This is a genomic window from Larkinella ripae, assembly GCF_054780775.1.
In genome coordinates this window covers 921427-1036769 of the sequence record NZ_BAAGVR010000022.1, presented here as the reverse complement: position 1 = coordinate 1036769, position 115343 = coordinate 921427, and the positions used below count along the sequence as shown (strand labels likewise).

The 115343-nt window shown below is 53.7% G+C and carries 100 protein-coding genes, 2 tRNA genes and 1 pseudogene (2 of these 103 only partly in view); 53 read left to right on the top strand and 50 right to left on the bottom strand.

Going from position 1 to position 115343, the window contains the following annotated elements; translation table 11 throughout:
* The 5 genes from ACYVHX_RS17270 to ACYVHX_RS17250 form a co-directional block, all read right to left on the bottom strand.
* On the bottom strand, positions 1 to 175 hold the beginning of the coding sequence (locus ACYVHX_RS17270) for a heavy metal translocating P-type ATPase (protein ID WP_460672911.1). Its footprint begins 1820 nt before the window's first position; only the first 175 of its 1995 coding nucleotides appear in the window; its start codon is at positions 173 to 175; its stop codon lies beyond the left edge, outside the window.
* A gap of 5 nt (positions 176 to 180) precedes the next feature.
* Positions 181 to 801 (bottom strand): hypothetical protein, encoded by a 621-nt coding sequence (locus ACYVHX_RS17265; RefSeq protein ID WP_460672910.1) that lies wholly within the window; start codon positions 799 to 801, stop codon positions 181 to 183.
* Positions 802 to 813: 12 nt separating this feature from the next.
* Complete coding sequence (locus tag ACYVHX_RS17260) at positions 814 to 2058, bottom strand: efflux RND transporter periplasmic adaptor subunit (protein ID WP_460672909.1); 1245 nt, start codon at positions 2056 to 2058, stop codon at positions 814 to 816.
* Entirely contained in the window at positions 2055 to 6500 is a 4446-nt protein-coding gene (locus tag ACYVHX_RS17255; RefSeq protein ID WP_460672908.1) for a CusA/CzcA family heavy metal efflux RND transporter, read from the bottom strand. The genes ACYVHX_RS17260 and ACYVHX_RS17255 overlap by 4 nt, the downstream gene beginning before the upstream one ends.
* A 99-nt stretch (positions 6501 to 6599) precedes the next feature.
* The gene (locus ACYVHX_RS17250; RefSeq protein ID WP_460672907.1) at positions 6600 to 6926 is read right to left on the bottom strand and encodes a DUF6660 family protein; all 327 of its coding nucleotides are present in this window, start codon (positions 6924 to 6926) and stop codon (positions 6600 to 6602) included.
* A gap of 315 nt (positions 6927 to 7241) precedes the next feature.
* Between ACYVHX_RS17250 and gcvP the strand changes: the two genes are divergently transcribed.
* Entirely contained in the window at positions 7242 to 10124 is a 2883-nt protein-coding gene (gcvP, locus tag ACYVHX_RS17245) for an aminomethyl-transferring glycine dehydrogenase (protein WP_460672906.1), read from the top strand.
* A gap of 101 nt (positions 10125 to 10225) precedes the next feature.
* Here the strand turns inward: gcvP and ACYVHX_RS17240 are convergent, their stop codons facing one another.
* The 5 genes from ACYVHX_RS17240 to ACYVHX_RS17220 form a co-directional block, all read right to left on the bottom strand.
* On the bottom strand, positions 10226 to 11203 hold the full coding sequence (locus ACYVHX_RS17240) for a radical SAM protein (protein WP_460672905.1): 978 nt from the start codon (positions 11201 to 11203) through the stop codon (positions 10226 to 10228).
* 5 nt (positions 11204 to 11208) lie between these two features.
* Positions 11209 to 11466: a DUF2442 domain-containing protein gene (locus ACYVHX_RS17235; RefSeq protein ID WP_460672904.1), complete on the bottom strand. Its 258-nt coding sequence runs from the start codon at positions 11464 to 11466 to the stop codon at positions 11209 to 11211.
* A 1-nt stretch (position 11467) separates the two neighbouring features.
* Positions 11468 to 11698 carry a DUF4160 domain-containing protein gene (locus tag ACYVHX_RS17230; RefSeq protein WP_460672903.1) on the bottom strand — a complete coding sequence of 77 codons (231 nt, stop codon included), beginning with the start codon at positions 11696 to 11698 and terminating at the stop codon, positions 11468 to 11470.
* 9 nt (positions 11699 to 11707) lie between these two features.
* Positions 11708 to 12550 (bottom strand): acetyl-CoA carboxylase, carboxyltransferase subunit beta, encoded by an 843-nt coding sequence (gene accD / locus ACYVHX_RS17225; RefSeq protein ID WP_460672902.1) that lies wholly within the window; start codon positions 12548 to 12550, stop codon positions 11708 to 11710.
* A gap of 88 nt (positions 12551 to 12638) precedes the next feature.
* Positions 12639 to 13337, bottom strand: coding sequence for a DNA alkylation repair protein (locus ACYVHX_RS17220; protein WP_460672901.1), 699 nt, complete (start codon positions 13335 to 13337; stop codon positions 12639 to 12641).
* 81 nt (positions 13338 to 13418) lie between these two features.
* Here ACYVHX_RS17220 and ACYVHX_RS17215 point away from each other — a divergent pair, with 81 nt between their 5' ends.
* Positions 13419 to 13979 carry an NADPH-dependent FMN reductase gene (locus tag ACYVHX_RS17215; protein ID WP_460672900.1) on the top strand — a complete coding sequence of 187 codons (561 nt, stop codon included), beginning with the start codon at positions 13419 to 13421 and terminating at the stop codon, positions 13977 to 13979.
* Between the two features lie 94 nt (positions 13980 to 14073).
* Here the strand turns inward: ACYVHX_RS17215 and ftsZ are convergent, their stop codons facing one another.
* The 11 genes from ftsZ to ACYVHX_RS17160 form a co-directional block, all read right to left on the bottom strand.
* Positions 14074 to 15477, bottom strand: a complete 1404-nt coding sequence (ftsZ, locus tag ACYVHX_RS17210) for a cell division protein FtsZ (protein ID WP_460672899.1) — start codon at positions 15475 to 15477, stop codon at positions 14074 to 14076.
* A gap of 87 nt (positions 15478 to 15564) precedes the next feature.
* Positions 15565 to 16974, bottom strand: coding sequence for a cell division protein FtsA (ftsA, locus tag ACYVHX_RS17205; RefSeq protein ID WP_460672898.1), 1410 nt, complete (start codon positions 16972 to 16974; stop codon positions 15565 to 15567).
* Entirely contained in the window at positions 16971 to 17747 is a 777-nt protein-coding gene (locus ACYVHX_RS17200; RefSeq protein WP_460672897.1) for a cell division protein FtsQ/DivIB, read from the bottom strand. Before ACYVHX_RS17200 ends, ftsA begins: the two co-directional genes overlap by 4 nt.
* 31 nt (positions 17748 to 17778) lie before the next feature.
* Positions 17779 to 19161 carry a UDP-N-acetylmuramate--L-alanine ligase gene (murC, locus tag ACYVHX_RS17195; RefSeq protein WP_460672896.1) on the bottom strand — a complete coding sequence of 461 codons (1383 nt, stop codon included), beginning with the start codon at positions 19159 to 19161 and terminating at the stop codon, positions 17779 to 17781.
* 71 nt (positions 19162 to 19232) lie between these two features.
* A complete protein-coding gene (gene murG / locus ACYVHX_RS17190; protein ID WP_460672895.1) occupies positions 19233 to 20330 on the bottom strand; it encodes an undecaprenyldiphospho-muramoylpentapeptide beta-N-acetylglucosaminyltransferase in 1098 nt (365 codons plus the stop codon).
* A 63-nt stretch (positions 20331 to 20393) separates the two neighbouring features.
* On the bottom strand, positions 20394 to 21551 hold the full coding sequence (locus ACYVHX_RS17185) for an FtsW/RodA/SpoVE family cell cycle protein (protein WP_460672894.1): 1158 nt from the start codon (positions 21549 to 21551) through the stop codon (positions 20394 to 20396).
* Between the two features lie 66 nt (positions 21552 to 21617).
* Positions 21618 to 22976, bottom strand: a complete 1359-nt coding sequence (gene murD, locus ACYVHX_RS17180; RefSeq protein WP_460672893.1) for a UDP-N-acetylmuramoyl-L-alanine--D-glutamate ligase — start codon at positions 22974 to 22976, stop codon at positions 21618 to 21620.
* A 127-nt stretch (positions 22977 to 23103) separates the two neighbouring features.
* The gene (mscL, locus tag ACYVHX_RS17175; protein WP_460672892.1) at positions 23104 to 23436 is read right to left on the bottom strand and encodes a large-conductance mechanosensitive channel protein MscL; all 333 of its coding nucleotides are present in this window, start codon (positions 23434 to 23436) and stop codon (positions 23104 to 23106) included.
* A gap of 107 nt (positions 23437 to 23543) precedes the next feature.
* On the bottom strand, positions 23544 to 24326 hold the full coding sequence (locus ACYVHX_RS17170; protein ID WP_460672891.1) for a transglutaminase family protein: 783 nt from the start codon (positions 24324 to 24326) through the stop codon (positions 23544 to 23546).
* Between the two features lie 189 nt (positions 24327 to 24515).
* Positions 24516 to 25175 carry a phosphatidylserine decarboxylase family protein gene (locus ACYVHX_RS17165; RefSeq protein ID WP_460672890.1) on the bottom strand — a complete coding sequence of 220 codons (660 nt, stop codon included), beginning with the start codon at positions 25173 to 25175 and terminating at the stop codon, positions 24516 to 24518.
* Positions 25176 to 25348: 173 nt separating this feature from the next.
* Entirely contained in the window at positions 25349 to 26623 is a 1275-nt protein-coding gene (locus tag ACYVHX_RS17160; protein WP_460672889.1) for a Glu/Leu/Phe/Val family dehydrogenase, read from the bottom strand.
* 335 nt (positions 26624 to 26958) lie between these two features.
* Here ACYVHX_RS17160 and ACYVHX_RS17155 point away from each other — a divergent pair, with 335 nt between their 5' ends.
* The 5 genes from ACYVHX_RS17155 (at position 26959) to ACYVHX_RS17135 (ending at position 31045) form a co-directional block, all read left to right on the top strand.
* Positions 26959 to 27342: a TraR/DksA family transcriptional regulator gene (locus tag ACYVHX_RS17155; RefSeq protein ID WP_460638092.1), complete on the top strand. Its 384-nt coding sequence runs from the start codon at positions 26959 to 26961 to the stop codon at positions 27340 to 27342.
* A gap of 210 nt (positions 27343 to 27552) precedes the next feature.
* Entirely contained in the window at positions 27553 to 27978 is a 426-nt protein-coding gene (locus ACYVHX_RS17150; protein ID WP_460672888.1) for a phage holin family protein, read from the top strand.
* Between the two features lie 89 nt (positions 27979 to 28067).
* Positions 28068 to 28526 (top strand): hypothetical protein, encoded by a 459-nt coding sequence (locus tag ACYVHX_RS17145; RefSeq protein ID WP_460672887.1) that lies wholly within the window; start codon positions 28068 to 28070, stop codon positions 28524 to 28526.
* Positions 28489 to 29277: a phosphoglycerol geranylgeranyltransferase gene (locus tag ACYVHX_RS17140; RefSeq protein WP_460672886.1), complete on the top strand. Its 789-nt coding sequence runs from the start codon at positions 28489 to 28491 to the stop codon at positions 29275 to 29277. Before ACYVHX_RS17145 ends, ACYVHX_RS17140 begins: the two co-directional genes overlap by 38 nt.
* A 505-nt stretch (positions 29278 to 29782) precedes the next feature.
* Entirely contained in the window at positions 29783 to 31045 is a 1263-nt protein-coding gene (locus ACYVHX_RS17135) for a TlpA family protein disulfide reductase (protein WP_460672885.1), read from the top strand.
* 56 nt (positions 31046 to 31101) lie between these two features.
* Here the strand turns inward: ACYVHX_RS17135 and ACYVHX_RS17130 are convergent, their stop codons facing one another.
* The 6 genes from ACYVHX_RS17130 to ACYVHX_RS17105 form a co-directional block, all read right to left on the bottom strand.
* Positions 31102 to 32028, bottom strand: a complete 927-nt coding sequence (locus ACYVHX_RS17130) for an AraC family transcriptional regulator (protein ID WP_460672884.1) — start codon at positions 32026 to 32028, stop codon at positions 31102 to 31104.
* A 170-nt stretch (positions 32029 to 32198) separates the two neighbouring features.
* Complete coding sequence (locus ACYVHX_RS17125; protein WP_460672883.1) at positions 32199 to 33368, bottom strand: acyl-CoA dehydrogenase; 1170 nt, start codon at positions 33366 to 33368, stop codon at positions 32199 to 32201.
* Between the two features lie 81 nt (positions 33369 to 33449).
* On the bottom strand, positions 33450 to 34424 hold the full coding sequence (locus ACYVHX_RS17120) for an NADPH:quinone oxidoreductase family protein (RefSeq protein ID WP_460672882.1): 975 nt from the start codon (positions 34422 to 34424) through the stop codon (positions 33450 to 33452).
* Between the two features lie 3 nt (positions 34425 to 34427).
* Complete coding sequence (locus ACYVHX_RS17115; protein WP_460672881.1) at positions 34428 to 35504, bottom strand: phosphotransferase family protein; 1077 nt, start codon at positions 35502 to 35504, stop codon at positions 34428 to 34430.
* Entirely contained in the window at positions 35497 to 36717 is a 1221-nt protein-coding gene (locus ACYVHX_RS17110) for an acyl-CoA dehydrogenase family protein (RefSeq protein WP_460672880.1), read from the bottom strand. Before ACYVHX_RS17110 ends, ACYVHX_RS17115 begins: the two co-directional genes overlap by 8 nt.
* A 5-nt stretch (positions 36718 to 36722) precedes the next feature.
* Positions 36723 to 37616, bottom strand: a complete 894-nt coding sequence (locus ACYVHX_RS17105) for an EamA family transporter (protein WP_460672879.1) — start codon at positions 37614 to 37616, stop codon at positions 36723 to 36725.
* 122 nt (positions 37617 to 37738) lie between these two features.
* Between ACYVHX_RS17105 and ACYVHX_RS17100 the strand changes: the two genes are divergently transcribed.
* Positions 37739 to 38644, top strand: a complete 906-nt coding sequence (locus ACYVHX_RS17100; RefSeq protein WP_460672878.1) for a polysaccharide deacetylase family protein — start codon at positions 37739 to 37741, stop codon at positions 38642 to 38644.
* A gap of 105 nt (positions 38645 to 38749) precedes the next feature.
* A complete protein-coding gene (locus ACYVHX_RS17095) occupies positions 38750 to 39688 on the top strand; it encodes a CPBP family intramembrane glutamic endopeptidase (protein ID WP_460672877.1) in 939 nt (312 codons plus the stop codon).
* Between the two features lies 1 nt (position 39689).
* Here the strand turns inward: ACYVHX_RS17095 and ACYVHX_RS17090 are convergent, their stop codons facing one another.
* On the bottom strand, positions 39690 to 41345 hold the full coding sequence (locus tag ACYVHX_RS17090) for an ArnT family glycosyltransferase (protein ID WP_460672876.1): 1656 nt from the start codon (positions 41343 to 41345) through the stop codon (positions 39690 to 39692).
* A 91-nt stretch (positions 41346 to 41436) separates the two neighbouring features.
* Between ACYVHX_RS17090 and mog the strand changes: the two genes are divergently transcribed.
* Positions 41437 to 41973 (top strand): molybdopterin adenylyltransferase, encoded by a 537-nt coding sequence (mog, locus tag ACYVHX_RS17085; protein ID WP_460672875.1) that lies wholly within the window; start codon positions 41437 to 41439, stop codon positions 41971 to 41973.
* Between the two features lie 11 nt (positions 41974 to 41984).
* Here mog and ACYVHX_RS17080 read toward each other — a convergent pair whose 3' ends face one another.
* Both ACYVHX_RS17080 and ACYVHX_RS17075 read right to left on the bottom strand, forming a co-directional pair.
* On the bottom strand, positions 41985 to 43271 hold the full coding sequence (locus ACYVHX_RS17080) for an anthranilate phosphoribosyltransferase (RefSeq protein ID WP_460672874.1): 1287 nt from the start codon (positions 43269 to 43271) through the stop codon (positions 41985 to 41987).
* Positions 43272 to 43568: 297 nt separating this feature from the next.
* Complete coding sequence (locus ACYVHX_RS17075; protein WP_460672873.1) at positions 43569 to 44216, bottom strand: phosphatase PAP2 family protein; 648 nt, start codon at positions 44214 to 44216, stop codon at positions 43569 to 43571.
* Between the two features lie 82 nt (positions 44217 to 44298).
* Between ACYVHX_RS17075 and ACYVHX_RS17070 the strand changes: the two genes are divergently transcribed.
* From ACYVHX_RS17070 to ACYVHX_RS17025, 10 genes are all read left to right on the top strand, one after another.
* The gene (locus ACYVHX_RS17070) at positions 44299 to 45852 is read left to right on the top strand and encodes a hypothetical protein (protein WP_460672872.1); all 1554 of its coding nucleotides are present in this window, start codon (positions 44299 to 44301) and stop codon (positions 45850 to 45852) included.
* Between the two features lie 65 nt (positions 45853 to 45917).
* Positions 45918 to 46463, top strand: a complete 546-nt coding sequence (locus ACYVHX_RS17065) for a YceD family protein (protein WP_460672871.1) — start codon at positions 45918 to 45920, stop codon at positions 46461 to 46463.
* A gap of 83 nt (positions 46464 to 46546) precedes the next feature.
* Positions 46547 to 46741, top strand: a complete 195-nt coding sequence (gene rpmF, locus ACYVHX_RS17060) for a 50S ribosomal protein L32 (protein ID WP_460672870.1) — start codon at positions 46547 to 46549, stop codon at positions 46739 to 46741.
* Between the two features lie 185 nt (positions 46742 to 46926).
* Positions 46927 to 47865: a phosphate acyltransferase PlsX gene (gene plsX / locus ACYVHX_RS17055; RefSeq protein ID WP_460672869.1), complete on the top strand. Its 939-nt coding sequence runs from the start codon at positions 46927 to 46929 to the stop codon at positions 47863 to 47865.
* 115 nt (positions 47866 to 47980) lie between these two features.
* Positions 47981 to 48967, top strand: a complete 987-nt coding sequence (locus ACYVHX_RS17050; RefSeq protein WP_460672868.1) for a beta-ketoacyl-ACP synthase III — start codon at positions 47981 to 47983, stop codon at positions 48965 to 48967.
* Between the two features lie 88 nt (positions 48968 to 49055).
* A complete protein-coding gene (efp, locus tag ACYVHX_RS17045; protein ID WP_460672867.1) occupies positions 49056 to 49619 on the top strand; it encodes an elongation factor P in 564 nt (187 codons plus the stop codon).
* 88 nt (positions 49620 to 49707) lie between these two features.
* A complete protein-coding gene (gene accB, locus ACYVHX_RS17040) occupies positions 49708 to 50187 on the top strand; it encodes an acetyl-CoA carboxylase biotin carboxyl carrier protein (RefSeq protein WP_460672866.1) in 480 nt (159 codons plus the stop codon).
* A gap of 98 nt (positions 50188 to 50285) precedes the next feature.
* Positions 50286 to 51629, top strand: a complete 1344-nt coding sequence (gene accC / locus ACYVHX_RS17035; RefSeq protein ID WP_460672865.1) for an acetyl-CoA carboxylase biotin carboxylase subunit — start codon at positions 50286 to 50288, stop codon at positions 51627 to 51629.
* Between the two features lie 215 nt (positions 51630 to 51844).
* Complete coding sequence (gene xylA, locus ACYVHX_RS17030) at positions 51845 to 53185, top strand: xylose isomerase (RefSeq protein WP_460672864.1); 1341 nt, start codon at positions 51845 to 51847, stop codon at positions 53183 to 53185.
* A 74-nt stretch (positions 53186 to 53259) separates the two neighbouring features.
* The gene (locus tag ACYVHX_RS17025; protein WP_460672863.1) at positions 53260 to 53715 is read left to right on the top strand and encodes a nuclear transport factor 2 family protein; all 456 of its coding nucleotides are present in this window, start codon (positions 53260 to 53262) and stop codon (positions 53713 to 53715) included.
* 30 nt (positions 53716 to 53745) lie between these two features.
* Here the strand turns inward: ACYVHX_RS17025 and ACYVHX_RS17020 are convergent.
* The 7 genes from ACYVHX_RS17020 to ACYVHX_RS16990 form a co-directional block, all read right to left on the bottom strand.
* Positions 53746 to 53822: transfer RNA gene (locus ACYVHX_RS17020), tRNA-His, on the bottom strand.
* Between the two features lie 101 nt (positions 53823 to 53923).
* Entirely contained in the window at positions 53924 to 54532 is a 609-nt protein-coding gene (locus tag ACYVHX_RS17015; RefSeq protein WP_460672862.1) for a superoxide dismutase, read from the bottom strand.
* 65 nt (positions 54533 to 54597) lie between these two features.
* Complete coding sequence (locus tag ACYVHX_RS17010; RefSeq protein WP_460672861.1) at positions 54598 to 55035, bottom strand: nucleoside deaminase; 438 nt, start codon at positions 55033 to 55035, stop codon at positions 54598 to 54600.
* A 50-nt stretch (positions 55036 to 55085) separates the two neighbouring features.
* On the bottom strand, positions 55086 to 59894 hold the full coding sequence (locus tag ACYVHX_RS17005; protein WP_460672860.1) for an Ig-like domain-containing protein: 4809 nt from the start codon (positions 59892 to 59894) through the stop codon (positions 55086 to 55088).
* Between the two features lie 77 nt (positions 59895 to 59971).
* Positions 59972 to 63040 carry a glycoside hydrolase family 3 N-terminal domain-containing protein gene (locus ACYVHX_RS17000; RefSeq protein WP_460672859.1) on the bottom strand — a complete coding sequence of 1023 codons (3069 nt, stop codon included), beginning with the start codon at positions 63038 to 63040 and terminating at the stop codon, positions 59972 to 59974.
* 290 nt (positions 63041 to 63330) lie between these two features.
* Entirely contained in the window at positions 63331 to 63564 is a 234-nt protein-coding gene (locus ACYVHX_RS16995) for a hypothetical protein (RefSeq protein ID WP_460672858.1), read from the bottom strand.
* A 320-nt stretch (positions 63565 to 63884) separates the two neighbouring features.
* Positions 63885 to 64742, bottom strand: coding sequence for a T9SS type A sorting domain-containing protein (locus tag ACYVHX_RS16990; protein WP_460672857.1), 858 nt, complete (start codon positions 64740 to 64742; stop codon positions 63885 to 63887).
* Between the two features lie 185 nt (positions 64743 to 64927).
* On the opposite strand from ACYVHX_RS16990, the gene ACYVHX_RS16985 reads away from it, so the two are divergent.
* The 4 genes from ACYVHX_RS16985 (at position 64928) to ACYVHX_RS16970 (ending at position 70028) form a co-directional block, all read left to right on the top strand.
* Entirely contained in the window at positions 64928 to 66826 is a 1899-nt protein-coding gene (locus ACYVHX_RS16985; RefSeq protein WP_460672856.1) for a sensor histidine kinase, read from the top strand.
* A gap of 108 nt (positions 66827 to 66934) precedes the next feature.
* The gene (locus ACYVHX_RS16980) at positions 66935 to 67615 is read left to right on the top strand and encodes a response regulator transcription factor (protein WP_460672855.1); all 681 of its coding nucleotides are present in this window, start codon (positions 66935 to 66937) and stop codon (positions 67613 to 67615) included.
* Between the two features lie 42 nt (positions 67616 to 67657).
* Positions 67658 to 68641 carry a porphobilinogen synthase gene (gene hemB / locus ACYVHX_RS16975; protein WP_460672854.1) on the top strand — a complete coding sequence of 328 codons (984 nt, stop codon included), beginning with the start codon at positions 67658 to 67660 and terminating at the stop codon, positions 68639 to 68641.
* Between the two features lie 52 nt (positions 68642 to 68693).
* Positions 68694 to 70028, top strand: coding sequence for a dihydroorotase (locus tag ACYVHX_RS16970; RefSeq protein ID WP_460672853.1), 1335 nt, complete (start codon positions 68694 to 68696; stop codon positions 70026 to 70028).
* Positions 70029 to 70085: 57 nt separating this feature from the next.
* Here the strand turns inward: ACYVHX_RS16970 and ACYVHX_RS16965 are convergent, their stop codons facing one another.
* Positions 70086 to 70289: a hypothetical protein gene (locus tag ACYVHX_RS16965; protein ID WP_460672852.1), complete on the bottom strand. Its 204-nt coding sequence runs from the start codon at positions 70287 to 70289 to the stop codon at positions 70086 to 70088.
* A 235-nt stretch (positions 70290 to 70524) separates the two neighbouring features.
* On the opposite strand from ACYVHX_RS16965, the gene ACYVHX_RS16960 reads away from it, so the two are divergent.
* The 5 genes from ACYVHX_RS16960 (at position 70525) to ACYVHX_RS16940 (ending at position 76787) form a co-directional block, all read left to right on the top strand.
* A complete protein-coding gene (locus ACYVHX_RS16960) occupies positions 70525 to 71838 on the top strand; it encodes a BatD family protein (protein ID WP_460672851.1) in 1314 nt (437 codons plus the stop codon).
* A gap of 75 nt (positions 71839 to 71913) precedes the next feature.
* Positions 71914 to 73002, top strand: coding sequence for a chorismate synthase (gene aroC / locus ACYVHX_RS16955; protein WP_460672850.1), 1089 nt, complete (start codon positions 71914 to 71916; stop codon positions 73000 to 73002).
* A 6-nt stretch (positions 73003 to 73008) separates the two neighbouring features.
* Positions 73009 to 74043 carry an FAD:protein FMN transferase gene (locus tag ACYVHX_RS16950; protein ID WP_460672849.1) on the top strand — a complete coding sequence of 345 codons (1035 nt, stop codon included), beginning with the start codon at positions 73009 to 73011 and terminating at the stop codon, positions 74041 to 74043.
* 168 nt (positions 74044 to 74211) lie between these two features.
* Entirely contained in the window at positions 74212 to 76608 is a 2397-nt protein-coding gene (locus ACYVHX_RS16945) for a M1 family metallopeptidase (RefSeq protein ID WP_460672848.1), read from the top strand.
* 105 nt (positions 76609 to 76713) lie between these two features.
* Positions 76714 to 76787: transfer RNA gene (locus ACYVHX_RS16940), tRNA-Pro, on the top strand.
* Positions 76788 to 76866: 79 nt separating this feature from the next.
* On the opposite strand, the gene ACYVHX_RS16935 is transcribed toward ACYVHX_RS16940, so the two are convergent.
* The 11 genes and pseudogenes from ACYVHX_RS16935 to ACYVHX_RS16885 form a co-directional block, all read right to left on the bottom strand.
* Positions 76867 to 77253 carry a VOC family protein gene (locus ACYVHX_RS16935; RefSeq protein WP_460672847.1) on the bottom strand — a complete coding sequence of 129 codons (387 nt, stop codon included), beginning with the start codon at positions 77251 to 77253 and terminating at the stop codon, positions 76867 to 76869.
* 35 nt (positions 77254 to 77288) lie between these two features.
* Complete coding sequence (locus ACYVHX_RS16930) at positions 77289 to 77819, bottom strand: DUF4199 domain-containing protein (RefSeq protein WP_460672846.1); 531 nt, start codon at positions 77817 to 77819, stop codon at positions 77289 to 77291.
* Positions 77820 to 77933: 114 nt separating this feature from the next.
* Positions 77934 to 78413, bottom strand: a complete 480-nt coding sequence (locus tag ACYVHX_RS16925) for a response regulator transcription factor (RefSeq protein ID WP_460672845.1) — start codon at positions 78411 to 78413, stop codon at positions 77934 to 77936.
* 61 nt (positions 78414 to 78474) lie between these two features.
* Positions 78475 to 79860 (bottom strand): enolase C-terminal domain-like protein, encoded by a 1386-nt coding sequence (locus ACYVHX_RS16920; RefSeq protein ID WP_460672844.1) that lies wholly within the window; start codon positions 79858 to 79860, stop codon positions 78475 to 78477.
* 111 nt (positions 79861 to 79971) lie between these two features.
* Positions 79972 to 80850 carry a sugar phosphate isomerase/epimerase family protein gene (locus tag ACYVHX_RS16915; protein WP_460672843.1) on the bottom strand — a complete coding sequence of 293 codons (879 nt, stop codon included), beginning with the start codon at positions 80848 to 80850 and terminating at the stop codon, positions 79972 to 79974.
* Positions 80851 to 80903: 53 nt separating this feature from the next.
* Entirely contained in the window at positions 80904 to 81680 is a 777-nt protein-coding gene (locus ACYVHX_RS16910; protein WP_460672842.1) for an SDR family NAD(P)-dependent oxidoreductase, read from the bottom strand.
* Between the two features lie 27 nt (positions 81681 to 81707).
* Positions 81708 to 83813 (bottom strand): annotated as a pseudogene (locus ACYVHX_RS16905) (alpha-glucuronidase family glycosyl hydrolase).
* A 112-nt stretch (positions 83814 to 83925) separates the two neighbouring features.
* The gene (uxuA, locus tag ACYVHX_RS16900; RefSeq protein ID WP_460672841.1) at positions 83926 to 85131 is read right to left on the bottom strand and encodes a mannonate dehydratase; all 1206 of its coding nucleotides are present in this window, start codon (positions 85129 to 85131) and stop codon (positions 83926 to 83928) included.
* Between the two features lie 7 nt (positions 85132 to 85138).
* The gene (locus ACYVHX_RS16895; protein ID WP_460672840.1) at positions 85139 to 86575 is read right to left on the bottom strand and encodes a glucuronyl esterase domain-containing protein; all 1437 of its coding nucleotides are present in this window, start codon (positions 86573 to 86575) and stop codon (positions 85139 to 85141) included.
* 3 nt (positions 86576 to 86578) lie between these two features.
* Positions 86579 to 87847, bottom strand: a complete 1269-nt coding sequence (locus tag ACYVHX_RS16890) for a mandelate racemase/muconate lactonizing enzyme family protein (RefSeq protein ID WP_460672839.1) — start codon at positions 87845 to 87847, stop codon at positions 86579 to 86581.
* Positions 87848 to 87938: 91 nt separating this feature from the next.
* Positions 87939 to 88889, bottom strand: coding sequence for an RraA family protein (locus ACYVHX_RS16885; protein WP_460672959.1), 951 nt, complete (start codon positions 88887 to 88889; stop codon positions 87939 to 87941).
* Between the two features lie 316 nt (positions 88890 to 89205).
* Between ACYVHX_RS16885 and ACYVHX_RS16880 the strand changes: the two genes are divergently transcribed.
* The 24 genes from ACYVHX_RS16880 (at position 89206) to ACYVHX_RS16765 (ending at position 114326) form a co-directional block, all read left to right on the top strand.
* A complete protein-coding gene (locus tag ACYVHX_RS16880; protein ID WP_460672838.1) occupies positions 89206 to 89580 on the top strand; it encodes a hypothetical protein in 375 nt (124 codons plus the stop codon).
* A gap of 266 nt (positions 89581 to 89846) precedes the next feature.
* Positions 89847 to 91019 carry an MFS transporter gene (locus tag ACYVHX_RS16875; protein WP_460672837.1) on the top strand — a complete coding sequence of 391 codons (1173 nt, stop codon included), beginning with the start codon at positions 89847 to 89849 and terminating at the stop codon, positions 91017 to 91019.
* Between the two features lie 552 nt (positions 91020 to 91571).
* Positions 91572 to 92405 carry a MotA/TolQ/ExbB proton channel family protein gene (locus ACYVHX_RS16870; RefSeq protein ID WP_460672836.1) on the top strand — a complete coding sequence of 278 codons (834 nt, stop codon included), beginning with the start codon at positions 91572 to 91574 and terminating at the stop codon, positions 92403 to 92405.
* Positions 92406 to 92448: 43 nt separating this feature from the next.
* Positions 92449 to 93075, top strand: coding sequence for an ExbD/TolR family protein (locus ACYVHX_RS16865; protein WP_460672835.1), 627 nt, complete (start codon positions 92449 to 92451; stop codon positions 93073 to 93075).
* A gap of 52 nt (positions 93076 to 93127) precedes the next feature.
* Positions 93128 to 93655: an ExbD/TolR family protein gene (locus ACYVHX_RS16860; RefSeq protein ID WP_460672834.1), complete on the top strand. Its 528-nt coding sequence runs from the start codon at positions 93128 to 93130 to the stop codon at positions 93653 to 93655.
* A gap of 37 nt (positions 93656 to 93692) precedes the next feature.
* Complete coding sequence (locus ACYVHX_RS16855; RefSeq protein WP_460672833.1) at positions 93693 to 94520, top strand: energy transducer TonB; 828 nt, start codon at positions 93693 to 93695, stop codon at positions 94518 to 94520.
* A gap of 217 nt (positions 94521 to 94737) precedes the next feature.
* Positions 94738 to 95670, top strand: coding sequence for a PstS family phosphate ABC transporter substrate-binding protein (locus ACYVHX_RS16850; protein ID WP_460672832.1), 933 nt, complete (start codon positions 94738 to 94740; stop codon positions 95668 to 95670).
* Positions 95671 to 95767: 97 nt separating this feature from the next.
* A complete protein-coding gene (locus ACYVHX_RS16845; protein ID WP_460672831.1) occupies positions 95768 to 97540 on the top strand; it encodes a tetratricopeptide repeat protein in 1773 nt (590 codons plus the stop codon).
* A gap of 158 nt (positions 97541 to 97698) precedes the next feature.
* The gene (locus ACYVHX_RS16840; protein WP_460672830.1) at positions 97699 to 98289 is read left to right on the top strand and encodes an adenylate kinase; all 591 of its coding nucleotides are present in this window, start codon (positions 97699 to 97701) and stop codon (positions 98287 to 98289) included.
* A gap of 30 nt (positions 98290 to 98319) precedes the next feature.
* Entirely contained in the window at positions 98320 to 99327 is a 1008-nt protein-coding gene (gene obgE, locus ACYVHX_RS16835; RefSeq protein ID WP_460672829.1) for a GTPase ObgE, read from the top strand.
* Between the two features lie 95 nt (positions 99328 to 99422).
* Entirely contained in the window at positions 99423 to 102098 is a 2676-nt protein-coding gene (locus tag ACYVHX_RS16830) for a sialate O-acetylesterase (protein ID WP_460672828.1), read from the top strand.
* A 199-nt stretch (positions 102099 to 102297) separates the two neighbouring features.
* Entirely contained in the window at positions 102298 to 104436 is a 2139-nt protein-coding gene (locus ACYVHX_RS16825) for a T9SS type A sorting domain-containing protein (RefSeq protein ID WP_460672827.1), read from the top strand.
* A 139-nt stretch (positions 104437 to 104575) separates the two neighbouring features.
* Positions 104576 to 104947 (top strand): NADH-quinone oxidoreductase subunit A, encoded by a 372-nt coding sequence (locus ACYVHX_RS16820; RefSeq protein ID WP_460672826.1) that lies wholly within the window; start codon positions 104576 to 104578, stop codon positions 104945 to 104947.
* Positions 104948 to 105002: 55 nt separating this feature from the next.
* The gene (locus tag ACYVHX_RS16815; protein WP_460672825.1) at positions 105003 to 105548 is read left to right on the top strand and encodes an NADH-quinone oxidoreductase subunit B; all 546 of its coding nucleotides are present in this window, start codon (positions 105003 to 105005) and stop codon (positions 105546 to 105548) included.
* 101 nt (positions 105549 to 105649) lie between these two features.
* The gene (locus ACYVHX_RS16810; protein WP_460672824.1) at positions 105650 to 106153 is read left to right on the top strand and encodes an NADH-quinone oxidoreductase subunit C; all 504 of its coding nucleotides are present in this window, start codon (positions 105650 to 105652) and stop codon (positions 106151 to 106153) included.
* Positions 106154 to 106230: 77 nt separating this feature from the next.
* A complete protein-coding gene (nuoD, locus tag ACYVHX_RS16805; protein ID WP_460672823.1) occupies positions 106231 to 107478 on the top strand; it encodes an NADH dehydrogenase (quinone) subunit D in 1248 nt (415 codons plus the stop codon).
* A 28-nt stretch (positions 107479 to 107506) separates the two neighbouring features.
* Positions 107507 to 107776: a hypothetical protein gene (locus tag ACYVHX_RS16800; RefSeq protein WP_460672822.1), complete on the top strand. Its 270-nt coding sequence runs from the start codon at positions 107507 to 107509 to the stop codon at positions 107774 to 107776.
* Positions 107777 to 107819: 43 nt separating this feature from the next.
* The gene (nuoE, locus tag ACYVHX_RS16795) at positions 107820 to 108317 is read left to right on the top strand and encodes an NADH-quinone oxidoreductase subunit NuoE (protein ID WP_460672821.1); all 498 of its coding nucleotides are present in this window, start codon (positions 107820 to 107822) and stop codon (positions 108315 to 108317) included.
* Between the two features lie 60 nt (positions 108318 to 108377).
* Positions 108378 to 109397, top strand: coding sequence for a phytanoyl-CoA dioxygenase family protein (locus ACYVHX_RS16790; protein ID WP_460672820.1), 1020 nt, complete (start codon positions 108378 to 108380; stop codon positions 109395 to 109397).
* Positions 109398 to 109446: 49 nt separating this feature from the next.
* A complete protein-coding gene (nuoF, locus tag ACYVHX_RS16785) occupies positions 109447 to 110787 on the top strand; it encodes an NADH-quinone oxidoreductase subunit NuoF (RefSeq protein ID WP_460672819.1) in 1341 nt (446 codons plus the stop codon).
* Between the two features lie 59 nt (positions 110788 to 110846).
* Positions 110847 to 111932 carry an NADH-quinone oxidoreductase subunit G gene (locus ACYVHX_RS16780; RefSeq protein ID WP_460672818.1) on the top strand — a complete coding sequence of 362 codons (1086 nt, stop codon included), beginning with the start codon at positions 110847 to 110849 and terminating at the stop codon, positions 111930 to 111932.
* 65 nt (positions 111933 to 111997) lie between these two features.
* The gene (gene nuoH / locus ACYVHX_RS16775) at positions 111998 to 113149 is read left to right on the top strand and encodes an NADH-quinone oxidoreductase subunit NuoH (protein ID WP_460672817.1); all 1152 of its coding nucleotides are present in this window, start codon (positions 111998 to 112000) and stop codon (positions 113147 to 113149) included.
* 18 nt (positions 113150 to 113167) lie between these two features.
* A complete protein-coding gene (locus tag ACYVHX_RS16770) occupies positions 113168 to 113731 on the top strand; it encodes a NuoI/complex I 23 kDa subunit family protein (RefSeq protein ID WP_460672816.1) in 564 nt (187 codons plus the stop codon).
* 76 nt (positions 113732 to 113807) lie between these two features.
* Positions 113808 to 114326 carry an NADH-quinone oxidoreductase subunit J family protein gene (locus ACYVHX_RS16765; protein WP_460672815.1) on the top strand — a complete coding sequence of 173 codons (519 nt, stop codon included), beginning with the start codon at positions 113808 to 113810 and terminating at the stop codon, positions 114324 to 114326.
* 145 nt (positions 114327 to 114471) lie between these two features.
* Here ACYVHX_RS16765 and ACYVHX_RS16760 read toward each other — a convergent pair whose 3' ends face one another.
* Positions 114472 to 115343, bottom strand: partial view of a capsule assembly Wzi family protein gene (locus tag ACYVHX_RS16760; RefSeq protein ID WP_460672814.1) — the 3' portion only. It continues 616 nt past the right edge of the window; 872 of the gene's 1488 nt are visible here — the last part of the coding sequence; its start codon lies off the right edge, out of view; its stop codon occupies positions 114472 to 114474.

The following is a 115343-nucleotide window of genomic DNA, read 5'->3' as shown; positions in this document are numbered from 1 at the left end:
ACAGCACCAGACTGATCAGAACCGGGCCGTATTCGCGGAACCCTTCCCAAATCGGATGAGCGTGGACCGAGCTATCGGCGTCTGAAGCGAGGGTTTCGGCTTCGACCAAATCCAGCGGCTCATCGTGATCGTGGGTATGCCCGTCGTCGTGGGAATGATGGTGATGGGTTGCCATATTGGTTACAATTCAATGAAAAAGTTGAGAATGCCGAGGGCAATCAGAATGCCGCCGGTGATCTGTTTTTCGTGGTGTTCGAGCCAGTGCCAGTGCAATTTCGCCAGTCCCCGAAACGACAGAGCCGTCAAGCCAACCATGCACCCAATCGTGACGATGGTGTAGGCAATGCTCAGGGTGGCAATGGCGGACCAGCCCAGCGTTCCGGCGGTGAAGAAGAACGTTTCGATTTCCAGGCAGGGCGAAAGCAGCATCGCGACGGCCAGGGTACCGATGATGGCGGGTTTCGACCGGCCGGACAGCCCGCGCGGAACGTGTTCGTGGGCACCGTGCGGATTGTGGACCGCGAAATACACCAGCCCCATGAAAATCAGGATCAGCGACGCAATCCAGCGGGTTTGCTCCTCCAGCCGCTCGGACAATTCAACCCCAATCGCGCCGATCAGAACGCCCAGAATAACCGTACTGAGCGTGTGAAAAAAACCGCTCAGGGCCGCAACGCCCAGCGTTTCGCGCAAAGACCAATTCTCGCTGCGCCCGATGAGGGCCACCGGGAGCCAGTGGTTCGGGATGGCCGCGTGAACGGCTCCGAGCAGAATACTACCAACAAGCAGATTAAACAACATTTCTTTTCGGGATTAATGAACGTGACCGCCGGCTTCTTCCGAATTATTCAAAACCGAATGCAGGTCGTAGGCACCGGCAATTACCAGCTGCGCGTCTTTTTTGACCGTCGGTGGCAAGGTTACGGCCTGAAAACCGTTTTCGCTAATTCCGGCCTGCACCGCAACGGGCCGAAACTGGTGGTGAACGGTGCCTTCGTGTTCTTCTTTCCCTTCATACACAAACACCTGCGAACCCGTTCCCGTTTTGATTACCGCCCCTTCCGGCAGAGCCGGTTGCGGGGCCGACTGCGTTTCGATCAGCGCTTTCAGAAACGTGCCGGGGCGCAGTTGGGCGTCCGGTTTTTCGAGGGCGGCAAAAACCTTTACGGTTCGGTCTGCCCCGGTTTCGCGGTTGATGTACCGAATCCGCCCGATGCGTTCCCGGGCTGCCGGGCTGCCGGGTTCGCCAATAATGGAAAACCGCACCCGCTGCCCCACCTGCACCCGCGCAATATCGCCTTCAAAAACCGTCAGCTCGGCGTACAGCCCCGTGGTATTCATCAGTTCAAACAGGATGTCGTTCGCGTTGACGAAGCGGCCCCGGTTTACGTTGACTTCGGTGACGGTTCCCGTGATGGGCGACCGGACGGCAACGGTTCGGGTAATTTTCCCCTTTGTCAGTTCATTCATCGGGACGCCCAGCAGGGCCAGTTGCTGCCGGAGTCCCTCGGCCCGCGACCGCAGAATTTTCACCTGCGACGTTGCCTGCTGGAACGTTTTGAGCGTACCGACGTTCTCGCGGCTTAGTTCGCGCTGGCGTTCGTATTCCTGCTCCTGAAATTCAAGCTGGCTGGTGGTTTCCAGAAATTCCTGTTGCAGCCGGATAAACTCCGGATTTTCGAGCACCGCCAGCAACTGCCCCTGTTTGACGGCCTGGCCGGGCAAGAGCGGGGTGGAGGTCAGAATGCCGCCGTAGGGCGTGGAAACCGACACCTGTTGCTGGGGCGGTACATTGATAACCCCGTTCACCCGGATGAGGTTACTCAGCGTGCGCTCTTCCGGACTGCCAAGCTGGATGCCCACGGTTTTGAACTGCTCGTCGGTCAGCTCGACGAGCCCTTCGGCGTGTTCTTCGTGCCCGGTCTCGTGTTTCTCACCTTCTTCGTGCTGGTGTTCCTGCGTTTCGGTGGCCGCATCGCCCTGGCGTTTGCAGGACGAAAAAACCGTGCCGGTTGCCAGCAGCAGGAGAACTAAGTTGATTTTCAGGCTATATTTCATGGTTCGGTGCTTCCCAGGAGGTATTCAAGGTGGATGATGGTTTGGTTCAGCGTGTTCAGGGCGGCCAGATAGCCCGTCTGAATGGCGCTGGCCGTTCGGAGGTTTTGGAACAGTTCGATGTAACCAATCTCCCCGGCGCGGTACGCCCGGTCGGCCTGCTGCCGAATCAGCGTGGCCTGTGGCAGGGCCGATTCTTCGTAATAAGCCAGCGTCTCCCGGTTTTTCTGATGGGCTTGCAGGAGCTGGGCAAAAGACCCTTCCAGGTTGCGCCGACGGGCCGTTAGCTGGGCTTCGGTTCGTTGTTGCCCCAACTCGGCCGCCCGAACCCGCGCCCGCAACGGCTTGGCGACAATCGGAATCGAAATGCCGACCTGCCCGTACGTAAACCGGTCGACGCCCGTGTAAAACCGGTCGTTTCCGTTGATCGTCTGAATGCCCCGAAGCGACTGATTGACCACGTTGAACGAATAGTCGGGCTTCAGCCGCGAGCGTTCCACGTCGGTTTCGCGCCGGGCAATTTCGATCTGCTGCTGCAACAGGGCCACTTCTGGATTTTGGGCCAGTGCCGCCGAATCCGGCAGGCGGAGCGCGCGGGTCGTTAGCACCGAATCCGTAATCTGGGGCAGTTGATCGGTGCCGAGCAGCGTTTGCAACCGCCGGGACTCGATCTGCTGATCGGCCCGGTTCTGAATAAGGATCATCCGGATTTGCCGCGCTTCGACCTCGGCGGCTGTTTGTTCCAGCAAAGACCCTTCGCCCGTGCGTCGCCGAACCCCTGCCGCCCGCACGACGGTCGTCAACAGGCTGTCCTGCCGGACCAGCTCCCGGTGGAGCGTTCGCAAATACACCAGTTCGTAATACGCGGCTTTTACCTGAAACGCCAGCTCCTGCCGGGTGACGCGGCTTTCGGCTTCGGCCCCGACAATCCGGGCGTCGGCCAGGGCTTTCTGGCTCCGGAGCAGGCCCGGCGCGGGCAGCCGTTGCCCGATTTGCAGCGATTGATCGACGTAGCGGCTGTTGTATTGCCCCGCCGTCACCACAATGTCGGTTTTGTCGATGGCCCGGGCCGTACCGCTCAGCGCCTGCTGGTAATCCTGATTCAGCGTCGAAACCCGGATCTGCGGATTGTGCTGGAAGGTTTGATTCAGCGCTGTTTCGAGCGAAAACGGACTCAATGGCGAGTTGGCCTGCGCGTAGCCGGACGTTGGGAAAGCGCTCAGGCCCAACGCCAGCAATCCCAGCAGCGGCCACCAGCCCGTGGCCACGGTTTTGGCGGTAGGAATCAGGGACTGATCCCGTTGGCCAAACCGTTGTTCGACCAGAAAATACAGCACCGGGAGCACCAGCAGGGTTAGTAAGGTCGCCGTGATCAGGCCACCGATAACGACCGTAGCCAGCGGTTTTTGAACTTCGGCCCCGGCCGTGTTGGACAAGGCCATGGGCAAAAAACCGAGCGAAGCCACCATCGCCGTCATCAGCACCGGCCGGAGCCGGATTCGGGTTGCCTGAAAAATTGCCTGCTGCAGGTTGCTGACGCCGTTGCGTCGCTGGTAATTGAATTCGGCGATCAGCACGATCCCGTTCAAAACCGCCACGCCAAACAGGGCGATAAAACCGACAGCCGCCGAAATGCTGAACGGCATCCCGCGCAGCCAGAGCGCCAGCACTCCGCCGATGGCCGCCAGCGGAATGGCCGTAAAAATCAGCAAGGCTTGCCGCATGGAATGGAAGGTTAAAAAGAGCAAAAGAAAGATAAGGCCCAGTGCCACCGGAACCGCCACCTGCAACCGGTTCTGGGCGTCGAGCAGGTTCTCAAACTGGCCGCCGTAGGTGACGTAATACCCCGTCGGAAACTTGATTTGCTGGTTGATTTTCTGCTGCAATTCGGTGACGACGCTTTCGACATCGCGCCCGCGAACGTTAAACCCAATCGTTAGCCGTCGTTTCGCGTCTTCGCGCTGAATCTGGTTGGGACCGGGCATGAGCTCGACGGTGGCCACTTCCGAAAGCGGAATGGGTGGGCCGTCGGCGCTGGCCACGGTCAGCCGTTGTACATCGTTGATGCTCCGGCGGTTTTCGCCCGCCAGCCGAACGACCAGATCAAACCGCCGTTCCCCCTCGTAGACGAGTCCCGCGCTTTCTCCGGCGAAGGCCGTGCTGATGGTCCGGTTGACGTCCTCGACCGACAGACCATAGCGGGCCAGCGCTTCGCGGTCCAGTTTTACCACAATCTGCGGCAGGCCCTGCACCTGTTCCACGTATAAATCCGTGGCCCCGCTGACGCCGTTGACCAGCCCGCTGATGCGTTTGGAAAGTTGGGTCAGTTCGTTGAGGTCTTCACCGAACACCTTCACGGCTACGTCCTGTTTGACGCCCGAAATCAGCTCGTTGAAGCGCATCTGAATCGGTTGCTGAAACCCGAACGTGACACCCGGAATGGATTCCAGCGCTTCGGCCATTTTGCCGGCGAGTTCTTCGCGGTTCGCAGCCGAGGTCCATTCCGGGCGGGGTTTGAGAATAACCATCAGGTCGGCGGCTTCGATGGGCATCGGGTCGGTCGGGATTTCGCCCGCGCCAATCTTGCTGATTACTTCTTTGACTTCCGGAAACCGCTGAAGCAGAACCCGTTCGGCCTGCGTGGTTTTGGCAACGGTCTGGCTCAGCGACGAACCCGTCAGAACGCGGGTTTCCACGGCAAAATCACCTTCGTCCAGGGTCGGAATGAACTCACCGCCCAGCGTTGTAAACAGCCATCCCGCACCCAGCAGTAGCAAAACCGCCACCGACAGCACCACGGTTTTCTGACGCATGACGCCCTGAAGAATTGGCTCGTACAGGCGGAGAAAAAAGTCCATCATCCGGTCGGAAATGGTCCGTTGGGCCGCGGTTTGTTTGTTCAGCACCAGCGCCGACATCATCGGTACGTACGTTAGGGAAAGAATGAAAGCACCCGCAATGGCAAAACCAACCACCTGTGCCATCGGCCCGAACATTTTGCCTTCAATGCCCGACAGCGCCAGAATGGGCAGGTAAACAATCAGAATGATGATTTCGCCGAAAGCCGCCGAGGTGCGAATCCGGCTGGCCGATTCAAACACTTCTTCGTCCATCTCCGATTGGGAGAGCACGAAGGGGGACTGGCTTCCCGTTCGCTCGTTCGCTCTCTCGCTCGTTCGTTTGTGCAAATGGTGCAGCGTGGCCTCGACGATGATGACGGCCCCGTCGACGATCAGCCCGAAGTCGATGGCACCCAGGCTCATCAGGTTGCCCGATACGCCAAAAGCCTGCATCATACCGACGGCAAACAGCATCGACAGCGGAATGACCGAGGCCACAATCAGTCCCGCCCGCCAGTTGCCCAGAAACAGAATGAGCACGAAAATAACGATCAGCGCCCCTTCGATCAGGTTGCGGGTAACGGTATTGATGGCCCGGCCCACCAACTCGCTGCGATCCAGAAATGCGTGAATATCGACGCCCTCGGGCAGCGTTTTGCGGATCTGCTCCATCCGGTTTTTGACCCGCCCGATGACCTCGTTCGCGTTTTCGCCTTTCAGCATCAGCACCAGCGCGCCCACGGCTTCCCCCTGCCCGTTGCGAGTCAGGGCACCGTAGCGGTTGGCCGAACCGTACTGAACGGTTGCCACGTCGCGGATCAATACGGGAACGCCGGTTTCCGTCCGGCGAATCACAATCCGGCCAAGGTCGGTCAGGTTGCCCACCAGACCTTCCGAGCGGATGAAGTAAGCACTCGGTTTTTTGTCGATGTAGGCGCCCCCGGTGTTCTGGTTGTTGCGCGACAAGGCCGTGAACAAATCGCTGATCCCAAGACCGTAGGAGCGAAGCCGGTCGGGGTCGATGGCAATTTCGTACTGCTTCAGCAACCCGCCGAAACTGCTCACGTCGGCCACCCCGGGCGTTCCCAGGAGCTGCCGACGGACCACCCAGTCCTGCAGGGTGCGCAATTCGGTGGGTGAATACTGCTCGGTAAAACCGGGTTTGGCGTAGATAACGTACTGGTAAATTTCGCCCAGGCCCGTGGTTACCGGAGCCATTTCGGGTTCGCCGGTTCCCGCCGGAATCTGGCTGCGGGCGCTCGAAAGCCGTTCGCTGATTTGCTGGCGCGCCCAGTACAGGTCGGTTGATTCCCCAAAAACGATGGTGACGACAGATAATCCAAAACGGGAAAACGAGCGGATTTCGGCGATTTCGGGAATGGTCGCCATCGTTTGCTCAATCGGAAACGTAATCAGTCGCTCGACTTCCGGAGCTGCCAGCGCGGGCGAGCGGGTAATGATCTGGACCTGATTGTTGGTGATATCCGGCACGGCGTCGATGGGGAGCTGACGAAGCGAAAAACCGCCCCAAATCACCAGTCCCAGCGTCAGCAGGCCAATAATGAGTTTATTCTGAATGGAAAATCGGATGATGGAATCCAGCATACCGGTGGAAAATTAAGATAAGAGATGAGTAACGCCCGGAATCAAAGGCGGGCGATGCAACCCGGTTGCACAGAACCGATTGGGCGCAGGTATCCTATCTCAGCCGATTTGGGGTGGTTGCCAGTACGAAAGCGGGGTCGTTGGCAGGGTGGGCACGAAGGCTTCGTACCGGGGGGAGGTAAACGAAAAAGCCGCAAAGGCAAACTGAAAATCCTGACCGGGCTCTAAAACCGTGCCGCAGCAGGCACAACTGCAGAATGGCGAGCAGGCATCTCCGCCTTCCGCGCACCCATCGTGCTGGTGGTGATCGCTGGAAACCGTGGTCACCTGCTGGTCGGCGCGCACCTTCAGACCTCCGTCGGCGCAGGGCAGGACGGACAGAAAAAGCAGGTGGACGCTCATCAGCAAGCAAATCAGGGACTTCATAGGGCAAAACTATCCGAAAAAACCGTGCAACAGGTAGTCAAAAACGGTTTTTAATTTTCGATACCTGCCAACTTTTGCCGTCCCTTATCCCGCACCAGCGACCGGCTGACCAACACTGAAAAAGGCCGCAGTCCAACCCGGAAGCAAAAAAAAGCAGCCGGGGCAGGTCCGATTCGTCCGGGTCGGGCTTTCGGCGAAATGAGTTGAACTAAGTCGGGATAGGGTCTGTTGCCTGTAATTAAGTACGCGCGAAACTTATAATTTTCGTAATTTCGTAAATTCATCGAATTGTCCCTTTTGGTTACAACTCCATCAATGAAGCTCAATCTCAGCTACCAGGAACGTTTTGACGATCGCCATAACGGTTCCGACGTTTCTCAAACCAATGCCATTCTGAAAACCATCGGCGTCGCTTCGGTGGATGAACTCATCGAACAGACGGTTCCGGCGCTGATCCGGCTTGAAAAACCGCTCGATCTGCCAGCTGCCAAATCGGAGCACCAGTTTCTGGCCGATTTCAAAAAACTCGCTCAGCAGAATAAGGTCTATAAATCCTATATCGGTACGGGGTATTACGACACCATTACGCCGAACGTTATTCTTCGCAACATCCTGGAAAATCCGGCCTGGTATACGGCCTATACGCCCTATCAGGCCGAAATCGCCCAGGGCCGATTGGAAGCGCTGCTGAATTTTCAGACGGTGGTGATTGATCTGACCGGTATGGAAATCGCCAATGCGTCGCTGCTCGATGAAGGAACGGCGGCTGCCGAAGCCATGCACGTTCTGTTTGCCCAGCGTCCGGCGGCTAAAAAATCGGCGATGACCTTTTTTGTGTCGGACCGGTGCCACCCGCAAACCATTGACGTGATCAGAACCCGCGCTACGCCCCTGGGTATCAAGGTGCAGGTAGGCGATCACCTGCACGTCAATGTGACGGCCGATGAACTGTTCGGGATGCTGGTGCAATACCCGGCTTCCGACGGCGAAGTGTTTGATTATACCGATCTGATTGCGGCCGCGCACGAGCATGCGGTTTTTGTTGCCGTTGCTGCGGATTTATTAAGTTTAACGATGCTGACTCCGCCCGGTGAAATGGGCGCGGATGTGGTCGTCGGTTCGTCGCAGCGGTTTGGCGTTCCGATGGGCTACGGCGGTCCGCACGCGGCTTTCTTCGCCACGAAAGAAGCCTTCAAGCGTCAGATTCCGGGCCGGATCATTGGCGTTTCGGTCGATGCTCAGGGAAATCCGGCCTTGCGAATGGCCCTGCAAACCCGCGAGCAGCATATCCGTCGGGAAAAAGCAACCTCGAATATCTGTACGGCGCAGGTGCTGCTGGCCGTAATGGCGGGCAGTTACGCGGTGTATCACGGTCCGCAGCGGCTGAAGGCCATTGCGGAGCGCGTGCACGGGTTAACCAAATTGTTTGCGACGGTTTTACGCTGGAACGATTATAAAATTCAGTCCCAGAATTACTTCGATACGGTTACGGTTGAGGTCGATGATGTGGAATCGCTGCGGAAATCGGCCCGGACGGCGGGCGTCAACCTGCGGTATCTGGACGATGAGCGGGTCAGCGTTTCTTTTGACGAAACCAAAACCGTGGCCGATGTGGCGCAACTCCTCGACGTTTTCGGCGTTTCCGGCGATCTGGAAGCGGCTACCGAAACCCTGTCGATCAACTGGCCGGACCGGCTGGTTCGGAAATCGGCGTATTTGACGCACCCGGTTTTCAACACGCACCATACCGAACACCAGATGCTGCGGTATCTGAAGTCACTGGAAGAAAAAGACCTTTCGCTGGTGCATTCCATGATTTCGCTCGGTAGCTGTACGATGAAACTAAATGCAACCGCCGAAATGATTCCGGTAACTTGGCCGGAGTTTGGGGGTTTGCACCCGTTTGCGCCGAAAGATCAGGTGGGCGGTTATCAGAAACTGGTGGACGATTTAAGCCGCTGGCTCTGCGAAATTACCGGTTTTGACGCCGTTTCGCTGCAACCCAACTCGGGTGCGCAGGGCGAATACGCCGGTTTGATGGTGATTCGGGCCTATCACGAAAGCCGGAACGAAGGCCACCGGAATGTCTCGCTGATTCCGTCGTCGGCACACGGTACCAATCCGGCCAGCGCCGTGATGGCGGGCATGAAGGTCGTTATCGTGAAATGCGACGAGCGCGGTAACATCGATGTGGACGATCTGCGGGCCAAAGCTGAACAGTACGGCAACGACCTGTCGTGTCTGATGGTGACGTATCCGTCGACGCACGGGGTTTTTGAGGAAACCATCAAAGAAATCTGCGAGATTATTCACGAACACGGCGGGCAGGTGTACATGGACGGCGCGAACATGAACGCCCAGGTGGGCCTGACGAGTCCGGCAACCATTGGGGCGGATGTTTGCCACCTGAATCTGCACAAAACCTTCTGTATTCCGCACGGTGGTGGCGGCCCGGGCATGGGTCCGATTGGCGTGGTGGAACATCTGGCGCCGTTCCTGCCGGGCAATCCGATGGTGGAAACCGGCGGCAAACAGGCCATTCATGCCATTTCGGCGGCACCCTACGGATCGGCCAGCATTCTGACCATTTCGTACGCGTACATTGCGATGATGGGGGGGGAAGGCCTGACCAATGCGACCAAAACCGCCATCCTGAACGCCAACTACCTGAAAGCACGGCTGGAAGACCATTTTCCGATTTTGTATACCGGGAAAAACGGTCGTTGTGCGCACGAAATGATTGTGGATTGCCGGCCCTTCAAAGCGGCTGGTGTGGAAGTGGAAGATATTGCCAAGCGGCTGATGGACTACGGTTTTCACGCGCCGACGGTTTCGTTTCCGGTGCCGGGCACGATGATGATCGAACCGACGGAATCCGAATCAAAAGACGAACTCGACCGGTTTTGCGAAGCCCTGATCAGCATTCGGGCCGAAATCCGGGAGGTGGAAGAAGGCAAGGCGGACAAAACCAACAACGTGCTGAAAAATGCACCCCATACGGTGGGCGTTTTTATCGCTGATGAGTGGGATCGTCCGTACAGCCGCGAAAAAGCCGCTTTCCCGCTGCCATACGTCAAAGCCCGTAAGTTCTGGCCGAGCGTCAGCCGGGTCGACAACGCCTACGGCGACCGGAACCTGGTTTGTGCGTGTCTGCCAACGGAAGAATATGCCACCGAAGTAGCGGAGACGGCATCCTGATCCGCGTAGTTCCGACTGATACAAAAAACGGCATCTCGCTAAGCCAATTGGCTTAGCGAGATGCCGTTTTTTATAAGAATGTTCTCGCGGAATCCTAGAGGTCAGAAAAGTTGCTTCCAGGTACCTTTGATGCGGTTATATTTCAAGGTGCTGGGGAGGGCTTTCCACCAGTAGCGGTTCATTTCAACGGCGAACGAAGGCTGCATGTAGCAATTGATGGCGCAACCTTCGCAACCCGGCAAGCGGCCTTCCAGCGCGATGAGTTTCTGCACTTCCTCGGAGCGGTAGAGATTGTATAAATCCCCTTCAATCGGGAAGTCTTTCAGGCCCAGGTGATAACAAGGCAACACCAGTTTGTTTTCGGGTGAGATCACCAGCGTGGTGCTGCCCGCCAGACAAACCGGGTCGTCGACGTGGTTGCCGCCGTCGCGCCGGAGCTGAATGAAAGCATCGTTGAGATACACATTTTTCTGCTTGCCCCACCAGGTCATGTCCTGCAGGGATTTTTCCGAAAAACCGCCCCCGGTTTCGACCTCGTTGTACTCAAAAACCGGGTTCAGGATCAGCACCAGGCCGTTGGGCAGGCAGATTTCTTCGTGCAGCTGCTTGATCTGGTGAATGTTGTGTTCAAAAACCGTAAACAGAATGTCGGGCCGTTCGCCGAGCTTCCGGGCGATGGCGATGGATTCCATTACTTTATCGAAGCATTTCACACCCCGCGATTTGTCGTGCTCTTCCGCAATGGGAGAATCCAGCGAAAAATGGAGCATATCGACCAAACCGTGCAACCGTTCGGCGTATTTGGGATACAGCAGACCGTTGGTGGTAATCGTTGTGATGAGGCCAAGGTCTTTGGCTTCGCGAAGCAGCGTGTCCAATTGACGGTGCAGCAGGGGCTCTCCGCCCGTAAAATCGACCACCCGGACCCCGAGTCGTTTCAGATCCCGCAGGTTGTCCCACACGTTCTCCGGCGTCACGTAAGGTGAGGGCCGCTCCCAGATATCACAAAAACTACAGGTCGCATTGCAGCGATAGGTGATGTAGTAATTGCACAAAACCGGGTGGGAGACAAGGCGCATGAAACTTACTGTTTTTGAGCAGGATTATAAAGGAGCATTCCTTCCGCGGATAAATCTTCGTCAATTTCCTCCCAATGGACGCCATAACCGCCGGCAATCAAACGCCAGTCTCGGCGCTGATTAGCACTGGCTTTTGCTAATCTTGGAAACCAGATCAGCGGGCTCCCAATGGTTCTGCCGTCCGTCAGGTCAAAATAAACTTTCTCGGTGTCGAACCAGACAGAACTGACTTTCAGGCTTTTTAGCAAGGTTGCCGTGTCCATCTCAATTAAAGTAGCTTTTCCATTTCAAAATGAATTCCTGCTGCCGTTCCTGAATAATTGCTTCCGCTCTTTTCAATTCCCTGGCTTTCATTCCTTCACTCTTTACCAGAAAAACCGGAACCAACGTAAACTTAGCCGCGGCATCACCTTTTTCAACGTGGACGTGCAACGGTTCGTGTTCGTTGCTGAAAAAGAAAAACCGGAAGCCATCCTGCACCCAAATGGTAGGCATAGCCGATTATTACTGCAACATTTTAAACAGGGTCGTCAGTTTGTCTTTCAGATCTTTCCGATCGACGATGAAATCCAGAAAACCGTGTTCGAGCACAAATTCGGCGCTCTGAAAGCCTTCCGGTAGGTTTTTACCGATGGTTTCGCGAATGACGCGCGGCCCGGCAAAACCGATCAGGGCGCCCGGTTCGGCAATGTTAAAATCGCCGAGCATCGCAAACGAAGCCGTCACACCACCCGTAGTGGGGTCGGTCAGCAGCGAAACATACGGTATTTTTTCGTTGGCCAGCAGCGCCAGCCGGGCCGAGGTTTTGGCCATTTGCATCAGCGAATAGCCGGCTTCCATCATGCGGGCACCGCCCGATCGCGAAATCATCAGGAACGGCGTCCGGGTTTTGATCGAATGATCAATCGCCCGGGCAATCTTTTCGCCCACCACCGATCCCATCGAACCGCCAATGAAGTTGAAATCCATGCAGGCGATGGTAACATCCACCTCGTTCATCTTCCCGTAGGCCGACCGAACGGCATCGTTCAGGTGCGTTTTGGCAATGCTGGCCTTCACCCGCTCCGGATACGGTTTGGTATCCACAAACTTCAACGGATCGGCGGAGGTCATGTTGGCGTCCAGTTCGGTAAACGCACCCTCATCAAACAGAAGAGCGAAGTACGCATCCGAGCCAATTTTCTCGTGGTAGTTGCAGTGTACGCAGGTATAGGCATTGAGTTTATGCTCCCGCGTATGCATAATTTTCTTGCAATTCGGGCATTGGTACCACAAGCCGTCCGGCGCTTCGCGCTTCTCTTCGGTTGGCGTGTTGATCCCTTTTTCTTTACGGATAAACCACGACATAAGGTGTCAGTCTCCAGTTAACAGTTCGTAATCAATTGCTTTACGGATAAAGCAGGGGGTAAAGATAATAAGAAAACGGCAGGCGTGGTCATAGTTCGAGGTAGTACTTTCGGCGGGCGGGCTCGAAGCGCTCAATGGCGTAGCGCAAAGCCGTGCGCGGAAGCCGTCCGCTGTGGTCGTGCAGAAACTCCTCCAGCGCGTCCGGATTTTTCTTGCCCACCTCCCGCAGCATCCAGCCCATCGCTTTATGAATCAGGTCGTGCCGGTGATTCAGCAACAATTCGGCGATCTGAAACGTGTCCTGAAACTGCTTTTTGCGGATAAACGCCAGCGTCGATACCATCGCGATCCGTTGCGACCACAGGTGATTTTGCTGCGCCAGTTCGGATAAAATGCGCCGGTCATTGTTCAGTAAATAGTTTCCGACAATTTCGGGACAACTCGTATCGACCAGATCCCAGTTGTTGACAAAATTCCGGTTTCGGAGGTAATCGTCAAAAATTAACCTGCGGTTTTCCTCGCCGGAGCGCCTGGCCTGATTTGTCCAGATGATCAAACCCGTTAGCCGGCATTCGTGAAACGGGTCCTGCACCAGCTTCTCGATTTCGGAGGACGGCAACCGGCGGTATTTCTGGGCAACAACCCGCTGTTGCGGAACCGACAAGCCCAGAAATTCGTCGCCCTCGCCGTATTGCCCCGGCCCGGTTTTGAAAAACCGCTTGAAAAAAACCGCCTTTTCGGAATCGGCCAGCGCCAGCAGATCGGTTTTAACGTCCTGGTGAGTCATACGTTGTAGGTGAACTAAAACGGGAACGGGTTGTTATTGGTGGAATCGAATGTCTATCTTCGGCTGAATGAACACAAGCGCATGACCACAGACCCTACCGAGCCAATCAGCGAAAATACGATCATTATCATTGTCGGGACAAACCGCAAGAATTCCATGTCGCGGCAGATTGCCAGCTATTACCACACCATTCTGCAACAGCTGGGCGCAGCGAGTGAAATTCTTGATTTAAGCGGACTGCCCCCCGATTTTCTGACAACGGCTTTGTACGAAAATACGGGAAAAAATCCTGAATTCAACCGTTACAAAGAAGTGGTGGAGCGGGCCAAAAAGCTGGTCCTGATCGTTCCTGAATACAACAATTCGTATCCCGGTGTGCTGAAGGCCTTTATCGACGGGATGAGTTACCCCAGCGGTTTGTCGAACAAAAAAGTAGCGTTGGTTGGGTTGTCGGCCAATCACCAGGGCGGAGCGCTGGCCCTCAGTCATTTAAGCGATATTTTCAGTTACCTGGGTACCAATACGCTGGCCCTGCGTGTTAAACTGGCGCAGATCCGGAACTACTGGAAAGAAGGTGCACTGCACAACGACTTATACAATCTGCTCCTTCAGCAGCAGGCCCAGCAACTAGTCGATTTTTAGGGTTTCGTATAGGAGCGAATGGGTGATGGCGTGATAAACGCCAGAAAACCGGCAGGTTATTCACTCCATCACCCATTCGCGCAATAAAAACCGGCTAATCATTCAAGCGCGACCGGATCAGGTCCCGCTCGTCCATCAACGGCAATTCGTACAGGGTCAGTTTCTGGCGGGTGAAAGCCGGGGTTTCCAGCTCCCGCTCCCGGTCGGAATGACGGACCTGCGTAAAGCCTTCAATCATTTTCTGGATTCGTAGCCCATCTTCTTCCGGGTTTTCATCCATAACCGTGTACGGGTCGATCGCCGGTGGAAAAGGACGCGGGCCGGGTTCCGGTGCAGGAAGTTCGGTTTCTCCGCCCCGGGTTTGGGTGCTGGTCTCCTCCGGTTGCCCTTCCGCCACCAGTTCGAGATCCTCTTCGATTTCCTCCGGCACTTCGTCAACGGGATTCGGTTTTTTCGCCGGTTCAGGGGTCCAGTTCGTCGGCGGAAAATCCGGTCGTTCGGCCGGTAAGTCAAAACCGGCGGCAATCACCGTGACGCGCAGGTTTTTGCCCAGGGTATTGTCTTTGATGGTGCCGTATTTGAACAGGTGCGCCTGTTTATCCTTACCAATTTTGTCCTTGATGTAACCGGTAATGATCTGGAGCTCCTTCATCGTAGTCCGCGCATCCTCACCCGACGCCATCGTAAGCAGAATGCGCTTCGCACCCCGAATATCGCGGTCGTTGAGCAGGGGCGAGTTGAGGGCATCCTGAATGGCGTTGAGCGCCCGGGTTTCGCCCACCGAATCGGCAGATCCCATCACGGCTTGTCCGGCTCCTTCCAATACCCGCTTCACGTCCATGAAGTCGACGTTGATTTCGCCCTGAACGGTAATGATTTCCGCGATACTTTTGACGGCATTCGCCAGCACATCATCGGCTTTGGCAAACGCCTGATCCATCGGGAAATCCTCAAAAATCTCCGCCAGCTTATCGTTCAGAATCACCAGAACCGTATCGCAGTATTCCTTCAGCTCGTCGATACCGCGCATGGCCTGATCGAGCTTTTCGATGCCCTCGAAGTCGAACGGGGCCGTAACCACGGCAATGGTCAGCAGGCCCATTTCACGGGCAATCTGCGCAATGACGGGAGCCGCTCCGGTACCCGTACCACCCCCCATACCCGCCGTGATGAAAACCATCTTGGTGGGTTCGCCGAGCAGCTTCCGAATGTCCTCCGTGTTTTCCAGAGCCGCCTGTTTTCCTACTTCGGGGTTGGTTCCGGCGCCCAATCCGGACGTCAGCAGGGCACCCAGCTGAATCCGGGTCTTGACCGGACTGTTGGACAGGGCCTGACGATCGGTATTGCAAACAATGAAGTCGACATCCTTAACCCCCATCCGATACATGTGGTTGACGGCATTGCTTCCGCCCCCACCAACGCCGATCACTTTAATAATTGGTTCCTCTTCTTCATCGGGGAACTCGAATCTCATGCCGTACTCCAATGCCTCTGGCATACCTGTTAATGTTTGGTGCGCAATTCTAAACGCGATTCTGACTATATTCTGGCAACGCGGGTTATCGCGTGCGTTATGCTCACAAAGTTAATACCGATCGTCGGGGCCAAGGTCTTTTCCGATATCATCCGTAAAAAACTTTCGGATTCGCTCCATGAAACCGACGCCTTTTTCCTCAATTTTTCCCGGAACTTTTCCACCTCTGGTTGGCCCCTGGCCACTGGTCCCGTGACTCTGCCCTTGTCCGTTGGTCCCATGACCACTTACGGGGGGAGAAACTATATGCTGCAACGGAATCCGGTCGTCCAGACGCTTAAAACCGGCCCAGACCAGGCCAACCGCCGTGGCAAAAGCCGGGTCGCTGACGAGGTCGGCCTTGACGTTGTGTTCCAGTTGATCCGGAAAACCGATCCGGACATCCATGCTGGTGACCCGTTCGAAAATCCGTTCGATGCCGGCAATGGCCGCTGTTCCGCCCGTCAGCACTACCCCGCCCACCAGCTTGTCGCGGTAGCCGGAGCGAATGATTTCGGCCTGAACCATGGCCGCAATTTCCTTTAACCGGGCCTCAATCACCAGCGCCACGTTTTTCAGCAGAATGTCTTTGGGCGGGCGGCCGCTCAGGTTGGGCACCGCTACGACCTCATTGAGCCGGTAATCATTCGGATTGGCACTGCCAAACTTTGTTTTCAGGAGTTCGGCCTGGGTTGGCAACACGCGGCAACCGATTTCCAGATCGGAGGTCAGGCTGTTTCCGGCATACGGAATAACGGCCACGTGCCGAAGCACGTTTTTGTGATAAATGGCAATTTCGGTGGTGCCTCCGCCAATGTCGACCAACGCAACACCGGCCTGTTTTTCCTCTTCGGTCAAAACCGCTAATGCCGACGCCAACGGGGCCAGCAGGAATTTGTCGTTTTCGAGGGGTTCTTTCTGGGGCGATACCGAACGGGCCCGCTGGATGCATTTCCGGGTGTACGAAGCCGAGCTGGTTTGGGCAGTAATAACCTGGAAGTCAGCTTCCAACTTAACGCCAATTCGCCCGACGGGGTAGTCGATGTTCGACTCGCTGTCGACCGTAAAATCCATCGGCAGTACGTGGACAATCTCCGAACCGGCGGGCAGCACCGAGCGGTACATATCACCAACCAGGTGGTCAATGTCATCGGCGACGACTTCATCGCCGGGGGAGGTGCGCGTAATGCTGCCGTGTTGCCGGCGAGCGGTTATGTTTTGCCCCGAAAAACTAACATTGACCACGTGAATGTCGATGTTGGCTTGTCCGGCCGCTTCTTCCACGGCCCGGTTGATGGCTTCGACGGTTTGGCCGATGTTGACAACCGAGCCTTTTGTTACCCCTTTTGAGATGGCTTTTCCCACACCCAGAACGTCCAGTCTGGGGTGATCGTTATTTCGAATAAGACGACCGGCCACGGCACACACTTTGGTGCTCCCGATGTCCAGTCCTACTATAATTTCTTCCTGCTTAGGTATCATTCGCACACTATCTGGTTACGGTACTGCACACTCACCCTGTGGTACTTTTCCCACCCTTTCAGGGGCAGAATATGCTTGTAGAACAATTTTATTTTATCAAATTTCGCCACCAGATCGACGGGCTGGCCGATTTCGATCAGGCAGTCGCCCACCTGCGGAATCAGCGTCACTTCCCGGTTTTTATCAATCACCACCTGCGCAATCTGGGCTTTCCAGAACGGGTCCGCTTCAATCTGTTTCAGCAAGCCCAGTAACGCCTGATTTTGTTCGGTCGTCAGGGTTTTGCGTTCGCTGAAGTAAGGACCGGAGATCAGGACCACCCGCGCCGTGTAATTCAGGGAGAGCGGAAACCACTTTCCGTCTTCCGTCAGATAATACCCGGCATAGGCCGATTTATCTTCATCTCCGTCCGGAACCAGCCGCGCCAGCGGCCGTTGCTGCTTGATATCGGCAATCAGGATTCCCTTTAAGTCCCGATACAGCTGACAACTCTTGATCAGCCCGTTTCGTTTCAGGCGGTTTTCCAGCTGCTTCAAATCCAGGTCCTCGTAATTGTCGCCCAGGAGCGGATCGGCTCCCTCGTTGGTCAAGGTCCGCAGCACGTCATTCCGGTTCAGAAACCGATGCCCGTCCACTTCATCCATCCGGATGTCGATGCCCTCACATTGCCGGTGATTTTGCCGGTGTTCTGTAAAGGCAATCAGACCCACCAGGATGGCTAAACCGGCTACGGTTAGAATGAAGGTTCTATTTAAGGGAAAAATAGAAAACATCCGTCTTTCTTAACTCTAAAAAAAATAATTTTTATTGATTGGTCTGAAACTGCTCCCGCAATACCGGAATCAACTGATCAATGTCGCCCGCGCCGATTGTTGCCACCAATTCGGGCGGATCGTTTCGTAAAAGGCCGGGCACGTCCGCTTTGGTACATTGAATTTTTTGTTCAGACTGAATTTGCTTAAAAATCAGGTCAGCACTCACGCCCTCGATTGGTAATTCGCGGGCGGGGTAAATATCAAGCAGGATTACGCGGTCGGCCAGCGAAAGGCTTTTTGCAAATTCATCGGCAAAATCCCGGGTGCGGCTGTAGAGGTGCGGCTGAAAAATGGCCGTTACCTGCCGTTCCGGATACAAGGCTTTTAATGACGATAAAAAGGCAAATACTTCAGCAGGATGGTGGGCATAATCGTCGATAAATATAACATTTTTTGTTTTGTATATATATTCGAACCGACGTTTTACCCCTTTATAATTTCCGAGTGCCCGCCGAACGGCCTCCGGAGCCACTCCGACCTGCAGGCTGGCCGCTGCGGCCGCAACGGCGTTCTCCACATTGTGAAAACCGGGCATTTGAAGGGCTATGTTTTCGATAACACCTTCAGGATAAACGATATCGAAAACAAAACAGGCGTTTTCAATCCGTAAATTCCGGCTGTGGTAGCGGCCTTCGTCCAGCGCATACTCGTAAACCGTGGCGGGGGTATGACCGGCCAGCGCCAGACCCTGCCTCATATACAAGGTCCCGCCCGGTTTGATCTGTCCGACAAATGCCCGAAAAGAATCCAGAACGGAATCGTGGTTTCCGTAAATATCCAGGTGATCGGCGTCGGTCGAAGTGACAATGGCGATTTGCGGAAACAGCGTCAGAAACGAGCGGTCGAACTCGTCGGCTTCAACAACACAAATCACGTTCGAGAGGTCGTCGGTGGGTTCGTTGAGCAGAAAATTAGTGCCGTAATTTTGGGTGATGCCGCCCAGAAAAGCCGCGCAGTTCACTCCTGCATCTTTCAGAATGTGAGCTACCATCGATGAGGTGGTGGTTTTTCCGTGCGTTCCGGCAATGGCCACGGTGGTCATGCGCCCGGCCAAAAGACCCAGCACCTGCGAGCGTTTCTGCAGGGTAAAACCGTGTTCGGTCAGGTAGACGTATTCCTGGTGGTTTTTCGGAACGGCGGGGGTGTAAATCACCAACGTTTCCTCCCGGTTTTCCCGAAAAGGAGCCGGAATCTGTTCCACATCTTCTGTAAAGTGGATGGCCATTCCCTCCTGTTGCAGCGCATCGGTCAGGGCGGTTGACGTTTTGTCATAACCGGCGACTTCATACCCGTTGACCAGAAACCAGCGCGCCAGCGCACTCATGCCAATACCGCCGATGCCCAGGAAATAAACGTAACGAATGTTATTCATTTTTTATAGGAAGAAGGGAGGAAAGGAAGAAGGGAAAAGAACGGTTCTCCTTTTATCCTTTCCTTGCTCCTTCATTTGATCAATTTCAATACTTCTTCCGCAATTTCCCGAGCGGCTTTGGGGCGGGCCAGGCCGCTAATGTTCTGACTCAGCGTATTTTGCTGCACCGGGTCGGCCAGAAGCCGCAGGGCCGCCGGAACCAGCTCGGTTGAAGCCACGCGATCGGTCACCAGCAATGCCGCGTTCCGGTTGACCAGACTCATGGCATTTTTGGTTTGGTGATCTTCGGAAGCCGCCGGAAACGGCACCAGAATGGCCGGTTTTTGCACCAGACACAATTCGGAGACCGACAAAGCGCCCGCCCGCGACACCACGGCGTCGGCAGCGGCATACGCCAGATCCATTTCGTAAATAAAATCAAATGCTTTGATCCGGTCGGCTCCGGCATCGGCGATGGCTTTGCGGGCCCGGTCTATAAAAACCGGTCCGGTTTGCCAGACAACCTGATAGCCTGACTCCAGGAGCCGATTCAGATTTTTTTCAATGCTTTCGTTGATGGTTCGGGCGCCCTGACTACCGCCAATGATGAGCAGCGTTTTGCGATCGGCGTTTAATTCAAAGAAAGAAAGGCTTTCCGCGCGCTTCGTACCCGCCTGAATAATATCCGTCCGGACGGGATTACCAGTCAGGATAATTTTGGCCGCCGGAAAAAAAGCGTCCATGCCGGGGTAGGCCACACAGATCGTTCTGGCCCGGCGCGACAGCAATTTATTGGTCAAACCGGCGTAGGAATTCTGCTCCTGGATGAGGGTCGGAATGCCTTTCAGCGAAGCGGCCAGCAAAACCGGTCCGCTGGCGTAACCGCCCACCCCCACGGCCACGTCCGGTCCAAACTCCCGCACAACCTGCTGCGCCCGCAGAAAACTCCGGCCCAGCTTAAACGGGAAAGCCAGATTCTCGACCGTCAATTGCCGTTTAATCCCCACCACCGGCAAACCGATAATCCGGTAGCCTGCGCGGGGTACTTTTTCCATTTCCATCTTTCCTTCGGCGCCCACAAACAGGACTTCGATGGCGGGATCGATGGTTTTCAGCTCATTGGCTATGGCAATCGCCGGATAAATGTGTCCGCCGGTTCCACCGCCACTGATGATAATGCGTTTTGGCATACGATTGACTACAAAATCACGACATCGTTAATGAGTACGGTTTTCCAAAGTAAAACCGGGTCATCAGGACGAAGCTTTGATCAGATTACTTTCGTCGGCTTCGCCCCGGCTGACGCTGATGATGATGCCGATAGCCGTTCCGGTGAAAAGCAGCGAGGTGCCCCCCATGCTCAGCAAAGGCAGCGGCTGGCCCGTCACGGGAACTAGTCCCACCGAAACCGCCATGTTGATCATGGCCTGGATAACGATGCTGAACGTCAGACCGGCCGACAGCAAACCGCCGTAGGCCCGGTTGGCCTTTCGGATGGCGCGCATGCCCCGCCAGAGCAGGTACAGGTAAGCCGCCACGATGACAATGCCGCCGATTAAACCGTATTCTTCCACGATCATGGCGAAAATAAAGTCGGAATACGAGTGGGGCAGGAAGTTCCGCTGGTGGCTGTTGCCCGGCCCCTGACCATAAATACCGCCGTGAGCCATGGCGATGTACGACTGCTCCACCTGAAATTCGGGGGGGCGCCGTCCGTGAAGCGTTTCCCAGTAGTTGGTCAACCGGCTGATCGACGTTTTGGCCCGCTGCCCGAACATCAGCGCAAAGCTGCCCATGACCACGCAGAAGACCACCATGAACGCCAGGTATTTGCCCGGAACCCGGCCGATGTACATCAGCAGAAAGCAGGTTGCCGCCAGCAGGGCCGCCGTCGAGGCATTGCTCAAAACGATGCAGGCACAGATAATGCCGATCCAGCCAATCATGTTGACCAGAATACTCGGTTCGTATTGTTCCTTTTTGATGTGCTGCCGTTTGGCCAGCATAGCCGCCAGGTTGGAGATCAGGGCCAGTTTGGCCAAATCCGACGGCTGGAAGGTCTGGTTGATCAACGGAATCGTGATCCAGCGCGATGCTTCGTTCAGGTTGGTTCCCTTAAAGTAGGCCCACAACAGCAGCGGCACCGACAGCCACATCCCGAACCGCGACAAGCGGGCGTAGTAAATGTAGTTGAACCGGTGGGCCACCCACATGCAGGCCAGTCCCAGCACCACGAGTGCGCCGTGCTTAAACAAATAATGCTCTGTCGATTGCAGCTTCTGATAAGCCATCGTTCCCGTCGCGCTGTAGACGACCGCCACGCTCATAATCGACAGAAACAACACGACTCCCCAGATGTGGTAGTCGCCCTTGATGTTGTTTCTCAACCAACCCGTCGTTGAAATAGTCATATTTTTAATGATGGATTATAGATGATAAACGATGAATGATTGCCGCGCCAGCCCATTCCTCGTTCATCATCCATCATTCATAATTCGTTTAACTGCTTCTTTAAACTGGTTTCCCCGGTCTTCGTAATTATGGAATAAATCGAAACTGGCGCAGGCGGGTGACAGCAAAACCGTGTCGCCCGGCTGGGCCAGTTCCAGCCCTTTGGCAACGGCCTCTTTGACGTCCTGCGTCTCGAACAGCGTCGGAACGGTGGCCGAGAAAAACTGAACCAGCTTCTGATTGTCTTTTCCGAGGCAAATTAACGCTTTTACTTTTTCCCGTACCAGCGCCAGGAGTTGATCGTATTCATTTCCTTTGTCCAGACCGCCCGCAATCCAGATTACCGGCGTGGTCATGCTTTCCAGGGCGTAATAAACCGAGTCGACGTTAGTGGCTTTGGAATCGTTGATGAACTGAACGCCCTTGATTTCACCCGCCGGTTCGAGCCGATGGGCCGCATTTTGGAAGGTCTGCAACCCCCGCAGCAACGCATCCGGCTGTACGCCGACGGCCTGCGCGGCCAATGTAGCGGCCAGCATATTAATGGCGTTGTGCTTTCCTTTCAAGGGCAGATCGCCCAGACTGGCTTCAAACGTTTGCTCTTTATTGGCGACGATCAGGAAATTGTCCCGTAAAAAAGCACCCGGTTTTGGCGTGTCGGTCAGCGAAACCGGCAACCGCCGGGCCACCGGTTTTTTAGCCGGGAGCGCTTCCGTGATGGCCGGACTTTCCTGGTAATAAATAAAGGTATCGTCGGCCGTCATGTTCTGCAAAATCCGGAACTTTGAATCGACGTACTTCTGAAACCGGTATTCGTAGCGGTCGAGGTGATCGGGCGTGATGTTGAGCAGGATAGCGACGTTGAGCCGGGCCCGGTGCATATCGTCCAGTTGAAAGCTGCTCAGTTCCAGCACGTAATAGTCGAACGAATTTTCCAGCACCTGCCGGGCAAAGCTGTCGCCGATGTTGCCGGCCAGCCCGACGTTCAGCCCGGCGGTTTTCAGCAGGTGATACGTCAGCAGCGTAGTGGTGGTTTTGCCGTTGCTGCCCGTAATGCCGATCAGCGTAGCGTTGGTGTAGCGGGCTGCCAGCTCAATTTCCGAGATAATGGGAATCGTTTGCTGCCGAAGCTGCTGAATAATGGGCGCTTTTTCGGGAATGCCCGGGCTTTTAACAACCTCCGTGGCCTGCAGAATCCGGGCTTCCGTATGCTGGCCTTCTTCAAACGGAATGGCCTGTTGTTCCAGCACCTGCCGGTAAGCGTCCTGCAAAAGACCTCTGTCCGATAAAAAAACGTCGTACCCGTTTGCCTTTGCCAGTAAGGCGGCTCCAACCCCGCTTTCTCCTCCGCCCAAAATAACCATCAACGGCCTCGTAACTTTCATAGATTCATGTGCGAAGAGACAAAAATAGAAGTTTCACGGTAGTCTGTCCGCCGGTTGAACAATCTTTTTACAAAAAAAGAAACCCCGCTGGGCAGCGGGGTCAAATGGGGTGGGTACAGGGGAAAGGCTACTCGTTCTTTTCCAGGGACGACGATACGCGCAGCCGATTGGCGGCTTTGACAATGAGGAACACCACCCAGGCAATGATGATAAACTGGATAACGATGTTCAGGAAATTACCGTAGCGAATGGCCACTTCGGGCGTCTCACCAACGGCTTCCTTCAGAACAACCTTTAACTGGCTGAAATCTATTCCGCCCGTTATCAGTCCCAGGATCGGGTTGATAATATCTTCGACCAGCGAGGTGGTGATTTTTCCGAAAGCCGCGCCAATGATCACACCGACCGCCAGATCCAGTACGTTGCCCTGGGCAATAAAGGTCCTAAATTCTTTCAGCATGAATTACAGTGGTTAAGTTGATTTGCAGGAAGTTATGAAATGTAACCATTTTGTCAAATTTATTTATAAAAAAAGAGGATGGTCCCAAATCACGGTTGTCCGGCAATCTAAATCTTTTCCTCCACCCATACTTTCATCTCCTTCAGCATCATCGGACCGTACTGCGTGGCCAGCGCGACATCGGCTGCATCCCGGCCGTAAGCCACCACAATCCGGTTGCCCCGGGGCACTTTCTGGGTCGCGTCGAAGGTGTACCAGCGGCCATCGACGAACGCTTCAAACCAGGCGTGTAGATCCATCGGATCAAGCTGGTGGAGGTAACCGACCACCATGCGGGCCGGAATGCTCAGGCTGCGGCAGAACGAGATGCCCAGGTGGGTAAAATCCCGGCAGACCCCGATGCGTTTTTCGGCGGTTTCGACGGCCGAAGTGCTGGCATCGCTGGTGCCGTACTGGTAGGTGATGTTGTTCTGAATCCAACTGCGGATGGCTTCCACCTGGTCGTAGCCCGGCGTGAATCCGTTCGTAATATCGACCGCCAGGGCCCCCAATCGATCCGACTGGCAATACCGGCTGGGAAGCAAAAATTGCAGCACGTCGTCGGGTAAATCCTGAACGGGGACAAACGGGGCGCCGGGGGCCGTGTCAATGCTGTCGGCGGTTTCGGCCACCAGCGAAATCTGGATCTTGAACGCTCCGGCCGGTGAAACGAGCCGCTGGCAAAGGTTGCCGTAGGAGTCCGTATATTCAACAACGGGGACGTTGGGTTCGATCTGGTATTCTTCGGAAATGATCCATTGCCCCGTACCGGAGCGAGGGCGTAACATCAGCACAACAGGGGCAGGAGCCGGAACATCGTAGAGGAGTTCACAGCCGGCAAAAAGTTTCATAAAAATCGGGTAACGCGAGCGTCGGTTTTAAGTGGGTCAAGCCTTCTAACGGCGTTTCTGGCAAAATTGTTCGGGTTTTCAGGTTGTCTTTCTGTTACCAGTCACCCCGCAACAATTTTTCGGATTTCAGAAACCGGATCCGATAAGCGGTCCCTGTAAAGAAAGGAAGGCGGTTTTTTGAAACGACCCTTATAAATCGGCGATTACCGTGATGCCGCCCTGCGTTTTGTCGCCAATTTTCACTTTGACATCGGAGTCCAGCGGCAGAAACAGATCGACCCGCGAGCCGAATTTGATAAAGCCCAACTCGTGCCCCTGCTGCACCTGCTGGCCTTCTTTGGCGTACCAGACAATCCGCCGGGCCAGCGCCCCGGCAATCTGGCGGAGCAGAATTTCGGCCCCGGTTTTGGCCTTGATCACCACGGAGGTGCGTTCATTTTCGGTGCTTGATTTCGGATGCCAGGCCACCAGGTATTTGCCTGGATAGTATTTAACGTACTGAACCGTGCCGGTTACGGGGTGAAAATTGATGTGTACATTCAGGGGCGACATAAAAATGGACACCTGCCGACGCTTTCCTTTGAAATATTCCGGTTCGTCAACTTCTTCGATCACAACCACCGTGCCGTCGCAGGGCGAAATGATGTGCTGATCGTTCAGCGGAGTGACCCGGCGCGGTTTCCGGAAGAATTGGAGAATCAGCAGAAAAAGCGCCAGACTGATGGCCAGCACCAGCGTGATGGCCATTTCGTTGCCGTTGAAGAGGTATGAAATTGATAAGATGTTGATTCCCAGGAGAATCAGCACCGTCCAGAATAAAATTTGATATCCTTCCTTGTGGATAGTCATACGAATGGGCAATCAGTTGCTTTCGGTGAGAGGTGAGCCAGCGCGGTGAAGGTACGAAACAAACGCCATTAGCTCCAATTGAAGCGTCAGATTCACCTTTATACCCAGTAAAAACCGGCTCCGATCCTCCTGAATCGAAACCGGTTTTCTGCTAAAACCGGGTAAGCGGACGTTTAATAACCGCCCCGGAACTTATACGTACTGGCTACTTTATCGATGGCGACGATGTAGGCCGCCAGCCGCATCGACACCTTGTATTTCTGGGAAGTTTCAAAAACACGGTCGAAAGCATCCTTCATGTTCCGGTCGGCCCGGCGGTTGATGCGATCGAGCGTCCATTTGTAGCCAATGCGGTTTTGCACCCACTCAAAATACGAAACCGTAACCCCCCCGGCATTGGCCAGGATGTCGGGTACCACCAGAATTCCTTTTTCATTAATGATGTCGTCGGCGCTGGCCGACGTAGGGCCGTTAGCACCTTCCACAATCATTTTAGCCTGAATGGAATCGGCATTTTCGGCCGTGATCACATCTTCTTTGGCCGCCGGAACGAGCACATCGACCGGCAACGCCAGCAGTTCTTCGTTGGTGATTCGTTCGGCGCCCTGAAAACCGTCGAGGGTTCCTTTGTTGGCGTTGCGGTACGCCAGAGCCGCGCTGATATCGAGCCCGTTGCTGTTGTAATACCCGCCCGTTACGTCGCTGACCGCCGTGACCGTAACCCCCCGTTCGTGCAGCAGTTCAGCCGCAAACGAGCCCACATTGCCGAAACCCTGAATGGCCGCCGTCGAACGGTATGGATTCATGCGAAGTTTGTCCATCGCCGACAGGGCCGCCACGGTAACACCCCGTCCGGTGGCTTCCGTGCGCCCCAGAGAGCCACCCAGCACGAGCGGTTTTCCGGTGACAACGCCGTTGATGGTCATGCCGCGCGATTTGGAATATTCGTCCATGAGCCACGCCATTTCGCGCTGGCCGGTGCCCATGTCGGGGGCCGGAATATCGCGGTCGGGACCGAACACATCGAGCATCGCAACGGTATAAGCCCGGATCAGTCGTTCGATTTCACCGGCCGACATCTCGCGGGGGTTGCAGGCAATACCGCCTTTGGCGCCCCCGTACGGGATATCGACCACGGCGCATTTCCAGGTCATCCAGGCGGCAAGGGCCTTCACTTCGTCCAGGGTGACCGCCGGATCGAGCCGGATGCCGCCTTTCGACGGTCCCAGGATCGTGGAGTGAATCACCCGATGGCCTTCAAAAACTTTGATGGAGCCATTGTCCATCGTGATGGGTAAACCCACCATCACCTGCCGGGCCGGAACCTTCAGGATGTAATACATTTCTTCCGTAATACCGAGCATCTGAGCGGCCGCGTCGAAACGCGACATCATGGATTCGAGCGGATTTTCTTTATCTTTTATGGGTGCTGGTTCTATGTAAGCCATAATACTATTTTTTTAGTTGGCAAATCGGTTGGGATGCCGGGGTAAACATACCAAAAAAGATAACGATGCCAGTTAAGAACTATTTTTTCGTGGATTAGTATAATTTGTTGTGGCAAAATCATGTATAAGCCGTCTATTCTTAAGCAAAACATCGTGAGTATGAAGCGATTGTCCAGCCAAATTTTGATTGGCGTTTCTGGGTATTTACCAATAACTATTTTTTGAACTTTTTTTTAAACGGTAAGCCCTGTCCGTTGAAAAAGAATCAATTGAGTTGTAATTTTGTTGTTTCATCGACGGAAAAAAATCACCCACTTAACTAGTTGATCAGTACGATGGTTCAGGAAGAAAAGAAAAGGTACTCGGAAGAGGAACTAAAAGAGTTCGAAGTGCTGATTAGCCAGAAACTAGAAGCATCCCGGAACGAACTAAACTACATCAAGGAAACGCTTAGCAAGCGGAATGACAGCGGGACGGATAACACCTCAGGTACTTCCAAACTGCTCGAAGACGGTGCCGACACCAGCGAACGGGAGAACTTCAGCCAGCTGGCAGCCCGTCAGCAGAAGTTTATCCAACAGCTGGAAGCGGCTTTGATTCGCATCAAAAATGGTACGTACGGCATCTGTATCGATACGGGCCGACTGATTCCGAAGGAGCGTCTGCGCGCGGTGCCGCACACGCAGCAAACGATCGAAGCTAAACTGAAACGCTCGTAAATCCGCTCAGTGAATTAAGGCAATACCCTTCATAATCAACCCGCTCCGGAAACAGAGCGGGTTTCTTTGTATAAACCGGATCGACCGATCCGGTTTTTTGCCGTCCATTAAAACCGGCAGGAATCGGAAAATCGCTTGATTACCAAATTTTTTCCAAACAAAATGGTCGATAATTGGTACTACTACAGCAGCCATTAATGACAAACCGCTATGTTAGAAAAATTGGAAGAAATCAGGGAAAGCATCTTCAAATACCTGGAAGCGCGGATTGAATTGTTTAAACTGGAAACTCGGAGCCAGGTCGAAAATGTTGCTTTGAACGCCGTTCATGGGGTTGTGCTGGGCTTTTTAGCCACCATCACGACCATTTTTTTATTTTCGCTGCTGGCTGCCTACCTCAACGAAGTGCTGGATAGCCGGTATCTGGGGTTCCTCATCGTTGCCGGTTTTTTTCTGTTGCTGACCATAATCTGGGCACTGGCAAAAGGGCCGGTGGAGGGAATGCTCCGGAAAATGACCTATAAGATCCTTAAAAATCAGCAGGAGAAAAAAGCGGAAGACCGGGCCGAAGCTATTCAGGATTTGATGGACCAGACGCGCGAATCGCTGAACGAAAGCGGTTCGATGAAGAATTAGAAACCGGTAATTCTCATCAAATAATAACTAAGTAGTCAGCTTTATCACAAGTCAATTCATTTTTTTACTAATTTTAGAACGCTCTTTTTATGGATACGAATGTGCCCTTTTCAGATACATCAGCCCGCCGGGCTGAGTTGATGGAAGCCACCGAGCAGTATAAAAGTTCGATTGAGACCAACGTTAAGGCCCTGAAGGAAGATGCCGCCGAAGTCGGTAAAACCGTAGCGTTGGTCGCTGGAGTCTGTTTGGCCGTTTACGTGGTTGCCAGCATTGTATTGCCTAAGTCTGATAAACCGGACGATGAGTACGATGAGGAAGACTACGACGCAGCCGACGGTTACGCTGGTGAAAGCACCCGGGCCCACGCGCGCCGGGCCGCTAAAGCCGCCGAAGACGCTCCTAAAAAATCGGCCATTGGTGGTGCTATCACCGGGATTGTGACGTCAATTTTGACGAATCTTGCCCGTCAGCAGGTTACTGAGTTTATTTCGCGTTTACGTCAGAATAATGCAACCACACAAGCAGAACCAGGCCAATACCCGTAACTCCCTACTCACCACCCTGTTCAACCGCAAGGAAGCAGGGCAAAAGTCATTTGCCGTCTTGCTCGATCCTGATAAGATCGAGCAAGATTCGTTTAAAGACCTGCTGATCCGGAGTGTCGAAAACCGGGTGGACTTCTTTTTCGTGGGCGGTAGCCTGATCACCAATTTTATTCTGCGCGAAGTCATTGAAACCATCCGGACGTACACGAATATTCCGGCGATTCTTTTTCCCGGCAATAGCCTGCACATTGAACCCAGCGCCGACGCCATCCTATTGCTGTCGCTGATCTCGGGCCGGAACCCGGAATTTCTGATTGGTCAGCACGTCATTGCGGCTCCGCTCCTGAAAAGAAGCGGTCTGGAAATTCTGCCGACGGGGTATATGCTGATTGACAGCGGAGCGCAAACCACGGTTTCCTACATCAGCAACACGACCCCGATTCCGCACGACAAACCGGGGGTGGCAGCCTGTACGGCGATGGCGGGCGAAATGCTCGGACTCAAACTGATTTACATGGATGCGGGCAGCGGAGCGCGCTGGCCGGTTGCTCCGGAAATGATTGCCACGGTTCGTTCCTGCGTTGATGCCCCGATTGTGGTCGGTGGCGGCATCAACTCCGTTGAACGGGCGCAGGCGGCTCTGCAAGCCGGTGCCGACGTGATTGTGGTGGGCAACGGCATTGAGAAAAACCCGGAACTCCTCCCCGAAATTGCCGCCGTTGTGCAGGAAGTGAACCGGCAATTGGCCTAAAAAGCAAAAAGGAGAAAGGGCGTAAAGGAAGAAGGGATTTGACTTTCACCGTCCTTTGCGCTTTTTACTGGGCTCCCGTTTGCCGTGATTTTGCCCCTTATTCAGTAGCTGGAACGGCCTGCATCCGTACGAAACATCCCTCTATCCGCTTAAAGGAATACGCACTGTCTTAAATTGGCAGCGGCTGTCGAATCAAATTCTGGTGGTGAAAAAATTTTCAACTTTATAACTAAAAAAATAGTTATTTTTCTAACTTGCTTTACGTATCGATTTAACTACCTATTTGGCAACAGTCATGCCCATTCGTTTCTTATACTATACTAAATCAGCTACTAAGTACTTAGTTTGCTGCTTGCTAGTATTACCAGGTTACATTTGTTTAGGCCAAAAAGCGCCTTCTATTCGCGAAGGCAGGGTAATAGTCAGTGGAAAAGTAAATTTAGATAGAAATTCATCGAAAGTTGTTTCGCTAATCTATTCCCAGTTATCAGCGTCACCAACCAGATTGGCTTCAATCCTTGATTCGACCGGCCGCTTCCAGTTTGAATTCGAAATAATGCATCCTCATAACATCATGGTGAGATACGGGAGTGGAGTGGCTGAACTGTATGTGGAACAATTGGATAGTTTATACATCACATTTAACGCTTCGGACTTTCAAAAAAAGGCTTATGCGATCTCGGGAACCAACCCTGAAACATCAAGAGATATACTCAGCTATCATCTTTATAACAAACTGAATACTTTCAAACCCGCTCCTGGCAATAAATCGACAGAGGTGTATGTGGCAGAAATCAAAAAACAGATTGCATCGGAGGATTCCGTTCTTTCAGCTTTTAAGAAAGACCACAAGCCTACCCAGACGTTCCTGACATGGGCCCAAAAGGATATTGTATATAGAAATGCCAATTATTTAGTTGACTTTGAGGCTTTTCACTCGATGCATCACACACTATTTACGGGCGAACTTTATGATACGAAAGTATTCCCGGTGAACGATAATGAGGCAATCGTTTCGTCGTGGTACCCGTATCATCTCTGGCAATATGCTTTGTCTCAGTATGCAAAGAACGATACAACCATACAAAAGTCTTTTAAGCAACAGCAGTGGGGAGCGGCTTTCCGGGCGTGCCTTGAGAAGGTAATGGCCTTTGAGCCACCAGGCATGGGCCGAGATCTTATTTGTTATCAGTTTCTTTTTGCGCTTTCAGAAAGAGCCTACAGTGATTATCTGGTATTGATGAAAAATGTCCACCATTACCTGTCTACTAAACCACTTATCGCCCTTTTGGAAGCAAAAACGAAGCATCATGAAAGCCAGGAGAAATTCAAAATTTCCTTGTTTCAAGCAGATTCCAAAGCAGAAAAAGAAATGGTAGGTGATTTCATCAATGGCCTCATTGCCAGAAACAAAGGTAAAGTCATTTATATAGACATTTGGGCAACCTGGTGCGGACCTTGTAAAAGCGAAATTCCTTACGCAATTGATTTACATACCTTTTACAAAAATATGCCTATCGTTTTTGTAAACCTCTGCCTTGCCTCAGATCGGGAAGCCTGGAAACGGGCTGTCGAAACCCAAAAAATTGCCGGAGAAAACTATTACTTTGATAACGATCAGTCGGAATTGCTGGCTCGGAAGTTAAAATTGGCGGGCTTTCCTACTTATATGATTATTGGTAAAAACGGACAGATCATTGACCAGCAAGCGCCCCGCCCATCTTCCGGAACTGTTATTAAAGAGCGCCTGACAAAACTGCTTGAATAAACCAATTACTAAAAAAGCCACCCGGTTGAGGTGGCTTTTTCAAAGAAGAAGGTCAATTATACATTCATCAGGGATTCCCGACGGCGCATTTTGCCGGCCGGAATACCGAACATCATTTTGAAACGGCGGCAGAAATAAGCCGTGTCTTTGTAACCGACTTCGGCGCCAATGGCCCGGATGCTTTTCTTCGACGTCCGCAGCAGCCCGACGGCGGCTTCCATCCGCTGGTATTCGATGTAATCCTGCGGGTTGATTCCGGTCAGCATTTTGAAATACTGCCCGACGTAATCTTCCGACACATTGGCCACGTTCGCCAGCACTTTGTTCGACAGATCGCCACCCAGATTGTCTTTGATATAAGCAAAAATGTCGATCAGGCGCGGATCTTTGAAGTACGTACTGTTGGTCACCAGTTGCTCAACGAACAGGCGGTTTTTCAGAATGTAGCGAATGACTTCAATAACGATCTCTTCGGTTTTGATTTTGATGATCCGTCCCTTACCCGCCGTGTCGAGCATATCCTCGGCCAGAATCTGGTTGATGGTCTGCACCAGCGAATCCTCCCGCTTGATGATGAACGGCGGCACGTCCAGCGAGTTGAAGAAGTTCACCGAGTCGAACACCTTGGCTTCGAAGGACACGTACCCGAACGAGTTCGCCATGTTTCCGATTTTCTGCGGGTCGCGGTTGGCTTCAAAATACAGCTCCCGGTGAATCATGAACTCTTCGTTCGAGACGGTTTTGGGTTGCGAGGCATCCCCGTACGTCACGGTAATGTGCTTGCCGCCCGGAATGAACAGCATGTCACCGGTTTCCACCTTTACTTTCTCTTCGCCGAACGACACTTCACCGTTGTACAGCACGGTCAGGGTATTTTCAACGTCGTAATAGTTTTTGATGGTTATGGGCTGTAAAATGCGGATGTTACGGGCTTTGATGAACTTCACACCCAGCGATTCGATAATCTTATTATAGTCTTCCATAGGGGGAGAGTGATGTATCTACAGGATTATATTGCAAAGTTGCACAAAACTAATAAATTGTACAAATCCAATACAACATTCGTTCTTGCGAAAAGATAAAAAAAATAGCGCGATACCAATAAAGTAGCGCGCGTGTTTTTTGAAAAAATTGTGCTAGCGGTAAAATAGTTCTATTTAATCAGCTCACGGGCGATCACTAATTTTTGGATTTCCGACGTACCCTCATAAATCTGCGTAATCTTAGCGTCCCGCATGAGCCGCTCCACATGATATTCTTTTACGTAACCGTAACCCCCGTGAATTTGAACGGCTTCTGTAGTTGCCCACATGGCAACCTCCGATGCGTATAATTTAGCCATGGCTGCCGCCTGCACAAAATCCTTGTGTTCGTCTTTCAGGCGGGCGGCTTTGTAAACCAGCAAGCGGGAGGCTTCAATTCTGGTCGCCATTTCGGCCAGCTTGAACTGAACGGCCTGGTGATCAAAAATCTTTTTTCCGAATGCCTGTCGTTCCTGCGAATACTTCAGCGCCAGCTCATACGCCCCGGCCGCAATACCGAGCGCCTGGGCCGCAATGCCGATCCGACCGCCGTTCAAGGTGCTCATTGCAAATTTGAAGCCAAAACCGTCGTCGCCGATCCGGTTTTCTTTCGGCACTTTCACGTCCGTAAACATCAGCGAATGCGTGTCCGACGCCCGGATGCCCATCTTGTCCTCTTTTTTGCCGACTACAAAACCGGCCTGCTCTTTTTCAACGATCAGGCAATTGATGCCCCGGTGTTTTTTGTCAACGTCGGTTTGCGCCATCACCAGATAAGCGCCCGCCGATCCGCCGTTCGTGATCCAGTTTTTGGTGCCGTTCACCAGGTAATGGTCGCCCTGGTCGATGGCCGTGGTGTGTTGTGAGGTTGCATCCGAGCCCGCTTCCGGTTCCGAGAGGCAAAACGCGCCGATGATCTCGCCCGTTGCCAGCCGGGTCAGGTATCTCTGTTTCTGGTCTTCGTTGCCAAATTGCTCCAGGCCCCAGCAAACCAGCGAGTTGTTGACCGAAACGATGACTGAGCACGAAGCATCGACTTTCGAAATTTCTTCCATCGCAATGACGTACGAAACCGTATCCATGCCGCCCCCGCCGTAGTCCGGTGACACCATCATGCCCAGAAAACCCAGTTCGCCCATGCGCCGGACCTGCTCGGCCGGAAATTTCGCGGCAGTGTCGCGCTCGATCACACCGGGCAGCAGTTCCGTTTGGGCAAAATCCCGCGCAGCTTCCTGCACGGCCAGATGTTCTTCGGTAAGGTTGAAATTCAGACCGGATAATTCGAGAGTGGACGAGGCCATGGGTTGTGACGTAGTTAATGGGTATTGCGTTTATACAGACAACGATTTTATCCTGCTAATAGTCCTGATCAAAAGAAGGATTCAGGGCGTAATGACTAATTTCCCGAGCACCCGGCGGTCCATCATTTCGCGCAGCGCCTGCGGAGCCTGTTCGAGCGGATATTGCGCCTGAACGTGCGGCTTCATCTGCCCCTGCTGATAAAACGTCAGTAGCTCCTGAACATTTTTGATACTATCCTCCGGCTGTTTCTCGGCAAAAGCGCCCCAGAATACGCCCACCACCGCGCATCCTTTCAGCAAGGGCAGATTCAGCGGAATCGACGGAATCTGACCAGCCGCAAAACCGACCACCAGATACCGCCCGCGCCAACCGACGGAACGCAAAGCCGCTTCGGTGTAGTCGCCCCCAACCGGATCATACACCACATCGACGCCCTGCCCGCCGGTGATCGCCCGGATGCGTTCGCGCAGGTCCTCAAGGCTGTAATTGATCGTGTGCCGCGCCCCGGTTTGGCGGCAAAGTTCGAGCTTCTCGTCGGTCGAAGCGGCCGCGATGACGGTTGCTCCCATCAGCCGGCCCAGTTCAACGGCGGCCAGACCGACGCCCCCGGCGGCTCCCAGCACCAGCAGGGTTTCGCCCGCCTGTAGATTCCCCCGGTCTTTCAGGGCGTGGTACGACGTGCCGTAGGTGTACATCAGTGAAGCCGCCGTGACGGAATCCATGCCCGCCGGAATCGGAAAAGCCTTCAAACCGTCGGCGAGCACTTCTTCGGCAAAACCGCCAAAACCGGTCAGCGCAAAAACCGGGTCACCGGGCTTCAGGTGCGTAATTCCCTCACCCACGCCGGTCACCACCCCCGCCACTTCCCCGCCGGGCGAAAATGGAAACGGCGGTTTGAACTGGTATTTGCCCTGAATCATCAGCGTGTCGGGAAAATTGACTCCGCAGGCTTTTACCCGAATTACCAGCTTGCCTCTGGCGGTTTTTGGCGACTCGGTTTCTTCCACCGTCAGGGTTTCGGGTGGGCCATACTGGCGGCAGAGGACGGCTTTCATGGCTTACATCATTTTCTGGTGCTCAACCGACTGCGTGCCTTTGCGGGCCAGCGCCCGAACACCCGCCAGCAGTCCGGCAAAGCGCTCATCCCGGGTCAGGCCCTTCTGGTAACGGGTGTAAATTTGCTGAATCACCACCGAATTTTTGAACAACCCAAATATATAGTAGTACAAAATGCGGGACAAATCGCGGCCGCTGCTTTGGGCGTACCGGTCCGCAAATTCCTGGCGGGTCAGATTACCGGGCAGCCAGGTCAGATTGAAGGATTTTTCAAACGGGCCGTCGTTTGGTTCGGCCCAGTAGGAAAGCGCCGTGCCGACATCCATCAGCGGGTCGCCAACCGTACACATTTCCCAGTCTAAAACCGCCCGAATGTCGGTCAGATTGGCCGGATTCAGCACCACGTTATCGTATTTATAGTCGTTATGCAGCAGGGTCGGCGGATTTTCGGGCGGTTCGTGTTCCGTCAGCCAGCGGGCCAGGGCGTCCATGTCGGGCAACGCATCGGTTTGGGCGGTCACATACCGCCGGTGCCAGCCTTCCACCTGCCGCCGGACGTAGCCTTCCGGTTTTCCCAGCTGGATCAACCCGGTTTTTTGAATGTCGAGCGCGTGGAGTTGCACCAGCGTATCGACCAACGATTCCGACAACCGGCGGAACGTTTCCGCAGAGAGAGCCAGTTTCTGCGCCGAATGCGCCCGCAAAATCAGTCCGGAAACCCGCTTCATGATGTAAAACGGACATCCCAGGACAGACGCATCCCCGCAAAAAATCACCGGTTCCGGAATCGTCGCATAACCCGCCGACTGGAGCAGCGACAGAACCCGAAACTCCCGACCCATGTCGTGGCCGCCTTTGATGGCCGCACCGAACGGGGGCCGGCGAAGCACGTATTCCTGCCCGGGGGCGTCGGTTTTGAGCAGATACGTCAGATTGGAATAACCGCCCGGAAACTGCCCATATTCGGTAATGCGCCCAACATCCGGAACCGCAGCGGTCAGGTAGGCATTCAGCGCGGCCAGATCGAGTTCCTCGCCGGGCCGGACGGTCGTAGCGGAATCCGGTTTTAGCTCAGCCATTCTTTTTTTTCGTATCCAAACCGTACTCTTTTAAAATACTGCGCGCCAGGGCGGATTTGTGCACTTCGTCGGCCCCGTCGTAAATCCGGGCGCCCCGTTCGTGCCGGTAATACCAGGCCAGCAGCAGATCGTCGGTAAGACCCATCGCGCCAAACGTCTGAATGGCCCGGTCCACGGTTTTCAGCATGATGTTGGCGACAAAAAATTTGATGGCCGAAATTTCGTTCCGGACGCTGGCAGCCCCAAAACGGTCGATGTTATGGGCGGTGCGCAGCACCATCAGCCGGGCGGCATCAATCTCGGCGCGGCTTTCGGCAATGAATCCCTGGATAAACTGCTTTTCGCCCAGCCGGACACCCGGTTCGATTTCGCGCGTGGCCGCCCGGCGGCACATCAGATCAAAACAGCGCTCGCTGATGCCGATCCAGCGCATGCAGTGGTGAATCCGGCCCGGTCCCAGCCGTTCCTGCGCCAGCAAAAAACCGGCGCCTTCCGCGCCAATGCGGTTTTCGACCGGAACGCGCACGGTTTCGTACACCACTTCCGAATGACTGCCCCAGTGATCGCCCGCATCGCCCATGATGGAAATGTTGCGGACAATCCGAAAACCGGGGGTGTCGGTCGGTACCAGCAGCAGGCTGGCCCGGCGGTGGGGTGCCGCAGCGGGAGTGGTGACGGCCATCACAATCGCAAAAGTGGCCCCATCGGCGGAAGACGTAAACCACTTGTGCCCGGTCAGGATGTATTGGTCGCCATCGCGGACGGCGGTGGTGCCGAGTTGCGTCGGATTGGAACCGGCAAACTCGGGTTCGGTCATCGAAAAACAGGAACGAATGCGCCCGGCTTTGAGCGGTTCGAGGTAGCGGTTTTGGAGCGCTTCCGGTGCGTGTTTTTGCAAGAGCTCCATGTTACCAATGTCGGGAGCCTGGCAATTGAAGGTATAATGGCCGAACGGACTGGTTGCCAGCACCTCGCTGATTTGCCCGAATTCGCAGAGCGTCAGGCCTAAACCGCCTTCGGCGAGGCCGTGTTGCAACCCCCACAAACCGGTTTTCTTTACCCGTTCCCGCTTCTGGTCCAGAACGGCGGCTACGCTGGAGAACGGCCCAGTCAGGTATTCGGCGGTTTCGAGGGGCCGCAGTTCCGTTTCGATGAAGGCCCGGATGCGGGGCCGCAGTTCCCGAATTCGGTCGGTGGCGAAAAGGTCTTCCATCGCGTTTAGTTAAAAACTACAATCAACACGGCACCGGTGACCATAATAGCCGCACCAATGAGTTTTTGAAGGATATTTTTCTCTTTAAAGAACTGATAGCCAAACAGAACGTTCAGGAGCGCGGATGTTTGAAACAGCGCCAGCACGTAGCCCACCTGCATTCCTCCAAAGGCAATATTGGTGGAAAACTGCATCAGTCCCGCCGATACAAACAGGCCCGCGCAGGTCCCTTTCTGCGCCGAAAAAACCTGAAGTTGCTCTTTCCAGCGTCGGCGCAGCGTTAAGAGAATCCAGCCGAACGAAAACAGAAAACCGAGTACGCACCAGAGCACAAACGTGGTCATGGGCGACGACAGCAACATGGCCCGCTTGATAAAAACCGCTTCGATGGCCGAGCAAACCAGGGCAATCAGTCGAAACTGGATTTCCGGCTGTTTCAGAATGTCCAGCGAAAAACCGCGTTTGCCCTGGCCCGACCCCAGCACCACGTAACTGCCGGCGACAATCAACGCGACGCCCATCACGCCCATCCAGCTCGGAATCTCGTTCAGCAAGACCATGCCAAACACGATGCTGACCACCGATTTGTAGGCGTTGACCGGACCAAGAACCGACAATTCGCCGGTTTTGATGGCTTTGATCAGCAGCACATTGCCCAGCACGCCGATCAGATTGAAGATGAGAACGTTTTCCCAGAAGACGGGCGGGAGGTGGAACAGGTCCAGTTCGGGCCAGAAGGAGATTGTTAATATGCTCAAAAAGCCATAGGTTGCGGAAGAGACGAACAGCGGTTCGGCCGCGCGCTGCGTGAGCTGTTTCTGAAAAACGTTGGCTAACGGACTGGATACAATGCGGACGACAATGGCAACGGTGGTGAGGGTCAGAAAAAGTAGAAGCATGTCGGCAAACGTCAAAGAATGTCAAAGTTTAGCAAAATTTTTGTTGACTCATGTCCTTTTCCGTTCATAATCTTTGTCAAAAACCGGGTTTTGGTATGCGTTTGTGGCTTCTGATCGCGTGTATGATTGTTGCGCTTAACGTCGGGGCGCAGAAAAAAATGGTCATTACGGTCGATGATCTGCCGGGGGTGACGCAGTATTACCGGACACCCGACGGCCTGCTGCGGATGAACCAGCGGCTGGTCGGGCATTTTACGGCGCACCGCGTTCCGGCCATCGGCTTCGTCGTTTCGAAGTGGCTGTACCAGAACGGTGTTCCGAGTCCGAAGCAGGTCGATGTCCTGAACGTATGGCTCGATGCGGGGCTGGAACTGGGTAACCATACGTTTTCGCACAAGGACTTTACCGTCATAACGACTCAGGAATATTTTGACGAAGTGGTTGGCGGTGAGAAAATTACGAAGCAGCTGGTGGAAGCGCGGGGCCAGTCGTTCCGGTTTTTCCGGCATCCGTTTCTGCGCCGGGGCGAAACCGCGGCCAAAAAAGATTCACTGGAGCGGTTTCTGGTCCGGCGTCAGTACCGTGAAGCGCCCGTGACCGTCGATAATTACGATTTTCTGTTTTCGCAGGCCTACGACAACGCGTTGCTAAAGGGCGACAGTGCGTCGGCGGCCGAGGTAGGGCGGCAGTACCTGGCGTACATGACGGCGTATGTGCGGTACTACGAAGCGCAGTCGGACTCGCTGTTTGGCCGCCCGATTCCGCAGACCTTGCTGACCCACGCCAACACGATCAACGCGGCCTACATGGGCGAGTTGCTAAACCGCCTGGAGCAAAGCGGGTATACGTTTATTTCACTCGAAGAAGCCCTGAAGGACGAGGCTTACCGCTCCAAAGATGGGTATGTGGGCAAAGGCGGTATTTCGTGGATGCACCGCTGGGCGCTGACGCAGGGCAAAAAAGGGGCCTTCTTTAAAGGCGAACCGGAGGTTCCGGAGCCGGTGACCCGGCTGGCGGAGGGCCGGTAGCGGGAACCAGTTCAGGCTCAATAATGTACGATTCAGCGCGCTTTCGGACTTCACCAACGGAACGGTGTTGGTTGGCTGACGGCCTTCTGCCAACTTTGAACCCTCATGCGTACCCTCATCCGTTACCTCCGCGATCACCTGAAAGCCGACTTTCGCGCCGATTTGTATGCCGCAGCCGCCGTTTTTCTGGCGGTTTGCATCAGCATCAACTATTACCTGGACTTAGAAGACAGTTACATCGACGCCTACCGGGGCGATAACATCCGGATTCTGTTCTATTTTCTGCTCTACGCGTTTGCCTATTATTCGGGCGTGGCGTTGTGGACCCGGTTTCACGGGCGGACGGACATCTGGCGTCGGCGGGAGTTCTGGATCTACAGCCTGGCGGGGCTGGCCATTTACAGTTGGTACGCCGGTTTTTACGGTTTTAACGAATGGAGTTCGGCGGTTTTCGGGGGCCAGATTTACCGGTTTGCCTTCTATTGCCTGCGGAATTTGCAGTCGTTGCTGACGGTTATTCTGCCGCTTTTGCTTTTTTACTGGCTGGTGGAAAAAGAACCGAACGGTTTTTACGGCATGAAGCCGAAATGGAAAGGGCTGCAAATCTATTTCGTGCTCCTGTTGTGCATGGTGCCGCTGATCACGTATGCTTCCTTTCAGCCGTCGTTTCTGGAATCGTATCCGACCTACCGCGACACCAACGCCAACGAGTTTTTCAACGTTCCGGAATGGGTGACGGCCCTGGGGTATGAGCTGGCATACGGCTGGGATTTTGTGCCGACGGAGCTGATGTTCCGCGGTTTTCTGGTGATCGGCATGAGCCGTATTCTGGGCCGGGGGGCGGTGCTGCCGATGGTCATCACGTATGCCTTCATTCATTTCGGAAAACCGCCCGGTGAAACCATCAGCTCCATTTTTGGCGGTTACATCCTGGGCGTCATTGCGTTGCAGACCCGTAGCATCTGGGGCGGCATCATCATTCACCTCGGTGTGGCCTGGCTGATGGAACTGGCGGCTTTTTTGCAGTTGGGGCTGGACAACTAACTCACTTGAACGCCGGTTTTCGGCGGAGAAACACAAAACCGGCTTCCTCCCGAACGATTTCCAGATTCGGATGGTAACGGTATTGATCAATGTTGATGTTGCGGGTAACGAAAAAAGCCGGTTTATCGACCGGGCCGTTGATCAGCCAGTCTTCCCGGTAACTGTTGGGGTTGGTTGGCGGTTCTTTCCGAAAATAAAACAGATGAGCGTAGCTTTTGTAGCCGATCGGTTCAATGTACACCGCCTGCCCCTGTTTGGCTTCGTAAAAATCAATCACCGCTCCCTGCGTATACCGCTCAATTTGGGGCACAATCGCCGGTAAGACAAACCACAGCAGCAGGGGCGTCGCCAGAAAAAGGGCCACCACCGTCCGCACGGGTTGTTGGTGCCGAAACCATAAAAGAAGCCCGATCGCCAGTCCATAAACCGTACCGATGAGCCATTCCCAGCCCTTCCATTCGGCGGGGGCGGTGAGGTTTGCGGCCGCAAACCGGTCTTTGATGTGCGGAATCAGGTCGGCGGCATGCATGCCAATCAGCGGCAGGGCGGCCAGGAGCACCGCCAGAACCCCACCAATGACGGCAATGCCGATTGTCAGCCCGCGATTCCATTTCAGCGACCCCGTAACGTAGCCGTATAAAACCGTTGCGGCCAGGTACGAAACCGGAAACCAGGCCATCGAAGAATAATGCACAATCTTGGTTTTGACGATCGAAAACAGAATCATCACCACCCAGAACAGAATCAGCATCCAGCGCCGGAACGGCAGTCCACTTGCCTGTTCGGGGTTGTGATCCGGACGAGCCGGGAAAAAACCGCGAATCGCCAGCAGCGACATCGGAAAACAACCCAGCAGAACCACCACAAAATGGTAGTAAAAAGGTTGTTGGTGCCCCGCGTCGGGGGTCGAGAACAGCCGGATCTGGTAGCGAAAAAATTCTTCGAAAAACCAAAAACCGTTCTTGATCAATTCCAGCCCAAACCAGACCGACGCCACGGCCAGCGCGCAACCGAAAAACAGCAGACCGTTCAGCAAGCTGAGAATCGGGTGAAACCGCTGGAAGGCCCAATAAACCAGAAACGTCAGGCCGAGCAGCAAACCGCCCACCGGCCCTTTGGTCAGGACCGCCAACCCGACAAACAGGCCCGAAAAAACCGCCAGTCCGGTTGCTTTGGAGGTGCCGTACCTGGAAACCGCCCGCGCCATGAACCAGACGCTCAGGAAGATAAACAGGTTGAACGTGGGGTCGATGATGCCGGATTTGAAGTACAGGTGGGGCGTCAGCGAACCGAAATAGGCCAGCGCCCACAACAGGCCAAACCGCGCATCGACCAGCTTTTTACCGATCAAATACAGCACCAGCAGCGTGATGATCCCGATGACGGCGTTTGGAAACCGGGCGGCAAATTCATTGATGCCAAAGACCTTCATCGCCAGCACCTGGAGCCAGAAGAAAAGGGGCGGTTTTTCCCAAAAAGGCTGAAAGTTGATTTGAACGCGGGTATAATTGCCCGTCACGATCATTTCCCGCGCCGACTCGGCAAAGTTGATTTCGTCCCAGTCGAACAGATGAACGCGGCCCAGAAACGGCAAATAGAACAACGCTCCGGCCAGCAGGATCAAAACGGGAATAAAGCGCGACGGTATTCGGGGCATAGCGTTGGGATTGAGTTGGCAAAAATACGGAAAGTCCCCGTTCCGTTGCGCGGTAGCGTGTATCTTTGCGGCTTCATCTAACAGGTTGCTGATGGCCACTCCCATTCTTATCGGTGTCATTAATGTGTCTGATCGCGCCAGCGCGGGCATTTACGAAGATATTCCCGGCAAAGCCGTAGTCGGTTTGTTAACGAATTACCTGAGTTGTGCGTGGGAACCGGTGTATCGGGTAATCCCCGACGAACAGCGTCAACTGGAAGAGACGATGGTGGAACTGGCCGATCAGGAAGGCTGCTGTTTGATTGTGACCACCGGCGGAACCGGCCCGGCCCGGCGCGACGTGACGCCCGAAGCCACCGAAGCGGTTTGTCAGAAAATGCTGCCCGGTTTTGGGGAGTTGATGCGGCAGGAAAGCCTGAAATACGTGCCGACGGCCATCTTGTCGCGCCAGACGGCGGGAATCCGCAACCAGACGCTGATTCTGAATCTGCCCGGCAAACCAACGGCCATCGAGCAATGTCTGTCGGTGGTTTTTCCGGCGATTCCGTATTGCATTGACCTGATCGGCGGCCCGTTTCTGACGACGCACGCGGCAATCATGCCGGTTTTTCGGCCTAAATCGGCCTGAGTCGCCGGCGCTTACAAGTTGTGGCCCCGCCCGTCGAGCTGGCCTTCGATCCAGTCCATACCCCGGCCGAGCAAAGCCTGCACAAACCGGGCGCGGTTGTCAAAATCCATGTTGCCGGTTTCGTCCTCGTTCATAAAATTGCGGATCAGCCGGACGTTGTCGATCAGCTGTAGATTGGTCACGATTTCGTCGGTTTCGGTGCGGTATTCGGCAAACGCCGGCAGGCTGGCGTCGAAATGCTGGTAAAACAGATGCCCGCGGGCCGTTCGGACGGCGCACAAAATTCCGCTGTTGCGGCTGGTCGAGGGCGAAAGGCTGCCTTCCAGACCGTGTTTCAGGACAATAACCGCGTCAAAACCGGCCATCAACGCCAGCTCGGCCATCTTCATTTGAAACGTAGCCTGAAAAACGGGAGTCACCAGAATCCGGGCGCTGCACGGATTCATTATTTTTTCGAGGGTGGCCAGGAACGGTCGTTTGAGGATAATCCGACGGCGATCCACCCAGCGGTTCAGGGCGGGTGACAGCGCTTTCTGATCCAGCACCCAACCGAAAGGCTCCGGCGGGGTGTTGATTTCGTGGTTGCTCTGCAACATCTGGCACCCCAGATAAAGGTAGAGGTCGAGCGCGTTGAGGGTATATTTCGGCCCCGGGGTCCGTCCGACGGCCGAGAGTGCCCCGTAGCCGCGCTGCTCGAAGAAATGGGCCAGCAACGGTGTAATCAAATACGTGTGTTCGACCCCATCGAAAGGCTCGGCAATCTGTACCAGCGGTCGATCGACGCAGCTCAGTTGCCGAAAACCGGGGGTAATCGTTTCCATGGCGGCATCATACAGCCCCTTGTACTCGTCGTTGCTTTCGATACGAATCCGCAAAATGCTGGTAGCCAATCCTTTAAACGTCTCGCAGTCCTTTCCCAAAAACAGAAAAGTTCCCAGCTGGTAGGCTTCGCTGGTCCCCAGCCTATGGCCTCTCAGGAGCTTTGTCGCAATTGGAAACAGGTTCGATGGCAAATCTGGACATACTTTATTGATGAAGAAGGTCGGATTGAGAAAAGCATCCTTCCCAAAAACCGTCTCCAGCGCCCTTTCTTCCGGTATGGCGCCTTTTGCCAGCAACGCCCCCAAAAACGCGCCTTTTTGCAGCGGATCGGTATTTTCAGCCAATAACATCTGTTTGCATTCCTCCATCAAACCGGCGGGCAGCGGCCGGCGACCTTGTTTGCCGAAACCAATGTGCTGAATGCCCCGGCCCAGGGCAGTGGTGGCAGGATCAGCGATGGATTGCAGTTGCGACATAGTCGGCGGAACGTTCAGATTTCATCCTAAAATTACCAATAGTGATACGGTTTATTGCTATTAAACTTTTGTTTTCAACTGTTTTTTAGCCAAAAGCAAAATAAACAGCAATAATTGGTTTATTTTTTGACTTATTTACTCATAAGCGAGCCTTTTCACCAAATCCGTGAAAAGGCAAATTCAGTAACCGTTCAGGATGTAATTCAGGCAGGTGTACACACGAAAGACCAGCCAACAGCAGATTTACCGATCTGATGTAATTATTTTAAGAATATTTTGGATGTGAGCTTGGAGAGCTCAAAATCGAAGACGGCGCGTATGCCACGATTTGGGATTTTGATCCCAGTGACGATTGAGCAGTCCGAAAACCGCAAGGGAGGTTAGGGTTCCGATGAGGGAGCCGACGTACACGTCTTCGACAAAATGCTGGAACAGATATACCCGTGAATACGCCGTGATAACGGCCAGCAGGGCAAAAAACCAGCCCCGGTTTTTGCGTTCATCCAGCAGGGCCAACAGGCAGAAAATTGAAAAAGCCGTTGTCGAATGGCCCGACGGAAAGCTGTTGTAACTGTGAATGTCTAGGCCCTCGATGACCCGGTATTGCCAGGTCGAATGTTCAAAGTATTTGAGCGGACGCAGCGAACCCGAAAACACAATTTCCTTCAGAAGGCGAACCACCAGCGTTGAAAGCAGAAACGAAGCGGCACCCATCAAGGCAAACCGGAACGACCGGAACGCCAGCACCACGGTGACAAGGACCGCAAAAGCGCCGTCGCCCAGGTAAGTTACATTTCGGAAGAACACATCCGCAGCCGGCCCGTTGTGGGCGTTCACCCACTGCATCAGGTCCGTTTTGGTGTAGAACAGCATCAAAATGCCGACCGCTATAAAGAAAAAAAGATAGACTATAAAAAAGGAACGATTCTTCGTCAGAACTTCCATAAATAACTCAATTAGTGTATACTTAGGTGCACAATGTCAAAATAAGACCAGTCCGGACCCGTTCCTGATCCGGCTGCGAACTATGAAACCGATTCCAACGCCCGGATTGCTTTCCGTGCTGCCCATGGCCCCGGCCTACCGCCGGATTGGCTGGCTGTTTACCCTGGCCTGGGGCGCGTTCGTCATTTTTCGCCGTTTGCTGCGCGAAGGCATGTGGGCCGACGGCCTGACTTACGCGGCCATTTCCCGCAACATGGCGATCGGTAAAGGCTCGTTCTGGTCGCCGGTTTTTGCCAGCTCATTCTGGCTGCCCTACAACCAGACTGAAACGTTTTACGAACACCCTCCGCTGCTGTTTTATATTCAGTCCTGGTTTTTCAGGCTGCTGGGCGATACCTACGTCACGGAACGGGTCTACTGCTTCCTGGTTATCATCCTCATCCTTATTCTGATGGTCCAGTTGTGGTGGCAGATGGTTCCCGCCGTTCATCCGCTGCACCGCTGGGAATGGCTGCCGGTTTTTATTCTGTTCACCTGCCCGCTGACGGAGTGGACGTACGCCCAGAACTACCTGGACGCCACGATGAGCCTGTTCTGTCTGTTAACCGTCAAATATACGATGGTCGGCTGGCACATGCCTAAAAAATCGTTTTTGATGGCCCCACTGGCCGCAATGTCACTGTTGGCGGCTTTCCTGACGAAGGGCCCGGTCAGCCTGCACGTTTTGGCGGTTCCGGCCCTGCTGGGCGTCGTTTATTACCGGCCGGCCCAAATTGCTCCGGCCGTTCGATGGACCCTGATGCTGTCCGTGGGTTTTGGCGGATTGCTTGGGCTGTTACTGCTGTATGAGCCCGCCCGGATTTTTCTGCACAGTTATTTCAATCAGCAGGTCTGGGCCGCCCTGAACAGCAAACGCGAACTACTGCCCACTACGGCGGGCTCGCTTGGGCGGGCTTTCATTCTGAAAATTGTAGGGATAAACATTGCCCCCGGCCTGGTTTTGATGGCGGTTTTGTGGATAATAAACCGGTTTTGGCTCCGGTCCGCCGTGTCGGTCCGGCCGCTTTCGGGAATGAGCCGGTTTTACGCAGGGCTCGGGTTAGCCGCTACGGTTCCCATGATGGCCACTACCAAGCAATTTGATTATTACGTGGTGCCGGCTTTGCCTTATTTATCGCTGGGATTGGCGGCCTGGCTGGGGCCACAACTTCTGAAAACGGTTCAGACCATAGCGCTGGATCGGCGGGGTGTTCGGGCCATTATGGCGGTTGGCGTCGTCGCTTGTCTGGTTACGGGTCTGTACGGTTTTACCATTGCCGGAAAACCGTACCACAGTTACCGGCAAATGCTGTCGGATGTCGGTAAAATCGGAGCGATGGTCCCGTCCGGCTCCCAACTCGGTGCCTGCCCGGAAGTAATGGCCGATCCGTTGCTAAACGCCTACGTTCAACGCTATTTCCGCATCGAACTGACCAGCCTGGCTAAAAAACCGGATTACTTTCTGACTAATCCGCAATGCCAGGCTGCGCAGGAACAGCCGCTAGCCCAGGTACACTATACGCCGGTCGGGGTTTCCTTAAGCCGGTATTTTATGTACCGGCGATCCAACGCCGGTATTGGAACAAAACGGCTGTAAATTACCAGCTAAGCTTTTCTCGTTCAGAAATAGTTCGTAACTTTGCGGACTATTTTGAGAAGCGAGTGAAGGAGTTGCAGAAATATACGATTTCAATTGGTAGTCTGGAAGACAAATCGTACGAATTTGACTTTGAGTCGGGCGATGCGTTTTTCGAGGCTATGGAACAGGAATTGATTCAGCACGGATCATTCGGGACGCATGTGGTCTTGACCAAGTCGTCGTCCATGATTCAGCTGGACTTCCACATTCGGGGTACGGTAGAGCTGATTTGTGATCGCAGCCTGGATTCGTTCGACGAACCGCTCGACATTCAGGAGCAATTGTTTCTGAAATACGCCGACCGCGCCGAGGAGCTGACCGACGAAATCGAGCTGATCCTGTGGGATACGCAGCAGATCAACATTGCCCGCTATCTCTTCGATTTCATTGTACTGTCGTTGCCGATGAAAAAATTGCATCCGCGCTTTCGGCAGGAAGAGGCCGGTGAGGATGAAGAGCAGGAGGGCAAGGTGGTGTATCGCTCGGAAGCTCCCGACCCGGAAGACGAAAACGGCGAGCCGCCGATTGACCCGCGCTGGGATTTATTACGAAAACTGAATAATAATTAATACCAACCTTTGTTATCGCTTCTGCGACCGTTCCGGCTGCGGCAGAAATGGCAAATTAGACTGACAACTGATAAAATAAAGTTATGGCACATCCCAAACGCAGACATTCAACCACCCGCCGGGACAAGCGTAGATCGCACGATAAACTGACCGCTAAGGCTTTGTCCTTTGACGCCACAACGGGTGAAATTCACGTTCGTCACACGGCGCACGTATTCGAAGGCAACCTGTATTACAAAGGCAAGGTAGTTATTGAAAACTACGCTCCAACAGCCTGATAGTCCAGCCCCCACCCTCCTGAAGGGGCATTTTTCGGATGATCGAAAACCTTTAGCAGGAGGTTGAGGGTGAGAAGTATTTCACAGGAATCAGCATGAGATGACCGTGAAATACTTTTTTATTGCCGGGCAACTACTATTTTTACACGTTCGTTTACCAATTCAGCGCACCCAAATCTGGTTCAATGAGAATCGCAGTCGACGCTATGGGTGGCGATTTCGCTCCGGACGCTATTGTGGAAGGAGTCGTGATGGCCACTAAAGAATTACCGAGTGATGTTACCATCGTGTTGGTAGGCAAACAAGCGGTAATTGAAAACCTTCTTCAAACGTATCACTACGCGGGATCCAGTGTGGAAATCATCCATGCGGAAGATGTAATTGAAATGGGAGAGCACCCCACCAAGGCGCTCTCGCAGAAACCCAATTCCAGCATCGGGATTGGGTTTAAACTTTTACGCGATAAGCTGGTCGATGCTTTTTGCAGCGCCGGCAATACCGGCGCCATGCACGTCGGCGCCTTATTCAGCATTAAGGCCATTGAAGGGGTGATGCGGCCCGCCATCGCTGGTTTTGTTCCGCAACTGAGTGGTGGTTTTGCCGTAATTGTCGATATTGGTGCCAATGCCGACTGCAAACCCGAAATGTTGCTTCAATTTGGCGAAATTGGCTCCATTTACGCGCAATACACATTCGGCATTGACAAACCGCGCGTGGCCTTGATGAACATCGGCGAGGAAGAACAAAAAGGCTCGCTGGTGGCGCAGGCTGCTTACCAGTTGCTGAAAAACAGCCGGAAAATTAACTTTGTTGGTAACATGGAAGGCGGAGATTTTTTCCGCGATAAAGCCGACGTGATCGTAACCGACGGGTTTACCGGCAACATCCTGTTTAAAATGGGTGAGTCGATTTATGAAGTCACCAAAGGCCTGGGGTTAAAACACGAGTTTATCGACAAAACCAATTACGAGTCGGTCGGCGGCAGTCCGATTGTCGGCGTCAATGGAAACGTCATCATCGCCCACGGAATTTCGTCGCCGTTGGCCATTAAAAATATGCTCAACCTGGCCAAAAAACAGGTTGAATCCGGTGCTTATACAAAAATAGCCCAGGCATTAAGTTGAAAATAAGACAGAAGACACCCGACATGAGACACCCGACATCATTGAGGCTATTGACCCATTCGCTTGTCTGCTGTCGATCTTCTTTTGTCTATTCAAATAGATTGTACCCCCGAGTATGAACAGTAGAGCGGCAATTACAGGCGTATACGGATATGTGCCGGACTACATCCTGACCAATGCAGAACTGGAAAAAATGGTGGATACCAGTGACGAATGGATCACCAGCCGCACCGGTATTCAAGAACGGCATATTCTGAAAGGCGAGGGCCTGGGTACGTCGCACATGGCTGCCAAAGCCGTTGAAGGCCTGCTGGCAAAAACTGGTACGGCACCCGCTGAAGTTGAATTGTTGATTTGCGCGACTACAACACCCGATTACGTGTTTCCATCGACGGCCAATCTGATTTGCGACATGACCGGCATCCGGGCCATTGGAAGCTTCGATATTCAGGCGGCCTGCTCCGGTTTTTTATACGCTCTGACCATTGGCACTCAGTTTATTGAAACCGGCAAATACAAAAAGGTAGTCGTGGTGGGCGCCGATAAAATGTCGGCCATTGTGGACTATACCGACCGGACCACCTGCGTGTTATTTGGCGATGGTGCCGGGGCTGTTCTGCTGGAACCCAATGCCGAAGGAAACGGTATTTTTGATTCCATTATTCGCTCCGACGGCGCGGGGCAGAACCACCTGGTGCAGAAAGCGGGCGGCAGCCGCTACCCACCCACCCACGAAACCATTGACAAACGCTGGCATTACGTCTACCAGGACGGGCCGTCGGTGTTTAAATTTGCCGTCAAGAATATGTCCGACGTCTCCGCCGAAATCATGGAGCGCAACCAATTGACGGGCCGCGATATCGCCTGGCTGGTGCCGCATCAGGCCAATCGACGCATCATTGAAGCCACCGCAAACCGCATGGGCCTGGGCATGGACCGGGTTATGCTGAACATCCATAAATACGGAAATACCACCGCAGCAACCATCCCGCTTTGCCTGTTCGACTATGAATCGCAGTTGAAAAAAGGCGATAACCTGATTCTGGCCGCTTTTGGGGGCGGCTTCACCTGGGGAGCGGTTTATTTAAAATGGGCTTATTAAATAGGTTTAAGGTTTGAGGTCTAACGTTTAATGACACTTGAATAGACGTTGGGCCTTAAACGTTGAACCTTAAACCTTAAACTTACCAATGGCAACGACCGCAGACCTTCGGAACGGACTCGTGATTAATTTTAACCACGACCTGTTTCAGATTATTGAATTTCAGCACGTTAAACCTGGCAAAGGCGGAGCGTTCGTCCGTACGAAACTGAAGAGCCTCACCTCAGGCAAAGTGCTCGACAACACCTTTAACGCCGGAGTGACGATTTATCCGGTGCGGGTAGAACGCCGTAAATTTCAGTATCTCTATAAAGACGAAGCGGGGTACAACTTCATGGATAACGAATCGTTCGATCAGATTAACCTGACGGACAAAATTGTTGAAAACGCCGATTTGATGAAGGAAGGCCAGGAGGTTGAAATTCTGATCAATGCGGAAACCGAAACGCCATTGACGTGCGAAATGCCCCCTTTCGTTGAGCTGGAAGTAACGTACGCGGAACCCGGTATTCGGGGCGATACGGCCAATAGCCCCAAAAAGAAAGTCGAAGTTGAAACCGGAGCTACCATCATGGTGCCGCTGTTTATCGAACAAGGTGATAAAATCCGGGTCGATACCCGCACGTACGATTACGTTGAACGAGTAAAATAAAGAATGATGAGTTATAAATGATGAGTGATGAATGGGCTGACGCATTCATTTATCGTTCATCACCCATCATTCATCATTCAATCAAGAGATGGATACGAAAGACATTCAGAAACTCATTGATTTCATCGCCCAGTCGGGCCTGGATGAGGTCAGCATCGAAACCAACGAGCTGAAATTAAGCGTAAAGCGCTTTGGGCAGGCCCCGTTAGTGACCAGCCAGTCGGTTTTGCCCGCGGCTGCTCAGCCGGTTTTGCCGGCCGCTCCGCAACCGGCGGCTTCGGCGGCTCCCAGTCCGGCGGCTCCGGCTCCCAAAACCGATACGTCGAACTACCTGACCATCAAATCACCGATGATCGGAACGTTCTACCGCTCGGCCGGCCCCGATGCCGATTCGTTTGTGGAAATAGGGGATGAAGTAAAACCGGGTAAAACCGTTTGCATCATCGAAGCCATGAAACTCTTCAACGAAATTGAATCCGAAGTAGCGGGCCGGATCGTCAAAGTGCTGGTTGAAAATGCCACACCGGTTGAATACGATCAACCCTTGTTCCTTGTCGAACCTGTTTAATGGTGAATGCGTGAATGCGCCAATGCGTGAATAAAGAAGTGTGATCTTCGGTTCTATTCATTCATTCGCTCATTCACGCATTCACGCATTCAAAATATATGTTCAAGAAAATACTGATCGCCAACCGGGGCGAAATTGCGTTGCGGATCATCCGGACGTGTCGCGAAATGGGCATCAAGACGGTGGCGGTTTATTCAACGGCCGACCGCGATAGCCTGCATGTGCGGTTTGCCGACGAAGCCGTTTGCATCGGTCCTCCGCCGAGCCGCCAGTCTTACCTGAATATTCCCAACATCATTTCAGCCGCCGAAGTCACCAGCGCCGATGCCATTCACCCGGGATACGGTTTTTTGTCTGAAAACGCGGAGTTTTCGCAAATCTGCGCTGATTACGGGATCAAATTCATTGGGGCTACGGCTGAGCAGATCAACGCGATGGGCGACAAGGCAACGGCCAAAGCGACCATGAAAGCGGCTGGTGTGCCGGTAATTCCGGGTTCCAACGGCCTGCTCGAATCGGTGGAAGAAGGCAAACGCCTGGCTGTCGATATGGGATATCCGGTTATTGTGAAGGCGACAGCCGGAGGGGGTGGTCGCGGTATGCGGATCATCAAAAGCGAGCAGGACTTCGAAAAAGCCTGGCTCGATGCCCGCATGGAAGCCGGAGCCGCGTTTGGCAATGACGGGTTGTACCTGGAAAAGTTTGTTGAAGAACCGCGCCATATTGAAATCCAGATCGTTGGCGATCAATACGGAAAAGTTTGTCACCTGTCGGAGCGGGACTGCTCCATTCAGCGTCGGCACCAGAAGCTGGTCGAAGAAACCCCCTCGCCAATCATCAGTTCCGAGCTGCGGGAGCGCATGGGTGAAGCGGCTATCAAAGGTGCATCCGCCATCGGTTACGAAGGCGCCGGAACCATCGAGTTTCTGGTGGACAAACACGGCGAGTTTTACTTCATGGAAATGAACACCCGGATTCAGGTAGAACACCCGATCACGGAGGAAGTGACTGATTTTGATCTGATTAAAGAGCAGATTAAAGTGGCTGCCGGAACACCGATTTCCGGGAAAAACTACACTCCGAAGATCTACGCCATGGAATGCCGCATCAATGCGGAAGATCCTGCGAACGGTTTTCGGCCGTCGCCGGGTAAAATCACTAACCTGCACTTTCCGGGTGGACACGGGATTCGGATCGACAGCCACGTCTACAGTGGGTACACGATTCCACCCAACTATGACTCAATGATTGCCAAGCTGATCGTTTCGGGCCAGTCGCGCGAAGAAGTCATTACCCGGATGAAGCGGGCTTTGCAGGAAGTGGTTATCGAAGGCATCAAAACCACGATACCGTTCCACATCAAGTTGATGGATGACCCTAAATTCCAGTCGGGCGAATTCACCACGGCGTTTCTGGAAGGATTTGATTTTAGTACGCTTTAGCGGATCCGCGGGCATTGGGCCCCGCGAACTCTAACTACTTTTTGCGGACTAAAGTCCAAAGCATAAAAAACCGGAAGTTGATGACAACTTCCGGTTTTTTATGCTTTGTTTATTCCCACTACCGCTTATTTTCTGAACAATTTCTCGTACGGCTTGGTATCTTCTTGCGAGAAGTGGACTTTTGAAACCGTATTCTTTTCTAATCCCAACTAGCCATGTCAAAACTGAAACTCACGCTGGGCGACAAAACGTACTTTCCGTTTATAAAAGAGCCCATTCCGTATGAGGGCCGCGATTCGGATAATCCGCTGGCGTTTAAGTGGTACGACCAAAACCGGACCATTCTGGGTAAACCGATGAACGAATTGTTCCGGTTTGCGGTCGCTTACTGGCATACCTTCTGCGGCACGGGCGCTGATCCCTTCGGACCGGGGGTCAAGCAGTTTCCGTGGGACGCCAACGCCGATCCGCTGGCGGCTGCCTTCGAGAAGATGGATGCGGCTTTTGAGTTTATCACCAAAATGGGGATGGAATATTACTGCTTTCACGACGTGGATGTTGCGCCCGAAGGCAATTCCAACAGCGAATTTGAGAGCAACTTCCGGAAAATTGTCGATTACGCCAAACAGAAGCAGCAGACCAGCGGTGTTCAATTGTTGTGGGGAACAGCTAACCTCTTTTCACACGCCCGCTACATGAATGGGGCCTCAACCAACCCGGATTTTCACGTTCTGGCCCACGGGGGCTGGCAGGTAAAGAATGCCATCGACGCTACGATTGAACTGGGCGGCTCGGGCTATACCTTCTGGGGTGGCCGCGAAGGCTATATGTCGCTGCTGAATACGAACATGAAGCGGGAACAGGAACACCTGGGCCGGTTTTTGACGATGGCCCGCGATTATGCCCGCAAACAGGGTTTCAAGGGCGCGTTTTACATCGAGCCAAAACCGATGGAACCGAGCAAGCACCAGTACGACTTCGACGCGGCCACGGTGGCCGGTTTCCTGAATAAATTCGGTTTGCAGGATGATTTTGAACTGAACGTCGAGACCAACCACGCAACGCTCGCCAACCACACTTTCGCCCACGAATTGCAGGTGGCGGCCGACAACAACATGCTCGGAAGCATCGACGCCAACCGGGGTGATTACCAGAACGGCTGGGACACCGATCAGTTTCCGATGGACCTCTACGAGCTGACGGAAGCCATGCTGGTGATTCTGGAAGCGGGCGGTTTAAAGTCGGGGGGCGTGAACTTCGATGCAAAAACCCGCCGGAACTCGACCGATCTGGACGATATTTTCATTGCTCACATTGGCGGCATGGATGCGTTTGCCCGGGCGGCCATCGTGGCTGAAGCGATCCTGAACAAGTCGCAATACAAGAAACTGCGCGCCGACCGCTACGCCAGCTACGACAGTGGCGCAGGAGCCCGGTTTGAGAAAGGTGAACTGACGCTGGAAGATCTGCGGGACTATGCACTGACGAACGGCGAACCGAAACAGATCAGCGGCAAACAGGAGCTGTACGAGATGATTCTGAATCAATATATTTAACCAAACGAACACACCCTGCCGGTGCCAGCACCGGCAGGGTGCTTTACCGGTGATTTTTTTGACTTCATCAACCAATGAGAATACGTTTCCTCCTCCTGTTGATTTTTATTGCAGGCCCGGTTTTGGCGCAGTCGGACGATGAGAAAGCCGTTCGGGCAGTCGTTACCCAGCTATTCGATGGGATGCGAAAAGCCGACACCACACTGGTTAAGGCGGTTTTTGCACCGGGTGCTTCCTTGCAGAGCCTTGCCAAAACGAAGGACGGTGGAATGAGTGTGCGGAATGAGTCAGTTTCGGGTTTTATTGCCTCGGTCGGGAAGCAAAAACCGGGTGCGCTGGACGAACGCTTGTCGGCCTACGACGTGAATACCGACGCGGAATTAGCCCTTGCCTGGACGCCCTACGCGTTTTACTACAACGGTCAGAAAAGTCACTGTGGAGTCAACCTGTTTACGCTGGTGAAGTTGAGCAGCGGCTGGAAAATTCAGACTATTATCGACACCCGGCGAAAAGACAACTGTCCGGAATAAAAAAGCCCCTAAAACCGTGTTTTAAGGGCTTGGGGAGAAAGACGGGTCTCGAACCCGCGACCTCCAGAACCACAATCTGGCGCTCTAACCAACTGAGCTACATCCTCCGTATTGGATTGCAAAGGTAACAAAGAATGATGAATTATAAATGATGAACGATGATTTTTTATTCTCCAAAGCATCCATCATTCATAATTCACCATGGCTATTATACCGCCTGCTGATACCGTTCGTCGGCGCCGTTCCAGTCGACGAGGTTCCACCAGGCTCCGATGTAGTCGGGGCGCTTGTTCTGGTATTTCAGGTAGTACGCGTGTTCCCAAACGTCCAGGCCGAGAATGGGCGTACCTTTTTGCTCGGCAATATCCATTAACGGGTTGTCCTGATTCGGCGTCGAGGTAATCGCCAGTTCGCCACCCGATGTGGCAATCAGCCAGGCCCAGCCGGAACCGAAGCGGGTGGTGGCGGCTTTGGCAAACTCTTCCTTGAACGCATCGAATGAGCCAAATTTCTGGGTGATGGCTTCGGCCAGTTTACCGGTGGGTTCTCCACCGCCATCCGGCGACAGAATCCCCCAGAAAAAAGTATGATTCCAGTGTCCTCCGCCGTTGTTCCGAACCGCAACCGGATATTTGCTAACATCAGCCACCAGTTCTTCGATCGACTTGCCTTCCAGTTCGGTGCCTTTCACCGCGTTGTTGAGGTTGGTCACGTAGGTGTTGTGGTGCTTGCCGTGGTGAATTTCCATCGTTTGTTGGTCGATGTGGGGTTCCAGCGCGTTGCTCGGATACGGAAGGGGAGCTAATTCAAAAGCCATATTGTGATTTGTTAAGGTTAGACATACACTAAAGTTGTCAAACGCGATAACAGCGACTTTTTCATTTATGTTCGTAAGCCCCGAAAAAAGTTGTGTAAGAGATGCAGACTTTCGTCCGCCAGAACGCCCGTCGTCAAGGCGGTTTTCGGATGAAGCAGGGACGGCTGAACGTTCGTATACCCCCGTTTGGGATCGGGCGCGCCAGTCACCAGGCGTCCGAGCTGCGCCCAGAATAAAGCTCCGGCGCACATCACACACGGTTCCAGCGTTACGTACAAGGTGCAGTCGGTCAGGTATTTGGAGCCCAGGTAGTGTTCGGCGGCCGTCAGGGCCAGCAGTTCGGCATGGGCCGTAACGTCGGCGAGTCGTTCGGTTTGGTTATAACCTTTCGCAATGATGCGGTTTCGGCACACCACGACGGCCCCGACCGGAATTTCGCCTTCCTCAAAAGCTGATTCGGCCAGCTCCAGGGCGATTCCCATGAAATACGCATCGTTGAACATTCGCGGGCGGTTTTTGATTGGGCTGACCGATCGGTCAGCCCAATCAAAAATTAGCGTTTCAGAATCTTCCGGACCGTGGTTCGGTTGCCAATCTGGATTTGCAGAAAATAAGAACCGGAAGCGTACGGGCTTAAATCGAGGCTGGTCTGCCGCTGCCGGGTTGTCAATTGTTTGGTCACTCGCCCGGTTTCATCGGTCAGTTGAAGTTGCGCCGGTTCTTTCTGCAGCGGCAAATCAATATCAATCGTCAGGATCGTTTCGGCGGGAACCGGGAATACCTTGACGGCGGTGATCAGCGGATCAGGTTCCAGCCCCAGAACGGGAAGCACACGAACGAGGGCCGTTCCGGTGGCCTTCCCAACCCCGCAACCGTTCGATACCGAAACCGCCCGGTAGCTGGTCGACCGAATGGGTGTGACCGGCAGCAGATGCGGATTGGTACTGGTTGTCAGTTTGAGCGTGCGGGTGCTGTCGGCGTACTCAAACGTCCAGGGGCCGTCGCCCGTGAACGCAAAAGACAGGGAGGTGCTTTCGTTGTCGTAAATATCTTTGGACCCGGTAAGCGTAACAGTTGGCAGGGCGCGAATATTCAGAATCGTTGGGCTACTGCTGCCCGGCACCGGAACCTGCGGATTGGTGGCGGTGACGCGAACGCGGTACAACCCCTGGGCCAGGGTGGTCGGAATGGGAGCCGTGATGGGACTTTGCATCGCATCGGTTATAATCTCGGTTTTGTTCACAAAGGCCGTATCCGAAACCGGGGCCACTTCGACGCGGAAGGAGTTGCCCTGCGTAAATTCGCCGGTCGACGTGAACGGTACCTGAATCGAAGTGCCAACACAAAGCGTCGTTACCGACAAAGGGTTGGTGGTAACAGTGGGCACGACGGCATTCACCGTAAACGTCCCGACCGGCGTTCCGGCTCCGCAGGAGTTTGCAATGTTGGTGACGGTGTAGATCGTCGTTTTTTTCGTGGGTAACAGATTAATTTCCTGCTGCGTTGTAACCGAAGTGCCGCTGGTGCCATCCGACAAGGTATAACTGAAAGGCGGCACACTGGTAAAGGTAATGGTAACCGGTACGGTTTTTCCAAGGGCCACGGTGGCCGTACCTTCGATTTTGGCCGTCGGCGGTGCGTTGACAATCAGTTTGATTTCTGACTTCCGGCTTTCGCACCCATTGACTGCTTTTTGCGTCACAAAGTACGAATCCCCTTCCGGTTTAGTGGAAATATTCGTGGTGGGCGGCACGGGTGCCGCTGATGATTCGCGGCCGTAAGGATCAATCCACTTCAGATTCTGGCCCGTTGCTTCCAGCGGTTTTGCCGTTGCGTTCTGGCAATAGGTTACCGGCGTAACGGCGGTCGGTTTTGCCGTTACATTAACTTTGTACGTGACGGTCAGTTTGTCACTCTCGCAGCCATCGACAGTTTGGGTGGTTTTATAGGTGTAGGTCGTTTCCTGCTCAACGATCGTCGTTGGTTTGGGGGCTTCACCGAGCAGCTTATCGGTATTGTCAAACCATTTAACGCCCTGACCGCCAGCCAGAAGTGTTTCCGCAGGCGCGTCCTGGCAAACTTCTTTGTTAGCGATGGTGGGCGCGGCCGGTAGCGGTTTTACCCGAATCTGAGTTCTGGTTTTCGGCCCCTCGCAGGCTTTCAGCGTCTGGCTCACGTAATAAACAAACGTTCCGGCAATGTCGGTGCTCTGGGCGGCATTGGTTACCACCGTTACCGAGTCATTAGTGTACCATTTGAGTCCTTCTCCGGTGGCCTTCAACGCAACCGCCGTTTCTTTCTGACAAACAATGGGTCGGTCAATTGTCACCTGGGGCGCGGTGGGCGTCGGATTAACCGTTACGCTGATCTCGGTTACATCGCTGGTGCAATTGCTCAAGGTCTGGCTAACACGGTAGGTATATTTTCGGGCCTCTGCGGTCGGAATGGCGGGTGCTGCGGGCACTGAACCCCCGTTGGCATTAAACCAGTTGAGCTGAGCCCCGGTTTCGGCCGTTGCTGCCAGCACGGGTGCGTTGGTATTTTGGCAAAATTCAATGGATGAATTCGTTACGCTCGGTTTACCCGGTTTTCGTTTGATCACCACTATTGTAGTCTCTTTTGGCCCTTCGCAGCCTTTTACTGTTTGCGTAGCGGCATATTCTAAGGAACCGGTGGTGCTGGTTGGGGGCGTGGGTACCGAAATTTTTGCGCCCTTGTCGTCATACCATTGGATGTTTTCGCCGGTCGCTTTCAAGGCTATTGCGGTTTCACCCTGACAATACGGATCAACTGCCGTGATCACTGGTTTAGCCGGTAAAGCGTTAACGGTAACATCTAATTTTGCCCGCTCACTGACGCAGCCATTGACGGTTTGGGCAACGTAATAACTATACGCCCCGACGGTGGTGACGGGTGGTGTTGGAACCGTTCCTGAGCCGGTTCCGCCTGTCGTGGCTGTAAACCAGGTCAGTGTTGCCGAAGTGGCTTTGGTAACATTCGCATCCAGATTCAAAACCGGCGTACCCACGCAGGCCAGAACCTCCTTCGTACCCGGTGCAACCGGTTTTTCTTTGACGGTTACCGTAATTTTTACGTTCTCGCTTTCACAGCCATCCACACGCTGCCGCACGGTATACTCGAATGTACCCGCACTGGAAGAACTGGGTTTGGGGGCCGTGGTCGCGTTAGTAATACCCGGTCCATTCCAGAGCAGGGTTCCACCGGTGGAAGCGGTGGCCGCCAATACCGGAATGGTTTCGTCTTCGCAATACGACAATGCCGTTTGGGCAACGGTTGGAGCCGCCGGTAACGCTTTTACGTTGACAGCAATGGCTGTCCGAGGGCCTTCGCAACCATTCACCGTCTGGCTCACGTAATACGTTTTAGTGCCGCTTGTTTTGGTATCCGGCGTAATGGCAACGGCGCTCGTGCCGCCCGATGCCACATCGTACCATTTCAGGTTCTGGCCGGTCGCTACGAGGGCGGTGGCCGTCTCGTTTTGGCAGAAAGCGACCGCGCTCATCGCGACCGGAGCCGCCGGAATGGGGTTAACGGTTACCTGAATCAGGGCTTTTGGGCTTTCACAACTGGTCCCTACTGTCTGGCTTACTGAATAAGACGTAACGCCGGTTGAGGTAGTAACCGGTGTGGGCGGTGCCGATAGTTTGTTACCGTCCAAACCGTACCATTGGAGGGTTCCTCCGCTGGCGGCAATGGCCGAAAGGGGTGTTGCGGTAACACCCGCGCAATAGCCTACCGGCGTTACGGTCGGTGCCGGGGGCGTTAATTTGACCTCAACGCTGATTTCCGCCCGATCGCTTTCGCAATCGTTGACGGTTTGGCTGACGTAAAATTTGAAAGTGCCGGGCGTGCTGGTATTGGGCGTACTGGAAACCGATTCGCCACCGGTTGGGGCGTTGTACCACTTTAAATTCTGGCCGGTTGCGGTTAAGCCCGTGGCAGCCTGGTTCTGGCAGTAGACTGGTCCCGCGCCGACCGTGGGAGCCGCCGGTTTTGCTTTGACCGTCACGACGATGGATGCGCGCGGGCCTTCGCAGCCGTTGATCGTTTGACTGACGTAATAGGTCGTGCTGCCCACCGCGCCCGCGGACGGAGTTGGCGCGGTTCCGGAAGCGGTTCCTCCCGTTGCGCTTGTGCCATACCAATTCAACGTACCACCGTTGGCTGGCGATGCGGTGAGGGCCGCAGCGGGTGAATTCTGGCAGAGGGTCAACGGGTTGGTGCCGGGTGCCGAGGGGGTCGCGGTAATGGTAACGGCAATGGCGGCCCGGTCGCTTTCACAACCGTTGGCCCCCTTCTGACTTACATAATAGCGGGTTGTTCCGGGAGGTAATGACAAGACAGTAGGAGCAACCGGTAAGCCAATGCCGCCGGTGGCTTCGGTACCGTACCAAAGCAGCGAATTGCCACTAGCAGGAGTGGCGGACAGAGCGACGGGTGTTATTCCCTGGCAGGCTAAAACCGGGGTCTCGACCGCCGGAGGAGCCGGTTTTGCGGTGACGGTTACGACTATACTGGCCCGCGGACCTTCGCAATCGCCAATGGCCTGGCTGACGTAATAGGTTGCCGTTCCGGGCGTATTGGTCAAGGGCGTCGGAGCGTTTCCGGAGAATTTGCCGCCCGTTGCGTCCGTGCCGTACCATCTGAGGCTGGCTCCCGGTGATGGCGTAGCGACCAGCGCAGAGGCATTAACGCCCTGGCAGTACGTAGGTGCCGCGCCGGTGCCCGGTGCGCCGGGAACGGGATTGACCGTAACCGTCAGCTCGGCCCGGGGGCTTTCACAGCCATTGAGCGTTTGACTGACGTAATAACTGGTTACACCCGCTGAAGTCGCCGAAGGCACGGGGGCCGCGGCAGAAGACGAACCTCCGGATTCACTGGTTCCCCACCATTTGAGGGTAGCGCCCGAACTGGGGGAAGCCAGCAGGGCCGATGGGGAAGCACCTTGACAATATGTAATGTCGGATGTGCCGGGAGGTCCCGGTGTAGCGGTAATCGTAAGGGTTGTTGTGCTTGCACTGCCATTAACGGCCGGACTGGTCGATACGACACGAACGCGGTATCCTGAACCGTTTACTCCGGGCGGAATGGTGACGGCGATAGGGCTGCTGGTACCCGAACCGAGGTCCGAAAACGAGCCTGAAGCGGTGGCATACTGAACCTTAAATTGATTTCCGGTGGCGAAAGTCCCCGACGTAGTAAACGGAACGGTAATCGTGCCGCCGGCGCATAGCGAGGAAGCTGGTAAGGCGCCCGTTGTAATCGTCTGTGAAAAAGCCATTCCGACACTTCCCGCGAACACAACCAGCAAAAGGCAATACAGACGTAGTAGTTTATTCATATAAAATCGCAGATTTTAGGAGGGGTGGATGGTTAGGTATCTTTGTATTGTTCAGAATTAGTATCCAAAAATACAAATTACATCGACTGATAAATAATCTCGTGGATTTGACGCCGGATTTTTTGGGTATTGATGAGGGTATTGGCCGCGCTGGGGTTCACGCGATTGGACAGAAAAATGAAGACGAGATCGTAATCGGGATCAACCCAGATGACATTGCCGGTAAAACCGGTATGCCCAAACGAGCGGGGTGACACCTGCGTGGCGTGGTAAACACTGTTGCCATCGACTTCCGGTTTATCCCAGCCCAGCACGCGGTGGCTGCGGTCGCTCTGCGTTCTGACAAACAGCGGAACCGTGCCCGGCATCAAAAACCGCTGACCGCCGTAGTTGCCCCGTTGCAGGTTCATTTGCAGGATTTTGGCAATGTCATTGGCATCGCCAAACAGACCGGCATGGCCCGACACACCGCCCTGCAACGCGGCTAACTGATCGTGAACGGTTCCCTGCAACAGCGAATTGCGGAAGTACGTATCCTGTTCGGTTGGCGCAATCCGGTTGCCCGGGTGGCACTGAAGCGGGTTGAAGCAGAGCGTCGAAATGCCCAGGGGCTTGTATAAATTTTCGTTCAGGAAACTGTCCAGCGGTTTATTGGAAACCCGCTCCACCAGTTTTTGCAGAATCACAAAACTCAAATCGCTGTAGACGTAATTGTAACGACCGGCTTCGTCGATGCGGTTGGTCAGCGGGGTCCGGACGATCCATTGCCAGATCGAATCGCGCAGGGCCGGAGCGGCAAACAGCGCGGGGCCCACCTGCAACGAGTGCAGACTGTCCCGAATGGCCCGGAACTCCGCCGTGCCCGAGGATTTTGCCCGTTCGATGGCCCGTGGCAAACCCGCCGGTAAGCCGGTCTGGTGCAGCAACACATCGCTAACGGTCATGTTCCGTTTGCTGCTGTTCTGAAATTCGGGCAGATAATAAGCAACTTTCTGATTCAAATCGATGGCTCCGCGCTCATTCAGCAGCATTACGCCTTGCAGCGTGGCCAGCACTTTCGTGAGCGATGCCAGATCATACAGCGTTTCGTCCGTTACGCGTTCAAAACTGTTGTAAGCCAGCGTACCAAAACTTTTGTCAAAAACCACTTTTCCCTTCCGGGCCACCAGCACCTGACAACCGGGAAACGCACGGTCGCGGATGGCTTTCTGAACCACGGTTTCGATGTGCCGCAGTTGCCCCGAACGCATGCCGACGCTTTCGGGCAGGCTATACGCCAGGCGTTGGTTGGGGGCCGTAAACAAACCGTAGCCAATTTTCCAGTCGCCGATGGTAACCGGCATCACGCCTTTGGCGGGAACCGCGCCAAACAGGATTTGCGGAACCACCCGCTGCATTTCTTCACCGTCTTCGTAGGCGCACAAAACCGCATCGGCTTCCGTACCCACAAACGGCCGAAGGGCATACGCCGGTCCGAACGCACAGACAACCACCCGAACTCCTCTCTGCTTCAGGCGGTTGATCAGACTCAGCGATGCATTGGTAACGCCGTAACTCCAGCGCGCCGAAGGACTCATCCGGTGGAAGCTCACGAAAACCAGGTTGGCGTCACCGATCTGGGTCAGCATTTCGTCAACACTGTTGTCGCCTGCCGGTTTTTCGCTATACGTAAGCTGTTTGACCGACGCATACCGACTCAACATTTTCTGGAACGCATTGCCATAGTCGGCTCCGATGGAAACCGAAGCCAGGCGCAGGGTGTCCAGCGTACTGACCGGGAGCAGGTTATTCGTATTCTTAACAAGCGTAACCGCCTGTTCGCACAGTTCCTGCTTGAGCAACTGCGCTTCCGACGAATTCAGGTCACGATTGAGGTTTTCGAGCTGGATAGGTTGGTATTTATTCAAGCCGGTCCAGTATTTGGCCCGCAGAATTTTCTTTACTTTTTCGTCGATCAGCTCCTGCGAAATCTTTCCCTGATCAATGGCGCTGGCAATCTTGTGAACCGCATCAGGAACATTTTCCGGATAGAGCAGAACGTCGTTCCCCGCCATCAGCGCGCGCAGGTTGATTTCTTCGGCGGGCAATTTGCCAATGCCTCCCATGTTGAGCGCGTCGGTAAACACCAGACCGCGGAAGCCCAGTTCTTTTTTCAGCAGATCAGTAACAATCTTTTCGGACAAAGTAGCCGCCAGCCGGGGGGTGTTATCGACAACCGGCACGTGCAGGTGACCCGTTACGACGCCCATCAAACTGTCGGCGATCAGTTTACGGAATGGATACAGATCAATCTCATTTAACTGCGTAACGGAGCGGCTGATGGTCGGAAGGGTGAGGTGCGAATCGCTGCTGGCGTCGCCGTGGCCGGGGAAGTGCTTGGCGGTGGCAATGACGCGGGTGTGCTGCAGGCCTTTCATGTAGGCAATGGCCTTCAGCGCCACATTTTCCTTGGACTCACCAAACGAACGATTACCGATAACCGGATTTGACGGGTTGCTGTTGATATCGGAAACCGGCGCGAAGTTGATGTGAATGCCCAGACGCTGGCATTGCCGCCCGATTTCGGCCCCCATGCGGTACACCACGGCGGTGTCGCGGAGCGCGCCGAGCGTCATCTGCTTCGGAAAATCCATCGTGCTGTCGAGCCGCATGCCCAGCCCCCATTCGCCGTCAATACCGATCAGGAGTGGAATACGCGTGGCAGCCTGGTAGCGATTGGTAAGAATGGCCTGCCGGTTTGGGCCGCCCTGGAAGAAAATCAGACCGCCGATGTTGTAGTGACGAACCAGCGTTTCGATGTATTGGTAATGAGCCTCGTCGCGATTCGAGAAGGTGGCAACCATAAAAAACTGCCCGATCTTCTGCTCCCGGCTCATGGTCCGGAAGACGCTGTCGACCCACCGCTGCTGTTGCGGAGCCGACCCCAGGACTTCGACCGGATGGGCAAAGACTTTAGGGCGCCAGACTTCCGGTTTTGCCGCCAGCCTGGTCGGCGTTTCTTTCGAAAAAGAGGTCAGGAAACGGGTCGATAGTAGGGCCTGATGCCAGGAAGGCCGTTCCAGACCGGAACGGTCCCATCCAAAAGCTGTCAAAAAACCGGCCATCAACACAGCCACCACTACCCGAGAGACAACTTGAATGCGCATTTTGGTTAAGAAGTACAGTTACGTCAGGTTGTACAGTTTAATCCATTCAAGTGATAAAGTTAACTAAATAACGAAAAGATGCCTAATAAAAACATACGTTTTCGTTCCTATATGTTCCTGAAATCAGACAATATCAGGCCCTGATTCAGGCAATAAAAACAGATTTGATGGTTGATAAAGCCCATTTAAAGCGCGAAATAATCCACCCAAAAACCGGCAATTCCTGTGCCATAAAAAAACGGTGCCACAACCTAAGTCGTGGCACCGTTATGAAGGAAGGTAGGTGAATCTTACAGAAATTTTTTACGCAGGGTCACCAGCGTTTGCACAACCGATGGCGCTGCGGCCTGAACACAAGTTGTGAGGGTACGCTTATCGGTAACCGTCACCGTGGCCGTTTTGCAGACCTCCGGTTTATACTGCTTCGCTTTGCGGTGCGCTGAGAACAGGTTGTGCGGATGCCCCATCGCCGAAGCATTCAGGCTGGCACCGAACAATAAGCAAACTATTACCAATTTTTTCATACTCTTCACGGGATGGTCCCTTGTTAAGTTCTTTACAAAGATATAGGTTTTATATCGTACCTTGCAATACATAGTACCTTGTTTTTCTTAAAAAGTTTTTAAACGGTACTATGGAAGGATGAACGGTATTGATTCGTGAACCTAAGCTATGTTTTCGTTTTAAGACGTAGTAAGCGCTAAAAAGTAACGTAAAGATACCTGCTCTTTTTTCTGCTTTCCAGTAAAAGTAGGCGAACCGCTCGAAAGGAAAGATGGACCGTCAGAAAGATGGGACGAAATTAAGCCTGCGTCCGACAAGTACCGAGATTCAGGGGACGAAATCAGGGAATGACAATCCGTTTGACGGCGCCATCGTCTTTTTGGGTAACGTTGACAAAGTAAACGCCTTTCGCCTTTTTGTCAATGTCGATCTGCCCGGCGTAACTCCCCGAAAAATCCTTTACGTCTTTCTTGGCGACTTCCTTGCCGTCGGGCGTGGTGACCCGGATGCGGATATCTCCTTTGACCGGGGCCGTGAAACGCACGTTCAACTCGTTGGTTTCGGGATTGTTCGGATACACCTGAAGGTTTCGGATGGTCGATGCTTTGGCGCCTTCGTCCAGCGACCAGCTCCAGTTGCGGAACGAATCTTCCATGCGTTGCCCGAAGTTTTCCGGCCAGCTGAACTCCATGCGTTTCAGCCGATCGACCAGCGAGTCGGAATCAAAACGGTAGCTTTTTTGCAACTGCCCGTCTTTGTAGTACCGGAATTCGCCGGGACCCGCTGGCCGGTTGGGCCGACGCGCCGTGATGTTCCGGTCTCCGCGTTTGATCACCCGGTCGGCGGTGCGGTTTTTGTTGTGCTCCGCATTATCGTTCCGGTGGTACGTATAATGACCGTCATTTTCATCAATCACAATCGTGATCTGGCCTTTCTCGCTGCCGCGTTTGGTCCGGATCGAATCCACCAGCCGGTTCACCAGGGCATCCCGCTCATCATCCCGCAGTCCGTTCAGGCGGTAGCTGCGTTCCACTTCCCGAACATCCCCGCCGTTGGTCCGCTCGATAATCTTCACATTCACGCTGTTTTGGTCAGCATCGGTTTTCTTTTCAGCTTGGGCCAGCGCCGTGGCCGACCAGCCGCTTACCAGCAAGGCTGCCAGGATCAGGCGGTAACGGATTCCAGAATAGGTGTTCATTTTTATGAATTGTTTTACGTCAGGAAACTCTGCAAACCTAGAGCAATTCGAATGGTTTCGTTGTTAAAGTATGTTAAAAGGGTGTGGCGGTTTGAGCCCGTAGGCTACGGTTTTCGTAATTTTAGGTGGGTTAACAGTCAATAGATGATGGATTGAACCCAAATGTTGCACCGGAAGAATAAAAAATGACAAAACAACGCATACGCTGGATTGCCGTGTTGATGACCGTTGGGTTGCTGGGGCTGATTTCGCTCCAGCTCTACTGGATCGACAATGCGCTGTCGTTGCAGAAAGAACAATTCGATTCGCGGGTCACCGACGGATTGCAGGAAGTGGTGCGGACGCTGGAACGGCAGGAAATCCTGTATCTGGCCCGGCAACGCATGAATCAACAGCAACAGAAGCAACAACTGATGGCCATTTCCCGACCCGCCATCAGCAAGCCCGTCGAGAAGGTGGTCCGAAAAAAACCGGTGGAAGCGCCGGAACCGATGGCCGCCCGGCTGCCGAAAGAAACCAAACCGTTTTCCTCCGAACCGGAAAGCGCCAGCGGGACGGTTCCGGTGAGCGCCTGGCAGCAAACGCAGGTGTCGCCTTCCGATGCGTTTCATTCCGACTTTCAGAAACTGTCGGATGCTCAGCAGAAGCATTTCGAGGACCTGGTTCGGCAGCAGGATGCCCTGGGTCCCGACGAACTCTGGGATTTGCAGATGCAGCAGCAACGGCACTTCAATCGCCTAGTCGATCAGGTTTTTGAGCGGCAATTGCGAATCATGTACGGCCAGCCGGTTGTCGATAGTACGTCGATTCTGAAAAAACCGATCAGTAAGGAAAGAATTGTGCAGAAGATTCGGCCAAAACGGAAAGTCACCGTGCCCCAGACGCTGTCAATCGTGGCATCGACCTCCAAAGCCGGGTTAAAGAAAGTAGAGCAACAATCGGAAATGGTGAAAGGGGTGGTGCGGGATCTGCTGTTTGCCAACCGGCCCATTGAAAGCCGCGTCAACCGCGCCCTGCTGGATTCGTTGCTGAAAGAAGCCATGGCGGAGCGGGGCATCAGCATCCCGTTTGAATACGGCGTCCGGACCAACGTGGGCATGGGTTTTGCCAAACCGCACCTGCTGTTTGCGTCACACTCGAATCGGCAGATGCCGGACAAAAAGAAGGTCTACAAGGCGGTTTTGTTTCCGAATAATTTCCTGGAGAAAGGAAACCATGTTTACGTTTATTTTCCGGATCAGCAGCAGTTTATCTGGCGAAAGATGAGTGCCATTCTGGCCGGATCGGCGGTGTTGGTGCTGGTGATTGTGGCGTGTTTCTACGTCGCCATCAACACGATTCTGCGGCAGAAAAAACTGGCCGATATCAAGAACGATTTCATCAATAACATGACGCACGAGTTCAAAACGCCGATTTCGACCATCTCGCTGGCCGTGGAAATGGCCCAGGAGCAACTCAGTCACGGAATCGAAAAATCGGAAGAACCGGCAACGCGCCTGACCCGCTACATGGGCATCATCCGCGACGAAACCCGGCGGTTGGGCACGCACGTCGAAAAAGTGCTGCAGATGGCCCTGCTCGACCGCGATACGGCGGGGAAAGGCACCGTGAAGCTCAAACTGTCATCGGTTAACATTCACGATGCCATCGGCAATGTGTTGAACACCATTGGCTTGCAGATTGAACAAAAGCAGGGCGACGTGCATCTGGATTTTGAAGCCGCCGACGAAATTGTGGAAGCGGACGACGTGCACCTGAGCAATATTTTGTACAATTTGCTCGATAACGCCATCAAGTATTCACCCGAAAAACCGGATATTACCATCCGGACGCGGAACGTGGAAAACGGCGTGAGCATTACCGTCGCCGACCACGGCATTGGTATGACGAAAGATCAGCTCAGCCGGATTTTCGAGAAGTTTTACCGGGTGCCGACGGGAAATCTGCACGATGTCAAAGGCTTCGGGCTGGGCCTGAGTTACGTCAAAAAAATGGTTGAAGAACACCACGGTTCCATTCAGGTCGAAAGCCAGTTGGGAAAAGGAAGTTCGTTTGAAGTAGTTTTGCCATACCAACACTCATAAACTCCTCCGGTTAACTCTCCTGTTCTCTGGTCAGCTCCGCGAAACAACTCAAGAGCTATTTCGCGGAGCTAGGCGGAGGAAAACAAAGTTAACCGGAGAAAACGCCATATGCCTAAGCTCCTACTGGTTGAAGATGACCCGAATCTGGGTCTGTTGTTGCAGGAATACCTGAGTTCGAAAGGCTATGATACGGATTTGGCCACCGACGGCAATCAGGGCTGGCAGCGGTTTGTCGATCACGCCTACGACCTGTGTCTGTTCGATGTGATGCTGCCGAAAAAAGACGGTTTTTCGCTGGCGAAGGAAGTGCGGATGTCGGGCCGCGATGTGCCGATTATCTTCCTGACGGCCAAGTCGATGAAGGAAGACACCATTCAGGGTTTCCGGATCGGGGCCGACGATTACATGACCAAACCGTTCAGCATGGAAGAGTTGCTGCTGCGGATTCAGGCCATTCTCCGGCGGTACCACAAAACCGATGAGGTGCAGCAGCCCACCACCTACCAGATCGGCTCGTTTTCCTTTGATTTTGCGCACCAGCTGCTCACCCGCAACGGAGCGGATGTCAAACTGACCAGCAAGGAGGCCGCTTTGCTCAAATTATTTGCCCAGAATAAAAACCAGCCGCTCAGTCGCAGTTTTGCCCTGAAACTGATTTGGGGGGACGATTCGTACTTCAACGCCCGCAGCATGGACGTTTACATCACCAAACTCCGCAAATACCTGAGAGAAGACGAGTCGGTGCAGATTGTCAACCTGCACGGCGAAGGATTTAAACTCATGGCGTAACGTTTCGGTGTGTTATCTTTGTTATGGAAATAACGATAGCCTATGTTACGAAGACCCCGCAGAAATAGAAAATCACCCGTCATCCGGGATTTAGTACAGGAAAATTCACTTTCGCTCAACGACCTGATTTACCCCATGTTTGTGATGGAAGGCGAGGGGGTTCGCTCCGAAATCGCTTCCATGCCGGGCGTGGCCCGGTTTTCGCTCGATCTGTTGCTGGAAGAAATGCAGGAATGCGTCGATCTGGGCCTGCGGACGTTCGCCTTGTTTCCCAACCTGCCCGAAAGCAAGAAAGATAAGTACGCGACCGAAAGCTACAACCCCGATGGCCTGTACCTGCAAGCCGTCAAAGCCATTAAAAACCGGTTTCCGGCGATTGCGCTGATGACCGATGTGGCAATGGACCCCTACAGCTCCGACGGTCACGACGGGATTGTGGAAGAGCACGACAACGGGTTTGAAATTGTCAATGACGACTCGCTGGTGGTGCTGGGCAAAATGGCGCTGGCCCAGGCGCGGGCCGGGGCCGACATCGTTGGGCCCTCGGATATGATGGACGGACGCATCGCCTACATTCGCGAACTGCTGGACAAGGAAGGCTTCACCAACGTTTCCATCATGGCCTATACCGCCAAATACGCCGGGGCCTTCTACGGTCCCTTCCGCGACGCGCTGGACTCGGCCCCCCGGTTTGGCGACAAAAAATCGTACCAGATGAATCCGGCCAACAGCCGCGAAGCGCTGATCGAAGCCGAACTGGATTATGCCGAAGGGGCCGACTTCCTGATGGTCAAACCGGCAATGGCGTATCTGGACATCATCAAACTGCTGAACGATAATTTTGATCTGCCCATTGCGGCATACAATGTGAGCGGAGAGTATGCCATGGTCAAAGCCGCAGCCGCCAACGGCTGGATCGACGGCGAACGCGCCATGCTCGAAATTCTGACGGCCATGAAACGGGCCGGTGCCAAAATTATTCTGACGTATTTTGCCAAAGAAGTGGCCCAACTTCGCAAAGCGTAAGACTTTCCAAAACCGGTAGGGACGTTTCGGCGTCCCGTTCTACCTTTGCAGCATGAGCAGTATTCTAATCCGCAACGCCCGGCTGGTCAACGAAGGCCACATCCGTGAAACCGATGTTTTTTGCAAAGACGGTTTTATCGAACAAATCGGTTCCGGTCTGAGTCAACCGGCTGATACCGTTATCGACGCCAACGGAACCTATTTATTACCCGGCGTGATCGACGATCAGGTGCATTTCCGCGAACCCGGTTTGACGCACAAAGCCACCATTCGGTCCGAAGCGCGGGCCGCGGTGGCGGGTGGTGTCACGAGTTTTATGGAAATGCCCAACACGGTTCCGAACGTGCTGACGCAGGAATTGCTGGCGCAGAAATACGCGATTGCTGCCCGGACCTCCCTCGCCAACTACTCGTTTTTTATGGGTGGTTCCAATGACAATCTGGAGGAAGTCCTGAAAACCGACCCCGAAACCGTCTGTGGTATCAAGCTTTTCATGGGTTCGTCAACCGGTAACATGCTGGTCGATAATGTGAAGGTGCTGGAAGGCGTGTTCCGGGATAGTCCGATGCTGATTGCGACCCACTGCGAAGACGAAGCCACCGTCCGCGCCAATACGGCGCACTACAAAGAAGTATACGGCGACGCGGCCACGGCCGCCCTGCATCCCCTGATCCGGAACGAGGAAGCCTGCCTGAAATCGTCGTCGCTGGCGGTTGAGCTGGCCCGGAAACACAACACCCGGCTGCACATTCTGCATATTTCGACGGCCGATGAGCTGATGCTGTTTGATAATGCGGTTCCGTTGAAAGAAAAACGGATTACGGCCGAAGTTTGCGTACACCACCTCTGGTTCGATGCCGACGACTACGCCCGGCTGGGCAACCTGATCAAATGCAATCCGGCCATCAAGGCTCCGCACCACAAACCGCAGCTCTGGCAGGCGCTGCTCGACGACCGGCTGGACATCATTGCCACCGACCACGCCCCCCACACCTGGGACGAAAAAAAGCAACCCTACTGGCAGGCCCCTTCCGGTTTGCCGCTGGTGCAGCACCCCTTGTTGATCATGCTGGAAGCGGTGCAGCAGGGAAAGCTGCCGATCGAGAAGGTGGTGGAGAAAATGTGCCATGCGCCCGCCGATTGTTTCCAGATCGACCGGCGCGGGTATGTGCGGGAGGGCTACTGGGCCGATCTGGTGCTGGTTGATCCGAATCAGAAAACCGCCGTTGCCAGCGAGACGATTCAGTATCAGTGCGGCTGGTCGCCCCTGGAGGGTACGGTTTTCAGCCATTCCGTGACGCACACGATCGTATCGGGAAATCTGGCCTACGCCCACGGCAAATGGAATGAAACAACACCGGGGCAGCGCCTGCGGTTTGTCCGGTAAGAACAAAAAAGGTCGGCTCAAGTGCCGACCTTTTTTGATTTAATACGTTAACCTGATTCAGGCAAGCTTTCGCCTGTAAAAACATCGGTTGAGCACAGATAAATATAAATTGCTAAATTTCTCGTAACACCAGGATTTCAACTGTTTTACCTCTGCGGGGATTAGAAGACCGATGGCTTTTTTCAATTCCTTCTCAAACAATTTTTTGTCAAAGCTGACTTTTTGAAGGATCGTCTTAATATACTCCAGCATTGTTGCCATACTACATACTACGTTTTTTTGGTTAGAGTTTTGAGGATCTACTCCACATTCAAAAGAAGCACGACAAGCTAGGAAATGGACCCGTCGCGTCTCCAAAATTGTAACGCATTCTGATTATTTTTGTTGCTCAAATTTAGAGATGAAATTTTTAAAATTCCAATTTTTAGTTGTATTATTTTTTTGTGGCCCACTGAGCCTGAAACTGTTAGCTCAGGAGGCTGCGGTTACTATTGATTTGGGCGAAACCGACATTTCGATTGAACGGCCCTTCACCATCTCGGTCGTCATCCAAAACAGCGATTCCCGGCCGGTTGTCAACTTTCCGGCCATCCGGGGTTTCACCAAAAAAGGAACCTCCACCAGCGTCACGCCCGCCGAGGTCAACGGAAAAACCGTTGTTTCACAAGTAATTACGCAGTCGTACAGCGCCGTGAAGCCGGGACAGTACCGGCTGCCGCCGTTTGAGCTGGTGGTCGGCGAAACCACAATTCAGTCCGAAGAAGTCATTATTACGGTTCGTCCTTCCTCCATCCCGACCGACAGCGTTGCTGCCTTCGTCGCTCCTCCGGGGCCCGTTGCCCGGAATGACGTTTTTCTTTCCCTAAGTACCTCCAAAACCGCGGTTTACACGGGCGAAGGATTTTCGCTAAAATTGTCTTTTTTTGTGGCTGAATCCTACCCGTTCGAGTTAAAATTTTATGAACTCGATCAACAGCTCCAGCAACTCCTGAAAACCCTGCGTCCACCGAACTGCTGGGAAGAAAACGAAGGCATTACCGACCTATCGCGGCACCCGGTTTTTTTCAACGGAAAACGCTACGCCGAATACCGGATTTATCAGGCCACCTTTTTTCCGCTCAACAAGCAGTCCATCCAGATTCCGTCGGTGAGCCTGAAGCTGCTGCAGTTCCGGCCCGCGGCCAAACCGGGTGGAGAACCCAAAAAAGAAATGGTGGCCTATGCGACCCGTCCGCTGTCGATTCAGGTAACGCCACTGCCACCGCATCCGCTCCGCGACCGGGTGGCCGTTGGACAATACCGGCTGATCGAAAACATTCTGCGCAAGAATCCGGCGGTTGGCCAGAGCGTGCAGTACAACTTTCGGATTACCGGCGAAGGCAACATTGCCTCCCTGCCCGCGCCGATTGTACCCGATTCAACAACCTTCGATATTTTTCCGCCCGCCGAGAAGGGGTCCATCAACCGGGCGGGGGGCAATGTGTCGGGCTACAAGACGTTTTCCTACGCCCTGATTCCCCGGCAGAACGGCAAGTTTCCGCTGGCTTCCTACTTTCAGTGGATTTATTTCGATCTCAAACAGCAGCGGTACGACACGCTGCGTTCGGCGATCACCCTGCGCGTGGGCGGAACCGCTTTGCCGGAAGGCGACACGGTGCGGGTGAGTTTGCCGGGTTCTATTTATACCGGTATCGAGCAAACGGATAGCTCAAAACAACCCCTTAATCTCCAGGAAATGCTTCGCTTGCTGGTAAATATCCTGCTGGTGGGCATGATTCTGGGAATGATGTATTTATTTTGGAGAAAATAAGAGGGAACTTAAGGGTTGACGTTTAAGGAAAATGCCAGGCCGACTATCGTTAACCCCTAACCCTCAAGCGAAAGAATGAGCAGTACATACGGAACGCTATTTAAAATTGCCACGTTTGGCGAATCTCACGGAGCCGCAATCGGTGTGATCATCGACGGTTGCCCCGCCGGTCTGGACGTGGATACCGCCTTCATTCAGTCGGAACTGGATCGCCGGAAACCGGGTCAGTCGCGCATCACCACCCAACGGCGCGAAAAAGACGAGTTTCAGGTGCTGTCCGGCATTTTTGAAGGAAAAACCGAAGGGACGCCCATCAGCCTGCTGATCTGGAACGAAGACCAGCGCAGCAAGGACTATTCGCACATTGCCCAGCAATTCCGCCCTTCACACGCCGATTATACGTACCAGCAGAAATACGGTGTCCGTGATTACCGGGGGGGAGGCCGCAGTTCGGCCCGCGAAACGGCGGCCCGGGTGGCGGCTGGGGCTCTGGCCAAATTGCTGTTGAAGCAGCAGGGCGTCAGCGTTCAGGCGTATGTGTCACAGGTCGGTAAGCTGAAACTCGAAACGCCCTACCAGCAACTCGAACTGGCCCGGGCCGAGGAAAATGCCGTGCGTTGTCCGGACCCGGAACTGGCGCAGCGGATGTTCGACTACATCGACGAAACCCGCAAACAGGGCGACTCGGTCGGGGGCGTGGTGTCCTGCGTCGTGACGGGCGCTCCGGCGGGCTGGGGAGAACCGGTTTTTGACAAACTGCACGCCGAGTTGGGCAAAGCCATGCTGAGCATCAACGCCGTCAAAGGCTTCGAATACGGCAGCGGTTTTGCCGGCGTCGAACGCCACGGTTCCGAGCACAACGACGAATTTTACATCGAACCCGGCGACGAAACCGGGCGTGTTCGGACCAAAACGAATCATTCGGGGGGCATTCAGGGCGGCATTTCCAACGGCGAGGATATTTATTTTCGGGTGGCCTTTAAGCCCGTCGCCACGATCATGCAGGATCAGCACAGCGTGGATGCCGGGGGCAATCCGGTGGTGGTGTCGGGCAAAGGCCGGCACGATCCCTGCGTGGTGCCGCGCGCCGTTCCGATAGTGGAAGCCATGGCCGCGCTGGTGCTGGCCGATTTTTACCTGCGGAATAGAGCAGCAAAAGTGTAACCGGTTTTGCAAAGACCTGAAAACAAGCGGGTAGCGGTTTGTGGATGGGGCCGAAAGGCCGTCCTTCTCGTTGGCTTTGCGTTGACGGGCTGGTCATTAGTCGCCCAGCCGCTCCGGCGCTACACGTTTGAACGGGGCTTGTTCGGAACCGAGTACCGGAACGTTTTCTACGCTCCGACCGATAGCCTGGCTCAGGCCGTTCGGCGGGCGGTCGATGCCCGGATGGATTCGCTCAATGTCATCATGAGCGACTACCTGGATGGCAGCGAAATCAACCGGCTTTCGGCAACGGCGGGTTCGGGCCGGTGGGTGCCGGTTTCGCCTTCTTTGTACGCGGTGCTCCGTCGCGCTGTTGCCATCGCCCGAAAATCGGACGGTTTATACGATCCGACGATTGGTCCCCTGTCGCAGCTCTGGCGTCGGGCGGTCCGGCGCAAAGTCTTTCCCTCCAGGTCAGAGCTGCGAAAAGCCCACCGGCTGGTCGATTACCGGTTCATCAGGTTTGATTCTCTGACGCACCAAATCTTACTGAAAAAACCGGGTATGCGACTGGATGTGGGCGGTATCGGTCAGGGATTTGCCAACGACGAAGCCATGATCATTCTGCGGCAAATGGGCGTTCAGTCGGCCCTGCTCGACATTGGGGGCGATGTTCTGGTGAGCGGGCCGCCACCGGGCGAACGCGGCTGGCGGATTCTGACGGGCTTCGGGACCGATACGACGACCCTGCTGTTGAAAAATGCGGCCATCACCGCATCGGGGGCCACGTACCGGTTTCTGGAACACCAGGGCCGACGGTATTCGCATCTGATGAATCCCCGAACGGGCTTGGGCTTGTTGCACCACGTTCAGACAACGGTTCTGGCCGCCGACGGGGCCCAGGCCGACGCGCTGACTAAAGTGTTCAGCGTGGCCGGAATCCGGAAAAGCCGCCGATTGATCCGGCGGTTTCCGGGCGTAAGCGTTTGGGTCACAGAAATCAGGAATAAGAAACCGAGAACGTGGCATTCAAAAAACCGTAGCGGAGAAGGACAAGGCTGAGCGGGGGCGTTGCTCCACTGATTTATCATGAAAATAGAAAATACAAAGAATGAATTGTATTTTTAATGGCGTCTGGCACCCTAAATAACAAATCCTTAACATAGTTGGGCGGTTTTTCGTAATTTCATCACGGCATTCATCAACAAATTATCTTCGGAAACCTGACCTATGAACGGGAAATTCTCTCTGTTGGCTGCGGTATTGACCGCCATCGTATTGGGTGCCGGGGCGCAGACGCCACCATCGCCCACTTACAAAGCCAACGACCGCTTTGAACAGATGGGCCCCCTGCTGCCCACGCCTAACACCTTCCGCACGGCTTCCGGCTCCCCCGGTCGTGATTTTTTCCAAAACCGGGCCGATTACGACATCAAAGTAGAACTCGACGATGTCAACCAGAAAATAACGGGCTCGGAACTGGTTACTTACTTCAACAATTCGCCCGACGAACTGAAATACATCTGGCTGCAACTCGATCAGAATTACTTCGAGAAAGGGTCAATCGGTGGAATAACCGGAACCGGGAGCGTCAGGCAGACGGGGCTGTCAGCGGCAGCACTGGGTGAATTGACAACGACAGCCGGACACGCCCGCGGAAAAGCTTTTGACGGCGATTTCGGTTATAAAATTACGGCGGTAAAAGACAAAACCGGCAAGCCGCTGAAGTATACCATCAACCAGACCATGATGCGGATTGACCTGCCGACGTCCTTAAAACCGGGTCAGAGTTTTGCGTTCGGCGTTGACTGGAACTACCTGATTACGGAGTATTACGGCCGGAGCGGTTTTGAATATTTCGCCAAAGACGGAAACTTCAATTACTTTATTGCGCACTGGTTTCCGCGTTTGGCGGCTTACGATGATGTGAACGGCTGGCAGCACAAGCAGTTTCTGGGACAGGGTGAGTTCACGCTCATTTTCGGAAATTATAAGGTCGCCATTACGGTTCCGAACGATCATGTTGTGGTGGCATCGGGCGAGTGCCAGAATTACAAGCAGGTGCTGACGCCCACGCAGGCGCAGCGGATGCAAAAAGCCGCCACTTCCAAAACCCCGGTTTTGATCGTGACGCAGGCCGAAGCCGAAGCCGCGGAGAAAGCCAAACCGACCGGCAAGAAAACCTGGATCTACAAAGCCGACAACGTGCGCGACTTCGCCTTTGCGTCTTCCCGCAAATTCATCTGGGATGCCATGCAAACCGACGTTTACGGCGATGGGCGCAAAATCTGGAGTATGTCGGTCTATCCGAAAGAAGGCAACCCGCTCTGGGGCCAATATTCGACCCGGGCCGTGGAGCATACCTTGAAATCCTACGGAAACCGGACGTTCAAGTACCCGTACCCCGTAGCCATTTCCTGCCATTCCGTACCGGGTGGGGGCATGGAATACCCGATGATCAGCTTCAACGGCGGGCGGCCCGACCCGGACGGCACGTATACCGAAGCCGTGAAAGCCGGAATGATCGGGGTAATCATCCACGAAGTGGGGCACAACTTTTTTCCGATGATCGTCAACTCCGACGAGCGGCAGTGGACCTGGATGGACGAAGGACTGAACACCTTCTGTCAATACCTGGCGGAGAAGGAATGGGACTATAAATTTCCGACCCGGCGCGGAGAACCCAATCAAATTGTGGAGTATATGAAATCCGACAAATCGGTGCTGTCGCCGATCATGACGTCCTCGGATAACGTCATCAGTCTGGGGCCGAATGCGTACGCAAAACCGGCTACGGCCTTAAATATTCTGCGCGAAACGGTCATGGGCCGCGAGTTGTTTGACTACGCGTTCAAGGAATATGCGCGACGCTGGATGTTTAAAAACCCCACGCCGGCGGATTTCTTCCGGACGATGGAAGATGCCTCGGGCGTGGATCTGGACTGGTTCTGGAAGGGCTGGTTCTACGGCGTCGAGCCCGTCGATCAGGATCTGGTCGAAGTCGATTGGTACACAATCAACACCCAGAACCCCGACGTTGAAAAAGCCCTCGCCCGCACCGAAGCCGAAGGCAAGGCCAAAACCATCAGCAAGCTGCGCGATGCGGCCACCCAGCAGCAAACCGTCGTGGCCCAGGATTCGACCATGAAGGACTTCTACAACAGCTACGATCCCTACGCGGTGACGGACGCCGACCGGAAGAAGTACCAGGAGTATCTGACGACGCTCACCGAACAGGAGCGCAGGGTGCTCAACACCACCGGCAACTTCTACACGCTGACGCTGAAGAACAAAGGCGGTTTGCCCATGCCGGTGATTGTCAGGATGCAGTTTGAGGACGGCACGGATTCGGTGGCTCGTTTTCCGGCGGAGATCTGGCGGTTCAACGACGGGCAGATTCAGAAGGTGATTGCCACCGCCAAGAAGGTGACCCAGTGGACGCTCGACCCTTTCCAGGAAATTGCCGACATCGATTCGGATAACAACTCCTATCCGCGGGTGTCAAAACCGACGCGCTTCCAGTTGTTCAAGCAACAGGGAGCGAGCCGTGGCGCTACCAATCCGATGCAGCAGCAACAATTAGCACAGCCCCCCGCCCGGCAGGGAGGAGCGAATAAAAATGAATAATGACCAAGGAATGACGAACAAGGCCGGGCCTGGGACCGGGTTTCGATATTCTTTCGTCCTTATGCCTTGTTCCTTGTTCATTATTCATTAAGTTTGCACCCAATTCGGGATGTAGCACAGCCAGGTAGTGTACTTGCATGGGGTGCAAGGGGTCGTGGGTTCGAATCCCGCCATCCCGACGGGCTCAAAGGCAAAACAGAAATTCTTCTGTTTTGCCTTTTTTTATGGACTTCCAGAACCCGGCCGGTTTTGAAACCTTTACGGGCTGGGTAATTGGTGGAGCTGGAGCAAATTACCGCAGGTATCGTCGAACGTAGCCATGAGGCCCCACTCGGTTCTAGCTGGCGGTTTGGTGAAAACGACGCCGGCCTGGGTCAGGCGCTCGTAGTCCTGCTGAATGTTCTGGGTACTGAAGACGATGGCTGGTAAACCGGCCTGAAAAAGCGCCTGTTGATGGCTTTTGCCAATCGGGTTGTCGCTGGGTTCGAGCAACAGGCCCGTGCCTGCCGGGTCTTCCGGCGAAACCACAATGGCCAGCCGGGCTTCGGGGACATGCATCCGTTCGAGAAACCCCAGGGTTTGGGTGTAGAAGGTAAAGGCAGCGTTGGGATCGTGAACGAACACACTGGTTAGGCCGATTTTCATACGAACAGGGAGTTAGGGGAAAGAAGATTGAAAATTCAGGCGGGTTGCGCCTGGTTAGTCTTCTTCAAGAGCAGGGCGCAGATTATCGAAATAACCAGACCAATCGGCATTACCTCGGTATACGTTAGTAAAACGACCAGCAACGGATTTTTGTACATCGCTTTGTAGTTTTCCATTTCGCCCGCTTTCGTGGCTAATTCGGCTGGCGAAGCGCCGTCGCTTTGGGCTTCCCTCAACACGTGGGCGGTGTACTTGTCCATGAAGTCGGGAATGAAAACATAATAGTCGATCAGCCAGACGAGGACGTACAGGCTGGACGAAATAAGCGTGATGTATAGGCCAATTTTAAACGCCTGCCCGAACGAGATCGTCCCGTCGCTGTATTTATCCCGGTAATTTTTTATGCCCACAAAAATAACCGAAAACGCCAGCACCATCGACGCATACCCCAGCGCCATGTTGCTTTCGAAGGTGTTGGTGAGGTAGCAAAATGCCGTCGAGACGACCATCACCGCGGTCAGGATAAAACCGGAAATGAGTCCGCAGATCAGAATGATTTTTTTCATCGGAGTTGACTGGTTTGGTAGGCCGCAAAGGTGAGAACGAGCGCTCGTTTGCCCCTCATTCTTTCGGGTGATTTACGGCCCGTGCGCCGAAATTCATGCTTTGGTGGGAGCTTTTCAGGGAATCAGGTGGAGTCGTTTGGCTTTTTCAACGGCCTGCGTCCGGCGCCGGACCTCCAGTTTTTCCAGCACGTTCGACGAATGCGTTTTAACGGTGTTGAGCGAAACAAACAACCGGGCTGCGATTTCCTGATTGCTCAGCCCCTCGGCAATCAGTTGCAACACTTCCAGTTCGCGTTTGCTTAACCCGGTTTTCGCCAGCGCGTCTTCGTTCAGCCTAAAACCGGTCGGTTGGGAACGGTAAACAGCCTTTTCCACGACGACGGTTTCGACTTTAGGCCGGGTCAGTTTCTGGGCGAGCCAGATGCCTAAACCCGTAAAAAGCAGGGCAATCGCACCAATGTAAATTTCCGATGTGTGGCTGATAATCAAAAACCGTAATTCAAGCCATTTCAGCAGAAATAAAAGCAGCGCCAGCGAAAGGCCGTACAGAATAGCGAGCTTATTTCGGAGCAGGAAATTGACAAATACGTGCATTGCTGGTGATAAGGCGTTGACTGAAAACAGAAAGTAACGATTTAAAACCGCCTTTTCCACCTTAGTTAGTCGCAAAAAGTGCTTCATAATGGGCCGACGGTTCCAGGATGCCGCCACTCTGGTCGTAGAACGATGAGTCCGTCCGGTAAACCCCTTTCTGCGTTTTGGTCCAGGATGCGCCCGCTTTGGGGTGGTACGACATGAGCTTGTCCCAGTTCTTGAAATACTGATGGCCGTTGGTTTCCTGCAACCCGACCGTCATCCCGGGAAAGGGCGGCAGCCGGGCGGCCACGGCTTTGTTCCAGTCGACCAGAATGGGGTTCACGGTCAGGTCAGCGCAGAAACACGGTATTTTTTTCTCGTACGCCAACTGCGTGATTTTCATCGTCATGCTGAGCGTTTTGGCAATCGCTTTCACGGCAATGGCCGAGTAGCCCTGCTCGATCCGGCGGGCGGCATCCTCGGCGGTGTGCGCGCTTTCGTCGGCGGCCACCCGCACGCCCAGATCACCCACAAACACCTCGTTGGTTTCTTCAAACGGTTCTTCAATCACCGCAATCTGGTTGAAGGCACCGATCTTTTGGGCGTGGTCCAGAAACCGCAGCAACGTTTCCTTCTTCTCGTAGCGTCCGTTGGCGTCGAAGTAATACGGTATTTTTCCGGATTTGGTGTACGGGGTTTCGTAGTGCCCGATGGCCCGGTGCACCGCCGTCAGAAAGGCGATGTCGTTCGCAAGCATTTCCGACTGCGTTCCGGCCGACCCGGTTTTCAGCTTCATGATGAAATACCCCTCGTCGGCTGCGGTTTTGATGCGTTCGGCGGTGGTGCCCACGCTGAACGACGGAATGCTGGCCACTTTGGAGTGCCGGTACGACAAACCCGGTTTATAGGCCGCCGGAATCATGTCGTCGAACCGCGCCATTTTATTTTCCTGCGCGTAGAGCAGCCAGGCGGCATTATCGACGCAGACCAGCGCGTTCAGGGCGAAGGTTTTCCGCAGATTCGGGTTGCGGGTAATCTGTTTGCCGTACGCCAGCACTTCCGGCAAAACCGCATCCAGCAACTCGACCGGTGAGGTAAATGAGCTGCCTTTGATAAGCTGCAAAGCCCGTTCGCTCATGGCGTACATCAGCGCGTTTCCGGCGGTTTCGGAATGGGCGGCAAACACGCTGGCGTCCGACCAGAGCACGCCCTGCGTGGCCAGCCCGATTTTCCGAACGCCCGAATCGGATTCGAGCAGCGCCATCGTCTGCCAGCTATCGGTGATGGCGCTGCCCTTGAAGCGGTAGGGGTTGAGCGGTTCGCGTTCAAAATTGGAGCTGACGTTCCGGATCCGAATGTTCGCCACCGGTTTTTCCGGTTCGCTCATCACGGAAGGTCGTGCAAAACCGTTCAGGCCGACGGCTGTCAGCGCGCCCGTGTAACCCATAAATTCCCGACGGTTCATAGGGGACGGTTTTCGGTTTACCGGTTTCGGCATCCGGTTTTTGGCGGTCTACTCATCATCAAATGGTATCACCCACCAAAAACCGGATCCCGAAACCGGTAAACCAGTACACTATTTTGAAATCATTTTCTCGAAAATCTGACGCTGTTCGATCAGGGCCGCTACTTTGTCGGTCGGGTTGGTGCGGCATTCGAGCAGAATCCAGCCCTTGTAGTTGTTCTTGACGAACAAATCCATCAGTTGCTGGTACGGGTAGCTGGTGTCGTTTAGCTCGCGGACGTGGCAGATATCGCCGAAGCGTTTTTTGACCAGATTGAAATTGTATTCCAGTCCTTTGCCGTGCAGGTCTTCGGGGTTGCAGTTCCAGCAAACCGTGGCGTTTTTGTTCGGCGCGTGGTCCATGATGGTTTTGATATTCGGCAGTTCCTGCGTTTCGTTGCCGTGAACTTCGAGCCGGATTTGCTGCCCGAACTCGGCCGCGTACTTCGCCAGTTCGTCCAGCGCCTGCCCGATTTGCGCCAGCGTTTTTTCGGTCGGAACCTCTTTATGAAGCTGATTCGGCTTTACTTTAACGCCCGAACCGCCCACGTCGGCGCTCAGCCGGATGAACTCTTTGGTGCGTTCGATGGATTTGCGCAAGCGTTCGGGGTCCGGCGAGTCGTACTGCTCGTTCGTTCCCATACCCACCACCTTAACCGGGCTATCGGCAAATTTCTTTTTCACTTCGGCGCGTTCGGCGGCCGGCAAATTCGGCATGACGCCGTGGGCGTGCTCGACCCGCAGCTCGACCCCGCCAATTCCGGCGGTGGTGCAGTTCTTAATCAGCGTCGGAACGTCCCAATCCTTGCCCCACAGGTAGGTGACCAGCCCCAGCTTCATTGGTGCTTTTTTGAAAGCGGGACCCGATGCCAACGCTGGACCGGCCAGCAGTGACGCACCGGTTAGTAGCGATAATTCTTCGAGAAAGGTTTTTCGGGTTATTTTATTCATGATTCAGGAAATTTAGAAAAGCGGGTAGGTGAATTCTATAAAGTTACGGTAAACTAAAAGCCAATGGAATTGCCGCCATCGACGGGCAGCGAAGCACCGGTGATGTAGCGGGCGCCCTCCGACGACAGAAAAACGGCGGCATTGCCGATGTCTTCCGGTTTGCCAAAATGGCCCATCGGGGTCCGGCGCATGGCCCGGTCGCGCCGGTCGGGATCACCGCCCATCGCTTTTTTGCTCATCTCGGTTTCGATGAAGCCCGGTGCGATGGCATTGACCCGCACGTTATGGGGCGAAAATTCCGACGCCAGCACCTTCACCATGCCTTCAACACCCGATTTCGAGGCTGCGTAAGCCGCCACCCGGTCAATGCCGTAATAGGCCGCCATCGACGAAATCATCAGAATGGAGCCGCTGCGTCGGGGTACCATCCGCCGGGCGCAGGCCCGGGTTATGGCAAAAACCGCATTCAGGTTCGTCTGAATGATGCGGCTGAATTCTTCGTCGGTAACTTCGAGCGCCGGTTTTTTGAGGTTAATCCCGGCGTTGTTCACCAGAATGTCAATCGGCCCGAGCGTGGTTTCGATCTGTTCCACCAGCGCATCCAATGCCGGTAAGTCGCTGACATCGTTGGTGAAATAGTGGGCGGTTTCGCCCAGCTTTTCGACGGCTTCGCGGAGTGGTTCTTCCCGGCGACCGGTAATGACGACCTGGGCCCCGGCCTGCACCATGCAGCGGGCAATGTCGAAGCCGATGCCCGTTCCGCCCCCCGTAATCAGAGCGATTTTGCCCGTTAATGAAAATACGTCCGCTTGGTTTTCGCTTGGTTGCACGGTTTTTTGCTTTTTGGTTCTGCGGCCTTACCGCGTTTTATAAATTTCGACTACCTGTTTTACCTCTTCAAGGCTGTGCTCCGGTTTTTTGAACGGCGCCGGAATGGGTTGTCGGGCAAACTCCTGAAGGTACAAAACCCAGGCGTCGCGCCACCAGAGGGCTTCCTTCTGCTGCGTCGCCAGTCGCCCGCTGACGTTGGCAAACGTTTCGGGATCCACTTCTTTTTGGACCTGCGCCCACTGCTTTTGCAGCCAGCCCACGGAGTCGGCACCGGTATAAAACCGGGTGCACAATTCATCCCAGAGGGTCCGGCCCGTACTCAGTTTTTTCGTCCACGGAACGTGGTGAAACCAGAGCAGATAAGGCAGCGGACAGGTCTCCGGATTGTTCCATTGCTGTTGGACCTCGGGCCGGTACTGCGCCAGCGCATGGCTCCCCTTGGCCGTTCGGTCGAAACCCAGACCGAGGGAGTCGGCGCGGTGGTAATAAATGGCCGTCCAGTCAGGGCGCGAACTGCGGTTTTGCTAGGGTTCCGGCGCAAAATGCGCGCCCGTCCACGGGCGCGAAAGGCCCAGCGGGGTGTTGTAATTGACGTAAATCTCCCGCGATTTCAGCAGCATGTCCGTGATCGTTCTGACGGCAGCCGGTTCGCTGGTCAGCGTCAGGTTGACCCATTCACTGGCGATGCGTTCCGACGACAGCGAATGATCCCAGGCCAGCCGTCCGAACGCATACCAGTTGGCCTGCGCGAGCGGGTGGCCCGTCCAGTTGCGATCCGATCCGGTATTGGCGACTCCCGCGATGGCCGTGAGCGGGTATTGGTGCAAACTGCCGTCGATGACCCGCGCTACCGTTGAATTTTTGCCGTTGACGTAGGTATCCGAATCCAGACATTCCTTGAAAATGGGTGCTTCGTAAACGAGGTGCGTCGCAAACCCGAGGTATTCCTGCGTCAACTGAAATTCCATGCCCAACGGCGTTTTGGGCATCATGCCGAAGATGGGCGAAAACGGCTCCCGGGGCTGGAAATCAATCGGGCCGTTTTTGACCTGCACAATGACGTTTTTCTCAAACCGCCCGTCGAGCGGCTGAAATTCTTCGTGAGCCGCCTTGAAACGGTCGGCTTTTCCGTCGGCTTTGTAGACAAACGCCCGCCAGATCACAATGCCTTGGTGCGGGGCCAGCGCCCTGGCGAGCATGTTGGCGCCGTCGGCGTGGGTGCGGTTGTAGTCCTGCGGACCGGGCTGGCCTTCCGAATTCGCTTTGACCAGAAAACCGCCAAAATCCGGGATGAGCTTATAAATCTCATTGGCTTTGGCGGCCCACCATTGGTTCACTTCCGGATCGAGCGGATCGGCGGTTTTTAAGCCTCCGATGGTTTTGGGAGCCGGAAAATAAACGGACAGGTAGATTTTGATGCCGTAAGGCCGGAACACATTCGCCAGCGCAGCCACTTTCTCCAGATACTCGGCGGTCAGAAACCGGGAACTTGCGTTGACGTTGTTGACCACGGTGCCGTTGATGCCGATGGAGGCATTGGCGCGGGCGTAATCCCGGTAGCGCGGGTCGATGCGTTCGGGGAGTTCATACCACTTCCAGAGCGACGAACCGGCGTACCCGCGTTCAATGCTGGCGTCGGTATTGTCCCAGTGGTTCAGCATCCGCAGCTGAATTTTCGGATTGCTGACCAGCGAAATCGTTTCAATGGATTGCCCGGTTTGCAAGTGGCGCAACAAGGCAAACACGCCGTAGAGCACACCTGCGCCGGTTTTACCGGAAACCGTGATGGTTTGCCGCCCGGCGATTTGGTACCCTTCGTCCCGGAGTTGCGGGAGGTTCGGGCTGGTGGTGAGCACAATCCCACCGGTTTCGCTTCCGGCGCCGGAACGAATCGGGACGGTTTTTCCGAGCAAGCCCTGCAAACCGGTCTGTAGTTCTTCGGCAGCGGTTTTCAGCACCGGGTTGCTGCTGTTTAAAACGATAAACTGCGCCGAACGGGCGTAAGCAGCTCGTTTGGCGACATCTTTGATCAGGTCATACTTCAGCCACAGGCGGTAGCCATCGTCGCGGTCCGGCGCTCCGGCACGGCAAAGCGTGGCTAGTAGCAGGAAGAATGCTAGTTTGTAATTCATGCTTCTTGAAAAGTTGTTTCGCAGAGATTAGCGGAGTTAAAAAGAGGTGGTCAGCTTTTTTCTTCGCTTGACTCCTTTTTGCTCTGTTCAACGCTGCGGAATCATTTAAACTCTACTCAGCCAACGACCGACTAATCCCCAGTTCCAGTCCCCGCAGCTCCGCCAGCCCGCGCAGACGACCGATGGCCGAATATCCCGGATACGTTTTTTTGTGCAGGTCGTCGAGCATCTGGTGACCGTGGTCGGGGCGCATCGGGATGGTCGTTACGCCCACGCCGGTTTTGGCCCGCCGTTGCTGTTCGAGCACAATTTCTTTGACCACCGCGTACATATCCACATCCCCCGCCAGGTGATCGGCTTCGTGGAAGTTGAGCGGATCGGCTTCCCTTTTAGTGGTTCGCAGGTGGATAAAATGAATTCGGTTGCCAAACCGCCGGACCATGCCCGGCAGGTCGTTGTCCGGCCGGATGCCGAGCGAACCGGTGCAGAACGTAATTCCGTTGGCGGTGCTGTCGCAGGCCGCCATCAGTTCCGCCAGATCGGCCTCCGTGCTGACAATGCGCGGCAGACCCAGCAGCGGTTTCGGCGGATCGTCGGGATGGATGCACAGGTTTATACCGACGGATTCGGCCACCGGAGCCACTTCCCGAACGAACTGGTAGAGGTTGTTCCGCAGCGCCCGGTCGTTGATGGGGGCGTATTCATCCAGTAACCCCTGAAAAGTCGATAGCGTAAAGGCTTCTTCCGAACCGGGCAGCCCGAGCAAAACGATGTTGCTCAGTTCGGCAATGCGTTCGGGCGTCATCCGGCTGAATTTCGCGCGGGCGCTTTGAATTACGGCCGGTGCGTAATCGGCTTCGGCGCCCGGGCGTTTCAGGATGCAGAGGTCAAAAACCGCAAAATCTTCCCAGACAAACCGCAGCGCCAGCGAACCGTCCGGCATTTCGTAACTCAGGTTGGTCCGCGACCAGTCGAGCACCGGCATGAAGTTGTAGCAAACCGTGGTGATGCCGCAAGCGGCCAGATTCCGGAGCGATTCTTTGTAGTTTTCAATGTACTGCTCGCGCGTCGGACGGCCTTTTTTGATGTCCTCGTGCACCGGCAGACTCTCAACCACCGCCCAGTGCAAGGGCGAATACCGACCGTTGGCGGCTTCGATCAGGTCTTTCCGTTGTTCAATTTCTGCAATGGTCCAGACGTCGCCGACCGGAATCTGGTGCAGAGCCGTCACAATCCCGGTGCAACCCGCCTGACGAATATCCATCAGCGAAACCGGATCATGCGGCCCGAACCAGCGCATGGTTTGTAGCATTCCCATTCGTACGCTATTTCGTGTCGTTAAAATATTTTTTGGCAAATTCCAGAAAAACCGGCCAGTCCAGCGAATCGACGTGGCCCCCCTCGTGATTTCGAAAGCCAACCTCACCCGCTACCAAAGAAACATCGGGCTGCGGCATGTCCGGGGTGCCGACGCCTTTTTTGCCGAGCAGTTCGTAAACCGGGCTGGCGCCCACGCAGGCCAGAAACTCGCCGTGCGGATCGGCCCACTGGTCTTTCGTCCCGCCGGTGACGAAAACCGGGCGGGGCGCTACGAGCGCAATCAGTTCGTGGGCATCGACGGGCATGGCCTGCCAGTTGCCCCCATACTTTAGAAAGTTTCCGGCCATCCAGTGATACTCGCCCGAGCTGGCTACGTTGTCGATGGTTTCGCCGTAGCTGCGCTTTTCGAGCGAAGCGCCCATCGAGCCCGAGCAACTCGGAAACGCGATGGCCCAGCGGGAGTCAAGAGCCGCGGCCAGCAGGGCGGTTTTGCCCCAGCGCGAGTGACCCTGAATACCGATCTGTCGGGGATTGATGGTTTTGTCGGTTTCGAAATAATCGAGCGCCCGGCTCAGGCCCCAGCTCCAGGCCGATAAAACGCCCCAATCGTCCGGCCTGCGGTCTTTGCCTTCGTTGACCAGGCCAATGATGCCGCTGTGCAAACCGGCTCCGCTGTCCATCTGAACCAGGCCGGTATTATACAGCGCCACCGCCCAGCCGGTTTCGATGATTTTCCGGATGGTGGCAATAGGCGTCGGAAAAGCGCCCCAGACAATGACCAGCAACGGCACCGGTCCCCGGGCATCGGCGGGCGTATACACCGACAGTTCGATGCGGGGCGTGGCGCTGGGGTAGCGGGAATTGTCGATATGCCCGATCACCATTTTTTTGGTTGCTTTCCCGCCCACGGCGGTGTCCTGACCGGCGACTTCGAAGGTGACTTTCGGTGTGTTTTTCGGAATTTTACCGTAAATCTCCGTTTCGTACGCATTCAGGATTTCGGGCCGCCGTTGTTTCCACCAAACGGCAGCGGTTTTAACCGGTTTGCCGTTTTTGAGCAATAATGGATCGGGCAAGGTATAGCCGTTTGCTTTGGCTTCGTCGTAATTCGACCAGTTGCCCCAGTTCGAGCGGACGTGCGTGTTACCGGCTTCGTCGTACCAGTTGGTCGACCCTTCGCGCTGTTTTACCAACTGCGGTCGTTTCGGATCGTCGGCGGGCGCTGGCAGGTTGGCGGGCAGCTTCAACTGGAGCTGATTCATGAGCTTTTGCCAGTCTTCCTGCGCGGCTGCCCGCATTTTGTCCATGTACGCCTTCCGTTCGTCCGGCGTCATTTTCTGAAAATCCGGACTTTGCGCGCAGGCGGTTTTTGCCGATACCAGCGTGAAGAGCAAAAGCGTAAAAACCGCACTGAAGTGGAAAGAGGAAGGGCGCTTTTTCATCGGCTAAACAAAAAACGGTACATCTTTCGGCGCGTATTTTTTCATGCCCGCTTCGTTGATTTCGACGCCAATACCCGGTTTTTCGGAGAGCGGAATAAAACCGTCTTTGACCATCGGCCCGTCGAACGTTACGATTTCCTTGAACATCGGATCTTCGTGGAAGTAAATCTGCCATTCCAGAATCATGAAGTTCGGAACCGACGCGCAGACGTGGCTGGACGCCATCGCGCCCAGGTACGACGCCACCATGTGGGGCGCGAACGGCACGTAGTAGAGGTTGGCGAGGTTGGCAATGCGCTGGCCTTCGCCGAGACCACCGGCTTTCTGTAAGTCCGGCATGATGATATCTACCGCGCCAATTTCCAGCATCCGGCGGAAACCGTAGGCCAGATAATGGTTTTCGCCCGCGCAGATGGGGGTGGTGGTCGATTCGGAGATGATCTTGTAGGCTTCGACATTTTCGGCCGGAATGGGCTCTTCCAGAAACATCAGGTTCAGCGGTTCCATCATCTTGGCGACCCGTTTGCCGGTGGTCATGTCGTACCGTCCGTGCATATCGACGCAAATATCGATCTTGGGACCAACGGCTTTCCGGACGGCGGCAATCTGGTTATACATCCGTTCCAGTTCGCCGGGGCTGGCGGTCCAGTTGTAGCGGTCGTATTTGTTGGGGTCGCCCGCTTCGTCGATGTCGTATTTGACGGCATTGAAGCCCATCTTGACGGCATCTTTGGCGCTCTGCGCGAAATTATCCGTGCTTTTGTCGGTATCGCGGTACGTGCCGGTATCGCAGTACACCCGGATTTTGTCCCGGTATTTGCCGCCCAGCAACTGATACACCGGCAGGCCGAGCGCTTTGCCGACCAGATCCCACAAACCGGTTTCGACGGCGGATAAAACCGCAATGAACATGCCGGCCTGCGCCCCTTCAAAAAAACCGGATCGGCGAATGTCTTCGAACAGCCGGTTGACGTTCAGCGGGCTTTTGCCTTTGATGCGTTCGGCCATCATTTTCACCAGGTGGTAGGTGCCGGGGGTCGCATCGACGGCTTCCCCGCAGCCCCAGATTCCCTGGTTGGTGTGAATCTTGACGAACAGACTGTGGCCGTTGCGGATGTAACCGCACTTGATGTCGGTGATTTTCAGGTCGGAGGGCGCGGATGACAGGGGCGCCCGTTCGACGGCGGTTTCCAGACCGGCTCCGAAACTGGAGGTGGCGGCAAACACGCTGGCGATGGCACTTTTGGTAAGGAAAGATCGTCTGGAAGTCATGAGTTTTAGGAGATTAAGGGAGGGTTGTTTCGCGGACGGGGCCGCCCGGCGGCTAAGCGGAGACTCTGCTTACCTCTGCGAAATAACTCTTTTACCAGGTACGGTTTTTCAAATAATCCTGAATCTGTTCTTTCGGAACCGGCAGCTCGTTCAGGTGCGCATTGAGCCACTGCGAGAAATCTTTCTCGATCTCGTCCGACCAGCGGTTGTCGATCTGACCGGGCGTGTACTTCTGCTCGCGTAACCGCAAATGACCGAACATATCCCGCAGCCGCACGATTTCCGAGGTTTTGACCACCTTTTCGACCAGATGCGGGGGGATGAACGTAACGGCCCCATTGCGACCCAGCACCACATCGCCGGGCATCACCATCACTTTGCCGATCCGGGTCGGCCGGTTAATGCCAACCAACGTGGTGTTCAGGTCACCGTCGGGGTTGTTGAGGTGGTGGGAGGGGTGATAGCTGCGGAAGTAGGACGTAAAACCGCCGATTTCTTTTAAACCGGCAATGTCGCGGATGGCCCCTTCGTATACGATGCCGTTCCCGGTTTTGGCGTAAATCGAGTTGCCGAGATTGTCGCCGATGGTCGGACCGTCTTCGTGCATGCCGAACTGATCGACCACGTAGACGTCGCCTTTGACCAGCATATCGATGGGCCAGGCGTTCTGCGATTTCACGCGCCCGTCTTTTTCGTGGCCTTTCTTGTCCGTTACCCGGTGAACGTCGGGCCGACCGGGCATAAAGGTTGCCGTGAGCGCCCGGCCCACCAGTACGCTGTCGGGGTTGATGGTTTGCCAGCCCTCGGCGTACTGGTACTTATAATTCGATCCTTTCATGGTGGCCCAGGCTTCTTCGTGGGTCACCAGCTTCATGCGTTTGAGCAGGGCATCCGGCACCTTCGGACGTCCGTCGGGGAAGCGTTCGCCCTTCCATTCGGGCGTTAAAAAAATCAATTCTTCGCGGGAAATCTGTTGCCCCGGCGACGCTGTTACCAGGCCGAGCAGAAAAACCGCAACGGCAGGTAGAAAGGCCCGTTTCATCATAGGAGTAAAAACCAGGAAAAGAATTTGAATTGAAATGAAAAAAGAAAAAAACCGGATTGTTCTACCCGTTCGGCCGTGGATTCGCCTTTTGAGTTCTGCCAGATGCCCACGGGCCGTACCCAAGGGTGTCCACGCTGTTCGCTTGCGGACAAAGTTTGTCCGACTCCGTACACTGAAAAATTTTGCGAAAAAATTAGCTGCTGATTATCAGGCGCTTAACTTGGGGTCAATTAATTGGCATAGCAATTGGCATAGAGTAGTCAGAACAGTAACAACAACAAGAGTACCTAACAAACAACAAATACGAACAACCATGAAAGCATTATTCAGTACCCTGATCATCGCTGCGCTGCTGAGCGCCAACACCGTAACGGCCACTCCGAACACGCCCAAATCACGCTCGTTCGAAACCAGCTCATTTGTGACGAGTCAAAACAAAATCTGGGTGGCCGTTGAGAAATCGTCCGCAACGCCCGTAACGGTTATTCTCCGCAAAGACAACGACGTGTTCTATAAGCGGATTATTGGCAAAAACGAAAGCAAGTTTGCCGCGAAACTGGATGTGAGCGACTTGTCGGATGGTCAGTATGAACTCGAATTTTCATCATCAGATGGCAGCGTGAAGAAAACCGTCAACATTGGCAAGCCCGTGGTGCAGGAACCGGCCCGTCTGATTTCCATGAAATAAAGAAATTCTGTAGGATTAGTTTAGGTTAAGAAAGCACAGGAAAGCTACTTCCGATTCGGAGGTAGCTTTTTTTTCGGTATACGGCTTTCGGTTTACGGTTTTCGGTATACGGTTTTCAGTTTACGGTGGGCCGACATCTCGGTGGGCCGACGTGTGTTAGAATGGGCAATGAATTCAATAGATGGGTCGATCCAGCGAAAACCGAAAACCGAATACCGAAAACCGTATACTGTAAACCGGTACCGGAAAACTGGTTATTTTTGCGGATGGAACAGCCCCGTACGATCTACACGACTGCCTTTTTTCTTCTTTGCCTGAGTTCCTTTCTTTTTTTCGCCAGCTTTAACATGCTGATTCCGGAACTGCCCGCTTACCTGACGAGCCTGGGCGGAGCCGAATACAAAGGGTATATTATCAGCCTGTTTACCTTAACCGCCGGTTTATCCCGGCCTTTCAGCGGACGGCTGACGGACACCGTTGGCCGCGTGCCGGTAATGGCGTTCGGGTCGCTGGTGTGTTTTGTCTGCGGTTTTTTGTATCCATGGGTCGGTTCCGTCTGGTTCAACGGCATTGCGGCTTTGCTGCTGCTTCGGCTCATACACGGTTTTTCGACCGGTTTCAAACCAACCGGAACTTCCGCTTACGTCGCCGACATTGTGCCCGACGAGCGACGGGGTGAAGCGATGGGGGTGCTGGGATTGAGCGGCAGCATCGGCATGGCCTTCGGTCCGGCGCTGGGGAGCTGGCTAACGTCTGCCTTTGGTCTAAATCCGCTGTTTTATACGTCATCGACGCTGGCGCTGCTGTCCATCGGGATTTTGCTGAACATGAAGGAAACGCTGCCCGAGCGCGTGCCGTTTCGCTGGAGCCTGCTGCGGATTTCGCGCCGGGACGTGTTTGAGCCGGCGGTTTTTGCGCCTTCACTCGTCACGTTTCTCAACTCGTTCAGTTTTGGCGCGGTGATCACGCTGGCGCCCGATTTCAGCCAGGCCTTGAACGTCGGCAACAAAGGGTTATTTTTTACGGTTTTTACGATTTCGTCGCTGGCCATCCGGTTTCTGGCGGGTAAAATTTCCGATCAATACGGCCGCCGTCCGATCCTGCGGATTGCTTCCCTGATCATCACCATTGCCATGCTTTTGCTGGCCTTCAGCACATCCGTTTTCTCGTTTTTACTGGCTGCGGTTGTGTTTGGCGTTTCGATGGGCATGTATTCGCCCACGGCCCAGGCCTGGACGGTCGACCTGAGCCATTCCGGAAACCGGGGCCGGGCGCTGGCAACCATGTATATCGCCTTGGAAGCCGGGATTGGATTGGGCGCGTATTTGTCGGCGTATCTGTACGGGAATCAAGCCGGGCAGTTTGCGCGGGCGTTTCTGGTGATGGCCTTTTTCTCGTCGGTTTCCTTTCTGTACCTGCTGGGAAGGGGGAAAGAATAAAATCCGCAGATTTGTCAGAATTTAAAAATCATAAATCTGACTGTAAGCCACCGGATTAAAACGGATCTACTGAAAACAACACCTTGATTGAATGCCGGATAGAGCCGCTAACGATTTTTTTAGTCGTGGTTTGGACCCTAACTTTTCAAAAATTTCCGCCGGAGAAGCGTTAAAAATTCCCGGTAGTTCCATTCATCCGATTGTACACAAATTATTTATATAAAACTTTGTTAAATATCTGTCCAAAATCGGCTGCATCTAGAAACGAATTATATTTTGTATAATGGCGTGTGGGAGAAATGGTTACTAAAGTTTTTGTAAAATTAATCTAGACCCTCAAACTTGGAAAAATATAAAAAACAGAGAATATTTTCTCGATTTAACAAAAAAATGACCTAACCGTTTGCATAATTTCAGATAGAAAATTGATACTTTTGTTGTAGGCTTCGGCAAAAGGCGACCGAAATTTTATTTTACCAAAACGTTTCAATTTGAAATTTTCGTTTTCTTTACACAAAAAACCAGTTTCAATTTAACCCTACAGTTAGTCTAATGAAAACACAATCTCCAACTCCAGCACCAGCTAAAGCAGCAGCTCCCAAGAAAAAGTCGGGCGGTCTGAATCCGGTGTTTGTCATTCCCATTCTGTTTGCCATCGCCATTTCGACGTACATGTTCGTTTTTGGCGATCCCAGTCACTTTCAAGGTGGGAATAACGAAAACCTTCCGATCGACGGTGATTACTTCGGGATTGTTTACAAGGGTGGTCCCATTGTACCTCTTCTGTTTACCTGTTTCCTGATTGTGCTGGTTTTCTCAATTGAGCGTTTTATTACGATCGGCCGTGCCAATGGTTCAGGTTCAATCGAAGAGTTTGTTCGGAAAGTAAAAGGCCAGCTCGACCGCAATGAAGTAGAAGCTGCCATCAAAGAGTGCGATCGTCAAAAAGGTTCAGTAGGTAACGTTGTGAAAACGGCGTTGGTGAAATATCAGCAACTGAGAACCGACACCGAACTGACGAAAGAGCAAAAACTGGTCGCTCTGCAGAAAGAAGTAGAAGAGGCAACGACGCTCGAATTGCCGATGTTGGAGAAAAACCTGACCATCATTGCTACGCTGGCTTCCGTATCAACGCTGGTTGCTCTGTTGGGAACGGTATTGGGGATGATCCGTGCCTTTAGTGAACTGGGTTCGACGGGTCAGCCGGATACGGCGGCACTGTCAACCGGTATCTCTGAGGCCCTTGTAAACACTGCTTTGGGGATCGGTACGGCTGCTATTGCCACGATCATGTATAGCTATTTCACGAGCCGCATTGATGAATTGACCTACAACATCGATGAAATCGGTCTGAGCATTCAGCAAAACTTTGCCGCACACAATTAATACCGGTTCGGTACCGTTTTTACATCACAAAAAATAACAAACTATGCCTATCGTTAAGCCAAAACGGTCGCATCCTCACATGGACATGACGGCGATGTGTGATGTAGCATTCCTTCTGCTGACCTTCTTTATTTTGACGGCTCAGATCAGGGTACAGGAGGCTGCTGAGATCAACCCGCCAACCTCCATTTCCGGTATCAAGGTTCCCGATACCGATATCATGACCATCAGTCTGGATAAAGACGGAAAGGTGTTCTTTGGTATCGACGGTCAGCCAAACCGGGTTGCGATGCTCGAAAATATCGGCGAAACTTACGGGATTTCTTTCTCTGATCGGGAAAAGAAAGCCTTCTCACTGCTGCCTAACTTTGGCTTGCCAGTTGCCCAGTTGAAATCCTACCTGGCGTTAAAACCGGATCAGCAGGGTCAAATCAAACAGCCTGGCATTCCGGTCGATTCAACGGCCAGTCTGCAAACCAACCAGTTGTCGCAGTGGGTTTTCAATGCCCGTAAAGCGAACAACAAACTGCGGATTGCGGTTAAAGGCGATAATCTGGCGAAGTTTCCGAACTTCAAGAACGTGTTGAGCTCGCTGCAATCGCAGAACATCAACAAATTCAACCTGATTACCGGGACCGAAGCTCCACCAGCTGGCTGGACAAATGATTAATTAAGGTTAAACCACAAACTCACGCGATTCATCGCCTTAGATTCGTAAAACAATGGCAGATATCGACACCGGTGGGGGTGGTGGTAAGAAAAAAGGTGGGAAAGTTCGAAGTAAAAAAGGGTCTACCCGGGTCGATATGACCCCGATGGTTGACCTGGGCTTTCTCCTCATCACGTTTTTCATTCTTGCCTCCACCTTAAGTAAACCGTCTTCGATGACACTAAACGTGCCGGACAAGACCGAAAAAGTTGAAACGGAACCCATCAAGGCTTCCAAGGTAATGACGATTTTTCTGGGCAAAGAAAACCAGATTCACTACATTTTTGGAAAAGCCGCCAACGAAGACCCCAAATTGGAAACGGTTCAGTTCGGCCCGGAAATCCGGAGTGCAGTGCAGGCAAACAAAGCTAAAATCGGAGAGAAAGATTTTGTGATAGTGATCAAGCCAACCAAAGAATCTACCTACAAAAACCTGGTGGATATGCTGGATGAAATGGCCATTACTAAAACGAAGCGCTATGCGTTGGTGGATCAGCTAACTCCTGATGAAGAAAAACTGATTGCTGACAAAATGAAGTAATGAACGGCTTAAAAGCCAATTCAATGAATTAATCGCCATGGCAGAAGTAACGACCAATACCGGAACACTCGATGATATCGTGTTCGCAAATCGTAACAAGGCGTATGGTGCGTATACATTACGGAAAGACTATTCCAGGACGATCTATCGCTCGCTGATTATTGGCACTGCGCTGTTTCTGCTGGCAATGGCCACCCCGACAATCATTTCGGTTCTGAAGCCCGAAGAGCAGGAACTGGCGATGGTTGAAGTGGACCTGATGAAATTACCGCCCCCGCCAATTGACCCCAATGAGCCGCCCCCGCCACCGCCACCACCGGTTGAATTGCCGAAGGTAAACACGGTAAAATTCCTCCCGCCGGAAGTAAAACCGGATGAGGAAGTACCCGAAGAAACCCCTCCGCCAACCGTTGAGGAACTGAAAGAAGCCGTTGCGGCTGAAAAAACGCAGGAAGGAGATCCCAACGCTGAAGAAGTGATTGTGGCTCCGGAAGAAACGGCCGGTCCTACGAAAGTGGAAGCTGCCGTGGAAGCCGCTCCGAAAGAAGAGCAAATTTTTACGGTTGTTGAACAAAATCCGGAATTCCCGGGCGGGATGGCGGCCCTTGGCCAGTTCCTTAGCAAGAACATTCGCTACCCACCCGCAGCCTCACGGGCTAACGTATCTGGACGGGTGTTCGTGAGTTTCGTTGTCAATACCGACGGCAGTATTCAGGACGTATCCGTTTTGAAAGGACTCGGTTTTGGTACGGATGAAGAAGCCATGCGCGTTGTGAAAGCCATGCCGAAATGGAGACCGGGTAAACAGTCGGGTCGTCCGGTACGGGTTAAATACAACCTGCCGATCAACTTCCAGTTGGAGTAAGCGTACGAATGAAACCAAGACCATCTACGGATCTTGTCAGCCGTTATTTAAATGTACTGATGGGATTGTTATACCTGGGAGGGGGCATCTACCTGATTGCCTCCTCTCAGTCTTTTGGACTGTTACCCACGGGTCTTTTCCGTTATTTATTGGCTGGACTACTCATTATTTACGGATTATTCAGGGCCTACCGGGGAGTACAACGATTGTTTTAGGTATGAATGCGTTCATCAAAATAGGAATAGGGCTCGGTTTTGGTAGTTTGATGGCCTGTTCGTCTCCTCCGCCCGACAATCCCAGTCACGGAAGCATCAACATAACCGCTGATGAATCCCTGGAACCGATGGTCGAATCGATTTATAAAGCCTACGAAGGAGTTTACCCAAACGCCAAGTTCAATGTGGCGTTCAAGCCGGAGGAAGAGGCCATTGCGACGATGCTGCGGGATAGTGCCCGACTGGTATTTTCTACGCGCGAATTAAATGATCAGGAAAAGTCGGTTTTTACCAGGGAGAAGATCAAGTACAAATCGGAATTTATCGCAACGGACGGAATTGCTTTGATCGTGGGTCGTCAGAATGCAGACAGCCTGATTACCATGTCGGAGTTAAACGCCATTTTTCAGGGACAGATCACGCGCTGGGAGCAATTGAAGAATGGAAACCAGACTGGCCCGATCGTTCTGGTATTCGATAACAATAACTCCAGTAACCTGAATTTTGTCCTGAAGCAATTTAAAGTCAGTGACTTAAGCCGGATAAAAATTTTCACGGTAAATTCAAACAAACAGGTCATCGAATATGTTCGTAAGAATCCGGTAGCCTTGGGTTTCATTGGAGTGAACTGGATTAGCGATGGTGATTCGCCCTTAGCCGCGGAGTTATCAAAGAACCTGCGGGTGATGGGCGTTTCGGAGAAGACCAACCCGGCTTCCATCGGTGATTTTTTTCAACCATTTCAAAAGAATCTGGGTTTAAAGACATATCCGCTGCGCCGAAACGTTTATGTAATTAGTCGGGAAGCCCATTCCGGATTGGGGAGCGGCCTGATCAATTACATCATCCGCGATGTGGGTGGGCTTTTAATCGAAAAAAGTGGTCTTTGGCCTGCAAAACCGTATAATCGGGAGGTGTTTTTGGAAAAATATTGAAAAATTTTCTGTTTCCGAAGCAACTTTGTAATTTTGTATTTTGTTTTTATTCATAATAACTCAATTTTTTCACCCATTTCTCAACCTGAAACTTGGCATGAATTTCCAAAAGAAAGCTCTGTTGACAGTGGTGGCCGCCGGTTTGTTCGGCTCATTACAGGCGGTTGCCCAGGATGCACAATCGGGAGTAAAGGATCTGGAAGCAGGCCGCTACAACAAGGCTATCCAAACATTTCAAGGTTTGGCGACCAGTGCACCTTCTGCTGAAAACTTTTTCTATCTGGGTTATGCCCAGTTGAAAGCCGGTAATCCGGATGCTGCTAAACAGGCGTTTGACAAAGGCGCGGCCGCTGATTCCAAAAATCAACTCAACAATGTGGGGTTGGGTGCAGTGGCTCTGGCCAAAAAGGATCGCGCTACGGCAAAAACCCTGATTGATAACGCCTTAAAAGAAACCAAAAATAAAAACATGGATGTGTTGCTGCGCGCTGGCGAAGCTTACACCATGTTTAGAAAGCCCGAAGAAGGAATGAACGATCCGGCCGAAGCCATCCGGATTCTGACCATCGCCGATGAGCGGGACAAGAAAAACGAGAACGCTGAAATCGAGATGGCGTTGGGGGATGCGTTTACGCTGAAAAACGATGGCGGTAATGCGGTGACGAAATACGAAAACGCACTGGCCATTCGTCCGAACGATGCCGAAGCCAAATACAAAATCGGCAACACGTTCCTGCGCGCTAAAAACTATCCGCAGGCGCAGAAATTCTACGAAGAAGCCATTGCGGCTGATCCGGAATTTGCGCCCACGTACGAGGATTTGGCCGAAGCATTTTTTGGTTCAAGAGCCTACAAAAATGCGTCTAAAAACATGGATCTGTACATCCAGAAAAGCCAGACGACCAATGTGGACAAATTGCTGCGTTCCGCTCAGTTTGACTTTCTGGCGGGTGACAACGTGAAAGCCATTCAAAAACTGGATCAGCTGAAAGGGAAAGTCAATAACCCGGTTATTCAGCGTATCTACGGTTGGGCTTACTCCGGTGCCGGGAAATACGACGAGTCGATTGAGGCCCTGAATACTTTTATCCAGACATCGCCCGACAAGGTCATTTATGACGATTATAAATACTTGGGTCGTGCTTATCAGCAAAAAGGCACACCTGAAGGCGATTCGTTGGCGATTTTGAATTTGGAAAAAGCGGCTCCGCTGGATTCAACGGAAAACTTGTACCGGGAGATCGGCAAAACGCTGTACGGTTCTAAGCGATATGACAAAGCGGCTGATGCCTACAAAAAAGCAATCCTGGTAGATACCGGCAAAGCAACGACCAATGATTACTTCCAGTTGGGTATGTCAAATTATCTGCTCGGAAGCCGGGTTGGCCGGGACAGCACCATGATGATGGGCGGTGATACGGCAGCCATTCGCCAGGCGAAAGAAAAATTCTATGCTTCGGCTGATTCTGCTTTCATGAAAGTAAATCAGATTACGCCGGAGTGGTCGCCCGGTTATTACTTCCGCGCTTCTGCCAACTATTTCAGTGATACAAAAGGGGCTATGGCCAGTGGTGAGCCGGTTCCAATGTATGAGAAATACCTGGAAGTAGCTGACAAGGAAATCGCAACCGATGCGGCCAAAAAAGAATCCAACAAGCGGTATATGATGACAGCATATAAATTCCTGTCTTCGTATTATGCTAATAAGAACGACGCCGTTAAGTCACGGGAATACCTGACGAAAGCCGCTGAACTGGATCCGACCGATAAAGATGTGCAAAACGCTCTGAATCCGCCGGCAGCCCAGCCAGCCGCAAAACCAGCTGGTAAACCAGCGGCTAAAAAACCGGCAGGTAAGGCTACGAAATAAGGAATTACTAAGTTAAATTAAGGAAAGAGGAACCCCACAAACGGGTTCCTCTTTCTGTTTTCAGACACCTATCGATAAATACTTAGCCGGGAAAATGCTATTTTCCTGACAACAATTGTAATTTTGTACGCAAACCTGCGTGATCTTGCGAAAAATCTATGCTTAATCTTGTACTATTTGGCCCTCCAGGTGCCGGGAAAGGCACACAAAGTGAAAAACTGATTGCCCAATATCAATTGGTGCATTTATCGACGGGTGACCTGCTTCGGTCCGAAATCCGGGAGGGAACAGAACTGGGCCTGCGGGCCAAGATGCTCATGGATCAGGGAATCTTGGTCCCGGATGAGGTGGTCATCGGTATGATTGAGAATAAACTGAAAGAGAATCAATCAGCAGCTGGCTTCATTTTTGATGGGTTTCCACGGACAGTTCCGCAGGCGGCAGCGCTCGATCACCTTTTGGCCCAGCATAACACCCAGATTACGGTAATGGTGGCGCTGGTGGTGGACGAGGAAGAGCTGACCAAACGGTTGCTGATTCGGGGACAGTCGTCGGGCCGATCGGATGACCAGAACGAAGCGTTGATCCGTCGCCGGGTTCAGGAATACAATGAAAAAACCGCTCCCGTTGCCAACTATTACGAATCGCAGGGCAAATTCAAGGCCATTGATGGCATTGGGCAAATTGAAGAAATATTTCAGGCCATTTGTGAGAAAATTGAAACGGCCACTGCCAACGTTCGGTCGTAACGGGCAAACGGCAGCGGGGATAACTAGAATATGGCTTCATCAAATTTTATAGATTACGTAAAAATAAACATTCGATCAGGAGCCGGTGGCGCGGGGTCGATGCATTTTCGGCGGGAAAAACACGTCGATAAAGGCGGACCCGACGGCGGAGATGGCGGCCGGGGTGGACATATCATTCTGAAAGGCAGTTCGCAGCTTTGGACGCTCCTGCACCTGAAATACCAAAAGCACATTAAAGCCAAACCCGGTAAAGCGGGTGAAGGTGGCCGGCGGACGGGTGCCGAAGGGGAGGATGTCATTATCGAAGTTCCCCTCGGGACGGTGGCCCGTCACGCCGAAAGTGGTCAGCAATTGGCGGAGATCACGGAAGACGGTCAGAAAATCATTCTGTTGCACGGTGGTCGGGGCGGATTAGGAAACGATCATTTCAAGACGTCGACCAAGCAAACCCCCGATTATGCCCAGCCCGGCGAACCGGGCCAGGAAGAATGGGTCATTCTGGAGTTGAAATTGCTGGCAGATGTGGGACTGGTGGGATTTCCAAACGCGGGAAAATCAACGCTGTTATCCGTTGTGTCGGCGGCAAAACCGGAAATTGCGGATTATCCGTTTACAACCCTTGTCCCCCAGTTAGGGGTCGTTGCTTATCGGGATTACAAATCATTTGTGATGGCCGACATTCCGGGAATCATCGAAGGGGCGTCGCAGGGAAAAGGGCTGGGATTGCGGTTTTTGAGACACATTGAACGCAATTCAATCCTTCTGTTTGTGGTGCCGGCAACGAGTGAAGACATTGAGGCCGAGTACGAAACGTTGTTGAACGAACTCCGGGAGTATAATCCCGAATTGCTGGACAAACAACGCTTGCTGGCAATTTCTAAGATAGATTTAATTGATGATACAGACGATAAGGCGATCCGTAAACGTTTACCGGCTACACTGCCGACGGTCGTTATCTCCGCCGTTCGTCAACAGGGGTTGATGGAATTGAAAGATTTGATTTGGAAAGCCTTAACCCAACCTGAAATTGAATTATAACCACCCGACAAGCGACCATCGCGATTGAATCAATCGGACGCTCAGTTATGAAGAAAACCCGGAATTTTGCAACGTTAGTAAGCTTCTTTCTTTTCTTGCTTCCCACCCTGGCTCTGGCGCAGATCCAGATTACGTTTCCTAAATCACGAATGGTTTTCCAGCGTAATGGCGGCAACGAAGCCAATCTCTGGATCGGAGGGTATTACACGCTGCCTTTCACCCGGATTCAGGTTCGGCTCGAACCAATGGAAGGCGGAGCCCTGATCGACTGGACGACCCTTCAGGACAACCCGAAAGGGGGCGCTTTTGCCGGGTCAATCACCGCCAAAGGAGGCTGGTATCGGGTGAAAGTCCGCGGCCTGCGGGGTGAAGAGTACATCGAAGGCGGAGGAGTTGAACGCATTGGCGTTGGCGAAGTCTTTATCATTGCCGGTCAATCCAATTCGCAGGGTTACGATAACTACGGCGGACCGGGAGCTGGCAGCGACCGGGTCAACTGCGTCAATTTTGGAACAGGCACTGACCAGTCGCCTTTTGATCCCAATTTTCCGGATTTTTCGCACCTGGATGCCGGAAACCGCATTTTTCCGCGGGGCTACTCAGCCTGGTGCTGGGGTCGCCTGGGCGACCGCTTGGTGGAACGTTTGGGAGTACCGGTTTTATTTTTCAATGCCGGTTGGCAGGGTTCTTCTTCCAAAAACTGGCGTGAAAGCGCGGACGGACTCCAGACGACGGAAGAATACACCGGAACCGGAAAATATGCTGCCGGTCAGCCTTACGGGAACCTGCGAACGACCTTGAATTATTATGTGCAGTCGCTGGGTCTCAGGGCGGTTTTGTGGCATCAGGGTGAATCCGATAACCAGTTCAACCGTTCGGCGGACGACTATGCCGCCAACTTGACGAAGGTCATTCAGCGTAGCCGGGAGCATAGTGGGAAAGATGTTTCGTGGGTAGTTAGCCGGGCTTCTTATTACGATGCTGCGGGCACCGACGCGAATATCATTGCGGGACAGGATCGGGTGATTCAGAACGCGGGCAATGTGTTTGCCGGCCCAAGCACGGATGGTATTCAGATTCCGCGTGGAGGACCGGCCCAGCGCGAACCTGATGGCGTTCACTTTTACGATAATGGCTTGGTGCAACTCGCCGACGCCTGGTACAACAGCCTGAACGATAATTTCTTCCAGAATTCCCGGCCGCAATCGCCCGGTGGTGGGGCCACGATCTCAGTAACCTGCGGTGGCAATAATAACTTGTCACTCCGGGTAGACGGCGGCTTCAATTCCATCAACTGGGACTCGGGCGCCGGGAATGCACAGACCATCACCGTTGGCCAGGGCCGTTACATGGCGACCGTCAAGGATGCGCTCGGTAATACGCGTTTCACCGCTCCCTATCAGGTGCCGGGTCGGCCCACCATTACGCCCAGCGGTCCAACGACGTTCTGCGAAGGCGGTAACCTGACGCTGACTTCTACGTATGACAACACCTTCTGGAGTAACAACGGAACCGGACGAGCCATAACCGTTTCGACGGCCGGCAATTACCGGGCGGTTTACCGGGATGCGGGCAATTGCGAGTTTACGTCCGATCAGGTTGCCGTCAACGTCAATCCACTGCCCGCTCCGCCGACGGTGCGAAACCTGGGCCAGGCTCGCTTCTGCGACCGGCTGACCACCACGCTGGAATCGACCGACGCTCTGGCCTATAATTGGAGTACGGGTGAAAAAACAAAGCAAATTGAAATACGGCGGGGCGGTAACTTCTCGCTGACGATTACCGATCAGAACGGCTGTACGTCCAGAGAGTCGAATCAGGTGGCCATTATTGTTGATCCCTTACCCGCCCGACCAACGGTAAGTGCCGGTGGACCGACTACTTTCTGCGCCGATCAGAATGTGGTGCTGACCTCGACCGCCGAAACCAGTTATGTCTGGGAGAGCGGGCAAACGTCACGGAGTGTAACCGTAAACCAGGCCGGTAATTATCTGGTACGGACGCGCAACATCTACGGCTGTCTTTCCGATCCATCCAATACGGTTTTGATCCGGGTAAATCCGCTGCCTGCCCCGCCCACCCTGACGGCCAGCGGGGCCACTACTTTCTGTGACGGCGAACGGGTTACGCTAACGGCCAGCGGCAGTCTGAAAGCCTTCTGGAACGTGGGCGATTCGACCCAGAGCCTTGTTGCCACCCGCTCCAATACTTACACGGCCCGCGTGCGCGACGCCAACGGTTGTTTCTCCCCCGCATCGGTGGGTCTGGTGGTTGATGTTAAACCCGTGCCGACGGTGCCGGTTGTCCAGCAAATCGGTACCTATACCCTGGAAGCCGCCGGAACCCGGCAGGGCGATTATTACCAGTGGCAGCGTGACAATGCGGCTGTGGAGCCCCGAACCTCGATCATTAAAGCGAACCAAACCGGGGCCTACCGCGCCCAGGCTTTTCTGGCCTACAATAACGGACTCGTCTGTGCCTCCGGTTTTTCGGTGCCGGTTGCGTTCACCCTCGTTATCGACAACGACGGTTTGAGTGTTTACCCGAATCCCAGCCCGGATAAGGAAGTGCTGATCGAGACGCTCGAAGACATTACCAACGCCACCGTGACCTTGTCTACCCTGAGTGGGCAGGTGATGTGGACGGGCACCGTTGAGAGTTTCAGCCAGCGAAAAAGCTGGAATTTTTCGACGGTTCCGGCCGGACACTACGTATTGACCGTACGTTCCGCGACATTCAAGGCATCAAAACGCTTGTTGCTTGGTTTATAGTCACTTACGTTAATATACGGCTCCGCTAACCATCCTTTGCGGAGCCGTTTTGTTTTCCCGGAAAAAAGCCGAATCTTTGTTAGTTAAAAACGGATCATTCCCAAGCGGGAAGTTTTTGTTTGGCCGGTTTTGCACTGCACAAGAATCAGATACCTGACCCGTAAGAGAGATTGATTTGAGAACGATTACTTGTTGACGAATGAGATTCACCGTAATGACCTTCATGCTTGGCATGGTGGGATTGCTGCTTTTTGGGAACCCCGCCACTGCCCAGTTAAAAATAACGTATCCCGCCAGCCGGGCGGTTTTTCAGCGCGATCAGAGCGATAACAGCACCATTTACATTTCCGGCACCTACGCACAGCCCATTACGAGAGTTGAAGCCCGGCTGGTCAAAATGAGCGATGGGCAGGGCGTTGACACCGATTGGCAAACCATCGATGCCAATCCGAAAGGGGGCGTTTTTCAGGGACCGATCCGGGGACGGGGCGGTTGGTATCGGCTGGAAGCCCGGGCCTGGCAGGGCAACACGCTCATCGGGCAGGACAATGTGCTCCGAATCGGAATTGGCGAAGTCTTCATCATTACCGGCCAGTCGAATGCGCAGGGGTTTCAGCAACGGGGAGCCGAAGGCGCCACCGATGATCGGGTGAATTGCATCACCTACGACAACACCGTTACCAATTCGCTGGAAAATCCGCCTGCGCTCAGCTTCCGGCAACTGGGGGCCGATGCGCTCGTTGGACCACGGGGCCAGAGCGCCTGGTGCTGGGGGTTGCTGGGCGATATGATCGTGCGGCTGTATAAAGTTCCGGTTCTGTTTATCAACACGGCCTGGGCGGGCACCGCCATCCACAACTGGATCGAAAGTTTTGACGGAAAAACAACCAAAAACGTTTTTCTGGACCAGAACCTGCCCGCCGGAATGCCGTACGGAAACCTGCTGGTTTCGCTGCGGTATTTCAGCTCCTTGCAGGGTTTGCGGGCGGTTTTGTGGCAGCAGGGAGAAACCGACAACCATTTACGGTTATCGCAGGAAACCTACCGGAATTCCATGCAATTGCTCATCAACAAAACCCGGGCCGACACCCGGCGGTATCCTTCCTGGATGCTGGCCCGGTCGTCGTATAACCTGGGCCGTTTTGACGGAGGAATTATTGCCGCCCAAAATCAGGTAATCAATTCATTTAACAACAATGTGTTTGCCGGGCCGGAAACCGATCGGATTCAGATTCCGCGCTACGACGCCGTTAACAACGACGGCGGAACCCACTTCGGGGGCGATGGTCTGCGGCAGTATGCCGAAGCCTGGTTCGCCAGCATGAACGAGCGGTTTTTTGCCGGTTCGATCCCTTTGTTGCCCTTGCCGACACCGGCTTTAACGGTGGCGTGTGCCTCAACCAACCAAAGCGTTAGCCTAAGTTTACAATCCGAAGTGCGGGACAAAGACAATACCGTATTTGAGCTGAGCAACATCACCTGGAGCAACGGGCAGAAAGGCAGCACCCTGAATGTAACCACGCCGGGCACCTATTACGCCATTGCTAAGGATGCTACCGGAACAACGTTCATCTCACCGTCGGTGACGATAGCAGCTCCGCTGGTTCCGGCCACCCCGGTGATCGTTCAGGCGGGAACGCAGCAGGCCTGTAGTGATTCGCTGTTTACCTTTACCACCGATAGTCCGGTTGCCAATAGCATTTCCTGGAGTAACAACACCGCGTCGCGGCAACTCACCGTCGGAGCGGCCGGAAGCTACTCCGCGCAGGCAACCAACCTGTACGGCTGTGTTTCGCCGGTATCGGCTCCGGCCAGCCTGATCATTCAGCCCCGGCAGGCGCCACCGATCATCGAACAGCGGGGCCCGTTTTCGCTGCAGGCCTTGCCACCCGCCGGGGCCGTAGTTGCCCGGCGGCAATACGACTGGCGGACGGGCGGGACAAGCGTTCCGGGTAATGAAGATGTGATAAAAGTAACGCAGAACGGTCAGTATTCCGCCCGTTCCAAAACGACCTTTACCATCGGAACCAGTTCAATCGTTTGCAATTCAGACTATTCAAAGGAAGTCAGTTACATCGGTAACGAGAGAGCGAGTGATGAGATCATTGCTTTTCCCAATCCATCGGCGGATGGCGTTGTCCGGATTGAAATGAAGACAAGCCTGAAGAACGCCAGCGTAACCGTCTCAACGCTAAGCGGTCAGGTGGTTTATACAAAGTCGCTTCCGGTTTTCGATAATCAGGTCGCTATCAATTTGTCAGCCCTTTCGGTCGGCAATTACATCATCCGGGTGAAGGCCGACGGCTATCAGGCCACCCGGCGGGTTTGGATAAAATAACCAAACAATTGACACAAAGCGGGCCTTTCAATTCGTTGGAAGGCCCGCTTTGTGTTGATAAATCCAGGCTTATGTGGTAAATTTGAGGGATAATTTCGTGTTTGAAATATCACTAACTTGCGTGCTTTCTATAGCTTCTATGAATATAACCTATTTGCCTTCAGATTATTTGCCGGTTTTTATTCAGTTAGGACTGGCGCTGGGATTTATCGTGACGACGATGATTGTCACGCACAACATCGGGCCGAAGCGAAAAAGCCAGAAAAAAGACGCGGCATTCGAGTGCGGCATTCCGTCGGAGGGCGACGCCCGGACCCCGATTTCCATCAAATACTTCCTGATTGCCATTCTCTTCGTGTTGTTTGATGTGGAAGTGATTTTCATGTATCCCTGGGCCGTCAACTTCAAAAGTCTGGGAGTGGCCGGCTTTGTCGAGATGGTTCTGTTTATGGGTTTACTGCTGGCCGGTTTTTATTACATCCTGAAGAAAGGAGTTTTGAAGTGGGAGTAAACTGAAACTCAGGATTAAATGTTTATCTGTTGTTATCAACAAACAACCGAACACTATGGCAAGCGACATTAAAATAGCCGAAGCTCCCGACAGTTACAGCGGTGCGGGTTTTCAGGCGACTTCATTTGATAAAATAATTGGGCTGGCCCGGGCAAACTCGCTCTGGCCTTTGCCGTTTGCGACCTCCTGTTGTGGCATCGAGTTTATGTCGACCATGGCGTCGCGGTATGATATTGCCCGGTTTGGGGCCGAACGCCCGAGTTTTTCGCCCCGTCAGGCCGACGTTTTGCTGGTGGCGGGCACCATCGCCAAGAAAATGGCCCCGGTTGTCAAGCAGGTGTATTTGCAGATGGCCGAACCGCGTTGGGTCATTGCCATCGGAGCCTGTGCGTCGAGTGGCGGTATTTTTGATACGTACAGTGTTTTGCAGGGAATCGACCGGATTATTCCGGTCGATGTTTACGTACCGGGTTGTCCACCGCGTCCGGAACAGATTCTGGACGGGCTGATGCAGGTGCAGGAACTGGCGATCAACGAATCGCTGCGCCGGCGGAATTCACCCGAATACCAGCATTTGCTGGAGTCTTACAATATTCAATGATGAAAAATGGCTGAAAATGGTTTCAATGGTTACCGGGTAAACAGTGCTTCCGTGATGACCATCCGACCGTTTTCAGCCATCCGACCATTCGATCTTTTTTCATGACGAACGAAGAAGTTGCCAAAGATCTGATCCGCCAGTTTGGGGAAAATGTCTATGATTTTGATGAACCGTACGGCATGCTGACCCTGTCGACGACGCGGGAACAGATCATTCCGATCGTTCAATACCTGCGGGATCACTCGATTTACCAGATCGGTTTTCTAACAACGCTTTGCGCAATTCATTACCCTGACGATCCGGAGCCGGAGCGGGAGTTCTGCATTGTATACCAGCTTCATAGTCTGATGAACAATTTCCGGATTCGCATCAAGGTTTTTCTGGCCGAGAATGATCTGCATATTCCGACCCTGACGACCCTGTATGAAAGTGCCAACTGGATGGAACGCGAAACGTACGATTTCTACGGGGTTATCTTCGACGGCCATCCGAAACTGAAGCGGATTCTGAACATGGAAGACATGGATTATTTTCCGATGCGGAAGCAATACCCGCTTGAAGACCCCACGCGGGAAGATAAGATCGATGCCCTATTTGGACGATAAGGTTTGGAGGAGCTCCGGCATGAAGGTTTCATTTCCTTCTCTCCTTTTTCCTTTTCTCCTTTATTCACTTTAGCTACATGAGCACAGTACTCGACATATCGAATAAAGACGTTCCGGGCCAGGATTTGCCGGCCAAGCCTGATGAATCGGTCCAGTACGTCAACGAATTAACGACCCTGAACCTCGGGCCTACCCACCCGGCGACGCACGGTATTTTTCAGAACATTCTGCAAATGGATGGTGAAAAAATCGTGTCGGGCGAGCAGACCATCGGCTACATTCACCGGGCGTTTGAAAAAATTGCCGAACGGCGGCCTTTTTACCAGATTACCACGCTGACCGACCGGATGAACTATTGTTCGTCGCCGATCAACAACTTCGGCTGGCACATGACCGTCGAGAAATTGCTGGGCATTACGGTGCCGAAGCGGGCCGAATACATCCGGGTGATCATGATGGAACTCGCCCGGATTGCCGATCACCTGATCTGCAACGGAATTCTGGGTGTGGATACGGGTGCTTTTACCGGTTTTTTGTACCTCTTCGAAGAACGGGAAAACATCTACGAAATCTACGAAGAAGTTTGCGGAGCGCGACTGACGACCAACATGGGCCGCATCGGCGGGATGGAACGCGATCTGTCGGCCGAAGCAATCCGGAAAATCCGGGCCTTCATCAAGCGGTTTCCGCCCATCATGCGCGAATTTGAGAAGTTGTTCAACCGCAACCGGATTTTTATGGACCGCGTCATCGACGTGGGGCCGATTTCCGCCGAACGGGCGCTCAACTACGGTTTTACCGGGCCCAACCTGCGGGCGGCCGGGGTGGACTATGATGTGCGCGTGATGAATCCGTATTCGTCGTATCAGGACTTTGAGTTCGACATTCCGGTGGGCAAAAGTGGCGACACCTACGACCGGTTTATGGTGCGGAATGAAGAAATCTGGCAGAGTCTGCGGATTGTCGAGCAAGCTCTGGAAAACCTGCCGGAAGGCCCCTACTTTGCCGACGCGCCGGAATATTACCTGCCGCCCAAGAAAGAAGTCTACCGCAACATGGAAGCCCTGATTTATCACTTTAAAATTGTGATGGGTGAGATTGACGCGCCGGTGGGCGAGGTGTACCATTCCGTCGAAGGAGGGAACGGCGAACTCGGTTTTTACCTGATCAGCGATGGTGGACGGGCACCTTATCGGCTGCATTTCCGGCGGCCTTCGTTTATTTATTACCAGGCTTATCCAGAAATGTGCGTAGGAACGACCCTATCGGATGCCATTGTCATTATGAGTAGCCTGAACGTCATTGCGGGCGAATTGGATTCATAAAAACCCATTGCGGAAGATCGGAGGGCTTATGAAACCCGACTGGCAGGATTCAAGAAGCAGTTCGTACCCGGAAACCGTTGTTACAATCCGAAAACTGATTGAGCAGAACGAGTACGAAGAAGCTATGGCTGGTCTTGATGAACTGGAAGACAGCCTGTCGAAACAGGAGCAGCGGGCCGTTAAAAGCCAACTGCCATTTATTGAAAGCATTTGGGAGAACTGTTTTGACCAGGCAGTCACCCTGGCTAAAGCGAAAATGAACTTGTCGCGAACGATCTATTTGAACCTGCTCCGCTGACGTGGCAGGAAGTTTTGAAGACGAATACCTGCTGTAAACCGATATGACGGAAACTCCAACTACCGTAGAATTTACCCCTGAGCGGCTAACCAAAGCGCAGGAAATGATTGCCCGTTATCCCGAAGGTCGCCAGAAGTCGGCGTTGCTGCCCCTGTTGCATCTGGCCCAGGAGCAATGGGGCTGGCTGAGTCCGGAAGTGATGGATTACGTGGCCCGGATGCTGGATATTCAGGCGATTGAGGTGTATGAGGTGGCAACGTTTTACACCATGTTCCACCTCGATCCGGTGGGCAAGCACGTAATCGAATACTGCCGGACGGGTCCCTGCTGCCTCATGGGGGGCGAAGAAGTGTACGATCACCTGAAACAGAAACTCGGGATTCAGGCGGGCGAAACCACGGTCGATCAGAAATTTACGCTGAAAGAAGTGGAATGTCTGGCCGCTTGTGGCATGGGACCGGTTTTTCAAATTCGGGAGAAATACTATATGCACCTGACGAATGAAAAGGTGGACGAAATCATCGAAGAGTTAAGTCGCTGAGGAAATTCCGGTTATTGACATACCCTTAAATTCAAAAGTTACACAGGCATGGAAAGTAAGTTGAAAGATAGACTTCGGCGGTTTTACCGGATGGCCAAGTTCCGGATGAAAAACCTGCCGCTGGATTTTGAGCCGGAAACCCTTCCCTGGATTGACCGGTCCGACGCCGACATCGACGCTTTTGTTAAAAAGTTTAAGACGCCGAACGGTTTTCCGTACGATCTGGGCAAACTGCTCCGTGACTGGCGCGATAAAGGGTACATCATTCTGGAACAGGCCATTCCGGTAGCCTGGGTCGATGGGCTGTGGCAGGAGGTAGAGGAGATGGTCGAAAACAACGAAAAGTATTCGCTTAAATCGCTGGTATATCAGTTCAACGACGGAAAAGAAACACCGATCAAGAACGTTCCCAAAGAAAAACTGAAAGGCATTGGTTCGCGGTTGCTCGAATACCACAGCAGTTCGGTCGCGGCCAAAAAAGTGATGACGCACCCGCACATTGCGACCTTTTTGCAGGCGATTTTCAACGAAAAAACGACGGTTTTCCAGAGCCTCATTTTCAAATACGGAAGTCAGCAGGCCACCCACCAGGATTTCCCCTGGGTGCGCTCGAAAATTGCCAGCCACCTGGCAGCCGCCTGGATTCCGCTCGAAGATGTCAGCCCGGATTCGGGCCCGCTGGTTTACTACCCCGGTTCGCACCGGCTGCCGAAGTTCAATTTTGGAACCGGCATTCTGTTCAGCGAACAGGATTCGTATTACACGCCCGACGAATTCTCGAAGTACCTCGATAAAATTTGCGCCCAGAACGGCATTGAAAAAACCGTATTGCTCCTGAAAAAAGGCGATGTGTTGTTCTGGCACGGGGCGCTGGCGCACGGCGGCAGCCGGATTAACAAACCCGAATTAACGCGTAAATCCTTTGTTTGCCATTATTCGACGCTGCGTTCGTATCCGAAACACCGCTTCGAAGAAGGCGAGAAGTCAATCGAACAATTGCACAACGGCGTTACCATTTACGCCAACCCGACGAATCTGGCCGAAGAGGACATCATGACGACGGGCAACGAATGGAAGTAAATAATTTGTGACTCACGATGCGGGGGCAACCCCTTTTTGAACTATAGCTATGGGCAAAAAAATTCTGCTCGAACATATTAACGTTCCCGGAATCGAGACGTACGATGTATACCGGAAACAGGGTGGGTATACGGCGGTTGAGAAAGCGATCAGGACCATGACGCCCGACGCCGTGGTGGAAGAGGTTAAGAAGTCGGGGGTGCGGGGCCGCGGTGGAGCCGGTTTTCCGATGGGCATGAAATGGAGCTTTCTGGCAAAACCGGAAGGCGTTCCCCGGTATCTGGTCTGTAATGCCGACGAATCCGAACCCGGTACGTTTAAGGATCATTACCTGATGAAACACATTCCGCACCTGCTGGTGGAAGGAATGATTATTTCGAGCTTCGCACTGGGTGCCAACAAGTCGTTCATCTACGTGCGGGGCGAGTTGATGTACGTAATTCACATCCTCGAAAAAGCCATCGCCGAAGCCAAAGCGGCCGGTTTTCTGGGGAAAAACATCCTGGGATCGGGCTATGATCTGGAGCTGATTGTTCAGCCCGGCGGAGGAGCCTACATCTGTGGGGAAGAAACCGCACTGCTGGAATCGCTGGAAGGTAAACGCGGCAATCCGCGCAACAAACCGCCTTTCCCGGCCGTCAAAGGGCTCTACCAATCCCCAACGGTGGTCAACAACGTCGAGTCCATTGCGACGACCTCCTGGATTATCAACAACGGGGGTGACGCCTACGCAGCCATCGGCATCGGCCGGAGTTCGGGCACCAAACTGATTTCGGCTTCGGGACACATCAAAAAACCGGGTGTTTACGAAATCGAACTGGGCGTTCCGGTCGAAGAATTTATTTACTCCGACGAATGGTGCGGGGGGATTCGCGGCGGACATCACTTGAAAGCCGTCGTGGCCGGGGGCTCCTCGGTTCCGATTTTACCCGCCAACCTGATTCTGAAATTGGCCAACGGCGACCCACGCCTGATGTCGTACGAGTCATTGTCGGAAGGCGGTTTTCAGACGGGGACCATGCTTGGTTCGGGCGGTTTTATTGTCTTTGACGAAACGGCCTGCATCGTTCGCAACACCTGGAACTACGCCCGGTTTTACCACCACGAATCCTGCGGCCAGTGCAGTCCGTGCCGCGAAGGAACCGGCTGGATGGAGCGGGTCTTGCACCGGATCGAATACGGTCACGGCAACCAGCGCGACATTGATCTGCTGGTCGATGTGGCCAAGAAAATTGAAGGAAACACCATTTGTCCGCTCGGCGATGCCGCAGCCTGGCCGGTAGCGAGCGCGATCCGCCATTTCCGCGACGAGTTCGAATGGCACATTACCAACCCCAGCGAAGCCACCAAACCGGGTGCGGTTTTTAAAGGCGAAATGGCGCTGGTGTAATCAATTGAGAGATCAGCAGACTGTTTTCAGGCTGATCGTAACCTACGAGTTATAGCTAAATGGAAGATATAAAACCGCAGTTATTCAAAGTTACCATCGACGGGATTGAAGTCGAAGTGGAGCCGGGAACGACCATTTTACAGGCCGCCCGGAAAATTGGTGGCGATGTGGCCCCACCGGCCATGTGCTACTACCAGCCGTTGAAAGGAAGTGGTGGTAAATGCCGGGCCTGTCTGGTGCGCGTATCCGCCGGTTCGGCCAAAGACCCGCGCCCGATGCCCAAGCTGGTGGCTTCGTGCATTACGCCCGTGCAGGATGGGATGATGGTTGAAAATTCGACCAACGAGCAGGTTCTTTCGACCCGCAAATCCATTGTGGAGTTTCTGTTGATCAACCACCCGCTCGACTGCCCGGTTTGCGACCAGGCCGGGGAATGCGATTTGCAGAACTTTGCCTTTAACCACGGTATGGCGACGACCCGCTACGAAGAGGAGCGCCGGACGTTCGACAAACAGGACATTGGCCCGTACATCCAGTTGCACATGACGCGCTGCATTCTGTGCTACCGTTGTGTGTTTACGGCCGACCAGATCACGCAAAAACGCGTGCACGGCGTCCTGGGCCGGGGCGATGCCGCCGAAATCGGAACGTATATCGAGAAAGCCATTGACAACGATTTTTCCGGGAACGTCATCGACGTTTGTCCGGTAGGCGCGTTGACCGACAAAACCTACCGGTTTAAAAACCGGGTCTGGTTTACGAAACCGGTTGATGCCCACCGCGATTGCCCAACCTGTTCCGGCAAAACAACGGTTTGGTACCGGGGGGATGAAGTGATTCGGGTAACGGCGCGGAAGAACGAATGGAACGAGGTGACCGAATTCATCTGCAACACCTGCCGGTTCGAGAAAAAACACACCAGCGACTGGGTGATCGAAGGACCGACGAAAGTGTCGCGCAGTTCGGTGATTTCGGCGAATAAATACCGCCGGGATGAAATCAAACCGGATTTCCAGAAAAAACTGGCGGCCGCAACGTACACGCACGTCGATGAAGAACGGGACACTTCGCAACTGGGAATTCAGCAATTGCCGCCGGAGCGGTTTGCGCCGGTTTTGCCCCACGCCAACGATCCCGAACCCTGAATGTAGACCAGAGAAAAAAGGCTCACTCCATTAAACTCTTGTCTTCTTTCTAATACCTCAACAAAATGAATCTGACAGAACTCATCATAAAAGCCATCATCATTCTCGTCGTTTTCGGCGTGACGTTGGTGATCGCCATGTATTCAACCTGGGCCGAACGCAAGGTGGCCGGTTTTATCCAGGATCGTTTCGGACCAAACCGCGCGGGGCCGGGCGGTATGTTCCAGCCACTGGCCGATGCCGGGAAAATGTTTTTTAAAGAAGACTTTATTCCCTCACAGGCCAACAAATGGCTGTTTATTCTGGGCCCCTGTCTGGCGATTCTGACGGCCCTGATGTCGAGCGCCGTCATTCCATTCGGCGAAAGTATCCGGTACGACGATCTGCTGGTTCCGGTGCAGGGCATCGAAATCAACATCGGTATTCTGTACATTTTCGGCGTGGTGTCGCTGGGCGTTTACGGGCTGATGGTCGGCGGCTGGGCGTCGAACAACAAATTTTCGCTCCTGGGTGCCATTCGGGCCGCTTCGCAGAACATCAGCTACGAAATTGCCTTTGGGTTGTCGATCATCGCCATTCTGATGATGACGGGTTCGTTGTCGATCCGGTCCATTGTGGAGCAGCAACACGGTTTTGCCTGGAACGTCTTTAACCAGCCGCTGGGCTTTATCATCTTCCTGACCTGCGCGTTTGCCGAATGCAACCGGACGCCGTTCGATCTGCCCGAATGCGAAACCGAGCTGGTTGGTGGGTATCACACCGAATACAGTTCCATGAAACTCGGTTTTTATCTGTTTGCCGAGTACATCAACATGTTCGTATCGTCGGCGATTATCTCGTCGCTTTATTTCGGCGGTTTCAATTATCCCGGCATGGACTGGGTACGCGAAACCCTGACGGGTTCAATGGGCGCGGCAACCGGTCACAACCTGGCAACGCTGATTGGAACAATCGTGCTGTTCGGTAAAATCTTTTTCTTTATTTTCTTTTTCATGTGGGTTCGCTGGACGTTGCCGCGTTTCCGCTATGATCAGTTGATGAACCTGGGCTGGAAAAGCTTCATCCCGCTGTCCATTCTGAATGTGGTGGTAACGGGTTTCGGTCTATTGTTCGATATAAAATACGCCAGTTGGGTCATCGTCATTGTGGCAACCGTGCTGGCCGTTGTGTCGTCGGCGCGGGCACCGAAACAAGTCGTTCAACCCCAGCGATCCTGATTCTGTTTACTACTCACTATGCAACTTACGAATCGATCTAAAGAAGTCAGTAACAAGCAAATGACGCTGGCCGAGAAGATGTATCTTCCGGCCATTGCGCAGGGACTGGCGATCACGATAAAGCATTTTTTTGGCAAGAAGGTCACGGTTCCGTACCCGGAAGTGAAACGGTATCTGGGGCCGGTTTTTCGCGGGCACCACGTACTGAAACGTGACGAAGAAGGTCGGGAGCGTTGTACGGCCTGCGGACTTTGCGCCGTGGCCTGTCCGGCCGAAGCCATTTCGATGGTGGCGGCTGAGCGGAAAAAAGGCGAAGAGGACCTGTACCGGGAAGAAAAATACGCTGCGGTTTACGAAATCAATATGCTGCGCTGTATCTTCTGCGGGTTGTGCGAAGAAGCATGTCCGAAGCAGGCGGTTTATCTGCGGCACGACCGGATGGTTCCCATTTTCACCGAACGCGATCAGGTTGTTTACGGCAAAGATCAGCTGGTCGAAAAGCTGGACGACCGCTACATCCGTACCAACCCGGACATTCAGGCCACGCCCACCGAACCGTCGTATTCGCGATCAGCCACCTAATTTTTGTTTAAGGTCTGAGGGGTAGCGTTTAAAGCCGAACGTTAAACCTCAGACCTGCGACTTTAAACGCTAAAAAATGAAGCCTACCGAAATTTTATTCTACGCATTAACCGCCATCACGCTTCTGAGCGCTTCGTTTGTGGTGACGGCCCGCAACCCCATTCACAGCGTTCTGGCGCTGATTATGACGTTTTTCACCCTGTCAGGGCATTATATTCTGCTCAATGCCCAGTTTCTGGCGGCTGTCAACATCATTGTCTACGCGGGTGCCATCATGGTCTTGTTTCTGTTCGTCATCATGTTTCTGAACCTCAAGAAAGAAGATGAAGAATCAAAGACTACCATCACAAAACTGGCCGCGGTGGTAGTGGGCGGGGTGATGCTGGTGGTTATGGTGGCGGTTTTTCGGGCGGCTTCCATGACGACCTACAATCCTTCGACCTACAACGAAAAAGTCGGTCTGGTCGAGAATTTAGGCCTTGTTTTGTACAAAGATTACCTGCTGCCGTTCGAGCTGGCTTCCGTCCTGTTGTTGGTGGCCATGGTGGGCGCCGTTATGCTCGGCAAACGCGAACCGGGCGACCGGCACTATTAAGGCCGGAAAGAGCTTTCTGTTTGAAAAAAAGGGGATGTACGTGCAGTACATCCCCTTTTTTATTCCTGAAGAGAAGCGCTCCGACCCTCGGATTGTTTAGCGTCTGCGCCGAAACCAATTCGCCCGCTCGGTGGAAAAAACCGCCTTAGCGCGACGAGATCACTTTCCGGATGCCGAGGTAACCGCCGACGGAATCATAAAGCAGCCAGCCATAATCCGACGCCACGGCGGCATTGATCTGAAATTCGCCCAGACCGCCCAGCGTAACGGGCGCCGTCAGGCTGAACAGCGAAGACCATTGCTTTGTTTCGGGATACGGTTCGTTGTAGGTGCCGATGTTGCTGCTGTACGACAGTTTACCCATCCACTCAACGCGCCCGATCAGCCCCGACAGGCCGAAATGCAGCATGCTGACCCGGTTGTTGCCAATGGCGCCGTTGGGCAACCCGGCCCGAACGTCTTTGCCCGCGGTCAGAAAAGGAGTACCGATGGTGCGGTTTCCGTACGTCCAGCCATCGACGTACTGCGAGTGGTTGAAGTAGTTGTCCCGCCCTCGTTTGGCGGGATTGCTGATCTCGAAAATCGGTCCGCCCTGATTTTTAGTGTAAAGAAACTCGGTCAGAAATTCGTTGATCGAGAAAAACGAGCGCTCGGTTCGTTTGTTCTTAAACCGGATGCCCTGCAAACCGTCGCGAATGTTGGTAAGGTAAAACAGCGAGCCGTCGTCGTAAAGGCTCTGGCGGTAGAGCAGCACGTTGAGATCGCCCAGATCCGCTTCCAGCGCCAGATCGACCGTGCCGAGGTGATTACCGACCCGGTTTTCTTCAAAGCTGGGCAGCGTCGTATCAATTTTGTTGGAATTCCGGTGCGAGGTGACCACGAACCAGTAATTGCGTAAACCGGTGGGCAAATGGCCGTTGTTGGTAAAATCCGGCGATATTTTATCCGAATAACCGCCCCATTGCACCTGGTGGTTCATCCCGGCGTAAAACTTGAATTTCGAACCCGGTTTTCCGA

Coding starts and splice junctions, on each gene's coding strand:
- ACYVHX_RS17215 (WP_460672900.1), top strand. CDS start 13,419: ATGACCACAGACCCTACCGAGCCAATCAGCGAAAATACGATCATTATC.
- ACYVHX_RS16810 (WP_460672824.1), top strand. CDS start 105,650: ATGACGAACGAAGAAGTTGCCAAAGATCTGATCCGCCAGTTTGGGGAA.
- murD (WP_460672893.1), bottom strand. CDS start 22,976: ATGAAAGTTACGAGGCCGTTGATGGTTATTTTGGGCGGAGGAGAAAGC.
- ACYVHX_RS16885 (WP_460672959.1), bottom strand. CDS start 88,889: ATGAAACGGGCCTTTCTACCTGCCGTTGCGGTTTTTCTGCTCGGCCTG.
- ACYVHX_RS16965 (WP_460672852.1), bottom strand. CDS start 70,289: ATGGCAACAATGCTGGAGTATATTAAGACGATCCTTCAAAAAGTCAGC.
- ACYVHX_RS17265 (WP_460672910.1), bottom strand. CDS start 801: ATGTTGTTTAATCTGCTTGTTGGTAGTATTCTGCTCGGAGCCGTTCAC.
- ACYVHX_RS16895 (WP_460672840.1), bottom strand. CDS start 86,575: ATGAAAAAGCGCCCTTCCTCTTTCCACTTCAGTGCGGTTTTTACGCTT.
- ACYVHX_RS17250 (WP_460672907.1), bottom strand. CDS start 6,926: ATGAAGTCCCTGATTTGCTTGCTGATGAGCGTCCACCTGCTTTTTCTG.
- ACYVHX_RS16985 (WP_460672856.1), top strand. CDS start 64,928: ATGACAAAACAACGCATACGCTGGATTGCCGTGTTGATGACCGTTGGG.
- ACYVHX_RS17095 (WP_460672877.1), top strand. CDS start 38,750: ATGCGTACCCTCATCCGTTACCTCCGCGATCACCTGAAAGCCGACTTT.
- ACYVHX_RS16815 (WP_460672825.1), top strand. CDS start 105,003: ATGGCAAGCGACATTAAAATAGCCGAAGCTCCCGACAGTTACAGCGGT.
- ACYVHX_RS16930 (WP_460672846.1), bottom strand. CDS start 77,819: ATGAAAAAAATCATTCTGATCTGCGGACTCATTTCCGGTTTTATCCTG.
- ACYVHX_RS16920 (WP_460672844.1), bottom strand. CDS start 79,860: ATGAACCGTCGGGAATTTATGGGTTACACGGGCGCGCTGACAGCCGTC.
- ACYVHX_RS17000 (WP_460672859.1), bottom strand. CDS start 63,040: ATGCGCATTCAAGTTGTCTCTCGGGTAGTGGTGGCTGTGTTGATGGCC.
- ACYVHX_RS17015 (WP_460672862.1), bottom strand. CDS start 54,532: ATGGCTTTTGAATTAGCTCCCCTTCCGTATCCGAGCAACGCGCTGGAA.
- mog (WP_460672875.1), top strand. CDS start 41,437: ATGGCCACTCCCATTCTTATCGGTGTCATTAATGTGTCTGATCGCGCC.
- ACYVHX_RS16925 (WP_460672845.1), bottom strand. CDS start 78,413: ATGCACGTATTTGTCAATTTCCTGCTCCGAAATAAGCTCGCTATTCTG.
- ftsA (WP_460672898.1), bottom strand. CDS start 16,974: ATGATACCTAAGCAGGAAGAAATTATAGTAGGACTGGACATCGGGAGC.
- ACYVHX_RS16850 (WP_460672832.1), top strand. CDS start 94,738: ATGAATGCGTTCATCAAAATAGGAATAGGGCTCGGTTTTGGTAGTTTG.
- ACYVHX_RS16770 (WP_460672816.1), top strand. CDS start 113,168: ATGCAACTTACGAATCGATCTAAAGAAGTCAGTAACAAGCAAATGACG.
- ACYVHX_RS17090 (WP_460672876.1), bottom strand. CDS start 41,345: ATGCCCCGAATACCGTCGCGCTTTATTCCCGTTTTGATCCTGCTGGCC.
- gcvP (WP_460672906.1), top strand. CDS start 7,242: ATGAAGCTCAATCTCAGCTACCAGGAACGTTTTGACGATCGCCATAAC.
- mscL (WP_460672892.1), bottom strand. CDS start 23,436: ATGCTGAAAGAATTTAGGACCTTTATTGCCCAGGGCAACGTACTGGAT.
- ACYVHX_RS17110 (WP_460672880.1), bottom strand. CDS start 36,717: ATGGAAGACCTTTTCGCCACCGACCGAATTCGGGAACTGCGGCCCCGC.
- ACYVHX_RS17105 (WP_460672879.1), bottom strand. CDS start 37,616: ATGCTTCTACTTTTTCTGACCCTCACCACCGTTGCCATTGTCGTCCGC.
- ACYVHX_RS16860 (WP_460672834.1), top strand. CDS start 93,128: ATGGCAGATATCGACACCGGTGGGGGTGGTGGTAAGAAAAAAGGTGGG.
- ACYVHX_RS16875 (WP_460672837.1), top strand. CDS start 89,847: ATGGAACAGCCCCGTACGATCTACACGACTGCCTTTTTTCTTCTTTGC.
- accC (WP_460672865.1), top strand. CDS start 50,286: ATGTTCAAGAAAATACTGATCGCCAACCGGGGCGAAATTGCGTTGCGG.
- ACYVHX_RS16945 (WP_460672848.1), top strand. CDS start 74,212: ATGAACGGGAAATTCTCTCTGTTGGCTGCGGTATTGACCGCCATCGTA.
- ACYVHX_RS16995 (WP_460672858.1), bottom strand. CDS start 63,564: ATGAAAAAATTGGTAATAGTTTGCTTATTGTTCGGTGCCAGCCTGAAT.
- ACYVHX_RS16840 (WP_460672830.1), top strand. CDS start 97,699: ATGCTTAATCTTGTACTATTTGGCCCTCCAGGTGCCGGGAAAGGCACA.
- uxuA (WP_460672841.1), bottom strand. CDS start 85,131: ATGGGAATGCTACAAACCATGCGCTGGTTCGGGCCGCATGATCCGGTT.
- ACYVHX_RS17200 (WP_460672897.1), bottom strand. CDS start 17,747: ATGTTTTCTATTTTTCCCTTAAATAGAACCTTCATTCTAACCGTAGCC.
- ACYVHX_RS16980 (WP_460672855.1), top strand. CDS start 66,935: ATGCCTAAGCTCCTACTGGTTGAAGATGACCCGAATCTGGGTCTGTTG.
- ACYVHX_RS16865 (WP_460672835.1), top strand. CDS start 92,449: ATGCCTATCGTTAAGCCAAAACGGTCGCATCCTCACATGGACATGACG.
- ACYVHX_RS17230 (WP_460672903.1), bottom strand. CDS start 11,698: ATGCCTACCATTTGGGTGCAGGATGGCTTCCGGTTTTTCTTTTTCAGC.
- ACYVHX_RS17075 (WP_460672873.1), bottom strand. CDS start 44,216: ATGGAAGTTCTGACGAAGAATCGTTCCTTTTTTATAGTCTATCTTTTT.
- ACYVHX_RS17240 (WP_460672905.1), bottom strand. CDS start 11,203: ATGCGCCTTGTCTCCCACCCGGTTTTGTGCAATTACTACATCACCTAT.
- ACYVHX_RS16870 (WP_460672836.1), top strand. CDS start 91,572: ATGAAAACACAATCTCCAACTCCAGCACCAGCTAAAGCAGCAGCTCCC.
- ACYVHX_RS17260 (WP_460672909.1), bottom strand. CDS start 2,058: ATGAAATATAGCCTGAAAATCAACTTAGTTCTCCTGCTGCTGGCAACC.
- ACYVHX_RS17220 (WP_460672901.1), bottom strand. CDS start 13,337: ATGACTCACCAGGACGTTAAAACCGATCTGCTGGCGCTGGCCGATTCC.
- ACYVHX_RS16765 (WP_460672815.1), top strand. CDS start 113,808: ATGAAGCCTACCGAAATTTTATTCTACGCATTAACCGCCATCACGCTT.
- ACYVHX_RS16890 (WP_460672839.1), bottom strand. CDS start 87,847: ATGACTTCCAGACGATCTTTCCTTACCAAAAGTGCCATCGCCAGCGTG.
- ACYVHX_RS16800 (WP_460672822.1), top strand. CDS start 107,507: ATGAAACCCGACTGGCAGGATTCAAGAAGCAGTTCGTACCCGGAAACC.
- ACYVHX_RS17165 (WP_460672890.1), bottom strand. CDS start 25,175: ATGACTATCCACAAGGAAGGATATCAAATTTTATTCTGGACGGTGCTG.
- ACYVHX_RS16780 (WP_460672818.1), top strand. CDS start 110,847: ATGGAAGATATAAAACCGCAGTTATTCAAAGTTACCATCGACGGGATT.
- rpmF (WP_460672870.1), top strand. CDS start 46,547: ATGGCACATCCCAAACGCAGACATTCAACCACCCGCCGGGACAAGCGT.
- aroC (WP_460672850.1), top strand. CDS start 71,914: ATGAGCAGTACATACGGAACGCTATTTAAAATTGCCACGTTTGGCGAA.
- hemB (WP_460672854.1), top strand. CDS start 67,658: ATGTTACGAAGACCCCGCAGAAATAGAAAATCACCCGTCATCCGGGAT.
- xylA (WP_460672864.1), top strand. CDS start 51,845: ATGTCAAAACTGAAACTCACGCTGGGCGACAAAACGTACTTTCCGTTT.
- nuoF (WP_460672819.1), top strand. CDS start 109,447: ATGGGCAAAAAAATTCTGCTCGAACATATTAACGTTCCCGGAATCGAG.
- ACYVHX_RS17100 (WP_460672878.1), top strand. CDS start 37,739: ATGATTGTTGCGCTTAACGTCGGGGCGCAGAAAAAAATGGTCATTACG.
- ACYVHX_RS16845 (WP_460672831.1), top strand. CDS start 95,768: ATGAATTTCCAAAAGAAAGCTCTGTTGACAGTGGTGGCCGCCGGTTTG.
- accD (WP_460672902.1), bottom strand. CDS start 12,550: ATGTCGTGGTTTATCCGTAAAGAAAAAGGGATCAACACGCCAACCGAA.
- ACYVHX_RS17155 (WP_460638092.1), top strand. CDS start 26,959: ATGGTTCAGGAAGAAAAGAAAAGGTACTCGGAAGAGGAACTAAAAGAG.
- accB (WP_460672866.1), top strand. CDS start 49,708: ATGGATACGAAAGACATTCAGAAACTCATTGATTTCATCGCCCAGTCG.
- ACYVHX_RS16825 (WP_460672827.1), top strand. CDS start 102,298: ATGAGATTCACCGTAATGACCTTCATGCTTGGCATGGTGGGATTGCTG.
- ACYVHX_RS17070 (WP_460672872.1), top strand. CDS start 44,299: ATGAAACCGATTCCAACGCCCGGATTGCTTTCCGTGCTGCCCATGGCC.
- ftsZ (WP_460672899.1), bottom strand. CDS start 15,477: ATGCCAGAGGCATTGGAGTACGGCATGAGATTCGAGTTCCCCGATGAA.
- ACYVHX_RS17145 (WP_460672887.1), top strand. CDS start 28,068: ATGGATACGAATGTGCCCTTTTCAGATACATCAGCCCGCCGGGCTGAG.
- ACYVHX_RS17120 (WP_460672882.1), bottom strand. CDS start 34,424: ATGAAAGCCGTCCTCTGCCGCCAGTATGGCCCACCCGAAACCCTGACG.
- ACYVHX_RS16855 (WP_460672833.1), top strand. CDS start 93,693: ATGGCAGAAGTAACGACCAATACCGGAACACTCGATGATATCGTGTTC.
- ACYVHX_RS17150 (WP_460672888.1), top strand. CDS start 27,553: ATGTTAGAAAAATTGGAAGAAATCAGGGAAAGCATCTTCAAATACCTG.
- ACYVHX_RS17185 (WP_460672894.1), bottom strand. CDS start 21,551: ATGACTATTTCAACGACGGGTTGGTTGAGAAACAACATCAAGGGCGAC.
- nuoE (WP_460672821.1), top strand. CDS start 107,820: ATGACGGAAACTCCAACTACCGTAGAATTTACCCCTGAGCGGCTAACC.
- murC (WP_460672896.1), bottom strand. CDS start 19,161: ATGAATAACATTCGTTACGTTTATTTCCTGGGCATCGGCGGTATTGGC.
- ACYVHX_RS17170 (WP_460672891.1), bottom strand. CDS start 24,326: ATGAAACTTTTTGCCGGCTGTGAACTCCTCTACGATGTTCCGGCTCCT.
- ACYVHX_RS17080 (WP_460672874.1), bottom strand. CDS start 43,271: ATGTCGCAACTGCAATCCATCGCTGATCCTGCCACCACTGCCCTGGGC.
- obgE (WP_460672829.1), top strand. CDS start 98,320: ATGGCTTCATCAAATTTTATAGATTACGTAAAAATAAACATTCGATCA.
- murG (WP_460672895.1), bottom strand. CDS start 20,330: ATGCCAAAACGCATTATCATCAGTGGCGGTGGAACCGGCGGACACATT.
- ACYVHX_RS17050 (WP_460672868.1), top strand. CDS start 47,981: ATGAACAGTAGAGCGGCAATTACAGGCGTATACGGATATGTGCCGGAC.
- ACYVHX_RS17160 (WP_460672889.1), bottom strand. CDS start 26,623: ATGGCTTACATAGAACCAGCACCCATAAAAGATAAAGAAAATCCGCTC.
- ACYVHX_RS16915 (WP_460672843.1), bottom strand. CDS start 80,850: ATGAATAAAATAACCCGAAAAACCTTTCTCGAAGAATTATCGCTACTA.
- nuoD (WP_460672823.1), top strand. CDS start 106,231: ATGAGCACAGTACTCGACATATCGAATAAAGACGTTCCGGGCCAGGAT.
- plsX (WP_460672869.1), top strand. CDS start 46,927: ATGAGAATCGCAGTCGACGCTATGGGTGGCGATTTCGCTCCGGACGCT.
- ACYVHX_RS16820 (WP_460672826.1), top strand. CDS start 104,576: ATGAATATAACCTATTTGCCTTCAGATTATTTGCCGGTTTTTATTCAG.
- ACYVHX_RS17125 (WP_460672883.1), bottom strand. CDS start 33,368: ATGGCCTCGTCCACTCTCGAATTATCCGGTCTGAATTTCAACCTTACC.
- ACYVHX_RS17235 (WP_460672904.1), bottom strand. CDS start 11,466: ATGGACACGGCAACCTTGCTAAAAAGCCTGAAAGTCAGTTCTGTCTGG.
- ACYVHX_RS16970 (WP_460672853.1), top strand. CDS start 68,694: ATGAGCAGTATTCTAATCCGCAACGCCCGGCTGGTCAACGAAGGCCAC.
- ACYVHX_RS17130 (WP_460672884.1), bottom strand. CDS start 32,028: ATGGAAGACTATAATAAGATTATCGAATCGCTGGGTGTGAAGTTCATC.
- ACYVHX_RS17255 (WP_460672908.1), bottom strand. CDS start 6,500: ATGCTGGATTCCATCATCCGATTTTCCATTCAGAATAAACTCATTATT.
- efp (WP_460672867.1), top strand. CDS start 49,056: ATGGCAACGACCGCAGACCTTCGGAACGGACTCGTGATTAATTTTAAC.
- ACYVHX_RS17010 (WP_460672861.1), bottom strand. CDS start 55,035: ATGTTCAACGATGCGTATTTCATGGGAATCGCCCTGGAGCTGGCCGAA.
- ACYVHX_RS16880 (WP_460672838.1), top strand. CDS start 89,206: ATGAAAGCATTATTCAGTACCCTGATCATCGCTGCGCTGCTGAGCGCC.
- ACYVHX_RS17025 (WP_460672863.1), top strand. CDS start 53,260: ATGAGAATACGTTTCCTCCTCCTGTTGATTTTTATTGCAGGCCCGGTT.
- nuoH (WP_460672817.1), top strand. CDS start 111,998: ATGAATCTGACAGAACTCATCATAAAAGCCATCATCATTCTCGTCGTT.
- ACYVHX_RS17115 (WP_460672881.1), bottom strand. CDS start 35,504: ATGGCTGAGCTAAAACCGGATTCCGCTACGACCGTCCGGCCCGGCGAG.
- ACYVHX_RS17140 (WP_460672886.1), top strand. CDS start 28,489: ATGCAACCACACAAGCAGAACCAGGCCAATACCCGTAACTCCCTACTC.
- ACYVHX_RS16935 (WP_460672847.1), bottom strand. CDS start 77,253: ATGAAAATCGGCCTAACCAGTGTGTTCGTTCACGATCCCAACGCTGCC.
- ACYVHX_RS17005 (WP_460672860.1), bottom strand. CDS start 59,894: ATGAATAAACTACTACGTCTGTATTGCCTTTTGCTGGTTGTGTTCGCG.
- ACYVHX_RS16990 (WP_460672857.1), bottom strand. CDS start 64,742: ATGAACACCTATTCTGGAATCCGTTACCGCCTGATCCTGGCAGCCTTG.